Here is a 105,178-nt window from a genome sequence, read left to right on the forward strand (position 1 = left end):
TGCGTTTGAACATTTTTTATAACTGGCAGTCGCAATGATAGAGCCCTCCTTAACTTAACTGGAAAGACTCTACTTTTTTGTGAAAAAAATCTAGTTTAATTTCAAGTAGTTACGATTGATTATGGTGAATTATATTAAAAAATTGGGTGTATGCTCTAAAAATTAGACTTTTTCGACCGATTTTATTGATTTTTAAATTTATAAAATTCAAAATGGGAACAAGCGAAATCCAAGCAGTACCGTTTTCAACTGTCGGATTAAACAGCCGGAACGAAGCTATTCCGGGGAATGGCTTGACCGGGGCACGGGGCTGTCCGAAGCACGCCTTGAAGGAGCGCATCTCCTTTTGCCCGGCTTCGACGATGACGGGCTGACCCTGGAGATCTTTACATATGCCGAGATGGTGGAGACCGCCGATGCCATGGCCAATCACCGGGGATATACCCATATCGCCTTTGAGGTGGATGATGTAAGAACGGTGTATGACAAGGCCCTGAAAGAGGGAGGCGGCCCCTTGGCAAGGTAACGGAAAAACCAGTGCCAGGAATCGGGACCTTGGTCTTTGTTTATTTTAAGGACCCCGAGGGCAATATCATTGAGATTCTCTCCTGGAACAGGGAACAGGGATCAGTGATCAATTGCCGATAAACCAGGTCAGCCCATGGCTGTTAATAGAGCTTGCCGACAGCATCCTCCACAGCCCGAACAATCCGGCCGCTGTGCAAAAGCTTTCGAACAGCGGCAATATCTGCTGACAAAAATCGGTCCTTTGTCATGCAGGGCACTTTACTGCGGATGGTTTCATAAGCAGCCATGGTGCCTTTGCCGGCCTTAAGATTTGTGAACATATCAATGGCCTGGGCACCACATAAAAGCTCAATGGCAATAACCTGCTCGGCGTTTTCTACGATGTCCCGGCATTTGCGTGCGGCAGTAGCGCCCATGGAGACATGATCCTCCTTGTTGGCGGAGGTGGGAATGGAATCCACACAAGCCGGATGTGCAAGGACCTTGTTCTCAGAAACCAGGGAGGCGGCCACATACTGGGCGATCATGAACCCTGAATTGAGCCCGGTGTCCTTGACCAGAAAGGCGGGAAGACCCGAAAGCTGGGGATTGACCAGGCGTTCAATCCGGCGCTCGGAGATATTGGCAAGCTCTGCAATGGCAATGCCCAAAAAATCACAGGCCAGAGCCAAAGGCTGGCCGTGGAAGTTCCCCCCGGAAAGAAACTCTCCGGATTCCGGGAAAATCAGGGGATTTTCCGTGGAGGCGTTCATCTCCACCCGGATTACCCGTTCCACATAATTGAACGCATCCCAGGATGCGCCATGGACCTGGGGGGAACAACGCAGGGTATAGGCATCCTGAATCCTTGAGCAATCCCTGTGGGAGGATACGATTTCAGAATTCTGGGTGATTTTCATCATATCGGAGGCCGCCTTCATCTGTCCTATATGAGGCCGGGCATTATGAATTCTGGGATCAAAAGCGGTGCGTGTGCCCATCAGGGTTTCAAGACTTATGGAAGCGGCAATATCGGCATGTTTGCAAAGATTTAAGGCATCATAAAGGGCAAGGCAACCCAGAGCAAGCATGAACTGGGTACCGTTGATCAGGGCCAGCCCTTCCCCTGCACCAAGTTTCAAAGGTTCAATATTTTTGGCAGCCAGAGCCCGGGCGCCCGGCATGCGTACCCCATCCACAAAGGCTTCACCCTCGCCGATCAGCACCAGGGATAGATGGGCCATGGGCACAAGGTCTCCGCTGGCCCCCACCGACCCTTTTTCAGGAACCACAGGAATGATTCCGGTATTGAGAACATGGACAAGAGTTTGAATGGTTTCAAGGCGCAGCCCTGAATTGCCCCGGCAGTAATCATTGATCCGCAACGCCATCATGGCCCTGACCACATCATCATCCATACAGTTGCCCATACCTGCGGCATGGGATAAAAGAATGTTGCGCTGCAGCGTTTTTGTATCCTCAAATGAGATGCTGACATCGGATAATGCCCCAAATCCCGTGGTCACACCATAGATGCGCTTGCCTTCCTTCACCCATTGCTCCACCAAGGTCCGGGCCTTTTTAATCCGGGCTTCGGAATTAACGGAAACGGCAACGTCTCGTCCATTACGGGCAACCTCGACCAGTTGAGCAAGGGTGAAATTCTGTCCGTTGAGCTGAATAGTATCATTCATCATGTTTTATTCCCTAGCGAACATACCGAACGGGACGCCCTTGCTCCCGAATATGGCAAAATGGGCTAAAACCCGTTCCGAAAATGATCCTGAACATTCTTGCAGATTGCTTGACAGGGTGTTGACTCAATGCATCTACTTGTATAGACAAGCAGTATAGAATTGCAGCAAAAATGTCAACATCCATAAGGGAAGACACCCATGACTCATACACAAGCCCCCTGGGACATCGTGTTTATTCATGCAGATATTGCCACCATGGCCCGGGGCCGTTACAACATCATCAAAGACGGAGCCATCGGGGTGGCCCAAAAAAAAATCCAGTGGATCGGTACTTCTGACAAGCTTCAAGCCTCACCCGGCCCCATTGCCGATGAAATCATTGATTGCACCGGCAAGTGGATACTGCCCGGGTTTGTGGACTGTCACACCCATCTGATCTGGGCCGGGTCCAGGTCCAATGAATTTGAAATGCGCCTGTCCGGTGCAAGTTATGAAGATATTGCAAAGCAGGGCGGAGGTATTGCCGCCACGGTTGCGGCTGTGCGTGAAGCATCCGAAGACCGACTCTTTAATATCGCATCCCGGCGCATCAACCACTTTATAAGCCGAGGCACCACCTGTGTGGAAATAAAATCCGGGTATGGCCTGGATCTTGAGAATGAATTGAAGATGCTGGCTGTGGCTGACCGCCTGGCTCAACGCTTTCCTTTGCATGTTTCCCCCACATTTCTCGGGGCACACGCCCTGCCCCCGGAATACAAAGGACGAGCTGACGACTATGTGGACCTGATCATCAACACCATGCTGCCCGGAATCAAAAACCAGGGTATTGCCTGTGCCGTGGATGTATTCTGCGAATCAATCGCCTTTTCCATAGAACAAACAAAACGGTTGTTTACCGCAGCCACAGACTTAGGCCTGCCGGTCAAGCTCCATGCCGAACAGCTCTCGGACTCAGGTAGCGCAGCGCTTGCCGCACAGTTCAATGCCCTGTCCTGTGATCACTTGGAATACCTTTCCCTTGACGGCGCAAAGGCCATGGCCCATGCAGGTGTAACGGCCGTACTTCTGCCCGGCGCCTATTACATGCTCAAAGAGACCCAAAAGCCGCCGGTGGAAGATCTTATCCGCCTTAGGGTACCCATGGCCCTGGCCACGGACCTGAATCCGGGCACAAGCCCGGTCCATGACATGGCCACAGTGATGAACATGGGCTGTGTACTGTTCGGACTGACCTGTGAACAGGCCCTTGCCGGTGCCACCATCAACGGAGCAAAAGCCCTGGGCCTTGACAAACAAAAAGGCAGCCTGGAAACAGGAAAAGATGCGGATTTTGTGCTGTGGGATATTGATGCACCGGCCGACTTGAGCTACCAGATGGGTATCTGCTGTGTAAACAAGGTTGTGATTGCAGGCAAAATCACATATAACAGCCATGGGCTGACCTGACATATCAGCACCGAGGTGTAGCCCACAACAAAGTAAGAAAGTAATTCAACAGCTTATTGGAACTTTACTTATAAAACATCTAAGAAAGCTAACGTTTGTTTACAGTCCTTTTAATTTGGAGAACCGATGCGCATATACGCAGTTGCAGACATTCACGGCAAACCCGGACATATGGAAACCATTTACAAGGTTTTAGACCAGTACCAGCCTGAATTAATGGTTGTCCCCGGGGACATGACCCATTTTCTCAACTGGTCCACCGTCCTGTCCCAGCTTGACAGTCTTCCTGTTCCCGTTCTGGTGATCCGGGGAAATACGGACTTAAAACGCATTGAACCCCGTATAAAAAAAGCGGCCAATATCACATTATTAACGCAAACGCCCCTTCAAATTAAAGACTTTTCTTTTGTGGGAATGTCAGGGACCCTGCCTTTGCCCTTTGTCAACAGGGTCGGCCTGAATGAAAAAAAGAAGCTTGCCGACCTGCCCTGCCCTATGGCGCCGGATACGGTGCTGGTGGTCCATACCCCTCCCAAGGGAGCGTGTGACCGTGTGGGTAAAAAAATCCATGCCGGCAGTCGGAATTTGGCAGGATTTATCGAGGCCGCAGCACCAAGCCTTGTGCTTTGCGGTCACATCCATGAAGACGCCGGAATGGAAACACTCCATGAAAGTACCGTGGTTAACTGCGCCATAGCAGGGCCGGGATCAGGAGCCATCATTGACCTTGAAAAAAATGAACCACCTAAAGTGAATCTTCTGCAATCGGATACGCCGCCCAATTAAAATCGGTAAAATTTACGGTTTCCGGTCGGGCACTGTTTATAAAATGCCGAACATTCACGGGGCAAGCCGTTGCAAACCAAAAGAAGAATTGATAAATAACTAATTTTGATCTATAGTCACCGTCAATTTATAGGGATTTACTCAAAATCTATAATGGAGAAAACGAATGAAAACTTTTAAAATTATATTGTTCATAATTTTTCTGGTGGTTCTGACTATTTTCGGTCTTCAGAATCAGGAATACTTTCTGACAACTACGGCGCTCCACATTGACTTTAAAGTAGCATCCCTTTACTTCACGGCCATGGAATTTCCAAACTGGGCCTATTGGGTTCTCTGTCTGGTCATAGGCCTTTTAATTACAGGGATTCGCGGACTAATCACGGCCTTTCGCCTGAAACGCCAGGTTCGAACAAGAGATGAACGGATTGAAAGCATGAAAGGAGAAATTAATTCTCTTCAAACACGTCTTGATATATTTCTTCACGATCCCTACATTAAAAAACACCTGGAAGAAGAAGCCCGCAAGGATAAGGAACAGCAGCAAGCTGGAACCGAGGAAAAGAAAAAGGCCTGAAGTCCCCCTCCCTTTGAAATTCCATGGTCAAAAAGAAACAAACACCCATGATGGCCCAATATCTGGCCATCAAAGAAACCTGTCAGGACGCCATACTTTTTTACCGGATGGGGGATTTTTATGAGATGTTTCTTGAGGATGCCGTCAAGGCAGCCGGCATCCTTGAAATCGCACTGACCTCCCGGAATAAAAACGACCCCGATCCCGTACCCATGTGTGGTGTGCCTTACAAGGCAGCCGATCTTTATATTGCCAAACTCATTGCAAAGGGCTGCAAGGTTGCGGTGTGTGATCAAGTGGAGGACCCCTCCCAGGCCAAGGGACTTGTCAAACGGGAAATTGTCCGGGTCATCACCCCGGGAATGATCCTTAATGATTCCCTTCTGGACCGGGGAACAAACAACTTTCTGGTGGCAATCTCCAAAACATCCGAGCATGCCGGTCTTGCCTGCATAGATATCTCCACGGGCGGCTTTACCACCTGCCAGGTAAAACGCACTTCGGGGGGTATCCCATACATCCTGTTGGACGAGGCCCTAAAACTATCCCCCAAGGAAGTACTCCTGCCGGACAGTTTCAAATCCGATCCGGCCATGGCCGTCGTCAGAAAAACGTTTTCCCATGTTGAAATCACTTATCTGGACAACTATACGTTCCGGTCTGACAATGCCCGGCAGCTTCTGACAGAACAATTTTCCACCCGCAGCCTTGAAGGGTTCGGTATTGAACGCATGCCGGCCTGTATATCTGCAGCAGGCGCTGCCATCTCCTATGTCCGGGACACCCAGTTGTCGGACACCAGCCATATTTACAAAATATCCCCGTATGACCTCAATGACTTCATGGTTATTGACGACAGGTCCTGCAAAAACCTTGAGCTGCTGACCAATATCCAAACCCAGAGTTCAAAAGGCTCCTTGATCCACATTCTGGACAAAACCGTCACGGCCATGGGCGGCAGGCTGATCAAGCAGTGGATCAGATACCCCCTGGTGGATAAAGACCAAATACAGCAGCGCCTTGGTGCCATCGAAGAAATTATCAACGCACCCGGCACCCACCAGACACTTGGGGATCTGCTTAAATCCGTATATGATCTTGAGAGGTTAGGCTCCCGTATATCCATGGGCCAGGGCAATGCCCGGGACATGCTTTCCCTTAAAAATTCCCTTTCGGTCCTGCCCGATCTGTTCCAAGAGACCGAAACATTTGAAAGCCCGATCCTCAATGGTGCCGGCACGGATGAACCGCAGTCCCTGGTCCGGAGCCTGGAAGAACTTGCCCAATTGATCGGCAAAGCCATCCGGGAAGATGCCGTGCACGTACTCAACGAAGGCAACCTGATCAACGACGGATACAGTCCGGAACTGGACGAGCTTTTATCCATCACCCGGGACGGAAAATCATGGATTGCAAAAACGGAAAAAAAGGAAAAGGAAACGACGGGGCTCTCCTCGCTTAAAATAAAATACAATAAGGTGTTCGGATATTTCATCGAGGTATCCAAAGCCCAGTCTGCCCAGGTACCGGATCACTATATCCGGAAACAGACCCTTGTCAATGCCGAGCGGTTTATCACCCAGGACATGAAAGCGGTGGAAGACACCATATTCAATGCCCAGGAACGCAGAAACGCCCTGGAATATGAAATTTTCTGCACAGTCAGGGAAAAGGTGGCCCAACGGGCTAAGGATATCCTGACCATGGCACAGTTTATTGCCGCCGTTGACGTGGTCCAGGGACTTGCCAAAGCTGCGGTGGAAAATGCCTATGTAAAGCCGGACATCAATGACGACCGGCGCATTGACATTCAGGACGGCAGGCACCCGGTGGTGGAAAAACTTATTCAGGGTGAGCGGTACGTACCCAACTCCATTGCTATGGACGATATCCAGTGCCAGCAGATCCTGATCACCGGTCCCAACATGGCCGGCAAATCCACAGTGCTGCGCCAGGTGGCCCTAACCGTTCTCATGGCCCAAATGGGGTCGTTCGTACCGGCGGCCGGTGCCTCCATCTGCATCACCGACCGGATATTTACCCGGGTGGGGGCACTGGACAATCTCTCCTCCGGGCAGAGCACCTTCATGGTTGAGATGGAGGAGACAGCGAATATTGTCAATAATGCCACGGAAAAAAGTCTGGTCATCCTGGATGAAATCGGCAGGGGAACCTCCACCTACGACGGCATGAGCATTGCCTGGGCCGTTGCCGAGTACCTACATGATCTGAATGGAAAAGGGGTTAAAACACTTTTTGCCACCCATTACCATGAGCTGCTCCAGCTTGAAGAAATCAAACCCCGGATTAAGAATTATAATATAGAGGTCAAGGAGTTCAACGACAATATTGTGTTCCTCCGCAGCCTGGTCAAAGGGGGCACCAACCGCAGCTACGGCATCCAGGTGGCGCGTCTGGCCGGGGTTCCCGATGATATTATTGACCTTGCCAAATCGGTGCTGGCATCTGCGGAACACCATCCCATGACACCGGCGCCTTTGCCGCCACCTGCCAAAAAGAAAAAAGGGGCAAAAAAACAAAACACCAATGGTCAAATGAACCTGTTCGGTCCCTCGGACGATGATCTGCGCCGGATGCTGCACAACGTGGATATTGCCCAGATGACTCCCCTTGACGCCCTGAACTTTTTAAATGAACTCAAGCGCAAGGTTGAGGCATGAACACCGGGTTTAACCGTATATTCACAGTTTTTATGCCGGTTCTGGTATGTCTTTGCCTGTTTTACCGGCCCATGGGGACAGCCCTTGCCGCCGACCCGGCCAAAGCCAGATACCTGGCAGCAGATACCTGTCTTAAAAAATTAAAACGCTCTTCAGTGGATATAAACAAGGTGTCTGCCTGGCTGACCTGTATTGAAAAATACAAAGCCATCCATAAAAACTTTCCTGGAAATTCCTGGGCGCCGGCCGGGCTGTACAAAGGTGCAGAACTCTATTTCCAACTTGCCAAAAGATCAGGCAATGCCGACTGGAACCAACAGGCAGACGATCTTATCGCCCGCATTAAAAGGTTTTATCCCCAAAGCGCTTACAGTGCACGTGCCAACACCCTGGCCGCAGCAAACGCCTCAAGGCCCCGCCTGAACAACAGTGACGTAGAAATAAAACGGTCCCAAAAAAAGTTAACCCGGGATGATGAAGCCATTGCAGAATACCACAGGCAGAAACTGGCCCAGGCCGAGGCTGCCGATACGGGGGAATATCAGCAGCCCTCGGATGTCATATCGGATATTATAGAAAAAGACACACAGGACCCGGCGTATTGCGGTCCCGAGACCACCAAACCTGATGATACGGAGCTGCAGCCGCCCAAAGGAGACACAACCGTTACGGACTTACGATTCTGGTCTAACCCGGAATACACCAGGGTTGTGGTCAATGCGGACAGAGAACGAAATTACACCCACAAGCTATTGAAAAAAGACCCGGCCCTGAATGTCCCTTTCCAGCGACTGTATGTGGATATTGACCAGGCAAGACTTGGCCGCAATGTGCCGGACCACACCCCCATCAATGATGATCTGCTTAAACAGGCCCGGGCCGGCCAGTTTGCCCCCCACACCGTCAGGGTGGTGGTGGATATAAAAGATTTTGATAATTATAAAATTTTTTCCTTAAAAGACCCTTTCCGTATCGTTATTGACCTGTGGGGCAAAAACGCTTCCGGACCTATGGACCAGATTGCCGATGCCTCCCCCGGAACAAAGCCGTCTGATGAAAAGCCGGACCGCGTCACCACGGACAATTTGAAATCATCCGACATTGCCCGCCAGCTGGCTTTGGGTGTCAGAAAAATCGTCATTGATCCCGGCCACGGCGGCAAGGATCCCGGCGCGCCCGGATATATCAAAGGCGTATGGGAAAAGGATATTGTACTCAAACTGGCACTATCCCTTGCGGAAAAGCTGCGCAACCGCCTGAACTGTGAGGTGTTGCTTACCCGGACCACAGACCGGAAACTAACCCTGGAGGAACGTACTGCTATTGCCAATACCCAGCGGGCCGACTTGTTTATCTCCATGCACTGCAATGCCGCAAAAAACAAAAAACTGTCCGGCATTGAAACTTATATTCTAAACCTGGCCACGGATGAACAGGCCATTGCCGTGGCCGCCAGGGAAAATGCCACATCTAAAAAAAATATCTCGGATCTGGCCTATATCCTTAATGATCTGATGAAACATGCCAAGATCGAAGAGTCCACACGTCTTGCCAATGACGTTCATAAAGCCATGATCGCAGGCATGAAAAAGAAATACGGAACAATTCGTGATCTGGGAGTCAAACAGGCGCCGTTCTATGTACTGCTTGGGGCACGGATGCCTGCAATTCTCATTGAATCCTCTTTTCTTTCCAACAAAACCGAATGCAAACGTCTGATGACCGACGCCTACCGCAATGACATTTGCAACGCCATTGCCGACGGGATAGAAAAATATATCAATGCAACAAATCCCAAACACATATAACTATGAAAACCAAATGAAAGGTGGAAATTATGTCATTTGAAAACATTATTCTTGAGATGGACAGTGCCATTGCCATGATATCTTTTAATCGGCCCAAGGCCTTGAATGCACTGAACAACGCACTGCTTGATGAATTGGATGTCGCTTTGGACCAGGTGCTGGCCAATAATGAAATCCGGGTACTCATTTTAACAGGCACCGGAGACAAGTCCTTTGTCGCAGGTGCGGATATCTCGGAACTGACCCAAATGGACGCGTTGGCGGCAAAATACTTCTCCCGCAAAGGCCAGAAAATATTCTCCAAGATTGAAGCCCTGCCCTTCCCGGCCATTGCCGCCGTAAACGGGTTTGCCCTGGGCGGCGGCAGTGAAGTTGCCCTGGCCTGTGATTTTATCTATGCCTCGGAAAATGCAGTATTCGGACTGCCTGAAATCAACCTGGGCCTGATTCCCGGTTTTGGCGGTACCCAGCGGCTTGCAAGGGTTGTGGGGAAAAACAGGGCCAAGGAGATGATTTTCACCGGAGGCAATATTACTGCTGACAAAGCCCTGGAATATGGTATGGTCAACCAGGTGTGCCCCCTTGAATCCCTTATGGATGAGGTCAAAAAAACAGCCCGGCGCATTGCAGCCAAAGGATGCGTATCCTTAAGAGCGGCCAAAGAGGCTATACAGGCCGGACTGGGTTGTGACCTTGAAACCGGATGCTTGATTGAAAATGACGCCTTTGCCATCGTCTTTGCAAGCCCGGATGCAAAAGAAGGCACATCAGCATTTTTAGAAAAGAGAAAGCCTGAATTCAAAGGCAATATTTAAACCAGGGAGATGAAACATGCCCATATTCGACATTGACTATGAGACCATGCCCAGGGAGGGCCTGGAGGCGATCCAGCTTCGCCGTCTTCAAACCACCATTGAACGGATTCATGCTACGGTTCCTTTCTATAAGGAGACCTATGACAAGGCCGGGATTAAGCCCTCTGACATAAAGAGCCTGGATGACTTAAGGCGTCTGCCTTTTACCACCAAACAGGACCTCCGTGATAACTACCCTTACCGCATGTTCGCGGTTCCCATGGAACAGGTGGTCCGCATCCACGCATCTTCAGGGACCACGGGTAAACCCACAGTTGTCGGCTACACCAAACGGGATATCAACACCTGGGCTGATCTGATGGCCAGGAGCATGGCTGCCGCCGGTGGCACGCCAGGCGACATTATCCATAATGCCTGGGGGTATGGTCTTTTCACAGGCGGTCTGGGTGCCCACTATGGGGCGGAACGTTTAGGCGCATCGGTTATTCCGGTTTCCGGCGGCAATACCAAGCGCCAGATCACCATTATGCAGGATTTCAAGCCCACAATTCTGTGTGGCACGCCATCATATATTCTCCATCTGGCTGAAGTGGCTTTGGAAATGGGGGTGGATTTCAAGGATCTGTCTTTTAAAGCCGGTATTTTCGGTGCAGAGCCCTGGACGGAAAGAATGCGCCAGGAACTGGAATCCAAACTTAACCTCAAGGCCGTGGACATATACGGCCTGTCCGAAGTCATGGGTCCGGGCGTTTCCGTGGAGTGCGTTGAAGAGCAAAAAGGCCTTCATATTGCAGAAGATCATTTCATTGTGGAGATCGTTGATCCGGATACCCTAGAACCGGTTCCCCCCGGAGATCCCGGTGAAATCGTGTTCACATCCATTACCAAAGAAGCCTTCCCAGTCATCCGTTACCGCACCAAGGACATCACCTCCTTGAATCCGGTGCCCTGCACCTGTGGCAGGACCCACATGCGGATGAACAAACCCTCGGGCCGTACGGACGATATGCTTATCATCAGGGGCGTTAATGTATTCCCCTCCCAGATTGAAAGCGTTCTCATGGAAAACCGGGAAGTTGCCCCCCATTACCAATTGGTGGTTGACCGGGTTGACAACCTGGATACCCTGACGGTAAAGGTAGAAATTGACGAATCCTCTTTCAGCGATGACATCAAGGGGCTGCAGGCCATGGAAGGTAAAATTTCACATAATATCAAGGAGCACCTAGGCGTATCTGCCAAGGTGGCCCTTGTGGAGCCTAAAACCATAGAAAGAAGCCAGGGCAAGGCTGTCAGGGTTATAGATAACCGCCAATTTTAACCAAGGAGACTATTATTATGGCTGAACAGATATCCATATTCATAGAAAATAAAGAAGGTCGTCTTGCTGAAGTCACTGCCATTTTAAGGGATGCCGGTGTGAATATACGGGCGCTTTCCCTGGCAGACACCACGGATTTTGGTGTACTTCGCCTCATTGTCAATGATAACGAAAAAGCCACCACTGCCTTACGGAATCAGGGATTTACCGTGGGCAAAACCCGTGTTCTGGCGGTGGAGGTGAATGATGAACCCGGTGGCCTGAACCAGGTGCTGGATCCATTGAGTGAACAAGACGTCAATGTGGAGTACATGTATGCGTTTGCCAACCCCCAGTGTAAAAACGCTATCATGATTTTCCGCTTTGATGACCTTGAAAAGGCAAAAATTATTTTAGCGGAACAGGGCATTAAGGTTATAGATAAAGAGGAAATCTCAAATCTCTAACGTGCCGTCTATAAATAGTGTTTGAACGGAAAGTCGCCCATCTGCACCTTGCATCTGGGCAACTTTTCGTCCAAACACAAGTTTTCGTTCAGACAAAGCCTAAACGCTTTGTTGGTGGATTTGAATATTTCCATGGCCCTTACTGCAGGATGGCCCTATTCTTTGCCGCAACTTTTCTTTAAATGGGCAAAAAAATTCTGAAACAGGTTCCTTCGCCAGGGGTGGACTCCACTTCGATTGAGCCGTTATGAATCTGCGTTATGATAAAATAGGAAACGGACAATCCAAGTCCGGCACCCTCTTTGTCAGGCTTGGTGGAGAAAAACGGTTCAAATATACGCCTGCAGATATTATTGGACATACCCGGGCCATTATCTCTTATCTCAACACAAATCTGATCTTTTTTACCATAGGTTCGCATAAAAAAAGTCGGACACGGGTTATCCGCATACCCGGCCATGGCATCCACCCCGTTTGACAGAATATTGAAAAATACCTGTTTTAATTCACCAGCCCGGCATTTGACTTTTGGTAAATCAGGGGCATAATCCTTCATAATCTGGATCGCATCAAAATAAAACTCCTGTTCCAGGCTATATTCACTTGAGACCAGTTCAAGCGACTGGTCCAGGAGAAGGGATATATCTTCAACAGCAAAATCCATTTTGGTTTTCCCAAAAAAAGAGAGCATGTTCGAGACAATCCCTGACGCTTTTTTATCGGCTTTCATGATCAGATTCAAATCGTTAAAGACACCACGATCTTGCATATACCGGCTCAACCCATCAAAATTCAGTCCGTTTTTATCTGCGGCTGCTAAATTTTCAGAGACAGGATTTTCAACATTGTTGCGTATCCTTTGGGCCGCCCTGCGTATTTCGGCCAAAGGCCCATTGATGTTATTGGCCATGCCTGCAGCAAGTTTTCCCACTGACACCATTTTTTCAGACTCAACCACCCTTTTTTCCAGTCTTTGCTTTTCATCCTGCCGGCGTCGAAGGTATAACGCTTCAACCAAGACCAGAATCATCATTGTGGCAACCTCCTGGTCTTCAGAGATATATTCGCCTTCCTTACCTGCAAAAACGACCAGGCCAAACACATCCTTTCCGTACAGTATAGGCAGTGCCATAATGGTTTGGATGGGCAGATGTTCACTGGGGAAAAATGAAAATTCAGAATTCAAACTCACGTTATTGAATATTACAGGGGCTTTATTCGTAATTGCTTCGACCAGCCCGCCGGATATATGCTGTCTAACGCCGCAATTTATAACCGCGTCATCAAATCTTGGACATAATTTTTCGGCCTGATCGGAAAGCGCCAGAATTTTCAAATTATTTTCTGCGTCACAAACCTGCCCCACAAAACAATATGGGCCCGGAATTACGTCCTGGGCAATGGGAATAAAAATCTCTGCAATTTCCTGTATGGACTGTGCTGTCATGGATCGTTGAAAAAATGTATTCACTGAAGAAATCAGCTTACGCTGGTGCAAAATTTGTCTGCCCTGGATATTTTTCTGCTGTATTTCTCCCTTCAATATTATATTGGTACGCGATATTTCCTTTTTTTTCTCTTTAACGGCATCATGCATGCGAATAAAATTGCGTGAAAGGGTCCGGATTTCTCCAACACCTGTTTCTTCAATTTCGTCATCAAAATTTCCTGCAGCTATATCAGAGGTAATACGGGCAAGTCTTGCAAGCGGTTTAGTGATAAAATCAATCAAAAAAGCAAGCACTACAGCGCTGAGCAGGTTCACGAAGCAAGTAGCCCCCAATATCCGTGCCCGAAATTTAGCCAAATTTTTTTCAATCAGGCTGGTGGAGTAAATCACTGTCAGTCTTCCGAGTTTCACTCCTTTATAGTCAATGATAAAACTTTTCTTTATATCCACTCCGCCCAAAGGTAGCTGTCTTTCAAGATTGATATTCATATTCAATTCTGAATCATGGATGCTAAGGCGTTTTATGTTTTCATCATCAAAAAAAGCCTCTATGTTCATTTTTAGACTTTCCATATCCACATTATAAAGGGGAAGGGTATTGATAATCCGCATAAGATAGGTGGAGTTATCAATTTGTGCCCGTAACTTTTTTAACTCAAGGACTTTTACCTGGTGGGTGATGAAGAAATACAGAAACAGACTAACGGCACAAAAAGCCATAACAACAAAAATAAGAATTCGGGTCCTTAAACCCATATGATTTTCCTGGTTACCACTAAAAGATTGCAACAAAAACGGATCAGTCAAAACGGATGGGGCTAAACCTGATAGATGAATACGTTACAAACATTATTTAAGAAGAGCGGATTCGTTTCTAGACACCCTGCGAACCAGACTCCGGTAATCTTCCGAGGCTGTTGAGCCTGGAGCAAATTCAAAAATGGTCTTCCCAAAGGAAGGCGCATCGGCCAAATTTTCGTTATAGCGAATGGGTTTGCATAATTGTCGAGGATACAGCTTTTTCAATTGATCATACAGCACTTTGGGTCCCTTGATCCGCAAATCAAGAAATGTGGGCACAATGTATTTTAGTTGAATTTCGCTTTTATACTTCTGGATGGCACCCAGGCTTTTTATGAACTCAGACATCCCATGCAAAGGCATGACTTCTAAGGCAACAGGCACCAGCACCTCGGTCGAATAAAAAAGGACATTAACAATCAACTGATCCCATCCTGGGGCTGTATCAATCAAAATAAAGTCAAACTGATTGTCCAAGGGGCTTAGGGCTTCGGACAAAGTAAACTCCGCCCCAAAACTTTTTTTGTCAATAATACGCTTAACGCCTGCCAGGGATTTACCCCCCGAAAGCAACCATAGATTTTTTCTGGCTTCGATCAGGCAGTCTGAAATCGTCAGTTCCTTGGTTAAAAGTTCCGTCAAGCCGGCTCCCGGCCTTTTCCCAAGAATGTAGGAGGACTGTCCCTGGGTATCGGTATCCACTAAAAGGACTTTATACCCGGCGAGTGCAAGACCTGCACCAAGGTTCACACTAGTGGTCGTTTTGCCCACACCACCCTTGCTCAGGGTAATACAGATCTTTCTGGCCACAGATCCGGCTCGGCGGTTCATCTCGATGGGCTCTTCTTCAGATGTCAGAAGGGAGGAAAGAGCCACAGGAAATTTAAATTTGCACGATTTGCAACTAGCCATGATATTTGTTTTACCGGCATCTGAAAAAGGCTTCAAGGCTTCAGGATTTACTTTATGTTTTCTGGCACATTTTGGACAGGTTATAATCACTGGTCCTTCTCCTTTTGTAACTCCGCGATGATAGCATCAACTGCGATATTTGCAAGTCTACGCATGGAGACATGGGCTGTGTCATCACCGCTGACCTTTATTCTGATTTTGGCCTTTCCTTCCCATATTTCCACTGAAACATTTCCCCGAGACGCAGTCCATGAAGGATTTGCAGTCATTTCCGGCAAATCAGGTTTAGCCTCATTGGGACCGCCTCTGTATATCAGACAGTCAAGTTCCTTTGCTGAACCTTCAAACGTTTTGTCGTCAGTGCCTAAAAGGCTGTCCATGACATTTTTTTTCTCAACCATTCCAATGCCACCATTTAGCTTTTTGGGTGTTCTTCAAACAGGTCTTGAACCTTCAAGGCCTTTACTTTGAGCTGTCCAAGAGCGGTTTCCAATATTTTTTTATTCTCAGCGTTCATACCCACCCATTGAAGTCCTATCTGAAAACTGCCTGAATCATGAACGGAGCAATGAATTACCTTGGCGCGTAGCCCTGTAATGTTGACATTCCCAATTCTTAACCGGGCGTCATCAATAATCTGGCCGGATTCAAACTCAAGGCAGGAACTGACATTTACGGCGATACCGGTTTCGGACAAATTGGTTACTAAATATTCGTTTTCGCCAAAGTTTGCCCGGATATCATCTGTTAAGGAGACCGACATCCGGAACAAATGACGAATCTGGCCGCCCTCGGTATTTTCTTCGGGTATCGGCTGAAAATCTATGGAATCCTCACTCATCAGGTTTCCTCCCACGAATTAATGTCGTTAAACAGACATGACTGACCTGGCTTATCAACACCCAAGCTCAAGTTATAATAAACTAAGAAAATAATTTAACAACGTATCGAGACTTTCATGTAAATGTTTATTGAAGAAATTTAATGCGTTGAAATAAATAATATCAGGTCCTTCGTATCCATGCAAGAAAAAACAAAAGGGTGTCTTCATAAGAAGACACCCTTTTTTAAACGAATGTATCGTTAAACAGCTGCGTATTAATGTCCAGCAAGTGCAGCAACAGCAGGACCGATTGCAGGATGAACGAACAGAAGGATCATCGCAACAACCAGAGCGTAGATACACAGAGATTCGATCAGAGCAAGACCGATCAGCATGTTCACCTGGATTTTACCAGCTGCTTCAGGATTTCTTGAGATACCTGACATGGCACCATTCAAACCAAGACCCTGACCAATGCCGCAACCAAATGCAGCGATACCAATGGCAAAACCTGCTGCCCAGACACTACCAACGAGAAATTCCATGAGATTTACTCCTTTAATAAAGTATTATAAACAAACGGGCTTCTTCCAAAATCCCGTAAAAAAGCTTAATTCATTACTGTTTCATAAAATTTAATGTGCTTCTTCAATGGCGCCGGCAATGTACATGGTCGGCAGCAGGAAGAATACAATGGCCTGAATCAAAGATACAAGGATACCCATTGCCATGATGGGAAGGGGTACCAGTAAAGGACCGGCCAGCATCAGAAGGATGCCAACGACCAACTCATGCCCCATCATATTGCCGAAGAGACGCAAAGTGAGGGAGAGTACGCGTGCCAGGTGACCGATGACTTCAATAACAAAGAAAAGAGGCATAAGTGCCGGTACGGGTCCCAGGAAATGTTTAATATATTTTGCGCCGTGTTTCTTGACACCGATCACATGGCTCCATGCCACGACGATGATGGCCAAGGCAACAGTCGTGTTGATGGAAGCTGTGGGCGGATAGAATCCGGGAACCAGGCCGAACAGGTTACCTAAAAGGACAAACAGGAAAACAGTCAGCAACAGCGGATAGGAATCTCTTCCCTCTTCACCGGTAATACCAACCATAAACTCTTCAAGCCCGGAAATAATTACCTCAAAAACATTCTGAACGGTCTTGGGTACAAGGGCGACACTTTTGCCGCCAATCCAACCCAGAATAACGAGAATAATCATAGCAAACCACATGTAAGTGACATGAGGATGGGCACCTGCCCAATCTTCCAGACCAAATAAACTAAATAACGAAGTAAGAAATAGATATGGGTGTTCCACCTTAAACCGCCTCCCTGAATATAATCTTGGTTAATTCAATTGCCGCTGCTATAAACGTGCTTGCCACTACTACGGAAAGGCCTACCAAAAGCCCTGCCGGATGTACGCTGCGGTTTGCGATCAGCAGAAAAATAATCACTGCCGTCAACGCAAAACGCAGATAATATTTTACCAGAAGCGCACCGATCAGGGATTTGCCCTTTTCAAGCACCCGCTTCTGGTTGATATTCTTAGTCACTGTATTTTTAAGAACATGAAAGTTGATTGTCACAATCAAACCGCCCAGGAAAACCCCGAGATACACTTTTTGGGGGGCCAGGATCAGTGCCGCAAGGCTTGATCCGATAAAGAGAAACCAGTTGGTTCGTGTGATAAAGTCCACTATTTTCTCAAGTTCTTCCATTAATATTTTCCCGCTTTTTTTCCGGCCCTGATAATGTTGCTGAACCCGGCTGCTATGCCGACCCCAAGCCCCACCAGCAAAAGAATGGGTTTTGTACCAAAAACACTATCAAGCCAGTATCCAAGTGCCAGTCCGATGACAATGGCCAGAGCCACGGATATGCCAAGACTTGCAAAATATCCCAGCTCACGAAAGGTGTTACCCTTATCTTTCTCTGCCATTTTTATCAACCTTTCCCGGCAGCTTATTTGCCGATTTCCCCGGCAGCTGTAATCCTCAAATTGTCTTGAGAGCAAATATCATATGATCCCAATGAAGTCAACGTGAAAAAACGTTTTACATAATATCAAGGAATCCGTTGGTATACGGCCCTCTAACCCTTCCGATCAACCTTGCCGGAATATCGTTTTTCTCCATAATATCCACACATTGCACAGCCTGGTCCCGGGGCATAAAAAGCAAAAGCCCGCCCGATGTCTGGGGGTCGAACATTAAATCACTTCGCACCCGATCCGTTCCTTGTGCCACACGGGTATTCGGGGCAAAAAAACTTTTATTTTTATGGGCACCGGCCGGAAGCAGGCCCATGGCGGCATACTCCATGACCCCGTCCAGCACCCCGACCTTTTCAGTGTAAATTTCAATACGCATGCCTGAGCCTTTAGCCGCTTCAATCAAATGCCCCCCAAGCCCAAAACCTGTAACATCAGTACAGGCATGAACATGAAAATCTTTAGCGATCAGGGCCGCATGTTTGTTCAGGGTAGACATGGTTTTTACAGCCTGCTTAACCTGGTCCTCGGATGCAAGTCCACCTTTGATCGCCGTGGAGATAATGCCGGTGCCGATGGGTTTGGTCAAAATGACGGCATCACCCGCCTTTGCCCGGCTGTTGGCCCAAACCCGGTCCGGGTGCACGATACCGGTCACCGACAGCCCGTACTTGATTTCAGGATCATCCACGGAATGGCCGCCCACAAGTGCTGCGCCCGACTCTTTAATTTTATCGAGCCCGCCTTCAAGAATCCGGGGAAGAATGCCTGCGTCAAGGTCGCATGACGGAAAGCAGACAATATTCATAACCGTAATGGGTGTCCCCCCCATGGCATAGACATCGGACAGGGAATTAGCCGCAGCAATCTGACCAAAATCATAGGGATCGTCGGCCACAGGTGTCAAAAAATCAAGGGTCTGGACAATGGCCGTCTCGTCGGACAGGCGAAACACACCGGCATCATCCGGGTGTTCAAGCCCGATGATCAAATCCGGATGGAACGGTATTTCAAGTTTTGACACGATTTTATCCAGGGCCCCTGGATCCAGTTTAGCCGCTCAACCGGCGGCTTTTACTGTGCGAGTCAAAAAAAACTGTTCCGGTTTATCCATTATTCTGTATCCTTAATTTTTAAGGGCAATCACTGCGGCAAAACGTCCGGTGGCCTTGTTTTCCCTGAAAGAGTAAAACAGATCCGTACGGCACCGGGTGCAAAGCCCCATGGTTTCAATATGTTCATCCAACACACCCTGGGCCCCGAGTTGATCCCGGGAAATCTGCCAGAAATCAAAATAGGGGCGGTCCTTTTCTTTATATTGCCATAATGTTTCGGGAATTTCCCGCTTATAATTAATAAACTGTGCGCAGCAAGGGCCAAGAGAAGGAGAAATGCCGGCCCGGATGCTTGCAGGGGTACATCCGAACTGCGTGACCATGGTATTGATGCAACGGCCTAAAATATCTGCCACACTGCCCCGCCAGCCGGAATGGACATTGGCAACCACCTCTTTTTGCGGGTCGTACAGGACTACGGCCTGGCAGTCTGCCACCTGGATCGCAAGCCCCAGGCCTTTAAGGTTTGTAACGGCGGCATCTGCTTTAACTATTATAGAAGGTGCCGTCCCCTGCCCGTTCCATACAGCACCTGCCGCATCCTTTTCTGATTTAATCACGGCAATGTCAGTGCCGTGCACCTGATTTAAAAACAGACCCCGGTTCAGACCTATGGATGACAGCATCAAATTCCTGTTCCGGTTTACAATATCAGGGTCATCACCCGTGCTCAATCCGACATTCAATCCTAGAAACGGCCCTTTGCTGTATCCTTCGGCCCTGGAAAAAACGCCGTGAACCAGCCCGGGAAAAACATTCAGATGATCAAATGTTAAAGGATCAGGACCCGCCATAAAATTTTTGCCCAATACGTTCAATAATTTTTGATGTGGAAATATCTTCCTCAAACGCCACACGTTCCACGCGCCCGCCGCAGCCTTTGACAAACTCAGCGCCAATGATTTTATCCTCGGGCCAATCCGCCCCCTTGACCAGAACCTGGGGAACAATGCCTCGAATCAACGCTTCCGGATCAGGCGCATCGAACAGCACCACATGGTCAACACAGCTTAGGGCCGCCACAACACGGGCCCGCTGGGCCTGGCAGATCACAGGCCGACGATCACCTTTGATCTGCCGGACGGACAGATCGGAATTCAGACCCAGCACAAGCACATCCCCGAATGATTTTGCTTTTTCAAGGTAAGCCACATGGCCTGCATGAAGAATGTCAAAGCAACCGTTGGTAAACACGACGGTCCGGCCAAGGGTTTTGTATCCATCAGCCAGACGGCACATCTCATCCAGCGTAACAATTTTATTAGCCATATTAACCGTAGACATCCCCCCTGCGGTCCTGTCCAACGGGGATGGTTTTCCGCACCCGATCCACCAGGTCCATCTCAATGTCAGCCATGATGATACCGGACTTATCATCGCCCTGGGCAAGAACAGAACCGTTGGGATCAACAATCATGGAACTGCCCGGAAAAACAAGTCCGTTTGTATCCGTACCCGTACGGTTGCAGCAAACAAACCAAGCCTGGTTTTCAATGGCCCGTGCCTGGATTAATGTCTGCCAATGGGCCACCCGGGTAAGGGGCCACTGGGCACTGATCACAAAAAGCCGCGCCCCGTCAAGGAAAAGGCGGCGGGCAAGTTCGGGAAATCGCAGATCATAGCAGATCATTGCCCCGACGCGGCCCAGACTGGTGTCTGCCGTCACCATCTCATCTCCCCGGGCATAGTGCAAATCCTCACCCGTCAAAGGAAACAGATGCAATTTGCGGTACCTGACCCGAATCTCACCGTCCCTGTCAATGAAATAGAGGGTATTAAATACCCGACCCTCCTTTTGCTCGGGCATACTTCCGGCAACGGCCATGGATCGCTGGCGAGCAAATTCAGCCAGACGTTGAATCCCCTCTTTTACATCCGGCATCAGCCGGGCCATATTTTCATTGTCAAACCCGGTTAAAAAAAATTCAGGGCAGACCCCAAGGCATGCGCCCTGGTCAGCCAGGTGCCCCAGATGCCCAAGGGCAACAGAGAGATTGCCCCGGACATCTCCGTCTTTCACATCAAACTGCACGGCGCCGGCTTTAAACTTTGTTTCCGTGACCATATCAGCCTTTAACGCTTTATCATATCAGCGATCTGGAACGCCACCTCCAGGCTCTGCTCCGCATTAAGCCGGGGGTCACAGGTGGTATCATATCGATTGTGAAGTTCCTCACTAACAATATTTCTGGCACCACCGACACATTCGGTTACGTTTTTACCGGTCATTTCTAAATGAACGCCTCCCGGAATCGTGCCTTCTGCCCAGTGAATTTCAAAAAACCGGGTAATCTCCTTTAAAATTTCATTGAAATCCCGTGTCTTGTGTCCGGATTCAGAGGTAAACGTATTGGCATGCATGGGGTCGCAGTTCCACACGATATGAGACCCCTCTTTTTTGATTTCCCGAAGCAGGGCGGGCAGCTTTTTCTCAATGTTGCCACATCCCATTCGGGTAATCAGGGTCAATCTTCCCGGCTCATTTTCAGGATTAAGAACGTCAATGAGCTGTTTGATATTATCAATATCGTGATCCGGGCCGATTTTAACCCCGATCGGATTGAGCACCCCCTTCAAAAATTCAACATGGGCACCGTCCACCTGCCGGGTTCTCTCGCCGATCCAAAGCATATGTGCCGAACAATCATACCAGTCCCCTGTGGTGGAATCAATTCGGGTCAATGCCTCTTCGTAGGGCAGCAAAAGGGCTTCGTGGGAGGTGAAAATCTGGGTTTGGTTGATCTGGGGAATATCCGTGGTTATCCCGATTGTATTCATAAATTTTATGGCCTGATCAATCTGCCTGGCTAAACGGTCATAGGACCTGCCCATGGGGGATTGCGCCACAAACTCCTGGTTCCAAGCCTGAACCCTGTGCAGCGCAGCGAAACCGCCCCGGGTAAATGCCCGCAACAGGTTCAGGGTGGAGGCGGCCAGATAATATCCTTTAAGCATATATTTAGGGTTGGGGGTTCGTGCATTCATGGTAAATTCGCTTTTGTTGACCATGTCTCCACGATATGACGGCAGTTCAACGCCATCGACAGTTTCCGTATCTGATGATCGGGGCTTGGCAAACTGCCCGGCAATCCGGCCCACTTTTATGGCGGGTTTTCCACCGGCATAGGCCATAACAACAGCCATTTGCAGCAAAACCTTCATGGTCTCCCTGATGGTGGGTGCCGTAACCTGGGAAAAATCTTCTGAACAGTCGCCGCCCTGAAGCAAAAACGCCTCCCCTCTTGAGGCCTTGGCCAGCAGGCCCTTTAATGTTCTGATTTCCCCTGCAAAAACCAGCGGCGGCAGCAATGCCAAATCTTCAGTAACTTTTTCCAATGCTTTTTGATCCGGCCAGTTGGGTTGCTGAAGGGCCGTATAATTTTTCCAACTTGATTTTGTCCATCCATTTTGATTTGTCATGTTTTATACCGTCTTGTCCTTATTATTTCTTTTTTATAAGACTTACACAGGTCTTTCAACTTTCGTTGTGGGCTGAACCCCCGGTGAAAAACCAGGTCGGCCATGGCTGTTATTTCATTTATAATCCATCAAAAATTCACACCCCGCAATTTAGAATGTTTATCCTGAAATTGCAAAGTATACAGCGAAAAAATTTTTTGAGGTAAGCCTCCACCCGCACAAAACTCAATACTACTTTTAATAAATCAAGGCGAAAAATGATGCCGGACTTAATTTCTTTTTTACAAGCAAAAAAATATTGAAAAACCAAAACCAGAAGTATAAAACCAACTAATTAACTGAACCGGAGAAAGCGTTAACCCTCTCCGTCGCCAATACCATACAGCAGGAACATAGAATCCGTTAAGAATGCGAACGAGACGATTTCCCCAAGGCTTGGCCTTGATGGATTGATCGGCTAAGCTATGGCTATCACTTGATGATCCAGTTTTTTTTTCGTCAAACAGGAGGCTCAATACCATGATTTGGAATCAGTTTCCCCACAACGATTAGATAATATGTTAATATTATTATGTAATTTTAAAAATCGTGCCGCCAGAACCATCTTAAATTTTAAATAAACATTATAATACCGGCCCGTTACAAAAAAACTGGATCATTGAATATTATCAACAAAGCAGACCTAAAAGGGAGAAAAGTCTACAATGATGTTCAGCTCAATGAAACTAAAAACGAAATTGATGGTTTATGGCATTTTGTTTAGCGTTATTCCTCTTATTTTAATTTCTCTGATTTCTTTTTTCCAGGATGCCCAAACGGCAAAGATTGTGAGGCGCGAAACTTCAGATTTGGCTATTGAAAACTTCGAGCATCTGATTAAAGGAGTCTATTCAATCTGCGAAGCAAGCCAGGAACAGGTTCAAGAAGCAGTCAACAACTCTCTAAACGTTGCCCGGAATATCATGAAGCAACAGGGCTCTATAAAATTGTCCAATGAGACCATTGAATGGCTGGCTGTGAATCAATATACGAAAGACAAACAAACAATTTCTCTTCCCAGGGTTATTGTAGGTGGGAAATGGATTGGAAAAACAGACGATATGTCGGAAAAGTCGTCAATTGTTGATAAAGTTCAATCCTTGGTCGGGGGGACATGTACGATATTTCAACGTCTGAACGCATCGGGCAGCATGTTGCGGATTGCTACAAACGTCGTAAAAAAAGATGGGAAAAGAGCGATAGGAACCTATATCCCCGCAATCAATCCTGACGGTAAACCAAATCCGGTCATCAAAGAAGTGCTTGGTGGAAAAACATTCAGGGGCCGGGCTTTTGTCGTTGACAGATGGTACATCACGGCTTACGAGCCAATATATGATGACAACAATAACGTTGTAGGCGTTCTTTATGTGGGGATTCCCCAGGAAAGCTTTAGCGGCCTGAGAAAAGCGGTCATAGACACAAAAGTCGGTAAAACCGGATATGTTTATGTTCTTGATTCCCAAGGGAACTATGTCATTTCACATCAAGGCCGAAGGGATGGGGAAAATATACTTACCTACCAATCCGAGGACGGGTCCTTCCCGATAAAAAATATTATCAAAACGGCACACACCCTGCCTGAAAACGGTGTCGGCGTAATGAGATACAGGTGGGATGCCAAAGACGGTAAAGGCGAGGTGGAAAAAGTAATAAGGCTTATGTATTTTAAACCTTGGGACTGGATTATTGTAGCAGGATTGCCGGTTCGTGAATTTGATGCCACCAATAATATGATAGAAAAGATAAACGAAATTGCAAATAACACAGCCAAAGGCAGTGAAACGACAAACGCAGCCGTTAAAGCTGCAAAAGAGGTTTCCCAAAAGGTGGGTGAGCTTGGGAAAAGCGCATCTGAAATCAGCAAGGTAACGGAAACCATTTCAGATATTTCAGAGCAGACAAATCTCCTTGCCCTGAATGCTACAATTGAAGCTGCAAGAGCAGGTGACGCAGGCAAGGGATTTGCCGTTGTTGCAGGAGAAATTAAAGCACTTGCACAGCAGACAGCAGACGCGACAAATGAAATAGGCAACAAGATAACCGCTGTTCAAACAACAACAACCGAATCTGTTACTGCAATTAATTCCATTGTAAATATCATCAATGAAATCAATAAAATTGTAATAACTGTTGCCACCGCGATTGAAGAACAATCTGCAACAACCCAAGAGATAGCAAATAATGTAACCCAAGCTGCTCAAGGGATACAGGAAGTAAGCGAAAATGTAAGCCAAACGTCTACTATAGCAGGAGAAGTAACAAAAGATATCATCGAGGTAAGTCAGGCAGTCAACGAAATGAATGCCGGAAGCCATCAGGTAGAAACCAGCGCTGTGGAACTATCGAAATTAGCTGAACAGCTAAACAAAATGGTTGGAGAATTTAAGATATAACGGCCACGGGCCGTCCTTGGGTACATCTCCCAGGCTTCGGCCCACAACAAACATAGAAAAAATTTAATTAAAGCAGGCACCTGACAAATCAAATTCCAAAATCTCTCAATTTTTTAAAAACTGCATACATTCGCCTGCCGAAATGCGGGGTTCCCCTCATTGTTAGATAACACGTTCCAGTGTTAAATTTCACGTGCGCTATGAAGGCAATGGGAAACGCCAAAAGAGCAAAAAATGTTGCACACAAGTCATTTTCTATTGACGGGAACCAAAACTTTAAGCCTGCACCCATGAGGTTCAAGCCGTATATTCCACAGCGAAAGAAGAGGCGTCCGTGACAAAAAAAAAAGATATCAAAATTTTAATTGCTGATGACCACCAGGCCCTACGGGAGGGGCTCAAGGTTATTTTGCAGCTGGAACCTGATTTTTCGATCATAGGTGAAGCCGAGGATGGAAAACAGGCCATAAAACTGGCACAAGCCCTTGTCCCGGATGTCATCATCATGGATATGGATTTAGGCGATATGCATGGCACCCAGGCGACGGAACTGATTCTGGCCCGTCAGCCGGATATTTGTGTAATCGGTTTTTCCATGCACGTGGACCCCGATCTTGCCGAGGCCATGCACAAGGCCGGAGCAACGGCGTATCTAACCAAAAGCGACGCGCCAGATCAGCTGATTTCGGCCATACGGGGATGTTAAAAAACGGTGGGACGTGGACATCTGCATGCTGACTGGTCGTCTGAAAAACAAGGAACCAAAAACTAAAAACACTACCTGGTAAGGAGAAAAAACAGTGGAAAACAATGAAGGGGGCGCCCCCAACTTTAACGCAGCTGATTTCATGGATAAGATCAGGGTCGACGGTCAGACTTGTTCATTTTACAACCTTCATCTCCTGGACTCAAAAGCCGGGATTTCAATTGCCCGGCTGCCGTTTTCAATCCGGGTTCTGGTGGAAAATCTGTTAAGAAAATGTCACGGCGGGGAAGCTAAAGCTGCAGATGTCCTGGCCGCCGCCCAATGGCAGACAACGTATGACGCTGCACCTGAAATCCCCTATTATCCGGCACGGGTGCTGATGCAGGATCTTACAGGCGTACCTGCGGTGGTGGATCTGGCTGCCATGCGGGATGCCATTGCTGCGGCCGGCAAAGACCCGTCCCTGGTCAATCCGTCGATCACGGTGGAACTGATTGTAGATCACTCTGTTCAGGTGGATTACCATGGTACGAATAATTGCCGGCAAAAAAATGTGGTAAAGGAGTATGAGCGCAATGCGGAGCGCTACCGCCTTTTAAAATGGGCACAGGAGAGTTTTGATAACTTCCGGGTGGTTCCGCCCAACTCCGGGATCTGCCATCAGGTTAACCTTGAATACCTGGGCAGGGGCGCCATACGGTCTGAAACCCAGGGAGATGATCTTCTGTTTGCCGACACCCTGGTAGGGACCGACTCCCACACCCCCATGATCAACAGCATCGGTGTGCTGGGGTGGGGTGTCGGCGGGATTGAAGCCGAAGCCGTTATGCTGGGCCAGCCCTATTTCATGCCGCTTCCCGAAGTAATTGGCGTGGAGCTGATTGGAAAGCTCAACCCCGGTGTTACCGCAACAGACCTGGTGCTGACTGTTACCAATCGCCTGCGGCAAATGAATGTGGTGGAAAAATTTGTGGAATTTTACGGCCCCGGCCTGAGACACCTTAAAGTCCCGGACCGGGCCACCATTTCGAATATGTCTCCGGAATACGGCGCCACCATAGGATTTTTTCCCATAGACGAACAGACCATTGATTATTTTCAGATGACCAACCGGGCCGCCCAAGGCCAGGTGGTTGAAGCCTGGGCCAAAGCCTGCGGCCTGTTCAGAACCGATGGCAACGTACCCGAATTCAGCGACACCCTAAAAATTGACCTGGCGGATGTCGTTCCCAGCCTTGCCGGTCCTGCCAGGCCCCAGGACCTGGTCCGGCTCAACGAACTTGACATTTGTTTTTCCCAATTTCTGGATGAAATCTCCCCTGGGGATGCCGGCGCTAAACCCATTGACAAAAAACAAACCGATATCCGGCTCAACGATATCCCGGCTGAAATAGGGAACGGCAGCGTGGTGATTGCGGCCATCACATCATGTACCAATACATCCAATCCCTACGTGTTGATTGGTGCCGGCCTGCTTGCCATGAACGCGGTGAAAAAAGGCATATTCCCTAAACCCCATGTTAAAACCTCTTTTGCACCAGGCTCCAAAGTGGTGGTGGACTATCTGTCCGATGCCGGCCTGATGCCCTATCTGGAAGCGTTGGGGTTTCATGTGGCAGGGTTTGGATGCACCACCTGCATCGGCAACAGCGGCCCCTTGCATCCGGAAATTGAGAAGCAAATAAAAAAACAGGATCTTGCCGTGGCCGCAGTGCTGTCCGGGAACCGCAACTTTGAAGCCAGGATTCACCAGTCCGTCAAGGCCAATTTTCTGGCATCGCCCATGCTGGTGGTAGCCTTTGCCATCTGCGGGCGGGTGGATGTGAATCTTGACCAGGAGCCTTTGGCCTTAGACCCCAATGGAGAGCCGGTATATCTGAAAGATATCTGGCCCCAGGATCAAGAGATTGATGATCTGGTCGGCCGGTATGTCAAAAAAGAGGACTTTAAAAAACAATACGATCGTATTTTTCAAGGGGACAGCTCCTGGAAAAATCTGGACATTACTCAATCGGTCACCTTTGACTGGGATCCGGAATCCACCTATATCCGCAATCCCCCATATTTCAAGGATTTTTCACTGACCCACCAAACACCCAAGGGATTTGAAAATGCCCGGGCACTTTTGACCCTGGGCGATTCAGTGACCACCGATCACATCTCACCGGCCGGGGCCATTCCCGAAGCGTATCCTGCCGGTATTTACCTAAAGGAAAAAGGAATCGGCGTGGATGCCTTTAACTCCTACGGTGCCAGACGGGGAAACCATGAAGTGATGATGCGCGGGACCTTTGGAAATATCCGTATCAAGAATCAACTGGTCAGTCCCAAAGAGGGCAGCCTGACCCAAAAATTTCCCGAAGGGGACACCCGGTTTGTTTTTGATGCAGCCACCGCCTATCAGCAAGAGGAGGTACCGTTGATTGTCCTGGCCGGTAAAGAATACGGCACCGGTTCTTCACGGGACTGGGCCGCCAAAGGCTCCGCTCTGCTGGGCGTCCGGGCGGTCATTGCACGGTCTTATGAACGCATCCACCGCAGCAACCTTGTGGGCATGGGGGTTCTGCCGCTTCAATTTCAATCCGGCGAGGGATGGCAGGAACTGGGGCTGGACGGATCCGAACTGTTTTCCGTCAAAGGGATGTCCGACTTGACGACGCACAAACAACTGCAGGTTTCTGCCCAAAAATCAGACGGCAGCCATGTGACCTTCCAGGCCATTGCCCGCCTGGATACGGATATCGACGTCGAATACATGATACATGGCGGCATTCTGCCATATGTGCTTAGAAAATTAATCAAAGACGCATAACAAGGAGAAATTGCAAATGGACATTACCATAGTGATCGGTGGCGCAGCCGGACAGGGCATCCAGACCATCGGCGCCCTGTTGTCTGGCGCCTGTCGCAAGGCCGGTTATTTTGCCATGGCCGTCAATGATTTTGAATCCCGGGTTCGCGGCGGGCACAGTTTTTTCCAGATCCGAATCAGCAACGTCCCGGTCCACGCCCCACAAAAAACCGTGGACCTGCTGATTGCCCTGGACAAAAACACCTGGGAAATCCACAGTCCATCGCTTAAAGATAATAGTGTTGTGCTGGCAGATGAGGACTTTTCAACTTCGGGCAGGGTCGTACCGGTGGCCTTTGAACAAATCGCCAAAGAGACCGGCTCAAAGCTGTTTATCAACACCATAGCCGCCGCCGCAGGGCTCCGGGTGCTGGGCGCCGGTCCGGAAACGATCCAGTCCACAATCAAAGACCATTTCAGCGGCCTTGAAAAGGACCTGCTGGAAAAAAATTTGGATGCCGCCCAAAAGGGGTTTGATGCAGTTACGGATGTCTCGTTTGAAGAACAGCCCCTGGCAAATCCATCCACGCCCAAGGGCAATCTTATCTCCGGCGGCAAAGCCATTGCGCTGGGGGCGGCTGCAGCCGACTGCCGGGTGGGGGCGTTTTACCCCATGAGTCCTGCCACAAGCATTATGCAACACCTGACCGATTTGAGTGAACGCCTGGACATCGTGGTGGAACAGGCTGAGGATGAGATTGCCGCCGCCAACATGGTGATCGGCGCATCTTTTGCCGGTGCCCGTGCCATGACGGCCACTTCCGGGGGTGGGTTCTGCCTGATGACCGAGGCATTGGGGCTTGCCGGCATGACCGAAACCCCCATGGTGATCGTTAATGCCATGCGCCCCGGACCATCCACCGGCCTTCCCACACGAACCGCCCAAGGAGATCTTCGGTTTACCGTCCATGCATCCCACGACGATTTTCCAAGGTTTATATTTGCCCCGGGCGCACCGGCCCAGGCGTTTGAACAGACCCGCAAGGCGTTTCATCTGTCTGAAAAATACCAGGTGCCTGCCATTATCCTGGCGGATCAATATCTGATGGATTCTCTGTTTTTACTGGAAAAACCGTTTTTCATTAATAAGCATGTGGAACGTTTTATCATAACCGATGATGACATGCCCGATCCGGGCAGTTATGAGCGGTTTGCTGTAACCGATTCCGGTGTATCGCCCCGGGCACTGCCATGCAAGGGAAAGGCGCTGGTCAAGGTATCCAGCGATGAACACAGGCCGGATGGACATATCACCGAAGATATGGGCATACGCAACACCATGATGAAAAAACGCCATGCCAAATTGCCGGCCATGATCGAAGAGCTGGACGGCCCTGAAGCCGTTCATCCGGATGCCCACACCCTTTTGATTGGATGGGGCTCCACCGCCGGAGCCATCAAAGAGGCCACAGGCCTTCTGCGGGATCAGGGCGCGGATGTCGGTTGTCTGCTTTTTTCACAGATATGGCCGTTTCCGACGGCCGTTGCCGAAAAGGTGTTGAAAAAGAACGCCGACACAAAATTTATCGCGGTCGAGATGAATGCCGGGGCCCAGTTTGCCGGAATATTAAAAGAAAATACTGATATCGATTTCTCCGGCTATGTACTCAAATACGACGGCAGACCGTTTACAGCCCAATTTATCGTGGATGCACTCAAAGAAAAGGAGCTTGCCTGATATGTTCGATAAAGACCTTTATGAATCTGCCTACAAAAGCCAGTGGTGTCCGGGATGCGGCAATTTCGGCATCCTTGGCGCAATGAAGGATGCCTTGGCGCAACTCAATATTCTGCCGGAAAAACTGTTGATTGTTTCCGGTATTGGCCAAGCCGCCAAAACACCTCATTTCTTGAAATGCAATTTTCTGCACGGCATCCACGGCCGGGCGCTCTCCATTGCCCTGGGGGCCAAAATAGCCAACCATGATTTAAACATTATAGTCAATTCCGGAGACGGGGACTGTTATGGTGAAGGGGGCAACCATTTTATCCATGCAGCGCGCCGGAACACGGATATGACGCTTCTGGTGCATAACAATCAGATTTACGGACTGACCAAGGGGCAGGCCTCCCCGACATCCGCATGGGGCATGACCACATCCATGCAGCCCTCCGGCGTGATTTCAAAAGCCCTAAACGGTCCGGCATTGGCTCTGACCATGGGTGCCGGGTTTGTGGCCCGGGGATTTTCAGGAAACATAGACCATTTAAGCGGCCTTATTCAAGCAGCAGTGCAATATAAAGGATTCAGCGTAATCGACATTCTTCAACCCTGTGTCACCTTTAACCGGGTCAACACCGCCCAATGGTACAAAGACCGGATCTATGAGCTGGATGATACAAAGGGCCGGGATGATTTTGGCACGGCCATGGAGCTGGCCCGTGAAACTGGGGACCGGATACCTGTGGGAATTTTGTATGCCAAGGAGCAAAGAGAGTTTATCTCCCAGATTAAGGGGCTGGAAAAAGGCCCGCTCATTGACAGGCATTATGATCCGGACAGGCTGGAAAAAGTGATTCAGGAATATATTTAGAAAACCGAGAAAGGAAAGTACAGTGGCAAAATTAAGCAAAGAAGAGCGAAGAAACAATGTGATCAGCGCATTAAACCAGGCAAGAGCCATGGAACTGCACGCCATCAGCCAGTACATGAACCAGCATTACAATCTTGACGACATGGATTTCGGAGAACTGGCAGGAAAGGTCAAGCTGATCGCCATTGATGAAATGCGGCATGCAGAGATGTTTGCCGAACGGATCAAAGAGCTTGGCGGAGAGCCGACGTCCGAACTGGCCGACAAAGTCAGCAAAGGCCAGAAAGTAGACCTCATTTTCCCTTTTGATTCAAACCTGGAGGATGACACCATTGACGCATACAACGGGTTTCTGGAAGTCTGCCGGCAAAACGGTGACAGCATTACCATGAAGATTTTTGAAACCATTATTGATGAAGAGCAGATTCACCTGAACTATTTTGACAATATCGGCGGCCATATTAAAAATCTGGGGGACGCTTACCTGGCCAGGATTGCCGGCACGCCATCGGCCACAGGACTTGGCACCAGCGGGTTTGCCGTCTCCGGAGAACAGGAATAACGGCCACGGGCCGACCTGGCCTATCAACACCCAGGCTTCGGCCCACAACAAAGATAGAAAGAATCCGGTTACTTGCCGGAGACTTTCTTCTTAACAATTGGAAAGATAAAGCGGATGCCGGTTTTTTTGTCTGGCCGGTTCGCGGATAGCATATAAAATCACATTTCATTTGGTATATTCAAAGGGGCATGGTATATCAGTAACTGATGGGTACTAATTCCTAACATTACACTAATATATATAAAATTCAGGACCTTTCAGGAATCCGAAAATGAAAAGAATTGTAGTTGCTGAAGATAATACCCTGCTGCGTGAAGGGTTGTGCTTGATGATTAATTCAGATAAGAATCTTGAAGTAGTTGCCCAGGCTGCCGACGGATTTTCTGCCATTGAAACCACCCTTTCGCTTAAAGAACCGCCGGACCTGATTATGATGGATCTGTCCATGCCCAAGATGGACGGGGTCTCTGCCATCAAGGAAATCAAGCGTCAAAGGCCGGATTCCAAAATTATGGCGTTGACCATTCACGATTCGGATGAATTTATCCTGGAGTGCTTTGATGCCGGCGCATCAGGATATTGTTTGAAGGACTCGTCCCAGGACGAGTTGTTGAAAGCAATCCATGTGGTCATCTCCGGAAAGACCTATATCAGTCCTGGGATTACCGGCACCGTCATGGAAGGATTTTTAGACGGCCGCCGAAAACTGAAAAAAACAACCGCCTGGGACAGCCTCACCCAGCGGGAGCGGGAAGTTCTTAAGCTTGTGGCTGAAGGTTATACCAGCAAAGAGGTGGCCGGATTCTTATGTATCAGCCCCAAAACCGTGGAGCGTCATCGCTCCAACATTATGAACAAACTGGATCTGCACAATGTCTCTGAATTAACTGCGTTTGCCATTGAAAAGGGGCTGGTCGTATAAGCCTTCCCTATTTTATGTTATCCTGCCGGCTGCGTCCTGCAGCTGTTGAAAATTCTGTTTTGCCGCCTTTTTATACCTGTTTACCCGGTGCGGATACCGGTTCTGCAGGGTGAAAATGGGTAAATTCCCTCATGTGAAATCAAGGTTCTTTATACTAAAGTAAACCGATAGATTTCCTAAACCACTAATAGAAAGGAGGGCAGATGCAAAAATACGTGGATAAACAACAAGACCGTATCGCTGAAGGTGCGGTCCAAATGGTGGCGGGTTGTGTGGCCAATAACGTTCAAAATCTACTGGAGGCAATCCGCGGCAAAGCAATCATGGCCCTGTGTCAGGCCGAATCACCGGATGCGACCCAGGCCCATATGACACAACTTGTTGAATTTGTAGATCAAAGTTCCAGCATAGTTGATTATCTGACACAGTTTACACAGACCAGGCAGTGCCGTAAACAGCTTGTGGACCTCAACGGCATAGTAAAAACCGTAATTGAACATGCCGTCAACCAAATGAACGATGTCGTTCTGGACGTCAATCTGTTTGACTGTCCGATTCCGGTGGCGGTGGATAAGGAAAAAATCAACCGGGCAGTGACGGCGCTTATGGATAATGCCTATCAGGCGCTGCCTAGAGGAAAAGGCACAATCATTGTCGCGACCAATATTGTAAAGATGATGAACGGATCCTGCGACCTCTATGGTCTTCCCAGTGGGAAATATGCACGCCTAACGATAACAGATAACGGTGTGGGGATAGAAAAAGATGTGTTGCCCCATGTTTTTAAGGCGTTCTATTCATCTGGAAATCAACGCCATTCAGCAAGAAACGGCCTAGGGTTAACATTAGCCCGGAATATTGTAAAACACCACGGCGGGGTAATAGATATCTGGAGCACTGCCGGGCGCGGTTCGGCTTTCTCAATCTTTCTGCCTCTGGAACATCGGGCTGAGGAAAAGAACGGCACACATGCGTTAGGTACATCGTCATCTTTTCAACCCTGAGAAAAACCGAATAGGGTGTATGATGAACGGTAAAATTGAAAACGTGCTGAAAAATGGTTGCATCATCTGCCGGGAGAAACCCATGGCAATGAATAATTTTAAAAAAATTATTAGAAGTTTCCCGAAAATAATGGTAGATGCCACCCAAACCGATAATCTTAATTTTTCACCCCCCATGCTAAAAGGGAAAAAATGGCAATAACCGACGTCACCGAGAACAAGAGAAAACCAATTGCCGTTCAGGCCGCTGCCCTTATCGTAATGCTGATGGCCTTTTACATCAGCACATTTTACAATTTTCTGCTCTTTCATACCCTTGCCGAGATGTTTGCAGTGGTGACCGCCTGCAGTATTTTCATGGTGACCTGGAATGCCCGGCGATTTTTCAAAGAGAAGTCGTTTTTCACTTTTGTGGGAATCTCTTATCTTTTTGTTGGGATACTGGATCTGATACATACCATGACTTATAAAGGGGTCAATATCATGCCGGGTCTTGGATCCAACGTGACGACCCAATTATGGATATCAGCCCGCTACATTGAAAGCTTTTCATTGTTAGGGGCATTTTTTCTATTTAAAAGCCGGATCAGGGCATCAATTTATCTTCTTGGTTTTTCAGCGGTCACGGTGTTGATTTTGCTCTCTATTTTCGTCTGGCAGATATTTCCCGACTGCTATCTTGAACATGCCGGTGGTTTGACCGCGTTCAAGAGAAACAGCGAATACATTATTTGCCTGATTCTGTGCCTGGCGCTATCAGCCCTTCATCACAGCCGAAACCGCTTCGACGGGACGCTTTTCAACTGGCTGCAGGCATCCATCATCCTTACCATTATCTCTGAATTGCTGTTTACAACCTATATCGGGGTGTATGGTCCGGCCAATATGCTTGGACACTTTTTCAAAATCATTTCCTATTACTGCCTTTACAAGGCGCTGATTGAAACCGGCCTTTCAAGGCCTTACAGTACATTGTTTAAAAATCTTACCGACAGCAGGGAAAGTTATCAGGCCCTATTTTCAAATATGATCGACGGGTTTGCCAGATACCGGGTGATTTGGGATGAAAAAGGGACACCCGTGGATTATGAATTTCTGGAAATCAATCCCGCGTTTGAAAAACTGACGGGTTTCAAAGATGTGATCGGCAAAAGGATCACACAGTTGATGCCAGACATACAAAAGGACTCGGTCGACTGGATTGCCTGTCTTGGTAAGGCGGTCATACAAGGAGATCCTGTTCGTATTGAGGGACACTCCGGCCGGCTTAAAAAATGGTTTTCCGTTAATGCCTATTGTGTCAGGCACGGCGAGCTTGTCACCATTTTCGAAGATATCACCGAAAAAAAACAGGCGAGTGATGCCCTCTTTGTTCAAAGTGAGTGGCTTAAAACCACATTAAACAGTATCGGAGACGGTGTCATTTCAGCCGATGAAAACAGGCGGGTTTCATTTATTAACCCGGCCGCAGAAAGACTGACCGGCTGGCCGGGGGCGGATGCATTGGGTAAACCAATTGAAGAAATATTTTCCATAGACCTGGAACCCCGGGATTGTTCCTGCAGGCAGATACAGGAATCCTATGTTCCCGAAAACTTGCCGATTCCCCTTGCCTGCAAAGGAATGCTGGTGCGCCGGGACGATACCCGAATTCCGGTTGAGGAGACCGTCAGCCGACTTGAAAATGAAAACAAAGAGATGACCGGGTTTGTACTCATATTTCGTGACATCAGCGCCCAGCAAGAATACCAGGACGAACTTGAAGATGCCAATGAGCTTCTCGAAGAAAAAATTGGGCAGCGGACCCGGTCCCTGAACCAGACCATTAAACGCCTTGAAAAAGAGATTGCACTGCGGGTGGCGGCTGAAACCCGCTACCACAATGCCCATCAAGAGGTTCTGGCCCGGGCGGACCAACTCAGGGCGCTGGCCGGGAAGCTCACCATGGCGGAGCAGGCAGAACGCAGGCGGGTGGCAAAGGTGCTGCATGACGGTATCCAGCAGTATATGGCAGCAGCCAAGCTGCATCTAAGTGGCCTGGAACGGCAGATCCAGGATCCACAGTTGAATAAATCGGTTAGAAAAATTGAAGAAACCATCGGTACCTGCATCCAAATGGCCCGGTCATTAAGCGCGGACTTAAGTCCGCCAGCACTTTACAGGGGCGGACTGGTCTCCGGTTTAAGATGGCTTGCCGGACGAATGCAGGAACGTCATCAATTTCACATGGATTTTGCATCACAAATATCCGATGTGTCGCTTTCCGAAGACATCGTGCTGCTGGTGTTCGAGTCAGTACGTGAGCTGCTGTTCAATGCGGTCAAGTATGCCGGAACGTCAAAAGCCAAAGTAACCCTGAAAGTTAAGGGAAAAGATCGTCTTTGCCTCAGTGTCAGGGACGAGGGCAAGGGATTTGATCCATCCAACATCATGGTTTCCGATAATATGAGGCAGGGACTTGGCCTGTTCAGCATTCAGGAACGGATTGAATTAATCGGAGGAACCTTTAATATCACAAGCAGCCCAGGCAGCGGCAGCCGGTTTGATATTGTGTTGCCGTACGAACAGGAGATAACAACGCCCATTTCAGCAAACGATGCCCCCACCAGTGAATCTACCGTCTCCTCTGATGGTGATGCCGGCAAGAAAAAAAAATCAAAAAAAGATATCCGGGTGTTGCTGGCAGACGATCATGCGATCTTTCGTAAAGGCGTATTTCAAGCGCTTAAGGAAACTGCCGGTATCCAGGTCGTCGGCCAGGCTCATGATGGCATGGAGATTGTGGAGCTGGCCGGAACATTAAAACCCGATGTCATTCTGATGGATATCAACATGCCGGGCATGAACGGCATTGAGGCCACCCGCCGTATTTATAAGGCGCATCCTGAAATAAAAATCCTAGCCTTGTCCATGTATGAAAAAAAAGACTACGCCCGGGAGATCGTTTCTGCAGGTGCCATAGATTTCATCAGTAAAGGAGCTAAAGCCTCTGAAATGGTGGCAGCTATTCAGAACGCCGTAGCCGTTATTTAACATATTCCTTTTCTTTTTTGCCGATTCTGTTATGGCCGACACTTGGTTCATCCATACGGGTTGTCTGTAATTACAGGCTTTGAACAGTATCCCCTGTCGTTTAAAGATAAACGCCGATTACCTGTAAATGAGAATCCAAATGACGGAATATGTTTCATTGACAGGTAGAAATACCACCTATATTGTGACCAATATATGTAAACCAGCGGGTCTCAATTATCCAGAGGGAGGGGCATGGCAGAAAGCAAAGATGAACAAAAAAACAGAAAAAACGAGTTCCGTTAACGAAAAACCCAAAGCAGTACTGCCTTTTCTCATTGTAGGAATCGGTGCATCTGCCGGCGGGCTGGATGCATTTCAAAAATTTTTTTCTTCCTTGCCCGAGGCACCGGACATGGCGTTTGTATTGATCCAACACCTGGATCCCAATCATGAGAGCATGATGCCGGATCTGCTTTCCCGCCATACCGGATTACAAGTTCTTCAAGTCACCAAACAGACACCGATTGAAAAAAATACGGTTTATATCATCCCACCGGGGAAATATTTGGGCCTTGAAGGCGAGCACCTGGTGCTGTCCGAACCACCTGAAAGCCGTGGTATGCGGATGGCCATTGATTTCTTTTTCAAAACACTGGCTGAAAACCTTCGTGAAAAAGCGGTTTGTATCGTTCTTTCCGGGACAGGTTCCGACGGCACCACAGGCCTGCGGGAGGTCAAAGCAAACGGTGGCCTGGCCATTGTTCAAGACCCTGAAACCGCCCAGCACGACGGCATGCCCAGAAGTGCCATCAGCACAGGTGCTGTGGATCGTATTCTTGCCCCGGAAAAAATGCCGAAGGTTCTGCAGGAGTATGCCCGGCATCCCTATGTAAACGGCATAAATAAAGGGGTGCTGGAAGATACATCTGAAAATGATGATCAGCTTGAAGATATTTTGGCCCTGCTCTATGCCAAAACAGGGCATGAATTCAAACATTACAAAAAAAGCACCCTGGCCCGCCGTATTCAGCGACGGATGTCACTGAACCATATCGGCAAGGCTAAGGATTACCTTGGGTATTTAAGGAAATCCGATCAGGAAGCAGAAGATCTTTTCAAAGATATGCTGATCAATGTAACGGCCTTTTTCCGTGAGCCGGAGGCCTGGGAGATACTGGAAAAGCAGATTATACCCAAGTTGATAGAACGGTGTGATAAAAATTCGCCCATCCGTGTATGGGCGCCCGGGTGTGCCAGCGGAGAAGAGGCTTACAGCATTGCCATGCTGCTCCACGAGGCCATTGAACGAAGAGAGAAACGATGCGATGTGCAGATTTTCGGCACAGACATTGACAAGGATGCATTCCAGATTGCACGGAACGGCCGGTATCCGGAAAGTATTGCGGCCCAGGTCTCTGCTGAGCGGCTGGAACGCTTTTTTGACCGGGAAGACGGCTTTTTTGTCGTCAAAAAATATATGCGGGAATCTGTGGTGTTTGCACCGCAGTCCCTGATCAATGATCCGCCGTTTTCCAGCCAGGACCTGGTGATCTGCCGCAATCTGTTAATCTATCTGGAAGCGGACACACAATTTAAAGTGATCCGGCTTTTTCATTTTGCCCTGAAGCAAGACGGGTTTCTTTTTCTTGGCAATAGTGAAACCATCGGTTCCCAAAAAGACCTTTTTACGCCCGTTTCAAAGAGCTGGCGTATTTTTAAACGCCTGGGAGGCGGCAGACAGCCCAGAATCGAACTGCCGGTTTTCAGAACCTCCAAAACGCAGCGGACAAGAGATGACGGCACGGCGAACCGTCGCTCACGCATCAAAAGTCCGGTAGGGATTATCCACGAGGCCCTGGTCAATGTCTATGCCCCGCCGGCAGTCCTTGTGGACCGGAATTTTGATATTTTGTTTTATCAGGGTGAAACCACAAAGTATTTGAAACTGCCGGAAGGTGAACCCACACGTAATCTGCTGGATCATCTGGCGCCCGGTATCCGCACTAAAACCCGGTGGCTGCTCCAGAATGTCATTGAGACTGAGGAGCCAAACACTTTTGAGCATGTGCTGATTTTATCCCCCGAGCAGGGCCAGGAAACGATCCGTCTTGAAGCAACGCCCCTTAAACGCCCGCCTGAAGCCAAGGGGCTCATTCTAGTTACATTTTTTTCAACCCCAAGGGAGAAAAAGCCGGAAACAGAAGTGGATAGACCCGGTCCCGATCGAGAAGGCTCTGAGGAAGCGGCTATTCAGCAGCTGGAATATGAACTGCAGGTCACCCGGGAGGAACTGCAGTCCACCATAGAAGAAATGGAGACCTCCAACGAAGAGCTCAAAGCCTCCAACGAAGAGGTCATGAGCATGAATGAGGAACTTCAGTCCACCAACGAGGAACTGGAAACCAGTAAAGAAGAGCTCCAGTCTTTGAATGAGGAGTTGACCACGGTCAACAATGAGCTGCGTGAAAAGGTCAAGGAACTGGAAGAGGCAAACGATGACATGGCCAACCTTTTGGCCAGTACCCATATCCCTACAATTTTTCTGGACAGGGAAATGTGCATCAAACGGTTTACCCCCGGTGCCCTGGATGTCATGCACTTGGTTGGATCGGATACGGGCCGGCGCATTGATCATATTGTAAAGCGGTTTCAGGATGATGATTTGAGCCGGGATCTGCGCAGGGTGCTCAAGGAACTGATTCCCATCGAACGGGAAGTCTGTGTCACCCAAGAAGAAAGATACTATATCCGGCGTATTTTACCCTACCGAACCCAGGATGAGCGAATTGCCGGCGTAGTGGTCACGTTCATTGATATCACCCAGCGCCGCAGGGCTATGATGGAGATCAAGGAACGTGAGGATCAACTGAAAAAGGCGATACTTCATGCACCATTGCCAGTAATGCTGCTTGCCGAGGATGATGAAATTCTCATGGTCAGCGGGGCATGGTCCCGGATTACCGGGTATACGGAAAATGAACTTAAAACGAGCGTGAAGTGGACAGAAAAAGCACACGGAGGCAAACAGGCAGAAGTTCTTTTACATATTCGAAAAGTGCTGGATAACAAGGTCGAGGTCGATGCCGGAGAGTTTGCTGTCCGGACCAAAAGCGGCCAGGAACGGCTCTGGCACTTTCATTTTTCCCTGCTTGGCAACCTGCCAGACGGCCGGCGGATGATTATTGCAATGGCCATTGATACGACCACCCGCCGGACCTATGAGCGAAGCCTTAAAGAAAAAGAGGCGCAACTGCAGCAAATAAACGTGGCCCTTGAAGAAAAGATCTCCAGCCGAACCCGTAATCTTGAGGAAAAAACAATGCTGCTTGAAAAAATGGCCATGGAGCTATCCCAGGTGGAACAACGGGAACGGCGCAGCCTGGCCTCCCGGCTCCACGATGACCTTCAGCAGATTCTTGCTTCCGCCCGGTTCCGCCTGGACACCTACAGTCGGCAACATGGAGAAGAAGAAGACGAGATACTTTCCAAAGTTCAAACACTACTCATGGATGCCATCAACGCCTGCCGGGATATTACCTCCAATCTGGCACCTTCGGTGTTGTATGATTCCGGTTTGTTCAAAGCCCTGAACTGGGTGTGTAAGAATTTCAAAGACCGCCACGGACTGGAGGTGGCCTGCCATATTCCGGAATCTGCCGAAGACCACTTTGACCGGGAGAAATCCATTTTTATTTTTCAAAGTATTAAAGAGCTGCTTTTTAACGTTGTGAAACATGCAGAAACAGGGCATGCAAGCCTGACTGCTGATATGGACAACAACGGCTGCCTTCATATCCGGGTTCAGGACAAAGGATTGGGATTTAACCCTGAAACAATCCGTGAACACATGGCCCAACGCGGTGGCTACGGTCTGCTCAGCATCCAGCAGCGAATTGCCTATATCGGCGGAAAAGTAAAAATTATCTCAGAACCGGGGAGAGGCACATGCGTGGATATTCATCTGCCCCGGCAGGCAGGAACAAAAACCGAGTGTCACGACAGCTTCCCCGAAGAGAACGTGAGACTGGATGACTCCCTGCGCCATGTTGTGATTGTGGATGACCATCCCATTTTTCGCGAGGGCCTGAAAAGCCTGCTGGAAAATGAAAAAGATATTGTTATTATAGGTGAGGCCACAGACGGCAAAGAGGCGGTTGACAAAGTCCGGGAGCTTAATCCGGATGTAGTGCTCATGGACGTCAATATGCCGGGAATGAACGGTATCCAGGCCACCCGGGAAATCTTGAAATACCGGCCCGATGTCCGGATTATCGGTTTGTCCATCAATGCCGAAGAAGAATCTTCCGAATCAATGTTTGCCGCGGGTGCCCATGCCTATCTGCCCAAAGGCGGATTGGCATCAGAACTGATTAAGCAAATTCGCAAAAAAGAAGGATGTTAGAAGTGTCAGAGTGGAAGCTGCCGGAATCGTATGATTTTAATGGAAGGATTGTTCGATATGGAGTCCGTGGCCATGGCCCGGCCGTGGTACTGGTTCACGGTACACCATGGTCGTCCTTCAACCTTCGCCATCTTATTGAGCCGTTATCAAAAGAGTTCTGCGTATATTATTATGATCTTTTAGGATACGGCCAGTCAGACAAATCGCCAGGTGATGTCTCCTTAGGTCTCCAAAATCAGGTGTTAACGCAACTTTTGGATCACTGGGGGCTTAAAAACCCCGCCATTATCGGCCATGACTTCGGGGGTACGACAGTTCTTCGAACCTATCTCATCAATGGGTGCAAATTTAATAAAATTGTTCTTATTGATCCGGTGGCGATTTCTCCCTGGGGCTCGCCTTTTTTCCAGCACGTAAAGGCCCACCAGTCCGCGTTTGCCGGTGTTCCGGATTATATTCATGAGGCAATAGTTCGCGCCTACGTCAAAACGGCTGCGTTCATGCCCATAGATACCGAAACGCTAAATATGATTGTTTCTCCTTGGACAGATCCAAACGGGAAGGTGGCCTTTTATCAACAGATGGCACAGGCCAATTCAGGTTATACCGACGAGGTGCAACCCCTTTATCCCCTTATTACCAATCCTGTTTTAATTCTTTGGGGACGTGAGGATACCTGGATCCCAATGGAAAAAGGTAAAACGTTACATGAAATGATTCCGGGCTCATCATTACATGTGATTCCGGATGCGGGGCATTTAGTGATCGAAGAGAAACCAGATCTGCTTATGGAAAAAATTCGTCCTTTTTTCGGTATCAAGGTTTTGCAGTAGATTACTACGGCAGCAACCTTGATACCTTGAAGCTAAAATCCTCTTTTTCAGGACGACCAAATTTTAATCAGTACCTGGCGCTCAAGATTTCCAAAGGCCGTGGACATTGCAGTATTCCCGGGCGGTAACATTTGCAGGACAGCCTTTGAAAATGGCTTCCGGGGTCTGACCGGGTTTCAGATAGGTACGGCAGGATGTATCCCCGTCGATAACTTCAATCCATTCAATATAATGTTTTTCCTCCATGGGGTGGGGATTAGACCCTACTTTGACTTTGATGCCTTCGGCCGTTGTTTCAATCACGGGGACATGTTTTTCTTTTCCCTCATCCGCACTTTTTTCTTCAAAAAGGACCATTTCCGCACCGCAGCAAACCAGGTTTCCATCGGCACCGTGAAGAACCTCAACAACATTTCCGCAAAGTTCGCATTTATAGATCTGTTTTTGTTCAGCCATGTTTCCTCCTTAATTTTATTTAAGCTTTGTTTTGTGCAAGTGAACCCTTTGTGTAAATGATTCCCGGCTAATTTGATACGATCAAGATTACAGGGAAGGCGCTTAACCGTAAATCAGGGTTTCCACCCATTGGCACCGGTATGACTATGTAGTTGCAAATATACATCATTTTCCCCATTGAAAAAAACAGGGACGACGCCTTATCTTTAAGTTGTGAGCATGAGAACCGAAGGTACGGAGAAAAAACCTGACCGTCAAAGGAGATTTAATTGGCACGGAATCCAGGTAAAAAAGAGAGGTGTTTTCAACCGTTTGCCACGATCCGTATTTTAGGGCCGCAATCCGGCAACGGTTCACGAAGAGCGGCTGAAGTTATGGCATCCCAGTGTTTGGCAATCATTTCATTCGCCATTTTGAGAACTTCGCTGCTCAACTGCTCGGCATGGTCTGCATGCCGGGCTTTTAAATCCTCAAGCTGCGCGCGGATGACCGAATCGGTTACGGTTTCAAGTGCTTGATCATATGTCCGGACCGCCTTGGTTTCCAGCTGAATCAATTGGTCCAGTGTTTTTAATGTTCTTTTCTTGTCCATACACACCTTCCGATTCCTTAAAAAAAGCGTTGAAGGTCTTCTTACCCCGTGCCGTATGATCCTTTAACTGCCAGATCATCATTCAACTCTCTTCAACCCGGGGTCATTGATGCCACTATTTAAATACAAAAAGCAACGCGTTGTATATGTGGGAAAACCCCCATACCTGCAGTTTAATTCCTGTATGTATTTGGTTCGTATGCCACAAAAGATACGATCTATTCTGTCGTGGCCGCATCAATATCAATTATTCTGCTGCTTAAAAGATAGGGGCGGGTTTTATACCGCTGAACTTTCATACATTTGAGCAGCAGCTCCTTCAACCTTTCCGTACTTTGAAGAATGTGGGATACGGGTTCCTTAAATCCGGAAACACCAGGCTGTCTGTTCAATTCTTCGGTTAAAATTTCGCAATACCCGGAAATAATCTGGACAGGCTGGGCAAATTCATGGCAAACGGCCCCTGCCATCTCAAGTGCCCCGGTCAACCGTTCTGTCCGTTCAGATTCTCCGGGCTCGGCATCGCTGTGTACCAACCGTCGAAGCATTTTTGAATATTGGACGGCATGCCTGATTTCAGAGCGAAATATATGGCTGTCCCAGGGTTTTTTTATAAATCGAAAAACCTGCCCTTGATTGATTGCACTGATGGTTGCATCAATATCTGCATAGCCCGTCATAAGCACCCTTACCGTGGCAGGAAGCATCTGTTTCATTTTTTCCAAAAAAAACGTACCTTCCATTTCCGGCATTCTCAGATCTGAAACAACAACCGTTGGCTCAATTTCGGGGGCTTCTTTCAGTGCATTGGCAGGAGACGAGAACAAAAAGCATTTAACCGGCTCCTGTTTAAAAATTCGCTCAACTGACTTTAATAATTTAATATCATCATCAACGATCATAATTTTATCGTCCATTGCATCTCCTGTTTATTTTTAAGGAAGGAAGTACATCTGAATATTATTGACAAATAACCATATAAGCAACAAAAGAGTTTGCTGAGGTATTGATTTATTCAAGTGGCCCAGGACGACAAATTGTGGCAAAAAAAAATCGATAAAAGGTCTTTATTTTACGATTTTCTTAATATATTCTGTGTGAGTTAGCATATAAAAAGCGGCTCTTTCTCCTCAGATTGCTCACTTCAGACACAGAAACGTGAGTTTTATCCTGTTGATATGGTCTTTTTTATAGCCGATACGAATTTGTAGCCGATACGAAAACGTAACATAGGTATTTATAAATAGATAGCTGTAGTGACGCCCGGGGCATATTTTCAAGTATTGAACGAATTAATTGTTTTATATCGTGCTTAGATAACTTATCAACATTTCGACATTTTCCGAAGGATAAAGTCAAAACCGTGATGATTTTTTTGTTGGATATGACCGAAATGATCAGTAAAATTGCGCTTCAGCGATTGAAACAAATCGAGTTAAATGACCCCAAAAAATAAAACGATACAGTATCTGAACAAAAACCTGGAAATTTCGCCGGGCATTGTAACAGAAGAATCGCTGGTTGGATATCTCGTATTATTGGCCAAATTTCCAAAAGCCATGAAACACGTAAAACAGATAAAAATGAAAACCAGATAAAAAAATATAGAATCAAAGGAGAAATGAATGAATGAGCAAACCAACAGCATGAATAAGGCAGTAGCCGACATGACCATAAAGACAGGTAAATATCTGACATTCTCGTTAGAGTCGGAAGAGTATGGGATTGGTATTCTTAAAGTCAAAGAAATCATCGGTATGTTACCAATCACTTCGGTCCCCAGAACTCCGGAATTTGTTAAAGGCGTCATAAATTTGCGGGGAAAAGTAATCCCCGTAATTGACCTTCGGTCAAAATTTGACATGAAATCAATTTCTTACAATGACAGGACCTGCATTATTGTTGTCGAAATCGATGCGTCGGATTCCACTGTTCTAATCGGAATTGTGGTTGATACCGTCTCAGAGGTTTTAAATATAAAAGAAGATGAAATTGAGGAAACCCCGGCTTTTGGCACCAAACTGGATACAAGATATATCCTTGGCATGGCTAAGCAGGATGGGGGCGTTAAAATTCTTTTAAATATAGATAAGGTCCTTTCGTCCGACGAAATGACTGCCATTCAAAATGCTTCATAACTAAATGTTTTAAAAAAATAAAGGAGTTTAAGATGAAAAACCTGAGTCTGGGATTAAAAATCACATTTGGATTTGCAGTATTGATCATTATTGCCGTTGCCCTCGGTTTAATGGCCGTTGTGAACATGCGAACGGTAGGAACAAAAAGCACGATGCTGGCCAAAGAATATATACCCGAAGTGGCAGTCGCCATGGAATTAAGTGAGGCGGCCGACGAGGTGGCGTTTGAAATGAGAGGGTTTGGGTATACGGAAGATAAAAAGTTTTATCAATTGACTCAGACGGCAATGGATTCTGTTGACATGGCCCTGCAAAAGGCACGTGAACTTGATGACAACTCCCCAAATTTAAAAAAGCTTAAATCTCAGATTGATATCGCCTCTAAAGCGGTTGAAGAGTATAAAGCGTTGATCAGGCAAACCGTTGATACCGGTGCCAAACTTGCTGTTAATAGACGGACAATGGATGAGTCAGCAAAAAAGTATATGTTAAATTCCACTGAATTGTTAAAGGGCCAGAATGCAAAATTCAAATCCGATCTGAATGCCCGTCAGCAGAAGATCAAACTTGCCACCGATCTTGTTCATATTGGTGCCGGCGTCAGGGTCATCAATTTTAAAGCCCAGGCAGCCAACGATACAGGCCTTATGCAAAAAGCAATTTCACAATTGGACGGCATTGCCGAACCGGTAAATGAATTAAGGGCCATGATCCGTGACAGTGAAGACATTCAAAGGCTTAAATCCATTCAATCTGCGGGGCAAACCTATCAGAAAGCGATGGAACAATTTATGATGGAATTTAATCGCGGCAGTCTGGCAGACAAAAGAGTGCTGAACAGATACCGGGACCAGATGGATGAAAATGCCGGAATTTATGTGTCCAGCTGTGATGCGTTTCTTGAAGGGCAGCACGAGAAGTTACAGAGGGATATGCTGGAAAGAAATACAAAGATTACAATGGTGAACGATATTGTTACCCTTGGGAATGAGGCACGAATAGGGGCTTTTAAATCCCAGGCATTGAGAAGCCCTGAACTCATGAAAACAACCCTGGATATTTTTGCACAAGTAGATCACAAGCTTGAAGAATTGGAAAAAATTACACGGGGGCCTGAATTCTTAAAGCGGATAGAGGGTATTGATGCAGCCGGTTACGAATACCATGCCGCTATGAAGGATGTTCTTCAAAATTGGGTTACCATGCAGGATCTGGGGCTTAAACGCGTGGATGCCTCAGACAAAGTTACCAATGCGCACAAAACCATGTCGAATGCCGGAATCGGCGCAACCAACACCATTGCCAAGGATGCTGTGGACGCGCTTTCAAATGCATCTGTTCTCATGATTATCGGATTGATCGTTGCACTTATCGTCGGTATTCTTTGCGCATTTTTTATCACACGCAGCATTACCAAACCGATTAACAAGATCATCACCGGCCTTAACGAAGGTGCCGTGCAGGTGGCCGCGGCCTCCGGGCAGGTCTCCTCCTCCAGCCAGTCCATGGCAGAAGGTGCATCACAACAAGCCGCATCCATCGAGGAGACCTCTTCATCCATGGAAGAGATGTCGTCCATGACCAAGAAAAATGCCGAGAATTCAAATCATGCCGACGGGTTAATGAAGGACGCCAATGCGGTTGTGACTACTGCCGGCCAGTCCATGAATGAATTAACACGATCCATGGAGGATATCTCCAAGGCTTCAGAGGAAACTTCAAAAATAATAAAAACCATTGATGAAATCGCTTTCCAGACCAACCTGCTCGCTTTGAATGCCGCCGTGGAAGCCGCTCGTGCCGGTGAAGCGGGCGCAGGCTTTGCCGTCGTTGCCGATGAGGTCAGAAATCTGGCGATGCGTGCGGCAGATGCGGCCAAGGATACGGCAGCACTCATAGAAGACACGGTCAAAAAGGTAAACGATGGTTCCGGCATCGTATCATCAACCAGCGAGGCATTTTCCAAAGTGGCGGAAACCTCGGCCAAAGTCGGTGCCTTGGTCTCAGAGATTTCTGTGGCATCAACGGAACAATCCAATGGTATTGAAGAGGTCAACAATGCCATTAGTGAAATGGACCGGGTTGTCCAGCAAAATGCAGCCAATGCCGAAGAGTCGGCTTCAGCAGCAGAAGAGATGAGCGCCCAGGCCGAACAACTTAAAGAGTATGTTGATAATCTTGTGCTGCTGGTTACAGGTAAAAGCAATGCCAATCGCAAATTGGATGATTACCACCCTGCTAGACCGGTAGCTAAAAGCATCCCGGGCAAAACAACCCATAAACCAAAAACCAGGGATCACCACCTGGATTCAAGCCGTCCGGATCAAGTAATCCCGTTTGATGACGACGAAACATTTGAAGACTTTTAGTATCATAAAATTGAGGTGCAAAACGGGTCGGGGAATTTATCTCCCCGGCCCTGTGCCGGCGGCATCCTTAAAAATTTGACGAGAACTTTAAAAATTTGGAAAAGCCAATGTCTTATGAAAACATAATCGAAACGACAGAAAGGCTGGCATCAGAATTAATTTTATTCGACCCGCATCAGCTGGAGTCGATCAAAACACTGTTGCCCATTCTCAAGAGCATACATACGCAATGCAAATCGTTGGAACTATCGTCAGAGGCTGCGCAGATTCTGAAGGCCAGACACATTATTGATACCATCATAAAAGACGGCCCCCCGGTTGGAAACGATTTGTTGTCAAATCTTGACATGATTGTTTCGGATTTCAGCGCGAAGCTGAAAAACATGGGTCAAAAAAAGAGTGACGCGTCATTTAGCCCAAAGCAGTCCCAATCCCATGGCCAACCCCCAAACGGCGAATACAAAAAGTTAGAGGAAAAATTAAATGAGCTGTCAATGCTCATCGCCGGATTCTGTCCGGGAAAAGACCACGAGATAGGAGAAATGATTCGTAACCTAGACGGCCTTATCAACATTTCTGAAACGATTGAGCCGTCTACTTTTTATGATATTTCAAAGTTATGTAAACAATATTTGGAGAAAATGGACCTTAGCTGTGCGTGTAACACAAAGCCGGTTGAAGAAGGAATTGTGTTGTTAAAGTCCATATTAAGTCATTTAAAAAGGAATGAACCTTTTACCTTTGATTACTCCGATGTTCTTGAGCTTTTAGAAGAACACCTTGCAACCAACGAACCATGCTATGACTGTATCCAGGAGTCTTCGGAAGATGAGTATCCACAAAACGAGCCCGAATCCGGCCCTGAACAGAACAGTGCGCCCGAAAAACTGTCCGAGGATGATATAGAAATCCTGACCGACTTTATATCAGAGGCAGAAGACAATCTGAACAACATCGAAGTCTCTCTAATTGAGTTGGAGCAGGATCCTGAAAATACTGATATCATAAACGATATTTTCAGGCCGTTTCACACCATAAAAGGCGTTTCCGGATTTTTATCCTTAGATAAAATCAACCGCCTGTCCCATGCCACGGAAAATCTTTTGGACAGTGCAAGAAGCGGAGATTTCATCATTAACCATTCCGCCACAGATGCAATTCTTGAGTCAGTTGATTTGTTAAAACAGCTTATCGACAGTGTAAAACAGGGGCTTGCTACCGGTCACCAACAAGAGGACGGCCACATAGACGTAGAAATTTTGAGGGATAAACTCAAAAGGCTTCAGATTTCTTTGACTAAAGGGGAAAAAGAACCCATCGGTGAAATTCTTGTCAGGAAAAAGGATCTCAGCAAACAGGATGTTGAGCATGCATTGGAAATCCAGAAAAAGCATCCGGAAAAAAAATTCGGTGAAATTCTGATCGAAGATAAAAAGATCGCTCCGTCCCAGGTCGCTTCAGCGTTAATGGAACAAGCAACGTTTAAAAAAAGGGTCGATTCCCAAGTTAAAGTCAGCACCCAGAAATTGGACGATCTTGTGGATTATGCCGGAGAACTGGTGATTGCCCAGTCGATGCTGCGACAGCAAACCATGGAAAATTCCGCTTTGAGCCAGACCGTTGCACAATTGGGGCAGATTGTAAACAATATGCAGAATATTGCCATGTCCATGCGTATGATACCCATCAAAGCCACATTTATGAAAATGATTCGCCTGGTAAGAGATTTGTCCCGAAAATCCGGCAAACAGATCAACTTATCCATGACCGGAGAAGAAACCGAAATTGATAGAAATGTGGTGGATGCCCTTTATGAGCCCATGGTTCATATGATCAGAAATGCCTGTGACCACGGGATTGAATCCGTACAGGAACGCACGGAAAAGGGGAAACCTGAACAGGGAAGTATTGATCTTCGTGCCTATCATAAAGGCGGGAACATTGTCATTGAAATTGAGGACGACGGCAAGGGACTGGACAGGGAGAAAATACTTAAAAAGGCAACAGCCACCGGGCTGATTACCGGAGAAGAGCAGATGACGGATGCCCAGGTTTTTAATCTGATTCTCTCACCCGGATTCTCAACAGCCAGCCAAATTACCGATATTTCCGGCCGGGGCGTCGGCATGGATGTGGTTAAAGAGGGGATTGAAAAGTTTCGCGGCCATTTGAATATTGAATCCGAAAAGGGGACCGGTTCCCGATTCATTATCAGTCTTCCGCTGACACTGGCCATTATCGACGGTATGCTGGTCAGGGTTGATAGCGAAAAATATGTTATTCCCACCATCGCCATTCAAAAGGCATTCAGACCTGGGCCGGGTGAATATTTCACCGTAGAAGGAAAAGGCGAGATGGTTAAAGATCGCGGCAATCTGGTTCCTCTAATCCGATTAAATGAAATCTATGAAACAAGCAATCATCCTAAATCCGTCGAACAAAGCCTGGTTGTCGTTGTTGAGTCCAAGGAAGAAAGACGCGCCTTTTTGATTGATGAACTTTTGGGCAAAGATGAGTATGTCATTAAAAATCTTGGCGGGAATATGGATGATATCCGGGGTATTGCCGGCGGTGCGATTCTGGCGGACGGAAAAGTCGGACTGATCCTGGATGTTCACGGCATCTTTTCCATTGTCTCGAAAAAATAGGGACTGTGGCTGCAGAAATGAGATGAGGATATGAATAGATGAAACAAATTGTCGGTGTTGCAGATATGAAAGTAAGCAATAATCCCGCAGATGATGTGATCACCTACTCTCTTGGATCATGCATAGGACTGGTTATTTATGATCCGGTTGCAAGAGTCGGGGGAATTCTCCACTACATGCTTCCGGAATCCGTCATAGATAAGGAGAAAGCCGCCAGAAAACCATTTATGTTCGCAGATACAGGTATTCCGCGCCTGTTTAAAACAGCTTACGCAATGGGCGCAAAGAAGCCCAGAATTAAAATATTTGTCGCCGGCGGTGCCGAAATTCTTGATCAGAACGGTTTTTTTAATATCGGAAAACGCAATTACCTGGCGTTAAAAAAAATGTTTTTTAAAAACAAAGTGATGATCGATAAGCAGGAAGTGGGCGGGAACATCAATCGAACGGTCCGCATTGAAATTGCATCGGGCGATATTTTCCTTAAAACATCAGGATCCAAGGAAGTGAGAATATGACGGCACTGGATAAAATGATTCGTGAGATAAAGGATTTAACGCCGATGCCGGCCGTTGCCAACCGCCTGATCGAAATTGTTGAAGAACCGGACAGTTCAATGAACGATATTGCCCAAATAATTCACTACGACCCTGTTATGACCGTAGACATTCTTAAAATCTGCAACTCAGCATATACGGGGTTAAAGACGCCTGCCGAGTCAATTAAAGATGCCGTGAATATGCTGGGTACCGATCAGATAATTGAATTGGCACTGGTGAAATCAAGCGCAAAAGTCCTTTCCGGACGTCGAAAAGGCTATGGCCTGGAACAGGGGGATATGTGGCGGTATTCAGTCTCTTCTGCCGTTATTGCCAAACAGGTTGCCGTGCGACTGGGACTTAACAACAAAAGTACAATTTTTACCGCGGCCCTCATCAAAGACATTGGTAAAATCATATTGGAGAAATATGTATTCCAGGACTTAAAAAAAATTAATACCCTTGTAAAAGAATCCGGATACAGTTTCAGAGAAGCGGAAAAAAAGATACTTGGCATAGATCATGCTGAGATGGGCGCATTGATCGGCAAATTATGGAAATTTAGCCCGCGGATGATCAAGCTTATTCACCATCACCATCTCAGAGATGAATCCATGATGAACGATAAAGAGATCGCAGCTGTATATCTGGCAGACTGCATTTGTATGATGGTGGGCGACGGCGTAGGGGCGGATGGATTGTCATATCGGTTCAAGGATCAGTTAATGAAAATGCATGGCATTACCCACTCGGATATAACTTATATTATAGCTGAATTTGGGGTCAACATAAATGAAGTGAATGTTTTGTTAAAAATGGCTTAATGACGGCCATGGCCGATCTGATTTATCAAAACCCGGACTCAGCTCACAACGAAAGTGATAAGATCTATTGGAACATAAAGATCTTTCTCATAAAAAAATTAAAGGGAAGCAAATGTCTTATTCAATATTGATTATAGATGATTCAATGCCCATGAGGACCGTTTTAAAAAGATCTCTTGCGGCAGCGGGATACGGCGGTGCCAGGATACTTGAAGCATCAAACGGCAAAGAGGCGTTAACGGTACTGGCAGGAGACTGGGTGGATCTGATTATGACCGATTATAACATGCCGGAAATGAATGGGCTCAGCTTTTTACAACAAGTAAAATCCGACGCACTGTTCAAGGAAATTCCGGTGGTTGTCATTTCCACCGAGGGCAATGATTCAAAGATTAAAGAATTTATGGATACCGGTGCTGCCGGCTATATCACCAAGCCGTTTACCCCTGAGGCGCTCAGGGATTTAATTGTCAGTATAATTGGAGAGGCTGATTATGAAGAAAGTATTGATGACAGCGATGACGAATTCGATTTCTGAAGTCATGGAGACCATGTTTTTTATGCCGGTTGAAATCGGTCCCGAGACAATTCTAAATAATTCCGGCATTGACCTGAATACGGCTTTGGCATGCCGGTTGAGCTTCACCGGAGATATCTGCGGAAATATAGATGTTATTTCACCGGAGACTCTGGTTACGGAACTGGCATCCAATTTTCTGGGCGAAAGTAAAGAAGATCTGACGTGGGAACAGCAATTTGGGACATTGTCTGAGATGCTCAATATGGTGTGTGGAAATGCCCTGAAAAATGTAAAATGCGAGTCGCCTTATAAACTGGGCCTCCCCGAAAAGATTACCGGTAGTGATCTGGACGGCTCTGCAGAATGCACATTGATTGAAACCATGGATTCAAACATGGCGATGTTACTGTCTATGTGAATCAATAACGGCCATGGCCGACCTGGTCTATCAGCACCCAGGCTCAGCCCACAACGAATGTTGAAAAATCTGTGTAGCTTACACAGACTTAGAAAAGTACAAAAGGGCCTCTTTCAATGCCTAATGAAATTAAAGTACTTGTGGTAGATGATTCAGCCGTTGTCAGGAAGGTATTTAAAGAACAACTGTCCCGGCACCCGGACATTACGGTAATTGATACGGCCCCTGACCCGTACATCGCCCGGGATAAAATTGTTAGATTAAAACCGGATGTTATTACGCTGGATATAGAAATGCCGCGTATGGATGGAATTACTTTTTTAAAAAAATTAATGAAGTATTATCCGCTCCCAGTCATCATTGTCAGTTCTTTGAGTACAAAAGGAAGCGACCTTGCCATGGAAGCGTTAGCCATTGGGGCATTGGAAGTGATGGCAAAACCCGATAACGCCTATTCGGTAGGAGATGTCAGTGTGCAGCTCGCCGAAAAAATCAGGGCGGTGCATGCAGCCCAATTTCCCCGACGCGGTCAACAACACAATTCAATCCCCCCCCAAAAAATCGTATCCATGGCACCGTCTAAAAACACCAATAAAATTATTGCCATCGGCGCGTCAACCGGTGGGGCGGAAGCCATTAAGAATGTTCTGACCCAAATGCCGAAAAACTCGCCGGGTATTGTTGTTGTACAGCACATGCCGGCTCAATTCACCAAGTCCTTTGCCGGGCGGCTGAATGAATTGTGCCAAATGCGTATTAAAGAAGCAAAAAACAGGGATTCTGTAATAAGTGGTCAAGTTCTTATTGCCCCGGGTAATTATCACATGCTTTTAAAACGAAGTGGTGCCAAATATTTTGTGGCGGTTAAAACAGGTCCTCTTGTTCACTATCAGCGGCCGGCTGTGGATGTTTTATTTCGGTCGGTTGCAAGGCTCGCCGGGGCCAATGCTGTGGGTATTATTTTGACCGGTATGGGTAAAGATGGCGCACAAGGATTGCTTGAAATGAAAAAAGCGGGGGCGACAACGATTGCCCAGGATGAAAAATCAAGCGTGGTTTACGGGATGCCCAAGGAAGCACGATTGATAGGGGCTGTGGATTATGTGGAAGATATTCACAATATAGCAGCAAAGGCCTGTTCATTTTTTAAATAACGGCCATGGGCATTATTAAACATTGTTCAAATACTGTTGGATGAATCAAAACAGTTGAAGAACGAAAAAAGAGAGAAGAGTGACTAAAATGAAAAAAAATATATTGGATTCCCCAACAGCATTTTCTAAGGATGATATCATACGTATTATTAATGGGTTACCCCTTGCGGTTGTAGTGATTGACAAGGACCGAAAACTGGTATTGGCAAACAAGATGGCCTCCATGTTTGTAAATAAAGAGGGGGATCTTCTGGTCGGACAGGTAGTCGGGGCGGCCTTTGGCTGTATTCATCACAAAGATGTCCCCGAGGGCTGCGGATTCGGAAAAGAGTGCCTTAAATGCAAATTACAGATAACAGTGAATGATACCCTTGAAAATGATAGTGGGTCTTTTATGGTTGAGACGACCATGGCCTTTAATTCTATCGGCCGCAGGCATTTGAGAATAACAACCCAGCCCGTGGAATTGCAAAAAGGAAAGGCCGTTTTACTGTCAATTGAGGATATTACACAGGCAAAAAAATATGAGCATGCAAAAATAGAAAAGGAAAAACTGACAGCGGTAATTCGAACCGCAGGCGCCATATGCCATGAAATCAATCAGCCTTTAATGGCAATTTCAGGTTTTTCAGAATTATTAATTGACGACGTCCGCCATGGACAAATCCAGGAAGAAAATGTCAAGGAAATTAGAGACCAGGCAGAACGGTTATCTCAAATTACAAACAAGCTGATGGTCATTACCCAATACAAAACAAAAAAATATTTGCGTTCCGAAATTTTGGATCTTGACGCAGCATCTTCAAATGTTGCACCAGGTATTAACCCCAAAGAGGAAAATAAATGATGGAAAATAAAAAAATATTAATCGTTGATGACGAGCCCTCCATTTTAAGGTTGCTTTCCCAATTGTTTACTAAAGCCGGCTATGCTGTTTCCACCGCAGAAAATGCACAGGATGCATTGAAAATTATCGAAGAGAATAACATTATGGTCATGTTTTTTGATTTAAATATGCCGGTGATGAACGGTATGGAATTATGTAAGCGCGTTAAAAGCGTTAAGCCTATGTCTATTATCTATGCCATTACCGGCTATGCGTCTTTATTTCAACTGTCAGAATGCCTTGACGTCGGCTTTGAAGATTATTTTAAAAAGCCGGTAAATGTATCGACGCTGTTAAAGACGGCCGAATCCGCATTCGAAAAAGTAAACCGCTGGAAAAAAATTTAAAAATGAATTCAATACTGTTTAAACATAGTGAACTGAATGAATTAAAAGCGCTTGTGTTTAAAACCTGTGGCATTAATCTTCACGAGGGAAAGCTTGAATTGCTGAAATCCAAGGTTGCCAAACGCATGCGCATGACCCAGATGAATGTTCAAGAATACATATCACATTTAAGGTCAAATGAACGTGAGGTAATCGAATTTATCGATACGATAACAACCAATCATTCTTTTTTTTACCGGGAAAATAAAAGTATTGAACATATCGTCAAACAGTTTGCTTGCCACCCCAAAAGGGAAGTCAAACACTTCAAGGTATGGTGTGCGGCATGTTCCACCGGAGATGAACCTTACACTACGGCTGTCCAGTTAAAGGCTTTGGGTGTAACCTTTTCTATCCTGGCCACAGACATATCTCACTCCGTGCTGGAGATTGCCCAAAAGGGGATATATAAAGATGATAAAATCAAGCAGGTGCCCTTGTCTATCCTGCATCGTTATTTTCAGAAAGGAACCGGCAACTATAAGGGATATTTAAAAGTTAAGAAAGAAATACAACAGCACATCACCTTCAAAAAATTTAATTTGATTTCAGACCGCATCCCTCGCTCGGACTTTGATGCCGTTTTATGTAGAAATGTAATGATCTATTTTGATAATCAAACCAGTGAAGCGGTTGTAAATAAATTATACCAATCCCTTTACGCCGGGGGTTTTTTTGCCATCGGCAATGCTGAAAGTCTGATGAACATGAAGCATTCTTTTAAATCCGTGGCAGGAATACCCAGCCTTTATGTAAAATAACAAAGAAATTCAGACATAACCGTTTGAAATTACGTTACCCTGCTTGACAACCCACAACCGGAATCGTTGTGAGCTAAGTCCGGTATCGGACCAGCCCATGGCTGTTATTATAAAATCTGGCTCAGGAACAGCTTGGCGCGGTCATTTTTAGTGTGATTGAAAAATTCATCCGGCGTTCCCTGTTCAACAATGGCACCGTGATCCATGAAGATGATTCTGTCTGCAACTTCCCTTGCAAAACCCATTTCATGAGTGACAACAGCCATTGTCATCCCTTCTTTGGCAAGTTTGGTCATAACATCTAAAACTTCACCGATCATTTCAGGGTCAAGGGCCGAGGTCGGTTCATCAAAGAGCATGATTTTCGGGGTCATGGCAAGGGCTCTTGCAATGGCAACCCGCTGCTGCTGTCCGCCGGAAAGTTTACCCGGATATTCATCCGCTTTTTGTAAAATACCCACTTTTTCAAGCAGTTTTGTTGAAATCCCGGTGGCTTCTTCACGGGTTCGTTTTCTGACAACAAGCTGGGCAAGGTTCAGGTTTTCCATGACCGTTTTATGGGGGAAGACGTTAAACGACTGGAATACCATTCCGACTTCTTCACGAACCTCGTTGATATCGGTTGCCTTATCGTAAATATCAACACCATCAATGATAATTTTACCGGCATCAATGGTTTCAAGCTGGTTGATTGATCTTAAGAGTGTACTTTTACCGGAGCCGCTCGGGCCGATGATAACGACTTTCTCACCATCATGAATGTCCAGTGAAACGCTGTCCAGTGCTTTTAACTCGCCGTAGAATTTACTGACATTTTCTATATGTACAAGGATTTTGCTATTCATCGTCACTTATCTTATCCTCCATGATGCCCACAAGTTTTGACAAAATCAATGTGATTACAAGGTAAATAAGGGCTACCATTGTGTATGTTTCAAAATAATCGAATGATTCAGATGCGAATTCCCTGCCCCGCCTTAAAAGATCGGAAACGGCAAGGATTGAAACAAGGGAAGAATCCTTTAAAAGGGCGATAAATTCATTGCCAACAGGCGGCAGTATGGTTTTGACTGCCTGGGGAAGGATAACGTGCTTGGTTGTCTGTGACGAAGTCATTCCAAGCGATCTGGCTGCCTCGGTCTGGCCTTTTGGAATGGCATCGATACCGGCTCTGAAAATTTCGGCCATATAGGCACCGTAACAGATCGACATGGCAATGATTGCGCAGACTTCAGCGGGCAGTGAAACAAATTTTCCCAATGCAAAGTAGATGTAAAAGAGCTGAACCAGAAGCGGAATTCCCCTGATAACTTCAACATAAAGGGAGGCAATTCCGTTGATAAACCTGTTTTTGGAAATTCTTCCAAGCCCTGCAATCAGACCAAAAAACAGTGATAAAAAAATTGATGCGATGGTTACTTTGAAGGTGACATAAATCCCATCCGGTAGAAATTTTATTATGTCAAGATACGGTTCGGGTTTAAAATAGACGAGTGCGGCAATAGTTGATATGGCACCAACAAAGGTCACCCGCCAAGCAGTTAACAATCCGATATCATCTTTTTTGGGAATCGCCCCACCTTCGGAAATTTCTATTTTTTTGGGTTTTTCAGCACTACCAGACATTGGCATTTTTACTTTCTTTCCTTGTTTAAAAGCCTGTTCGACAACCATGGCTATGGAACTTTTTACGATACTATTAAAAAAGCCTGATCAAAAATGACCAGGCTTTGTGTACACAATTAAATTATTGCAGCCACTTTTTTTCAAGCTGCTTGTCGATACCTTTAGCCTGCACAGCCTTGATACCTTTGTTGATCAGGTCAACGAGCTCTTTGTTTCCTTTTTTAACAACGATGCCGTAGTTTTCTTCGGTAAACGGTTTACCGACAATTTTAAATTGACCTTTGTAGCTTTCTTTCTGAAGTGCATAATTAGCAGCGATTGGCGTATCACAAACAATGCCGTCAATTCTTCCTGCGGCCATGTCTTCAAAAGTAAGGCCGATCTCATCATAAGCTTTCAGCTCAACGCCTCCCACTTTCTTGATTTCCATTGCGCCGGTTGTACCAATCTGGGCACCTGCTGTTTTGCCCTTGAGATCAGCAACAACTTTTGCAGAAGACGCGGCGGGAACAACAAGCACCTGACCTGCATTGACATACGGCATTGAAAAATCCATTGCTTTTTTACGTTTGTCAGTGATCGTTACCGAAGAGATGATTGCATCGTATTTACCAACTTCCACACCGGCAAAAATTCCATCCCATGCAGTGTTTTTGATGACAACCTTAAATCCTGCTTCTTTGGCAACAGCGTTCATATAATCAATATCAAAGCCCACAAGATTTTTATTTTCATCAATCATTTCCATCGGCGGCCAGGTTGCATCCGATGCAACGGTAACAACTCTTTGATCTTCAGCGGCAAAAACGCTTCCGGGCATTGCCGTCAAACACAAAGAACAGATCGCCAACAGCGCTGTAAATAATCTAAATAGTTTCATAATACTCTCCTGTATCAATTAAGTTTAAAATTAATTTGACCTGATAAATACGCATTCGACTTTTTGAAGTCAAACGAAAAAGTTGCAGCGTTTTTTTTGTTTGCCTTTGTTTTTGAATTATGGTTAATAATCCAGCTTGATTTTAGTTGATGTTGAAACAATTTCAAAGAAAGAAAAAAATTTATATTATATTCAGTGCGTTTTGTGTCATGTGATAAAATATATGGTAGCCTGAAAAGGTACAGTGCTTAAAACAAGTGATGATTTTATGATGCTTCAAAATAAAAAATTAAGAATCGCCGGTGCATATATTCTTCTGATTTTAACAACATTTTTCTGGGGTGTTACATTTGTTGTTGTTAAAGATGCTGTGAATCAGGTGGACGTATTTGTTTTTCTTGCCCAAAGGTTTATTGCCGCCGCATTGATTCTTCTGCTTCTGTGGCCATTTTTAAAACGGCCGATAAACGGCAAAACCCTTTTAAAGGGTGGTGTTTTAGGGGTAATGCTTTTCGGCGGCTTTGCGTTTCAAACGGTGGCGCTTTTATATACTTCGGCATCAAATACGGCGTTTTTAACCGGGCTGAATGTTGTTTTTGTCCCCCTTTTATCTGCCGTTATTTTTAAAAAAGCCATTGCGGCAAAATCTCTTGCAGGTGCTGTGCTCGCCTTTATCGGGCTGTATCTTTTATGCGCAACAGGAACAAGCTGGTCTTTTAACAAGGGCGATCTTTTTGGCTTTGCTTGTTCGATCTGCATTGCGATTCACATTATATATACCGGGAAATATGCCCGGGAGTGTGATGTCTACTGGCTGACAACGATTCAGCTGGGTGTGATCGGTCTGCTGAGCCTGCTCATCGCATATTTTACGGGGCATGATGCACTTGCCTGGTATCCTGAAATTCGTGATGCCCTTATTATCTGCGTATTGTTTGCAACGATATTTGCATTTCTGGTTCAAACAGGCATGCAGCAATTCATCAGTCCGCCATCAACCGCTCTGATCTTCTGCCTTGAACCTGTTTTTGCAGCCGTTTGTGCCTATTTTTTGATTGACGAAAATATTGGCGTAAACGGCTTGATCGGTGCGGGGCTGATCCTTCTTGGGATGATTCTTTCGGAAATTAAGCTTAAAAAATTTAAAGGGTTCAGGTCTGCTTTTGGGGCATTATATTAATTCGGCAGCAAAATGAGATGGCCGGACCATTACCCATGGTGTATGCCTTCAAACGGAACACACCAAAACGGTTTAAAAACAATGGGAGAATCTGAATGACCGGCGGCAGCCACAATTTTGCCGGGTTCGGGCCGCCAGTGGAAAAACTGCCACCTGGGATCGGTCCGGCCGGTGCCGCTGAACGTGATTTGAATTTCAGTTTCAGTTGCATTGAAGGAAAAGCTGTTTAACGGTATGGATAGTCCCTTGCCAACCGCCTTGATATAAGCCTCTTTCAGAGTCCAGATATCAAAAAACAGTTTTCTTTTTTCAGCCCCTGATGCCTTTGAGACAAGAGCTGCTTCAGATGAAGAAAAAAATCGTTTGGCAATGGAAAGGTCCGTGCGCCGCCCCACATCTTCCACATCCACGCCCACGTCAGTATTTCGGCACAGTGCGCACACTGCTACGCCATGGCTGTGGGAGAGGTTGAAATGAATATCCGGAAATCCAACAAGAAAAGGTTTGCCGTGTTCATTGGTTGAAAAGCTAAGGGATTGCGGATCCTGCCGGGTCACCCCGGCAATCAAATACCGCACCAAGGCTCTGGACACCAGGCTGAGGTGACGGTCTGACGGCTTCAGGTACCGGTCCGCCTTCCGGATTTCAGCAGGGCAAAGACAGCTCCTGTATTGATTTAAAAGACAAGGATCTGATATCTGGTCTGCCCGGGTGTAGTATACATGGATCTGACCGGAATCCGGAGCGGAAAATTTCATCATAAATACGGCCTGCTTTTTTTTATTTTTCGTATCATCAGGTTTTAAAAGAATACTATCATACCATAAAAAAAATCCTTTTTAAGCTTTAAACCCATAGACTCAAAGCAACCGGCTTTGGGTTTGTAGATAGGATAATTTTTGTCAGCGATAACAAGGATTTTCAGAAATCAGGCTTGAAATGCTGTGTTAAGCAAGTTATTCTTTTACGTTTAAGTTTATTTTTACCTGTTTTAAAATTTGAGGCCAAAAGGAAAAAGGAAATTCAAATTTTTGTTCAGGAAAGTACATGGATTTATAGTTTAGTTAGGATAACAAAAGTAAAATGCAGTCCGTTTTAAAATCAGATCGTTGCGGGGATATTTTAAAATTTTCCGTCCCTGAAATTTTTTTTGGCAGAAACAGTCTAAAATACGCCGGCATGTGTGCCAGACGAATGGGGGCGGAAAAAATATTTCTGGTCTCTGATTCAGGCCTTGAAAAAACAGGGTGGTTGGAACAATTGCTCGATATACTTGCCCAGGAACAACTCAACTGGGTTTATTATTCTGATGTTCACTCCAATCCAAGGGACTGGCAGATTCAGCAGGGGGCAAGGCTTTACAAGGACCAGAATTGTGATGTTGTCATGGCCCTAGGCGGGGGCAGTCCCATGGACGCCGCAAAGGGTATCGCCCTGGTAGCCAGCAACGGCGGCCGGGTGAATGATTATGAAGGGGCCAACCGGATCCGTGACCCCCTTCCGCCTATGATATTCATTCCGTCAACCGCCAGCAGCGGATCAGATATTTCCCAGTTTGCAATCATCACGGACATGGAACGTAAGGTGAAGATGTCCATCATCAGCCGGACTCTTGTGCCTAATGTTTCCATCATTGATCCGGAACTTTTGACCACCAAGTCCAGGGAGCTGATCATTGCCGCAGCCTTAGATGCCCTGGCCCATGCCATTGAAGCCCATGTCTCCCGGATTGCCTCTCCCATGACCGAAGTCCACTCCCTTAAAGCCATTGAACTGATCTTCCATCATCTGCCTGCAGCTCTTGAAAACCGCTCCATTGACAACCTTGAGAAACTGAGCATGGCAGGAACCTTTGCCGCAATGGCTTTTTCCAATGCCAGTTTAGGCCTGGACCATGCTTTGGCGCACTCCCTGGGAGGGGTATTGGACACGGTACACGGCATTATTCATCCCATTCTTTTGCCCCAGGTCATGCGGTTCAACCTTAAATCCAGTACAGACGAAATTGCCCAGATCGGCCGGGTTATTCTTGGCAAAAGCCTTTCGTCTCCCCAAGAGACCGCTCTGGCCGGCATTGAAAAGCTGGAAGCCTATTTTGAAAGCCTTGAAGTCTCTACCAAATTACGGGATATCGTACCGGACCGGTCAAAACTTCAAAGTATCTGCGAAATGGCGGCCCTGGACACCTGCCTGCTGAGCAATCCAAGAAGCGCCAGTGTGCAGGAGATGCTTGAAATATGTGAAAGGGTGTGGTGATGAAAAAAACAACCCTTGATGATATTATCGGCCTTAAGTACACCAAACTGGGGTTTTTCCCAGAGGCAAAGCACAAAATGATCCAGCTTAAGGCTGCCAACATCAGGCTTGAGCGCAAAAGTCAGAAACTTCAAGCCATTTTAGACGGAATTTCCGATGTGATGGTTATCATGTCCCTGAATTTTACCATCATCACGGTAAACCGGCTTTTCTCAGATGTTTTCGACTGTAAGCAACCCGAAGGAAAGACCTGCTTCGAAGTTTTTACAAACAGGACCACACCTTGCCCGGACTGTCCGGTGGCCCTGTCTCTCAAAGACGGACAGGTCTGCCGCCAGACCCGGATTTATATGATCAAGGATAAAAAGCGGCAGTTTGAAGTGTCAGTATCTCCCATGACGGACGCCCATGGAAAAATCTTTAGATTTATGCTCCTCATGCGGGATGTGACCCGGGAAAAAGCGTATCAGGAAAGCTATTACTACTCCACGAAAATGGCCACCGTAGGACTGCTGGCAGCGGGTGTGGCCCATGAGATCAACAATCCTTTAACCTCTATCCACGGATTCTCAGAAGGCCTGAAACGGCGCCTGCCCAGACTTAGGGAGTGCCTTGAAAACAATCCCGGGACAGATGACCTGGCAGCAGATTTTAACGAATATATTGATACCATCATTGCCGAGTGCGACCGGTGCCGGGATATCGTAAAAAATTTGCTGACCTTCAGTCCGAGAAAACGAATTGATTTTTCCCGGGTGGATCTCAAGGAAATGGTCACCGATGTGATCAAACTGCTTCATTTCCGCCTCAGGCAGGAATCCGGTGTGACTATCGAGCTGGATATGCCTAAAGATATTCCAAAAATCAAAGGCAATGCCCCGGAGATCAAACAGGTACTGCTCAACATCATCTGTAATGCCATCGATGCAGTTGAAGGCCGGGGCCGCCTCGACATCTCTGTTGAGGTTAAAAAAAAGTGGATTGCGCTTTCTGTCCGGGATAACGGATATGGTATTTGTGACGAAGACATGGAACGGCTTTTTGACCCTTTTTTCACCACCAAACCGCCTGGAAAAGGGACAGGCATCGGCCTGTCCACCTGCTATAATATTATCCAGCAGCACCAGGGAAGAATATTAGTTGACAGTGAACCCGACAAGGGAAGCGTGTTCCATATCTGCTTTCCCCTTGAGGAAAAAGAGACAGATGAATAAACCCGAAGACCAAATCAATGTGCTTGTGGTGGATGATGAAAAACACATCCGCAGACTGCTGGAAAAAGAACTGTCTTCGCCCAGGCGCCGGATTACAACGGCCGGAGACGCCCAGGCAGCGCTTTGCGCCGTCCAAAAGACCCGGTTTGACGTCATTATTCTGGATATCATGCTGCCGGACGGCAACGGCATTGAATTAATGGCCCGTTTCCAGGAAGAGCTCCTGGCGGTCCAGATCATCCTGATCACCGGTTACGCCGATGTGGATGATGCGGTGGTCTCCATGAAAGCCGGCGCCTGCGATTATATCACCAAACCCTTTGATCTGGACCGGCTGGAACAGGTGGTTGAAACGGCATTCCAACGGGGCCTGGGGTACAAAAAAGAACTGCTCCGGCAACAGGGAGCCCTGCCGGCGAACACCAATTATCCGGATCAAATCATAGGGCATTCCAAAGCCATGGAGGAGATCCGTTTTCTTATCCGTAAGGCTGCCCCCACAAATGTTCCGATTCTGATCACCGGGGAGAGCGGCACCGGAAAAAATGTCATTGCACGTCAGCTCCACGCCCAGAGCCTGAGAAACCATATTCCCTTGCTCACCAAAAACTGTGCAACGCTCCAGGAAGAACTGATGCGAAGCGAACTTTTCGGATATTGCAAAGGCGCCTTTACCGGAGCAGAAGCTTCCAGGGAGGGCCTGCTGAGTATGGCCGATGAAGGCACCCTTTTCCTGGACGAAATCGGGGATCTCTCTGTGGGTGTCCAGGCCTCACTTTTAAGGGTGATGGAAAACCAGACCTTCCGCCCTGTGGGAGACAAAAATGAAACCCGGGTAAACATCCGGTTTATCTTTGCCACCAACCGGGATCTGAAAAAGGCGGTTGCCGATGGAACCTTCAACCAGGCACTGTTTCACAGGCTTAACGTATTTACCATCAACACCTTGCCCCTGCGCAAGCGAAAAGAAGAGATACCCGTGCTGGTGGAACATTTTATAGGGAAATTGAAGCCGAACTGCAAAATCTCAAAAAATGCCATGAACCTTCTTATGGGCTATGACTGGCCGGGCAATGTAAGAGAACTGCACAATGTCATTGAGCGGGGGATTATTCTTTCGGACAACATGGTTATCACAGAACGCTGCCTGCCCCTTGAGCTTTTGGATACCTCAAGCCGGGACAGAGAAGATGCACCCTTGTTTGCCTCCTTAAAAGAGGTTGAAAAAAAACATATATTGGCGGTAATGAATCATGTGGACGGCAACCGGTCTAAGTCGGCGGAAATACTAGGCATCAGCAGAAAAACATTGTATAGGAAATTAGCCGATATACCGGAATACGCCCAGGTCGATGGATAAAACGTGGGGGAGCCAGAATGCTCATGAAAGGCACTAAGCGTATCCCTTAGCCAGCACAAACAGCTGTCCGTAATGGGTTTTAAAGTTGAGAAGAGAGTCCATTTTTTCACCGGCCCAAAAGCAGCGCATGGCCCGGATTACGCCGGCATGGGTGACCAACAGGGTATGCGATGACAAAGGCAGTTCACTGAAAAAAAGGGACACCCGGAAGAAAAGGTCCTTGAAGCTTTCTCCGGCCGGGGGGCGAAAACCGTAAATATCCCGGCCCCGCTGTTCAAAGAGAATCGGATGGTTGGTTTTGATGTACTCAAAATCCTGGCCGTCCCACTCTCCTAAATTGATTTCGTTGAGACGGCGGTCGACAACGGGTGTGCTGTCAGGGCAGGCAAGGGCTGCTGTTTCCCGGCACCGGGTTAAGGCCGAAGTGTAAACCTGTTTGAAACCGATGGCGGTTAAGGGCGCCTGCCAACTTCTGGCCTGCTCCCGGCCTGTGTGGTCCAGGGGGATGTCGGTGTGGCCGATGAACCGGCGGGTGCCCTGCCCCTCAATCCGGCCGTGGCGCAGAATGAAGAGCAAGGGGCCTTTATCCGAGAATTTCTCCGAGAGATCGGCCGGCAACTGACTCGATCCGGGCATGTATGTGCTGAGCAGTTTCAAGTCTTTTAAAGATCTCCTTTTTGGCATGGGGCAGTTGCTTTGCCTTTTCGTGGAATCGGCCTGGGTAGTCCAGCTCCAGTTGATCTCCCCTGCACAGTTTATCTGCAAGAAAAACAATCTGAGTTTCATCCAGTTCCGGACCGGGCGTGAGGTCCATGTGGACGGCTACGATGTCCGCGATTTTTTGGAATCCCAACTGTTGAAGGAAACGGCTTCCGGCCTCAGCATGATGGGCCTCTTTCCTTTTAATGTCATGGAGCAGCGCCCCTGCCCGGATGAGGCCGGTATCAAGATCAAGACCGCACGTCCGGAGTGCCCAGGCAAGCGTCAGTGCAGTTTCACACACCCGTTCCAGGTGGGCCCGGATGGCCGGGGCATCGGCCAGTTCCCGGTCGATGACGGACAGGCATTCCGCTTCATCGGGTATTTCCAGGCGCTCATATTTCTGCTTTATTTGGTCATAACCTTCCGGGGTGTCGGCATCCATGAGGATGCCCCGGTCATGGACCGGCAGTCGGATGATGCGGCTGGGGTCTGAGAACAGGATCTGCCTCAGGTTAGCGTCGGGATCAGCACCTATTATGGCAGTGATCAGCCGGGCCGGGATCAGGGGGGGATGGCCTGTTTCGCCATTAAATGCCGGTATAATCAAGGCATCTTTGGCCGCCTCGAATTTTCTACGGATAAGGTTTAGGGTGGCGGGCCGGATGGCCGGGATGTCTGCCGGCAAAAGGAAAAAGCCATCTATACCCGAAGGCAAGGCTGCCACCCCGGTGCGAATGGAGGAAAACATGCCCGCGGCATAGTCCGGGTTGAACAGGGGGCGGGCTCCTGCCGCTTCAACGGCCGGTGCCAGCCGGTCATGGTTGTGGCCCGTGACCACGATGATCTCCCGGATGCCCGCAGCTTTAAACAGGCCGATGACGGTTCCGATCATGGTGGACCGGCCCAAAGGCAGCAGCGGCTTATACCGGCCCATGCGGGAGGAGAGACCTGCCGCCGGGATGAGGGCCGCCGGCATCAGGCGGGGTTGCTCCTTATTTTCTGCTCTTACCTTAATTAATTCCCCCATAATACTCACGGCGATCTCCGCCGGGGTCTCCGCCTTGATTTTCAAGCCGATGGGGGCATAGACCTGTTCCAGCCGGGCCTGTACCACCCCTTTTTCCATCAGGTTGTCGTAGATCTGCTTCTTTTTCTTTTTGCTGCCGATCATACCGATATAAGCGGCGCTGGTTTTTAAGGCCTGTTCCAGCACAGTCTGGTCGTGGAGGTGGCCCCGGGTGAGGATAACGATATAGGCATTATCGTCAATGTCCAGGCCGTCAAACGCAGTGGAAAAATCATCCAGCACCCGGACCTCACCGGCATGGGGAAAACGCACTTCATTGGCGAACTCAGCCCGGTCATCAACGACCACACAGGAAAAATCAGCCAAATGGGCCATTTTTGCCAGCTGGAACCCCACATGGCCGGCCCCGAATATGTACAATGTATCCGGCCGGCTCAGGGGCTCTATGATGAATTCGTCCAGCCCGTAGAACTGCCGCACCGGCCCCGGGCCTGTAAACCGATTTTCCCCGGCCGCATCCATGAGGGCTTTGGGCAGCATACCCGGCCCAACCACCTCACCCAATTCCAATACCAGGCTGGTTTCTGCATTTTTGTCCGCCGTAATCCGGGTAACGGCCAAAGCTTTTTTCCCCTTGGCTTCCAGGTCTGCCAGACGCTGCCATACCTGGATTTGTTCCGGGGCACAGGGGGGCACAAAGCTGCGGAGCCAGACCGTGAGGCTGCCCCCGCAGACCATATCCATACCCGCTTTAATCTCCTGATCCAGGTGAAAATCCATAATTTCTGACCGGGACCGGTCCAGCAGATCAACACAGGCGTCCATGACCTTGGCTTCCACCAGGCCGCCGCCGATGGTGCCGGAGATACTTTTATCCAGCCGGACCAGCATCTTACTGCCCGAGGTCCGGGGGGTGGAGCCCTTGTGGCCGATGATCACGGCCAGGGCAAACGGCGTGCCGTTGTTCAAAAGATCCAGACTTTCCCGGATGAGTGATCTCATTTCAATTAACTCCTTGGGCCCATGGCCTTATTTTCCGAAACCGCAGTCCGGATACCTGCAATCTGTGCAGTTGGAACATAATCCGCCGTGGCCCATCTTGACAATGTCATTTTTTTCCACCGTCTCTCCGGCCAGCACCCGCGGCACCACCAGATCAAAGATGGAGGTCCGGTGGTACATGACACAGCCGGGCAGGCCAATAACCGGAATGTCGTTAATATAGGCCAGCATAAACATGGCCCCGGGCAAGACCGGTACCCCGTAAGTGATGATTTTTCCCCCGGCAGCCCGGACAGCCGCGGGGGTTAGGTCGTCGGGATCCACGGACATACCACCGGTTAAGGCGATCATCCGTGCGCCGTCGGCAATAAGATCCCGGATGGCGGAGACGGTCATCTCAAGATCGTCCGGGACCACCCGCTTGCCCATGATCCGTGAACCCAGTTCATTGAATTTTTTCTCCACCACCGGGCCGAATTTATCCCTTATCCGTTCATGAAAAACCTCTGAACCGGTAACTACCATACCTACATCCAATGCGGCAAAGGGTTTGACCTCAATGATGGGAAAATATTGTTCACAGACTTTCTCAGCATCGGCCACCAGTTTTTCCGGTACGGTAAGGGGGATCACCCGGGTGCCGGCAATCTCCTGCCCCGCATTCACGCTGCGAGAGGTGTGCAGAGAAGCAAAAGCCACATCCTGAACTGAATTGAGCTTTTCCAGTCCCTCAACATTTATTTTGAGCAGGCCGTGGATCCGGGATGAAAATCCCACCTTGCCCTCCTCGGGCGCAGAAATATCGATATTGGACCCAAGGGAAGCTTTGGCAATCCGCTGGGCCGCTTCATTTTCATGAACCTCGTTTTTCAGCCCGGACACATAGATATGCTCCTTGCCGACGTCCAGCAGGGCATCTACGTCCGCTTCGGTAATGATATGGCCCTTTTTGAACAACGGGCCTTTGAACAAATCCGGAACGATCCGGGTGATATCGTGGAGCAAAACTTTGCCCACAGCATCCCTGACGGGCAGAGCCTCTACCTTGTCTTTCTCGTAGTATTTCAATATGCTACCTCACTTTACATAAAAATCTGTGTAATCTACACGGATCTTTCAACTTTTGTTGTGGGCTGAGCCTGGGTGTTGATAGGCCCAGTCAGCCCATGGCTGTTATATCTGATCTGCCGTTTCGTGACATACGTGTTACTAAAATCAAAAGCACGGACAGTGATTTTGCCCATGCGCAAGCGGCCCGATTCAAGGGCCGCTGTTAACCCGGGCGACGTGCCCGGATCAATATGGATGCGCTGTGTCAGGGGCTCAAGCCCCATAAGTCCAATGTCCAGGGTTGGAATTGCTTGCCCGGCATCTGTTTTTGTATCTATGCAGGCGGTAAAGTCCACCACACCCGGCAGGGAAAAGAGAAGGTCATCCAGATCGGCCATGGCCAGGCCGTGGCAGCCTGCGGTATCGTCTTTTACCCCCTGGCGGTTCCTGACCCGGTCCAGCCGGGGAAAGGGGCTGCCGCAGGCACAGGGGATATCCGGAATCCGGGAGACATCCCCGGTCCGGTACCGGATCAGGGGCATTCCCTTGCGGTTCAGGGTGGTGATGACGATTTCTCCCCATTGTCCCGGCGGCAGGGAATTACCGGCCGGATCAATAATTTCAAAAAACAGGTCAGGGTGTCTGAGGTGCAAACTCTTGCTTGCCGGGCACTGAATGGCCCCGCCGAACCCTGTTTCCGTCATCCCGTAATGGTTCAGCACCGTTGCGCCCAAAAGGGATTCTACACGCTTCACCAGGGACGCCGGCACATGATCGGCCGTGAGAATGACATGGGCAATGTCAGGCAAGGTTCCCGTGGATTTCATATATTCGCACAGAGCCAGGATCTGGACGGGCATGCCGATGATCAGGCTCGGGCGGGTTGCTGTGACCAGGTCGGCTGCCGGACTGAAGTCCCGGATAATTCCGGGAACCATAGCGCGGGCCTGGGCGGCTTCCATGGCGGTTCTAATCAAGTCTCCTGCACTGGCCCGGGTCTCCCCGGGCAGGAAGATAAGGCCGGTTTCCCCAGGATTCATAATGTCCGTGAGCACGGCCGTAAAAAAATCCACAACGCGGCCAAGATCCTCATCCGTAAAAAAAATCCGTTTGGGGGCCGCAGTGGTACCCGAGGTGTTCAGGGTGACGATGCGGGAGATCTCTCCCTGGGAAAGCGCCACAAAGGCTTTGGGATTTTCCCGGATATCTGCCGGCCGGGTAAAGGGCAGGCCTGCCATATCTTTAAGGTCCTGAAGTGGAACATCTGCAATGCCGGCAAGGGCTTCCCTATAGAAGCGGCTGTGGTCCCGGGCATGGGTGATGGTGTGGTTCAGGGCTTCCAACTGCCGGCGCTCAAAAGCCTCAAGCCGGGCGGTTGGGGATGATGACGGCAGCCCCATTGTCCGATTGATCCAGGTATCAAGAAAGGGGGGATTCATGATTTCCGGTACAATCCTTTGCCGTCGGCCCGGGTCAGGTTGTAGGCGCAAAAGGGAATGAGGCGGCCGTCCTGGGCCACGCTGTGGATGCAACAGCCTTTGAGCCGCTCAAGGTCCAAATTCCAGGCATCCTGGAAGGCCATGCCCGATACAGAGAACATCCGGGTCCGGGCCTGGCGGATGAATTTGTCCAGGCCGTCTTCATTTTTGTCCGGTATCGCCGGAGCAATGGGCTTCAGCGGCGCCTTCCAGTGCTCGGCCACGGAATCCCTGGCCTGTTTGGAGCCCTGCTCTGCCTGAACCGGTTTGCAGCAGCACGTGTTAAAAGCGGTCACGGCCGAAGGCCGGCCATCATCCCGGATGATGAACTTGCCGTTGAACGAACACAGGGCATGTTCGCAGGACGAGGGTCTGAACTCTTTTTCCTTGAACTTCCCTTGGGTCTGTACCTCAATCTCTTTGAGCACTTCCGGGATTGTGATCCTGTTCTCGTCTTTGGGGGTCTCTCCATGGCGGCCGAAATAAGAGACCGGCTGGAAATGGACCCCCCGGATGCCCGGGGCATGATCCAGACCGAATTGGAGAATGGGGCCGATTTGGTCAATATTAACACCCGGCACCAGGGTGGGCACCAAAATAACGCCGATGTCGTTTTCAACGCAGGCGTCCACAGCCCGTTGCTTGTCTTCAATGAGCGGTCGGCCCCGCAGAGCCTGATAAACGGTATCCGTCATCCCGTCAAACTGGAGAAAAACAGAGGCAAGTCCTGCCTCCTTCAGCCGGGGGGCAAGGTCCGGGTCCCGGGCCAGAAGAAAACCATTGGTATTCAGCTGGACAAATCCGAATCCGGCTTCCACGGCCCTGGAAACGATGAGAGGCAAGTCCGGCCGGATAGTGGGTTCTCCCCCGGAGATCTGGAGGTTGGCATCCGGGCTGACCTTACGGACCTTTGCCAGAAGACCGGTAATTTCCTCAATAGTGGGATCTGCCGTATTCCCAGGACCTGCTCCGGCAAAACAAAACCGGCAGGAAAAATTACAGTCCTGGGTAATTTCAAGCACGGCGGTGCAGGTGTGCTGACGGTGTTCCGGGCAAAGACCGCAGTCAAAGGGGCAGCCTTTCTCCACCGGAGTCATATTGAACCGCTCTTTTATGGGCAGCTTGGGCCGGATCCAGTTTTCATAATTTTGGCGGCCTTCCCAAAATCGAGTCTTGAACAGGCCATGGGCCTTGCAGGTTTTTTCCAGAAAAACAGAATCATTTTCCACCACATGCCGGGCTTCAACGGGCGTCAGGCATACCGGGCACAGGCTCTGGGTATGGTGCAATATGTCACAGCTGCTATTCATCATCAAGATCCGCCGGGTCCATTTCATGTTCGGTGAGAATATTCATCAGGGCACCGTGGGCCTGGCTCAGAAGGGTCGGACAGGTTTCCGGGTTGAGATTTGGGTAATGGTCCCCGGCAATCTGTCGGCATTGAATGCCTTGGGAAGCGGCAGCGGTAAAAAATGCCCTGAAATCATCCTGCATGGACGCTCTCAAATCCGGGTCCTGGGGGGCATACATGGCCAGAAGGCACAGCCCGGCCGTCAGAATCCCGCAGGAGCCTGTCTCAAGTTTGGAGCCCATGCACAATCCCCGGGAAAAATCGACCAGTTGTCTGTTTTCCAGGTCTGCCATGTCCAGAACCAGCTGTACCATGATCTGGCTGCAGCAATAGCCTTTGCTCTTTAATTTTAATATTTCGATATCATCCATTTTTACTCTGTCACCTTGTCTGCCACGATCAGGCAATATCCGGGCTTAAGTTCTCCGGCCCGGCATCGGGAGCCCAGGCCGCAATGAAAAACGTCTCCGGTCAGTGTGTTCCAAAAATTTTCAAGACTGCCATGTTTAAATACCATTTCACAGGCCATCTGCTTTAGCAGCGGGGTGTGATCTTCCCATATCCGAATTTTAAATCCTGCCTGCTCAATGATCCGGATTAAATCCGTTTTATTCAGCGCCCCGTCCAGGCAGGTCAAAGCCGGGGAGTGAAGGGATACCGGCGTTGCCCCGGGCAGATACAGGTCCGTGAGCACCAGATGCCCCCCCGACTGGAGCAGCTCAAAAAAATTATCCAGGCAGCTTGGCTTATCCGGTACCAAAGAGAGGACGCATTCGCAGAAGATCCCCTTGAAGGCGTCGGGTGCAAAGGGCAACCGGGGTAGCCTTGCCCGCACGCCGCCCCACCCCGTTGAACGGGCAGTTGCAAGGGCGATCCGTTCCGCCGAGGCATCCATGCCAAAGACCTTGAACCCTGCCTCTTCATGCAGAAAGGAGCAGGTGGCCCCGTATCCGCATCCGGCGTCCAGTACCCTCTCTCCCGGTGCCAGTGAACAATAATCCAATGCCGCCCGGGTCAGGGTAAGTCCGCCGGGCCGGTGGGTTTCAATGGCGTCTGTCTGCGAACTACTTATCTTCAAGAATCTTTTCCACTTCCGCCATTTTACCCCGGGCCAATTCCGGAGAGATGAACACGGCCCCGCAGCTTCTGCACTGGGGCAGATCCACATCAAATCGGGAATCCAGGTACCCAGCATGGTTCATAACGCTTTCCAGTGGGGTGTTGCAGGTCCCGCAGTGCAGATCCGAACTGAGATCTTCCAGAGGGGCGCCCGCTTTAAACTTTTGGGCCGGGATCACGGTCATCCTGTGGCTCCAGGCCTTCAGGATCTCATAGGCCCCGTCAAGGACCTTGAATTCCGCCCAAAAGCAGACATTGGCCGGCCGGAAAAAGGCGATGGTTGTCCCGGTTTCCCTGTTGATAAAATAGTGTTTATCGATTTCGGATTCGTAATGGGCCAGAACCTTTTCAATATCCGATACCAGAATGAATTCATCTTCGATTTGGTTAAGGGTGTCCTGATCGATAATAATTTTCTTTCCGGCCGGGGTCAGCGGGATGGCGTTCTGAAACGCCTCATTTCCAACCATCTCCTGTTTAAATGCAGCCAGATTTCTGCGCCGCCCTGAAAACCCCGGGTCCTGTCGTTTTTCCGGATGGTCGCTTTCCGGCCAGAACAAATCCAGAATATGGCGGGTGTTTTTTCCGGCCCGGACCAGGCGGTCCCGGCACATGGCGCAGTAAGCAATGTAGTCCAGGTCGCTCTGCTCGGTTCGTTTCTGGATAATGGTTCCGGCAAGGTCAGGGTTGGCATTGAACACAAGACCGCCAAACCCACAGCATTCAGTCAATTCCCCGGCATTTTCCAATTCGGTTATGGCGATACCCCTGGATTGAATCAAACCTCTAACCGCCTGCTGGGTGACGTCGTCTTTGCGGGCCGTGCAGGGATCACTTACAGCCACAGGTCCGGCAGCAGTCTGGTTCGATTCCGGCACCGGCAAGTCAGAATTGCCGGCCATTTCTGTGTACAAAGATAAAATCCTTGCCCCGGGCAGTATCTGTTCCAGCATCTGTGTACAGGAGGTACAGGCCGTAATAATCCGGGGGCTTCCCCAAGATTCCCACAATTTTTTTAGCATGTCGCCTGTCTCTTCAAACAGGTCTTTGCGGCCGCCCCAAAAGGCCGGTGCCCCGCAACAGCCCGAGACAATTCCGGTATTATTGTCAACGGTTTTTCTCAGCCATGCCCATACCGCCTTCACCTGGCCCGGTGATGAACCCGTAAGCTGGCATCCCGGAAAGAAAAGGGAACTGGATGTATCGGTGTCCGGCGCATGCGTGGAGAAAAAGCAGGCCTCGCCATTGGCATGGGCCATCTCTCCCAAAGCAAATTCATGGGCCGTTGGGGGCATTTTACCATCGGTCACCATCTCCTGCCGGGCAGAAAGACACAGATCTGCCATGGAAAAGTCATTGGGGCATACCGTTTCACACTGTCCGCACAGGCTGCAGGAGTTGATCAGGGTGTTGGCCTTTTTTTCCCCCATGACAATGGCCAGATTATTGTAAATTTCCCGGGCGTATTTCCCGGGGTGGCCCTTGAAACGGTCAAGGTAAGTGTTGCAGACCCGGAGGCACCGGGAACAATCGCATTGGATGCAGCGCCCGGCCTCTTTGGTTGCCTTTTCAAGGTCGTATCCGGTTTCCCCCTTAAATTCGATTTTTGGAAGAACGGCCACCCGGCTGATGTCCGTGGACAGTCTTGTTTTCATGACCCCTTCTTTATCCCGGCCCGCAGTCAGGGAAACCCCGGACAATACCCTGTCCATAGAGGTGGCGGCTTTTCTGCCCTGGAATGCAAAGGCAATAGGATAGGTTTCGGCGCAGACCCTTTCTTTGTCCCGGGGAAAACCGCCGGCGAAAATGTTTGAATCGGAGACCGATTGCAGTGAAAATTCATCCACAGGGACTGTTTTCGTACCGCCTGGGGCATCCATACCAATATATATGGCATGGAATTGATCTTTGTTTTCCAAAAATGTGTCAAACTCAGCCTCGAAGGTAAACGTAACACCAAATTTCTTAAGGCGGGTAAGTTCCCTCTCTATAATAGAAGCAGGCAGGACGTTTCCGTCCAACCGGTGCAGGTCTCCGCCCAGCGTCTTTTGTTCAAATACGTTTACCTGATAGCCTTTAAGGGAAAGGTCCCAGGCTGCTGTGAGACTGGACAGGCCGCTGCCCCAGATACCGATGCGGGAATCCTTTGCCGGCGGAGTAAAATATTTTTTCTGCCGGCTCCGGTTATGGGCGCAGGCCCGCTCCAGCAGGCCGATGGAAAGGGAGGTGTCCGGACGTTGCCGGATACAGGCCGATTCACAGGGATGGTCGCAGATCCGGGTGATAATTTCCGGCAGGGGCAAGGTCTTTTCCAGAACTTTAAAGGCCTTGTCCGTCTCTCCCATTGCCATCCGGGCCATGAAGGATTTTACATCCACATGAAAGGGGCATGCCGCGGTGCAGAATGCAGGTTCTTCCTGGATGCATTTTGTTTCAAATGCAGTAAGTTCTGATTTTTCCATAATCTTTTTTATAAGAAAGTCTCAACCAACTAACTGGATTCTTTCTATCTTTGTTGTGGGCTGAGTCTGGTCGCTGATAGGCCAGATCAGCCCATGGCTGTTATTAAACTCCGGGGCCAAGCCCCGGCAGTATTTTTTAGCTGAATTAATGGTCGTTAGCCTTTCAGTGCAGCCAATACCTTGTCCGGTGTGGCCGGCAGGTGTTTAACCCATGCACCGCAGGCCTTGTGGATGCCGTTAATCACGGCGGCATGGGGAGCGGTCAGGGGCAGTTCGCCTGCGCCGGCAGCGCCAAAAGGACCATGTTCCCTGGGGGCTTCCACATAGATAAGCTCCATCTCGTCAGGAATATCCTTGATATAGGGGAAGCCAGCTCCCATCATGGTAGAATGCTTCTTTATGTCTTCGTAGTCTTCGGTCAGGGCCAGACCAATACCCTGAGCCAGACCGCCGTACATCTGTCCATCTACCACCAGTTTGTTATTGATCTTGCCCAAATCGGCCACTGCCGTCATTTTGGTCACCTTGGCTTTGCCTGTGGCAATCTCAACACAAACCTCAGCCATGAACAGGCCGTACATGTATACGGCAAAGGGGCTGCCCTGGCCGTTTTCATCACAGTCTTTGGCAGGTGCAGTCCAGGTGCCGGTATATTTCATGGGAATATTTTCGGCCTCCATTTCCTCATAGGTCCGGTAGGTTCCGTCGCTCTTTTTCATGGCACCCATGAGCAACTCGCAGGCCGCCTTGGTGGCCTGTCCGGTGACAACCTGGGAACGGGATCCCCCGGCAGGGCCGGAGTTGGGGGTCTTGGAGGTATCGTTCATCACCAGTTTGATCTGATCCGGAGTAATGCCCATGGGCCTCAGGGCCTCGTGAGCCGTACCCAATGTGCCCGCGTCAGCGCCCTGGCCATGATCTTCCCAGGCATTGAAGATCGTGATGGTGTTGTCTGCGTTGAGTTCTGCATAGGCCTCGGAGGTGTCCGGGCCGTCCAGGCCGCAGCCGTATACACCCACGGAGATACCAACACCGTATTTTTCAGCGTCTGTGGATTTTTTAGCGGCTTCGGCTTTGGCAGCCTCATATTTGGGTTTGAGCTTGTCGAACATTTCCGGCAGACTCCAGGAATCGGGAATCTGGCCTGTGGGTGTGGTGGCTCCTTCACGATATACATTTTTATACCGCAGATCAAAGGGGTCCATGCCCAGTTTATCCGCCAGCATGTCCATGAGAACTTCAGATGGGAATTCTATTTCCGTTGAGCCATAGCCACGGAAGGCAGAGCCCCAGGCGTGATTGGTGCAGACGGTCCGGCCTTCACCCCGGATATTGGGGATGTTGTAACCGGCACCGCAAAACTGAGCCCCGCGCAGGGTCAGCAGATCGCCGAACTCGGAATAGGGACCGTGGTCCACGCTCCAGTCGGATTCCATGGCCCTGAGCGTGCCGTCTTTGTCGGCTGCATAGCGCAGATTGGTCAGGAATGGAGAGCGCTTGCCCGTGTATGTCTGCTGTTGCTGCCAATCATAGTTGAGGAATACCGGTTTGCCCGTGGCCATGGCTGCCACACCTACCAGGGCTTCCATGGTGGGGGAGAACTTATAGCCGAAGGTGCCGCCGGTGGGGTTCTGGACCAGGGTGAGTTTTTCCGGCTCAATGCCCAGACCCGGTGCGATCATGGCCAGGTGAAGATGGATGCCGATGGATTTGGAATGAATGGTCAGGGTCCCGTCTTCGCCGGGGAAGGCAAAGCCTACGTCCGGTTCAATGGGCATGTGGGGCTGACGGCTCACGTAGAAATCATCTTCAACGGTGACATCAGCGGAATCAAAGATGGGAGCGGTATCCTCACCTTTTTCAATTTTCTGGATATAATAGATATTGGGGGTACCCGGATGGATTTCCATGGCATCTTCGGCCATGGCGGCCGGGGCGCTCATGTATTCGGGCAGCAGTTCCAGGTCCACTTTTACCTTATCTGCAGCGGCCTTGGCATTTTTCTCGGTGTCGGCACAGACAATGGCAATGGCGTCACCATACTGAAATACCTTTTCATCGCAGAGAATAGGCCGATCCCAGCCGTCGCCTTTGTTGGTGGGAAAGGTGATCAGGCCGGAGATCCGGTTTTTGCCTTGGACGTCTTTGTGGGTAACAACCTTATATACGCCGGGCATCTTTTCGGCTTCGGAGGTGTCAATGGATTTGATATTGGCATGGGAAACCTTGGCCTGAACCAATGCCATTCTCAGGGTGCCTTCGGGCATCTTGATGCCCAGATCCGCACCGTAATCGAAAGTGCCGGTGACTTTGGCTACGGCAGAAGGACGGGGATATTTTGTGCCCCAGATCCGTCCGTCTTCGGGGATCTTAAACAAAAGGTCATCCATGGCCATTTTCCCGTTAAGCACGCTGGCAGCGTCCATGACGGAATCCACCAGCTGTTTATATCCGGTACAGCGGCAGGCGTTTCTATATTTCTGGAACCAATCCCGGATATCCTCGCGGGTGGGGTCCGGGTTAGTGTCGAGCAATGCTTTGGAGGATACGATGAAACCCGGGGTGCAGAAACCGCACTGGGCGCCGCCGTGGGCAATCCATGCGGCCTGGATGGGGTGAAGGTTGTCCGGAGTGCCGATGCCTTCGATGGTGGTGATCCGGGAGTCGTCCGGTACCCGTTTCATTTTGGTAATGCAGGAACGCACCAGCTTAGAATTCAAAATAACATTGCAGGCGCCACACTGGCCCTGGTCGCAGCCTACTTTGACCCCAGTGAGGGAGAGGCAGTTCCGGAGCACCGTTGCAAGCGTGTCATCCTCATTTACAAAAACGGTTCTCTCAATACCGTTTACCAACAGTTTTTTACCGATCATTTAAACCTCCTTGTATATTTTTAAACAAATAGTAGAACCTTAAGCCGAAATCATACTGAGTTTGAACTGAGGAGAAGAAAACTCTTCTTTTATTTTGTGCGCTTATTTGACTATCTCGTCAGTCATAAATTCTCCGGCAACACTGCCGGAGAACTTATGACTGAATAGTCCCCATTTTTCCTCCTCTTTTAAAGAGACCCGGCCATTACCAACCTGATGATAATGGCCGGGGTATGTCGATTTGAGGGAATCAACAATGGCTTAGGATTAAATTCTTATATTTCAAGTCCGGCTAAAGTGCAGCAGCATAGATGCCAATAACATCGTCCAGGGTCGGACGTCTTGGGTTGGTTGCACCGCAGGCATCTTTCTGGGCGTTTTCAGCCATGATTTTCAGATCTTCCTTTTTAACACCAAGCTGGGTGAGGTCGGCCGGGATTCCTACATCCTTAGACAGGGTTTGAATCGCAGTCAATGCGCGTTCAGCAGCTTCTCTGTCGGAAAGACCTTCAATGTTTTCCCCAAGGGCTACAGCAATATCCGCATACCGGTCAAGCTTGGCAATCAAGTTGAAGCGGGAAACATGGGGAAGAAGAATGGCGTTGCAGACACCGTGGGGAAGATCGTAAAAACCGCCCAACTGGTGAGCCATGGCATGAACATGACCAAGGCTTGCATTGTTAAATGCCATACCGGCAAGATATTCGGCATAGGCCATCTTATCCCTGGCGACGATATCTTCACCATTGGCAACAGCAGGTCTCAAGTATTGGGCGATCAGTTCAATGGACTTGATGGCACAGGCATCGGTAATGGGCGTGGCAATGGTAGAGACATATGCTTCCACAGAGTGGGTCAAGGCATCCATACCGGTTGCGGCAGTCAGGAAGCTGGGCATACCCATCATGAGCAACGGATCATTGATGGCGATGGCTGGTGTTACCCGCCAGTCCACGATGGCCATTTTTACCTTTCTGCTGGTATCGGTAATAATGCAGAACCGGGTCATTTCGCTGGCGGTACCTGCAGTGGTGTTGATGGCGATAAAAGGAGGCATGGCTTTGGTAGACTTATCAACGCCTTCATAGTCGTGGATGGTCCCGCCGTTGGTTGCCACAAGGCCGATACCTTTACCGCAGTCATGGGAACTTCCCCCACCAAGGGTGATAATCATGTCGCATCCGCTTTTCTGGTAGAGCGCCAGACCCTCTTCCACATTCTTGTCGGTGGGATTGGGCACCGTATCATCGTAGACTACGGCTTCTGCTCCCATATCTGCTTTAAGCAGATCGCAGATCTGAGCGGTAATTCCTGCCGCTGTAATTCCCTTATCGGCGACGATAAAAGGTTTGCTTACCCCAAGGCTTTTCATCTGGGCGCAAATTTGTTTGTGGGCGCCAACGCCCATGAGGGTAACTGTGGGAATGTAAAATCCGTAAACTGCTTCTCCGTTTGACATTTGAATCTTCCTTTATTGGGTTAATGTAAAAAGGTTCATATTAAATACACAATCTCAATAACTGCCCTGCCTACAAGAGCAAGTTCGAGACCATCAAGGCGGAGATAAATCCGAAAAAATTTAATTTTTGATTAAATCGCTTTTATTTCAATCGCTTAATTTTAAATTTTTTTCTTTTTCAGAACGCCCCAAAACTCGTTGATGCTTTTGGGTACAAATTTTTTTTTAAAAAGTGTGGCAAGTTGACCCTGCCATTAGCCCCAATGGGTCAAAAGGTAACACGCTTTTAATGTCGATGGCATTGTCCATGACAACAATCTCATTAAAGTGACTTTTCCCGCAGTTTTTGCAGAATCTATAAACCGGCCTCGATATCAATACCGGGGATCTCGGGCAGGTCAAGTTCAGATTCCATTTCTGCCGAAGTCACAGGCGCATTTTTAACGGATGCCCCAGGGACGATCCATTTGGCCATGGTCCTGAACATTTTGGAAACATCAAGCGGTTTGCTGATATAATCTGTCATACCGGCATCAAGGCTCTTTTGACGGTCATTGGCCATGGCATGCGCCGTCATTGCAATAACGGGCAGTTTCTCATATTCAGCTTTCTGCCGAATTATTTTAGTGGCGGCATACCCGTCCATTACAGGCATCTGACAGTCCATCAAAACGCCGTCATAGTGATTCTGCTCAAGCAGATCCAAAGCCTGTTGCCCATTAACCGCACAATCCACGGCCATACCGTTACTAACCAGCAATTCAACAGCCAGTTCCTGATTAATGTCATTATCTTCAACCAGCAGGACTTTAGCGCCCCGCAGTTTATTGACTGCGGTCACCACATTCTCAGAACTGTTATCGGTGTGATCCGACTTGACGGATTCATGGCCCATGGCCACCAACACGGCATTGTACAGTTGGGAAGGGGTAATGGGTTTGCCGAGAAATCCGGCCAGGTTCAGGTCCTTAACCGCCTTTGGGACGATCAGACGGTCATAGGCAGACATCATGATGATTTTCGGGATGTGCCCAAGCCCGATATGACTTTGGATTAAGCCGGCAGTTTCAATACCGTCCATACCCGGCATACGCCAATCCATCAGAACAAGATCATAGGGGGCGCCTTGATCCGTTTCTTTTAACATGCGTATGGCAGCCTCACCTGAATCAGCCTGATTCACCGTCCATTCGAAATGGCCAAGCTGCCGGGTCAGAATATCACGGGACGTGTCATTGTCATCAACAATCAAGATGTTCAAAAAAGCAAGATGATGGGCATCATAAGAGCGATACGCCGGCTGTTGAGCTTGTCTGCCGAACTGAACCGTAAAATAAAAGGAGCTGCCGGCTCCGAGGGTGCTTTCAACCCATATGCCCCCCCCCATCATTTCTGTCAACTGTCTGGAAATCGCCAGTCCAAGTCCTGTTCCTCCGTACTTTCGGGTGATTGAATTGTCAGCCTGACTGAATGGTTCGAACAAATTGTCCTGCTCTTCCCTGCTTATCCCGATACCGGAATCCCGCACTGAAAACCGAAGTTTGATTTTATCTTCGATCTCTTCCTCCATGGAAATCGAAACAACGACTTCTCCCCCCGGTTCTGTGAACTTAACCGCGTTGTTGCACAAATTCAGCAAAATCTGGCCAAGCCTCAGCGGATCACCCACAAGCGCCATAGGGATTTGCGGATTGATCTGATACATCAGTTCCAACCCCTTTTCACTCGACTTGATGCCAATGATGTTTAACAGTTTTACCATCACATCCTCAAGACTGAAATCAATGATCTCCAGGTTCATTTTTCCAGACTCAATTTTGGAAAAATCAAGGATGTCGTTCAGGATGCCCAGCAGCAACTCTGCCGACTGATTAACCTTGGAAATGTAATTACGTGTTTTCCCGTCCACGGCCGTTTGCAGAGCGAGGCTCGACATACCGATGATGGCGTTCATCGGTGTGCGGATCTCGTGGCTCATATTGGCAAGAAACTCACTTTTTATCTTGTTTGCGGCGTCCGCCTTGGCTTTGGCTTTTTTCAAGGTTTCCGTTACTTGCTCCAGTTCTGTGCTCCTTTGCCTCAGCCTTTTATCAGCTTCCTGACGTTCAACAATTTCTTGTGCCAATTCTTTGTTTTTCTGTTTCATTCTCAGGTCGTGTATGTCTCGAAAATGATTTAGCAGATAAAAAAGAGCTAAACCGAACACAAGGGCAATTATATGAATCAGTTTAAAATTGTTGCTCGAAAGCTGGATGGCTTCTATGTAATCTTTTGCCGGGATGGTCACACTGATACCACCTCGCACGTCTCCAAGTTTATATCCTTGCTTTGCATGGCATTTCAAACAGGCCTTTTTTACAGGCAGGGGTGCCATATATCTGAATTGTGATGTGTCCTGAATAAATTCAAAAAATTCTTTTTCCCCATTCTCAAAGCGCTGTAATGCATTTTTTTCCCAATCATCGCTCGTAGTTGCGGGCCGAATGGGATTCAGGCTGGTGATGTGATAATAAACGTCATTTTCCTGTGTTGCTATTTCGGCAATCTGGCGAGTCATGAAAGCAGGATTGATATTTGTCATGTGTACGCCCTTTAAGGTGGTGACATCACGATCTGCTATATCCAAATACGGGTTTGGTTGTGTTTCCTGCGTTATCGGGACATAGACGCCGCCATGCCTAGCGTTCCATAAACGGGTTGTTTCGATCTCGGCGAAAAAGGAACGACCGACATTCAACAAAGACAGTTTGGCACTTTTTTCGGTGGTTTTAAGATTCCAGAAAAGAGAAAAAGCGATGGCGCTAATCCAAAATCCCGCAGTTAAAAGTATGTATATTTTACGTTTCATGAAATAATCTTTCGTTATCTAAACACTCAACTTAATCTTTTCAGGGTCAACAATCATAATAGAATTCCCCTAATCGTCATATGGCAGGTTATTATATTCGCTTTCGATGATCCGATTCTTAAGGGACTTTAAAAAAGACAAATGCGATAGATTTTGCGTCGAATTTTTATTCGTATTCAAGGCGCGCTTCAGGGAGAATATTAAGCAGAGTCACAACAAGATTACGGATATGGATGCATGTTATCTTTTTGAAATATGTTAAATATTACACAACTGATAAAAAAAAACAATTACATATCCAGGAAATCAAAAACCAACAATAGAAGTTCATACTTATGGACAATAAGTGGAAAGGTCGCGATTGTATGGTGAATTGGTTTTTTTATAAAAAAGTCTGTGTAGCTAACACAGATCTTTCAACTTTCGTTGTGGGCTGAGCCTGGATGCCTATAGACCAGGTTGGCCCATGGCCGTTCTATAGAAAAACGGTCAACTGGCCTCAAGTTAAAAGCTGTTGTAAAAAAATAAAAAACATCCCCCTGGCCTTTTTCGGGCCAGGGGGATGTTTTTTATTTTAGTGATCGGACGAAAAGTCACCCAGATGAAACGCGCATCTGGGCAAATTTTCGTCCAATCACGGGTTTTCGTTCAGGCACTATTTTATCGGTTTCAGGCGGCTGTTTCTATCCCTGTCAGACTTTTTTCAAGCCCCATAGCCTGGCCCAGAAATTGGGTAAGAAGTATAGCGGGTATGGGATTTGTTGATCCCGATTTCAGAATAAGGTCCCGGCCATATTCAAATTGCATGTGGCAATAATTGCATGCCGTGCAGATTATATCCGCCCCTTCCTGTTTTGCCGTTTCATATTTTTTCAAAACAAAATCCCGGGCCAGGAGGTTGTTTTTGTCCAGCAGGGGATTGCCGCAGCATTCCAGGCCTTTGGACCATTTTACGGGTTCTGCCCCGGTCAGTTTGATAATCCGTTCAAATATCGTCGGTGCATTGGGATGGTCATCCAACCCGGTGATGGCTGAGGGGCGCAACGCGTGACAACCGTAACTTGCGGCCACTTTTATTCCTTCAAGGGGATGAACGACGCTTCGCTTAATTACGCCTTTATCGATTTCCCGGTCCAGAAGGGTCAACATGTGATAAATTTTGACGCCTCCCTCATAACGAAGCCCTTCCTTTTCCAGCATCGAGTTGATCAAGACCCGTTTGCTGCGATCATTTTGAAAATAATGTTCTGCCTGTTTAAGAGCACCGAAACAGCACTTGCACAGGGTCAGTACAGGTAGATAATGGGCCTGGGCAAGGGCCAGGTTCCGTATGGACAGCAAAAGAAAAGCATCCAGATTTTTTTCCTTGACAGGGTATCCGCAACAGCCGAAATCAAGTTCTTCGACCCCAACATTAAGCTTGGATAAAACCGCTTTGGCGGATTTTGGGTGCTGGGGAATGTCAAATCCGGTTCTGCATCCGGAGAATAGTGCGCATTTCATATTCCAAATTCCTGGTGATAAACCATGTTTTTAAGTTGATAAAAAATATCCGTAATTTTTACCCCCTGGGGACAATTTTCCTGGCATTTATAACAGGTCAGGCAATCCCAGACAATTGAGGCATCCTTTGCCAGATCGATTTGCCCCAGAACAAGGGCATGGATGACCTGGTGGGGTGCAGATCCGAATTGTCCGATGTCGCCTGTAGCACCTGTCACCGGGCATGAGTTGGTACATGTCAGACAGGTATAACATTGTGAAAATGTAGTCGCCTGGAAGGATTTCTTCAAGGCCTTAACTATAGATTCTTTTCCGGATTTGAGCACCACTGGGCTTTCAGATCCGGCTTTTTTAGCCTTACGTTCTTTGCAAAGTTCCCTTATCCGGATAACGGGATCCGGAAGGAATTTTTCCTCCATCCGTTTCCTGGCAGCCTTCCAGATATCCTGCAGGTCTATCCCGGCAGGACAGACCTGGGAGCATTTGTTGCACATGGTGCAGATAAAACTGCCTTGGGAAAAGGCATCTTTTGATTTTGCATCCATTGACCGGCCCCATGCCGACTCCCGGATGCCGGTTACCCGTTCCGAGGGAAACACCCATGGATTATTAAAAATTTCATATAATGGCCCCACGGCACAATGGGTTGTGCAGGTGCCGCACTGGGTGCAGGAGGAAAGATCAAAAGCCCGGCGGGTGGCCTTGTTCGCATCGTGTTTCAGGTGCTGTCCTGCAAGTCCTGAAATCAGAAGACTTACCGGGGTTGTCAGAATATGCAAAAACTTGCTGAAAGGCAGGTAGGCCAAGAGGAAAAAACAGCTTAAAAAATGAATTGCCAGTATCAATGAATCAAGGCGGTTCCTGTTAAAGAATCCGGCAAAAGGCTTCATGGCAATGGAGACCGGATAGGAGACAAAGGCCCACTTTGGGTTGGCATGGCAGGAGAGACAATTGTCTTCATTGATAATTCTCCCTTCTTCCAAAATCTCCGGGGTGACCTCAATGGTCTCTCCGGGGAAAGACACATTATATTCTTCCTGCCAGACGGCTTTAAGCGCCGGAAGTTCCTCATCATAATCCATGGATCCATATTCCTCCACCATGTCATCGAACACACCGGAGGAGATAATCTTGGCCGCTTCCAGGCCAAAGCCTGATATCATGATGATTGCAAGCAAAGCGATTGCCAGGTAATCGGGTTGCCTGCTGATCTGCTTCAAACGAAAATTGGTTTTCCTGCGATATATGGCAATGGCCAATCCCACGAACACCATTACACCAGCCAGGTTCCGAAGGAGCATGAACGGATTCAAGGTGGGCAGGTAATTTGAAAAAATCACTTCGCTGACATATGCGTCAAGGGCATGGAAAAACAACAACCCTGCAAATCCCCAGAAGATACAGATGTGCATAAACCACTTCAGGGAATCCTGGCGCATCAGCGGTAATTGAAGCACCACATCCACAATCACCGTCTTAAAAAAATAAAAGATCCGGACAGGTGAGACCAGAATGCCTAACAAACTGGCCAAAAAAGATTTAATTCGTTCTGCCGTAGTGAATTCAGGTCCTTCCGGTCCGATGATTAACCGGAAAAACCCAATGGTCCTGTAAGTCATTCCGAAAAGGAATACTGCTGCGGCAATAAAAAAACTCCAAGTATAAAGCACTGTTCCAATCCAATCCAATTTAAAGTTGCCAAAGGGCGAAATCAAAAAGTAAATCTGTATTGTAACTTATCCGGGATGTCAAGCCTGTTTTTTATTTTGACAAATTTCATTTATATGATCCCCCTCCCCGGGCCTTTGACCGGGAACCAATTATTTTTTACATCTCATATGACCCATTCAAAATTGAGATGAAAGGCAGGCAAGTTACTCACGGGCTTACCTTTACAAACCTTAGACCAACACTTATATTAGGCCTTAAATTTAAAAAAATATAATAGTGCACAAGGAGCTTTCAGGTGAAACAGATCTTAGTACTGGCCTCGACCAACAAAGGCAAAACAAGGGAATTAAAGGAAAGGCTGCAAGGCTATCCGGTTGACATAAAAAATTTGTCTGATTTCGGTCCCATTCCCGAGGTCATAGAGGACGGAGAGACCTTTGACGACAATGCATATAAAAAGGCGTCGTTTACGGCCAGAGTGCTGGGATATCCGGCCCTTGCGGACGACTCCGGGCTTTGCGTGGAGGCGCTGGGCGGGGCACCGGGTGTGTATTCGGCCCGTTATGCCGGAAAAAATGCCACGGACCAGGACAATGTGGACAAACTTCTGGAGACCATGAAAAATGAAAAGAACCGTAAAGCGGCCTTTGAATGTGTGATCTCCATTGCGGTTCCCACGGGTGCTGCGCTGACCTATGAAGGCCGCTGCGAGGGGGTACTTACCCGGGAACCTGCAGGCAACAACGGGTTTGGTTATGATCCGCTGTTCTTTTTCCCGGAATTGAATAAAACCTTTGCCCAGCTATCCATGGATGAAAAGGCAAAGGTCAGCCACAGGGGGAAGGCGCTGCAGGAGATTACCCAGGAGATGGACAAAATCCTGGACTGGATAGATATTCAAATGTCCCGAATCAGTACTGAACCCGGCGGCTGTCTTGCTCCCAAAGGAGATAACAATGGATAAGGATAAATTCAAAGAATTGGTAAAATCCAACCGGTCGTGCAGGCGGTTTGACAATACCTTTGCCCTGGATACCCAGACGTTGACGGAGCTTGTGGAGCTAGCACGGTATACAGCCTCCGGGGCCAACAACCAACCCCTGAAATACATTATTTCCAGCAGCCGGGGACAAAATGATAAAATCTTTTCCTGCCTGACCTGGGCGGCTTACCTCAAAGACTGGAAAGGCCCGGAACCAGCTGAGCAACCTACAGGATACATTGTCATTTTAGGGGATACCACCATTTCAAAAAATTTTTGGTGTGACCACGGCATTGCCGCCCAGACCATGCTGCTCGGGGCCAGGGCAAGGGGACTTGCTGGATGTATGTTTGCCGCCATAAATATCAAAAAACTAAAAGAACTGCTGGGTATCTCAGATCACCTGGAGGTCAAACTGGTCATCGCACTGGGTAAACCCGTGGAAAAAGCCTGCATTGATGATGTGGACGACGGCGGAGATATCCGGTATTTCCGGGATGAAAATCAGGTTCACCACGTTCCCAAGCGTAAGCTTGAAGATTTGATTCTCAAGACCCTTTAGCTGTGAAGGTTCTATTTGTCAATCCATCGTGCCTGGATCCAAGGGTTACGGATCCGGATGCACTTCAGGTCCCCATCGGGCTTTATTACCTGGCAGCAGGACTCCTGGACCAGGGTTGGATATCAGGTATTTTAAATCTTGCACCGGCAGGCCCGGCCAACCCGTCGGCAAAGGGATCGGCAAAGAAAGCACTTGATTTGTTCACCCAATCCATCATGCGGGAACAACCTGATATCATCGGATTTTCCGTAACCAGCCCCACCCGGATCAATGCCATGGCCTGTGCGGACAAAGCCCGGCAAATCCTGCCGGACAGCCTTATTGTCTTTGGCGGACCCGGGGCCACCTTTATGGTGGATTTTTTGTTTGGCGCCTGCCCGGCCCTGGACGTGATTGTCAAAGGCGAAGGGGAAATCAGCACGGCACAACTGGTCAATGCCGCAAAAAAAGTAAAAAAACATTTTGGCTTCATCCACCAGAACCAGGTCATGAAAGCAGAATTGGCAGAGGACCTTGGCAAAATTCCCGGCATTGTTTTCCGCAACGGGGAAGGCATTCATGACACAGGTCAAGGAGAGCTGTTAAAGGACCTGGACACCCTGCCCCACCCGTCCCGGTATTTCACTTACCAGCACCTGGCCATGTCCAGGGGATGCCCCGGGAGATGCACTTTTTGCGGATCGCCTAAATTCTGGGGCACGTCTGTTGTCCGCCGCCATTCGCCCCAATGGCTGTTTGAAGAAATCAAGGCGCTTGCCCAAAAGGGTGTAACCCATTTTTTCATCAGCGACGACACCTTTACCATGGATGGTGATGCCGTCAGGCAGTTATGCGAAAAAATCATCCGGGCGGATCTCGGCATCACCTGGAATGCCATCTCCCGGGTGGATTATATTGACGAAAGCATACTTAAACCCATGCGCCGGGCCGGATGCATCCAGATCAGCTTCGGCATTGAATCCGGGTCTGAGCCCATTAAAAAAATCCTTGGCAAACCCATAGACAATGACACCTGCGTAGCGGCATTTGACATGGTTCGCGCCGCCGGTATCCTGCCCCGGGCCTATTTTATCTATGGCTCACCAGGGGAGACGGATAACACCATCCAGGAAAGCATTGATCTGATGATCCGTTTAGGTCCGTTGAGTACAGTCTTTTATATGCTGGTTACCTTTCCCGGTACCGCCCTGTATAACCGTGCCGTGCAGAAAGGATGGACCCACGATGGTGTCTGGCAAAATAACATTGAAGATTTGCCCTGGTGGGAGCTGGACCCGGATATGGATTTTGGCCGGGTTAAGGGGTGGGGAGATCAACTTAGGCATACTTTTTTTGACCATATAGAGGATTTTATCAACCGAATAACCTTTCATCCGGATAACGCACCTGCCCCCCTGTATGCCGATTTTTTATCACGGCTTGCCATGACCTTTTCCCATGGAGAATATGCCAGGGATAACCGGGTCAAAAACAGTGAGCAGATGGCAATCAATCTGTTTGAAAGGGCGCTAAAGGTTTATTCCTGCCCCAGAGCCTTCCAGGGGCTTGCCATGATTTACCAGAAGCAGAAAAATTTTCCCAAGGCCATGGCCTTTCTTGACAAAGGGTTGTCCCATTTTCCAAAAGACAAGGATCTGTGCGTGTGCATGGGGGTGTGTCTGATGAATACGGGTGATTTTCACAGCGCCCTGGAATATTTTACCCCGTTTGCCCAAGATCCGGCTTTAGGGCAGTACATCAGCATATGCAAACAAAAAACAACGCCATCATAAACTTAAGCATTGAGTATTTTATTTTATCTTACCATGAAGGATATGAAGTGCATGAAGAATATATACCGGAAAAACCAATCTTCATGTCCTTCATGCTCTTCATGGTTTTAATCTGGAAGCGTATTAACATATGAACACCGATTATCAGCTGGCCAATAAAACCAGAAGAGAACTGAAACTACAAAATATGCGCCGGGACATCCTTGTCAGTGACGGTGCCAAAGCCCTTGATATGATCCTGGAGGCCCCCTCCCCTGCCACGTTAATCCAGTCGTTTCCGGATCAGGACCTGTACTATCTGATGCATAAAATCGGGGTCCATGATTTCATTCCGGTACTGGCCCAGGCCGCATCCAGCCAGTGGGAATATATCCTTGATGTGGAGGTCTGGGATGATGACCGGCTCAATCCCCATATGATGACCCAGGTATTTTCCCTTCTGTTCAAAGCCGATCCCCAACGGCTTTTGCGCTGGGCCATCATGGAAAAACCCGACTTTGTAGAGTATTATCTGTCGCAAAAAATGCATGTTGTTATCCGGGAACACGATGAACTACCGCCCGAGGATTTCGACGATTACATCACTCTGGATGACAAGTTTTATTTCAGGTTTCCTGACCGGCAATCCGGCACAGATGAAGATTCTGAAGGTGAACTTTTGCCCCAGGATGCCCCCCGGGATGATGGTCTGCCCGATGACGCGCCGGAATTAATCGAACAGATGTTAAAAACCCTTGCTGCCATGGACCTGTCGGTTCTTCACGGCCTGCTCCTTGAAACCTCAAGCCTTTTACCCGCTGAAGCAGAGGAAGAACAGTTCCGGCAAAAGAATCTCAGACTTGCGGAAAAAGGATTTTTACCGGCCCATGAAGCTGTTGGTATTTACCAGCCGGTCGCCGGGAAAAACTTAACACTTAGACCTGCAATCACCAATGAACCCAGGGCATTTGATCCGGATATTCCCATGCCGCCCATGTATTTCACCCAGTTTCTAAACGGCGACAGCCTGTTTTCAAAGGCCTTGGAACAACTCAACAGACAAGGGGGGATACCGGGCCTTGACAGTGAGCTTGCCGCCCTGATCAACAAGGTGATCAGTGCAGACCGGATTAAAATAAGGAACCGGGAATCCATTGAAAAGCCTCTTGAAAAAGCCGTATCCACCTTAAGCTTAGGCCTTGAAGTGCTGATGGAAGGGTCCAAAGCGGGTGTGGAGACCGCCGTTGATCTGATTAAAAAATATTTTCTTGAAGATATTTTCAGAACCGGAAGCCGGGAGGGAGCAAGGCTGCAGAATATGGCACGCAAATGGTATGAGACCAGTTTTATTGATGCAAAAAATCTGCCTTTAAGTTTTCTTGGAGAAGCGTACTTAGGCATTATTGGGGGCTTGATGGTTCAACGGCCCATGTTTTTTGCCGACTATGCCGACAAGGTTTTATACCGGAATTTTGCCGGCCTTTCGGATATCAGGGCCACACGGCGGCAACTGGATGAAATCATCTGCCTGGATGATTTTCTCAAGTGTCTGGATGTGGACATCGCCACCTTTACCTTTGGCGTGCTCACCTACAAAAGCATGCTCCTGACCTTGTGGGTCCGGGACCGTATGGACCTGAACAAATCAAAACCATTGAGCCTTGCGCCCATTGATCTTGCTGAATTCAAAGATTTCTTTGCACAGCTTTTCAGTCCGGAGGGGACCATCGGCGATACCCAGGCAAAGGATTTTGGATTATGGGCAGCTCAGGCATCCGGGGTGCATGAGGCAGATCTGCCCACCGCGCTCCAGGGCATTCTGTACGGACTTTTGCGGGAACTTGAGTCGGAATACGGCCATATTCGTATCCAAGATCTGGATCCGCGGTTTATGCCCATGTTTCTTCTGTCAGGACAGGATTAGACCGGGTTATTCCCCGGGTTCAAAAATATATCCCACAGACCTGCGGCTTTTAAAGTAGACCGGAGACTTAGGTTCGGGTTCAAAATATTTTCTAAATCGGACAATAAAGTTGTCCACAGTCCGGGTGGAGGTATCCCTGGCATATCCCCACCCGGCCTTAAGAAGCATTTTCCGGGACAGGGGCTTTTTCTGGTGGGCGATGAAAATCCGCAGCAAGGTGATTTCTTGCTCGGTCAGGACCACTTCACCGGCTGCGCACTGGGCCGTGGATGTCACAAAATCAATGTGGTTTGTTCCAAAGGAATAGGTGGTCCCCTCAAATAGAGGACAGCCGGATTGTTTTTCCTCTTTTCCAGATTTTGCGTACCATTCTTTGCGTTTTACAAGCCGCTCCACACGCAAAAGGAACTCTTCCAGATCAAATGGCTTGGACAGGTAATCATCCACCCCGTACTTTAATCCACGGACTTTGTCCCGGGTATCCCCCCGGGCCGATAAAATCAGCACGGGGATTTTTTCATCCTCCCGGCGGATGGTCTGGAGAATGGAAAATCCGTCAACCATGGGCAGCATAATATCCAGCACAATAAGATCCGGGTGCCAGGCACGCCATGTCTCAAGTCCTTCAATACCGTCAGCAGCCACTTTGGCCGCATACCCCTGGAGGGTGAGGTTCAGTTTAATCCCCTCGGCAATATGAGATTCATCCTCTATGATCAGAACACGTTTTTTTTCAGCCGTTTCCATAACTCCTTATCTCTGACGCCTGCAATACTTGCCCGGGGAATGGTAATGGTAAATTTGGCGCCCTTTCCCTTACCTTCACTGGAAACCGAGGCCCGCCAGCCGTGAATGGCCGCAATACTTGATACAAGATACAGTCCAAGGCCCGACCCTGTATTTGCCTGGTTACTATTCCTGTCCCCCTGATAAAATTTTCGAAAAATCTTTCTTGCATCCTGCTTCTCCACACCTATGCCGTTATCAATAAAATCTATGGTCACTTTCTGCAAGTAACTTTTAAATAAAATCGTCAGACAAGGGGTGCGGCTTTCATTGTAACGGATGGCATTTGAAAAAATATTGGTCAGCAGAATATCCAATAAAAAGGCGTTTACCGGATATTCGAATTTGCCCCCGGACGGATTTTTAATCTTTATCTCAAGGTCTCTGAACAGCGAGGCATTTTTCCGGCAGAATTGTTTTAAAAGGACGACCAGGCTTTCCCGGGTTACCTTTGATCCGAAATTCTGACTCTCTATGCGTGCCAGATTAAGAATCCGGTCGATATTCTCCGTGAGCCGGTCAATATCCTTGAGCATATCCGTACTGTATTTTTTTACATCCCCAGGGTCCATTGGATGGCGGATAAAGGTTTCAAGGTAAAGGCGGAGAGAAGTTACGGGGGTTTTCAATTCATGGGTAAAATTATAGATAAAATTGTGCTGGAGCCGGAACAGGTTCACTGTTTTCTGATAATAGATAAAGGCAAGAAAAATACCGGCCAGAACCACAAAAATCAACAGGCTCAGGACAAGTATCGTCATCCCGGTTTTGGACGGAAAAATGGCCTGGGGCGCGATGTTGAACTTGAGCATCACCACCTCAAGGGCAGAACGGATCTCCATATACAGGCTAACCGTGAGAACCAAAAATGTGGCAAGGGCAAAAATGGAACAGGCAAAAATAAATACCGGATGAAGATACCACCGGGAAGGGTTCAGAATCTGCATGGATAAGTCTTTTTCAGTATGGGATACATCTTTTGCAACTTTCGCGAAGAACAGAACTAATCTATATTTAATTGCCTCATTATTTCTTTAATTGAAAAAATGTCAAGCCATTTATATTTTATTCTAACAACCCTTTAAGCATTAGTTAAAACCTACAGCACCATCGGGAACAATCAGCGCCTGGGTAACGGCAGAAAGGCTTGCACTGTTTAAAATCTTCAATTCTTTATTATACCGTGTGCATAGATGTTTTACCTTTAAGCAGGCATTATGGCTGTTGCAGCTTACGGGGCAGACAACAACATCACACCGTCTGACTTTAGCGGCAAGGTCCTCATTGCTGTTTCTAAGATAGCCGTCGTGGTAGTCAAACTCGCCGCCGGCTTTTTCAACAATCTGCCGGTAGTAGGATTTCATCTTGGTAATGCCGCCTATCATAAAGATTCGCCTGGCACACAGGCGGCGTCTTGGACAATTTTCGCCGGGACAGGCCCCGGTTACCGGACAAGTCTCACGCTCCCGGCAAGGGTATATATCATCCGTCCCGGCGGCAAAGACCGAAGAGAGCTGTGCAAACTCGTCCTTGAGCATTGCGTTCTCATTTTCGGCACTGAATAATTGAATCTCAAGTTGCTTTCTCTGTCGTTCTGCACGAAGGGTCTTCTCTTTTTGGCAGCTTAGTGCCTGTTCGAGGCGTTCTACGTTATGGGTTAGATCAGGGCCTGAAGGTTGATGCAAAACGGTTTGGGTTTCAAGTTCATCAAGTTTCTTTTTCAGGCGGGTGTTTTCTTCTGTAAGAGCACCCTTTTCTTTACCCGTCTGTTTCAACTGACTGACCAGGTCACGGATTGTTTTACTTTTTTCACAACTTTTATTTCTTTCCCGCTCCAGAGCCTGATCAACAGCTTCAAGCTTGCGCCGGATATTAAAAACTTCGGTCATATTGGCATGGGAAAGCATATGAACCTCACCATGGATATCTTGGAGCAACCTAACATTCGTATCCTTGTGGGAGACAATGGCGTACATCACCGGGCCAATAATTCCCCGGGCCGAACAATCGTTCCATAAGGCTTTTACGCCTTTTGCATCTTTTTTTTTATAAAGGGCCGCAACCTGTTTCATATATTTTCCGGACTGATGCCGGATATAGTTGTTTGTTTTGATGGATACCGCATTTTCATCCCCCATGCACCCCATAAGATAAGAGTGGTATTCATAGGGTTTGAGGCCGTTGACATCCCACCCGCATTTCTTAAGAATGTCTTTATGCTTGTCAACAGACAACATGGCACCTATCACGGGGCATTTAAAGTTGCGTTCAATTTCCCATATGTTTGAAAAAGACTTCATCTCGTCCATCAACAAACCTCCTAAATTTATCATGTACAAATTAAGTTAGATGAAACTAATAATTAATATGCTTACAAAACTATTTACAGCATGTCAACAATGAAAATTTATTTAATTGGAAGATGTTTTGAAGGGCCGGTGGGACAAAAACAAAAATCCCGGCAACCAAGGGTTGTCGGGAGAATATCTTTTAGGTTGGCTCCCCAGCACGGACTTGAACCGCGGACTTAGTGGTTAACAGCCACTCGCTCTGCCAACTGAGCTACTGGGGAGCAGCGTCTCTCAATCAAGACTCGTGGGTTATATATCAACCAAAATTCATTGTCAAGCAAATTCAATAAAAAAATTTGACATCCCCTTTCCTTAAGATTATTGTTTATTTGTATTAAAAAATTCAACAAAGAGAGGACACCAAATGGATATTAACAATATTCAGGGAATGAACGCCTACAAAGCCAATACATTAATGGCAGACACGGCTTCCGTCCGGAACGATAATAATAAGGAAGCGACAGGAACCGAACCCAATGGGGAAAGCACCCGGACCCTCCAGGAAGCCGTTCAAGTTGAAATCACACAGCAAGCGATGACACTGCAGGCTGAAAGAAAAAAAGACCTTGTTAAAGAAGAGCAGGATCAACAACTGACCCAGCAAGGGCCGCAGAACGGGCCCATCGCTCAGTACCAGGGCCAGCAAGGCAGCTGGATAGATGTTGTTGCCTGACAACATTATTATGAAGCATGAAACGTAACAGGAATGGGCCGGGAACGACCTGTTTTTAAAGCAGCCTTAATAATGATAACACTAACCCCTTTCCACAAGAGCACATCATGATTACTGAAGACGGCATTGTCACCCACGCCACACCTGAAACAGCCTGGATTAAAACCACTCGATCAGCAGCTTGTGAAAGTTGTTCTTCAAAAGACTCCTGCGGCGTCAGCCATCACCCTTCCGAAGAAATGACGGTTATTGTACCAAACACGCTTGGCGTAATGGAAGGAGACCGCGTGATTGTGGGCATTAACTCAGCACCCATGCTTTTTTTAAGTTTCCTTCTTTATGTATTTCCAATTATTCTGCTCATCATTGGCGCACTTATTGGGGACGCCCTTGCCCCTGTTCTGGAAATGAACAATTCTGCCCTTTCCATGGGTTTTGGTTTTTTACTATTCGCGATCGCTTTTTTTATCATCAGAAAAAAGCAGGCCGGCATGTCAAAACAAGACAAATATAAACCCTTCCTAGTCAGAAAAAAAATTCCACTCAGCTCCTGAAAATTGCACCATTGTAATAAATAATTTTCCACCACTTTTTCCTTGTAAATCTAAAATCAATATACTATATACGCTCCAAGTTGCGGGTTCGTCGCTAACCTCTAACCCCTAAAATATTGAGAGAAGAATTATGACATCACAACGCGACCTGAAAATAGCTGTATGGATCATGATCGTTCTTTTAGTCACAGGGATTATCTGTTACGCGTCCTTTTGCCCTCCTGTGCCGGATAATCCAGTCAGACTGATGTTTCAGAACAAAGCAGGCAAAGTTTTATTCACCCACCTCATGCACACAGATGACTATTCTTTAGATTGTCTGGACTGCCATCACAACCTTGAAGATGACGAAACCTACAACTGCAGTGAGTGCCATGAGGAAACAGGTGATGAAAGCATGCCGTCAAGGGCTGACGCATTCCACGCCCAGTGCAAGGGATGCCATGAAGATTATGGTGCGGGTCCGGTAGAATGTAATGCATGTCACGCAAAATAAATTTTTCAGGATTACGGATATTGACCTGAATAAATTTAAGGCTTGGCTTAAGATTTTTACAACACTTAAGGACTAATTATGATTAAACGATCTTTTTTCGCTCTATCCAAACCCAGGCTGACGTATGATCTGCTTGACACGTCTCTGCAATCCGCCGAGGAAATTGCAGTGCCTGGTAGTCTTACCCTTCTTTTGCCTGAAGAAATCGACAGCGCAAAAAAGGCTTTGATCGGCCCGGGAGATGCTGTTAAAAAAGGGCAGAAATTAAAGCTTTACGAAGACAGTGCACTTTATGTACTGTCACCTGTCGCAGGTACGATCAAGGGACTTGATTCTTACTCCGATGATTTCGGCAACACAGCAACCTATGTAATGATCAAGCCGGATCCATCAGTCAAAGGCGATGATCAATGGGCCCAGACAAATCTGGAACAGACCCTTGAGTTTGCTGCCGATTATCTTGGACAAATGCCGGGGGCATTGCCCGTTTCAACCCTGACAAACCCAGACTACGATATCAGGACCATTGTTGTGACAGGCGCAGACACAGATATTTTATGTGATACCTGTCAATTTGTCTGCACCGCATACGCAGGTCTGATGGTCGCCGGAGCTAAAATTCTCAAAGCGATGGCCCGGGTCGACCGGATCTGCATTACAGTGCCTGAAAATCTTTCCGCCCAGGTGGATCTTGATGGGTTCAATGTACTCAGAACATCTAGTACATACCCATCCAATCTGCCTACCATGATAATGAAAGATCATTTAGGCAAAGCGCTTTCTCCAGGCCAGACCCCAGAAGATCAGGGCGTTTGTTTTATAAGCCCTGAGTCCCTGGTTTCCCTTGCCCGGACTTACGAAACCGGACACCCGGTGTTTGACAAGGTCATTACGCTGATTGACAAAGGCGGGAAAAAATACCGGGCTAAGGCCACCATCGGCACGCCCATCAGTAAAATATTTTCCTGTTATAACGTTCAGATCAATGAGCGGGACCGGGTAATTATCGGTGGTCCCATGCGCGGTTTAGCTACGTATACGGTTCATCACCCCGTGCTTCCGGACATGGACACAATCATGGTTCAGGACAGGGATGTTATCCCGGAACTTTCGGACAATGCCTGTGTCAATTGCGGCGAATGCGTTCGTATATGTCCGGCCAATATCCCCGTGAACCTGCTGGTACGGTATCTTGAAGCAAACCTATATGAAGAGGCTGCGGACAGGTTCGATCTGGAATCCTGCATAGAGTGCGGGCTTTGCGGCTATGTATGCAGGGCCAGGATTCCTTTATATCAGTATATCCGCTTGGGAAAACGTGAACTGTTGACCCTTCGTGAAAATGCTTGAAGCTGGGAGGAAACCAAATGACTAATACTAAACTGATTGTTTCCCATGCTCCTTTCTGGCATAACGGAGACAGCCTGTTCCAACAGAATCTGAATTTTATTATCGCCCTTATTCCTGCCGCTCTTTTCGGCATTCTCCATTTTGGCGCACCTGCCCTTGGTGTCTTGGCCCTTGCTACTTCATCAGCTATGCTCTGGGAAGTAATCATGTCGGTCATCTCCAAGCAGAAAATGGCCATAGGGAATATGGAATCTGCAGTCATCGGCCTGCTGCTCGGCATGATGGTCCCGGCCACAATGCCATGGTGGGTTGTAATTACCGGTACATTTATTGCTGTAGTTTTAGGCAAATATGCATTTGGCGGTACCGGCGGAAATCCTTTCCATCCAACGCTGGTGGGTATTGCAATCCTTACGATGTCCTGGCCCGCCTTCTTAGACTTTGATACGGCTTATGTATCATACCAATTTAATTACACTGCCCTTGCGCCTTTGGCTGCATTGAAATCCCAGGGTATATCTGTTCTATCCTCATTTTCCAACTACGATCTGCTCATGGGCAACGAAGTGGGCGGTATTGGTTCCACCTTCGGGATTGGTATCATCGTTGGCGGTATTTATCTGATGTTAAGGGGCTATGCCCGCTGGGAAATTGTAGTATCGTTCATTGCGGGCATACTGATTACTGCAACTATTTTCTTTGTGCTCCATCCGGATGCATATGCCCCACCCTTATTTCACCTGTTCGCAGGATATACTCTGATAGGTGCCTTTTTTCTGGCCGTGGAAAATTCATCTTCCCCGGTTAATCGCATTCCCATGCTGATTTACGGATTTTTAGGTGGATTCATGATCATTCTGGTCCGCAATATAGGGATCTATCCGGACGGCACGATCCTGTCCATCCTGTTGATAAACCTTATCAATCCGCTGATTGACGTAATAAAACCCAAAGCTCTTGGAAAGGGGGTGCCCAATGCGTGAGATGCTAAGTATGATTGTGGTACTGACCGTTCTCACGGCAGTATCCGGCGGCCTTCTGGCAGCTGTTGAAAAGACAACCAAACCCCAGATTGAAGAGCAGGTTTTAAAGTTTCAGAAAGCGCCGGCCATCAAAGATATCTTCACGGATATTACCAATGATCCCATCCAGGAGCGATTTGACGTCACAGTTGACGATACCACACTTCAGGTATTCCCGGGTGTTCTCAGCGATGGTCAAAAAGCAGTTGCCTTTGAAGCCAAAGGTACAGGCTTTGGTGGTCCTGTCGGTTTGATGGTCGGCATCAACCTTGACACCGATGAAATCATCGCAGTGCGCGTTACAACCCATTCGGAAACCCCCGGCATCGGTTCCAGGGCCAAGGATGACCTGTCCTTTGTTTCCCAGTTTACCGGTAAGTCCATGTCCGCCAATTTCGGCCTGAAAAAAGGCGGCGGTGAAATTGACGCCATGTCCGGTGCAACGGTCACGTCAGGCGGTGTCAGCCAGGCCGCACTTGCTGCCCAGGCACTGTATAAGAAACTGAAACCTGAAATCGTTAAACAGATCGCTAATTAAGGTCGTTCAGGAGAAATAATTATGGCACAATCCCTGGTAAAAGAATTTACAAAAGGTCTATGGGCGGAAATCCCCCCATTTCGGCTGGTTCTTGGGCTTTGCCCCACCCTTGCCGTAACCAAGACCGTAGAAAATGGTATAGGCATGGGCGTGGCCACCACCTTTGTTCTGGTCTTCTCGAATATTTTAGTCTCCATGCTTAGAAATATAATTCCCTCAAAGGTCAGAATCGCCTGCTACATCGTTATCATCGCCACATTTGTTACCATTGTGGAATTTATGATGCAGGCATACACCTATGAACTGTTCCTGAAACTGGGTATCTTCATCCCCTTGATTGTTGTAAACTGTATTGTACTGGGCCGGGCGGAAGCCTTTGCCGGTAAAAACACAGTAATTCCATCTGCGGCTGACGGATTGGGTATGGGTATTGGTTTTACCATGTCTCTGGCTGCTCTCGGGGCTGTACGTGAACTCATTGGAGCCGGCACCCTGACGGTATGGGGTGGTTCGCCCATCTTTACAGTAGGACATGGCTATATTCCCTTTCAATTCATGGTTGAAGCTCCGGGTGCATTTGTCGGCCTGGGCCTGATGCTCTGCCTGATGAACATCATCGGGCAAAAATAAGGTAAGGAGATTTATAACATGGGTGATTTATTTGTTCTGGCAATTAGCTGCATTTTCATCAACAATATTCTCCTTGCCCAATTTCTAGGCAACTGCCCCTTTCTCGGCACCTCCAAAAAAATGGAGACAGCCATGGGCATGGGCATGGCGGTTGTATTTGTTTTGGTCATGGCAGGAATGATAACCTGGATTGTAGACGTGTACTTGCTCAAAGCGCTGAATGTTGAATTTCTCCGCACTGTCTCCTTTATTCTGGTCATTGCATCCCTGGTTCAGTTCGTGGAGATGTTCTTAAAAAAGAGTATCCCGGGGCTGTATGCCGGTCTGGGTATCTTTCTTCCGCTGATCACAACCAACTGCGCGGTTATGGGTGTGTGTCTGATTAACATCAAGGAAGAATACACCTTTATTGAGGCACTGGTATCTTCTTTTGCCTATGCCGTAGGTTTTGGTCTTGCCCTGGTTCTGTTCGCAGGCGTCAGGGAACGAGTTATCCTTGCAAGGGTGCCTAAAGCTTTACAGGACACCTCCATCGGTCTTGTGACCGCGGGTCTGATCGCATTGATCTTTACCGTTTTCCGGGGCATGGTTTAGTTTAACACAAAATATATATAAGGTGATTGTATGATTCCAGCTATACTGCTAATGCTGGGCATTGGCGCAACATGCGGCATCGTGCTCAGTCTAGCCTCCAAAGTCTTTTATGTGTATGAAGATCCCAGAATTGCACAGGTAGAAAACAATCTTGCAGGTGCAAACTGTGGCGGATGCGGATATGCGGGCTGTTCTGCAGCAGCAGAAGCCATCGTATCCGGTAAAGAAGCCCCCAGCCTTTGCATTGTCAATTCCAAAGAAGGGGTTGAGGCCGTTTCTCTTATCATGGGCGTAGATGTAGGTGCTGCTGAAGCGCCGTTATCCTACAACATGTGTGAAGGCGGCAACCGGGCTGCCGACAAATATCACTACATGGGTGTGTCATCCTGCAAGGCCATGGCTTCCATATTTGGCGGACACAGGGTTTGTACGGTTGGCTGCATCGGTCTTGGAGACTGTATTAAAGCGTGTCAGTTCGGCGCTCTTTACATGGGACCGGATGGTTATCCTGTGGTTGATGATGCCAAATGCGTCGGTTGCGGTGCCTGCCAGAAAGCCTGCCCCAAAGATATTATTCAAGTCAAGACCCTGACAGAACAACTGATGAAGTTCAACCAGACGTATGATGCTCTGGCGCCTTGCGCCCAGACCTGCCCTGCTGAAATCAATATTCCGAAATATATCAGTGAAATAAAGGCCGGAAAATATGCTGATGCGGTTCAGACCATACGCATGAGAAACCCCCTTCTCCTTTCCTGCGGCAGGGTATGTCCTCATCCTTGTGAAGATATGTGCAGAAGGGGTATTGAAGATGAACCGGTTTCCATTAACCAGCTCAAACGCTTTGTGGCTGACTATGAAATGAATTCCGGTTCCCGGATTCCCATTACTTGTGCCCCTGATACCGGTAAAAAGGTGGCTGTTGTTGGCGGCGGACCTGCCGGACTTTCCTGTGCATATTTTTTAAGGCGCATCGGCCATCAGGTCGATATCTTTGACGCTATGCCAAAACTTGGCGGTATTATCAGGTACGGCATCCCAGAGTACAGACTTCCTAAAAAAGTTCTGGATTGGGAAATCCAGGGAATTCTTGATTTAGGAATTAATGCCTTTACCCAAGTTAAATTCGGAGAAGACTTTGGACTAAGCTCTTTGGTAGCCTCGGGATACAACGCCATATTCATGGGAATTGGTGCCTGGAAAGATTATGCCCTAGGCATTGAAGGGGAAGACCTTGACGGATGTTATAAGGGAATTGACTGGCTTTCTAGCTTTGCCAGCGGTCAGGAAATGAAATTAGGAAAAACCGCTGCTATCGTCGGTGGTGGAAACAGTGCCATTGACTGTGTCAGGACACTGATGCGGTTGGGTCTTGAAAAAGTGTACATCGTTTACAGAAGAACCCGGAATGAGATGCCTGCCAATGAAGTGGAAATTATTGCATCAGAAGAGGAAGGCGTTGATTTTGTATTTCTTGCAGCCCCCACACGGGTTATTGGAGATGATGACGGCAAGGTTAAAGGCCTTGAATACCTGAAAATGGAACTGGGTGAGCCGGATGCATCCGGTAGAAGACGGCCTGTACCGATTGAAGGGTCTGAAACGGTACTGGACGTTGATATGGTCATCTCTGCCATCAGTCAGGCACCGGATCCCTCTTTTAAGGATACTGATCCAACTCCGAAAATAAAAGACCTGGAAATGACCCGCTGGAATACCATTGACAACGATCCTGAAACCCTGCAATCTTCAATCCCATATATTTTCACTGGGGGTGATTCTGCAACCGGGCCTTCCCTTGTTGTTACTGCCATTGGCGGCGGAAGGCGTGCTGCCCGCTCCATTGACCTGTTCCTGAAAGGAAAACCGGTTGAACCGGTCGAAAATTCCTTACTGGGAAAAAGAATCCCTGAATCTATTTTCGAAAAAGTTGACGGCATAACACCCAGCAAACGGGCTAAAATGCCGGAAATACCGGTTAACCAAAGGATGGATTCAATGATTGAAGTTGATCTGGTTCTGCCCGAAGACCAGGCTCTTGCCGAGGCTGATCGCTGTCTGAACTGCTGTCGGATCTGCTACAATCCCGATACGGAATTTCCCATTGCCAAATAATTTGGTACTTAGGAAAAATTAAACATACGGGTCTGACCGCTTTGCGGCAGACCCGTTTTAATTTCAACGCTGAAAAATAAATACGTAACAGAACGAGTCTCAAAAAACAATTGAAACGCCGAAACAAGATCCGTCACTTGGAAAAAAGTTGGATAAGCCCCCTAAAAAGATAAAAAAAATCACCCTGATTTCGGCTATAGTCTGCCTGTGCATTGCTTCAGTGGCGGGTGCCGCTATACTTTGGATGGCTTTATTTATTAAGACCCCCGCAACCGCACGTTCTCAACCGATTACCTTCACGGTATCTTCCGGCCAGCATTTTTCCACCATAGCCCGGAATCTTAAAGAGCGGCACTTAATTTCAAACCTCATTGCGTTCAAATTTTATGTCCGGATAAAAAAAGCGGCGACTCGGATAAAGGCCGGTGAATATGAAATGGATACCGGTATGAGCCCGCGAACCATCTTAAACCTTCTGACTTCGGGTAAAAACAAACTATACCGATTTACCGTTCCCGAAGGCCTGAACATGCAGGAAATTGCAAATCTCACCCAGGATGCCGGTTTGTGTCCCGCAAAACAATTTTTATCTTTGTGCAATGATCTTGAATTTATCAATCAATTAAAAATACCGGGTATGACATTAGAAGGCTATTTGTTTCCGAACACCTATTTTTTTTCCAGACAGACTGACTGTAAAACTTTAATCAAACAGATGGTATCCACCTTTAACAAAACATTTAATGAAAAGTGGAAGACCCGGGCAAAAAAAATAGGTTTAAGCGTTCACGAAGTGGTCATCCTTGCCTCAATAATCGAAAAGGAGACCGGCACTGCAAAAGAGCGGCCTATTATCTCATCGGTCTTCCATAACCGGCTAAAACGCCATATGCGACTTGAAAGCGATCCTACAGTAATTTACGGTGTTTCTGACTATCATGGAAGGATTCGATATAAACATTTAAGGCGTGCTACACCCTATAACACCTACAAAATAGATGGACTACCGGCCGGTCCGATTGCCAACCCAGGCGCCGAAGCCCTAAAGGCTGCCCTGTATCCTGCCAGGACAGACTATCTTTTCTTTGTATCAAAAAACGACACTACCCATAAATTTTCAACAAATTTGAAAGACCACAACAGGGCCGTAAAAAAATACCAGCTTAATTAGGGAAGCAAAAGGGCAGTATTAATCATCAAACCTTTTAAGATAAACCACCACGGCACCTAATTCTGATCTTTTTGCACCCTCCCATTTATAGGAGAGGACGATATTTTCCTTTTTCATCTCCTTTAGCAGGTCTTCAACCACATGGGGAAGCACGGGGCCATTTTCCGAGTGACGCCCCTTTCCAACGATGATGCGCAGTGTAAAAAAACCCTGGGCATGGGCACTTGAGATAAAGGACCGGGCTTTGACCTGGGCCCCAATGGCGGTAAACCCGTGTAGGTCGAGATCTGCTTCGGGTGGCGGGTAGCGCTTGATCCTTCGTTTCAACGGCATAGGCTTGGGCGCATGGCGGGGGAGACGATTATGTTTAAAAGAAGCTTCCAGCAGGGATGAAAACGCTTCTTCCGGCTCAGACGCTGTAGGCTCATGTTCTTCAGGCCTATCTGCAGATGCAGATAAGGTATGGGGATCACAATTCTTATTCATGCATATTTCATAATCGTCTAAAAAGGGAAGGCCATGTTTATTTACATTTCTTTTGGGCGCCACAGGCTTTTCCTGATTTTCTTTTAAAACCTCTTCGCCGTCCATTAAAAACGCTTCTAGAAAATCTTTGTCCGATGCCAGCTTGGGCAGATCATTTTTACCCTTTAATTTTTGTTTATTTTTCCTGGTATTTACCTTTTTCATAATAGCTATCTTACTTGAAAAACAGGATGTTTTCAAGGTGCTGTCTTTGTTTGCCGGATTTGACTTTAATACACCTTCCTGCTATTGTCCATGCATGAATATTGGCAACATTGTTGAATATATAGACCAGCAAAAAATTCTATCTGCGGTTATTTTAAGTGAAGCAAAAGGAAAACTTCGGCTGCTCAATGAGAACAACCGGGAAGTCAGTTTTTCCGAAAAAAGGCTGGCGCATGTTTCGGACACCGGGCTGGATACGAAGCTTTCCAAAACAACCTTGGTCTCTCACTTGAAACAGGTCACCCAAACCCGCAAAAAACTGTCAGAGTCTATAGATATTCGGGAGTTATGGGAAATTCTCCATGATGATCCCCAGGAAATCGATATTTCCGCCATGACCTTGTTCTGTTTTGATCCGCCTTTAACCCCGGACCACGAAGCTGCCGTTATCCGGGCCTTTTTCAATGATCGCCTCTATTTCAAATTTAACAAAGTAATTTTTTTGCCGTTTACGGAAGCGCAGGTGGAAGTAAAAAAACGGCAGATCAGGGAAGAAGAACGAAGGACAGCCCTGATTACAAAAGGCGCGGGTTGGTTGGTTCGGCTCCTGGATCAGGATGATGTCAGTGAAGAACCGGACCCGGTTCTCCTGAAAATTTTAAAAGACTATTATATTTTCGGCAATGATGCTGAAAAAGCCTTTGTAGCAAAGCAAATCATTAAAAAAGCAGGGTTAAGTTCCCCTGACCAGCTGTTTGAGCTTTTCGTTAAAGCGGGTATCTGGGATGAGGATGAGAACCTGGACTTGTTATCCTTGCAGATTCCCACTTCATTTTCTGCTGAGGTGATCCGGGCAGCAGACCATCTGTGCAAAACAGCCCCCCTGGTATTTAACGATCCCAAACGGAAGGATCTGACAAATCTTCCTTTAATTACCATTGACGGGCAATCTACCCAGGATTATGACGACGCCATCAGCCTTGAAACAACGGAAAACGGTTATCGGCTTGGCATTCATATTATTGATGTCGGTGCCTGTATCCGCAACGGGGACACCATTGATATGGCTGCCAGGGAGCGAGGCTCATCCATCTACATGCCCGACGACAAGCTGCCCATGATTCCACCCAGCCTTTCCGAAGACCTATGCAGTCTCAAGGAAGGAAAGTTGCGGCCGGGGGTTTCAACACTGGTACAGATGAACCGCTTTTTTGAAGTCCAAGATTATCAAATTGTTCCATCAGTGATCAAGGTCCACCAGCAGATGAGCTATACCGAAGCCAATATTGTAAATGGTAAGAATGACCCCATCACCACGCTTTACAAAATGGCAACCGTACTGCGGGAAAAACGACTCAAAGCAGGTGCCATCCAGATCACCCTGCCCGAAGTCAATGTATGGCTGGATGAAAGCAAACATATCCATTATACAAAAGTCGACCGGGAGAATCCGTCGCGAATGCTGGTTTCAGAAATGATGATTCTGGCCAACACCCTGATGGCAGAATTTTTAAAAAATAACGATATGCCTGGGGTATTCCGGTCCCAGGCACAGCCCAAACAGCGTATTTTCAAGGGTATTGAAACGGAACTGATGCCCAATTTCCTTCAGCGCAAACAATTAAGCCGGGCTGTGATCACTACCCATGCCGAGCCCCATGCCGGCCTTGGGGTGCCGGCCTATGTTACGGCCACCTCCCCCATTAGACGTTACCATGACTTGCTTACCCAGCGCCAGATCAAAGCAATATTAGGCATAGGCACCCCCTATTCATCAAAGGATCTTGAAGAGATCCTTGCAGCTATCTCCGTGGCTGTATCCAATACGGGGCGCATCCAGGCAGCCCGTAAACGCTACTGGTTGATCAAATACCTTCAGGATTTAAGGGGGGAAAGCTTTGAAGGACTGGTGCTTGATACATACAGGGACCATTACAACGTTCTGCTCAAAGAATTCATGCTTGAATCCAGGTTGCCGACATCCGGACTGAAACTCAAACCAGGGAACCAGATTCAGGTAACGATCCAGCATGCGGATTCACGGCGGGGCCAGTTGACATTATTCGCCGTTTGAGACTTAATGTCATAATATGATTAATATCCAATGAGTTGGCCTTGATCATCGTTTCGGCCACTTGAGAATTCAGGACATTGTTCAAATCCAGAAACCTTTTGCCGTTAAGGTGTTTCGATAAGTTTCTATGATTCGATAATCAGGATTTCCCCAAAGGATGATCAGGACCAATGACTTTGATTATAGTTCCGGTCATATGACTTGATACTTTCATCAATTTCATATAGTATAATCGCTCCGAAGTTTACCTAAAATAAGGAGCAGAGCCATGGCCCAAGGCAAAGCGCTTAC

Annotated in this window: 88 protein-coding genes and 1 tRNA gene; 50 read left to right on the forward strand and 39 right to left on the reverse strand. The window is 47.9% G+C overall.

Annotated elements, in window-relative coordinates:
• Nucleotides 1–346: 346 nt before the first annotated feature.
• Nucleotides 347–526 (forward strand): VOC family protein, encoded by a 180-nt coding sequence (locus B147_RS30765; protein ID WP_020590055.1) that lies wholly within the window; start codon nucleotides 347–349, stop codon nucleotides 524–526.
• Nucleotides 527–668: 142 nt separating this feature from the next.
• Here B147_RS30765 and hutH read toward each other — a convergent pair whose 3' ends face one another.
• Entirely contained in the window at nucleotides 669–2,204 is a 1,536-nt protein-coding gene (gene hutH / locus B147_RS0125635; RefSeq protein ID WP_020590056.1) for a histidine ammonia-lyase, read from the reverse strand.
• A 198-nt stretch (nucleotides 2,205–2,402) separates the two neighbouring features.
• Between hutH and hutI the strand changes: the two genes are divergently transcribed.
• From hutI to B147_RS0125675, 8 genes are all read left to right on the forward strand, one after another.
• Nucleotides 2,403–3,653, forward strand: a complete 1,251-nt coding sequence (gene hutI / locus B147_RS0125640) for an imidazolonepropionase (RefSeq protein ID WP_020590057.1) — start codon at nucleotides 2,403–2,405, stop codon at nucleotides 3,651–3,653.
• Between the two features lie 126 nt (nucleotides 3,654–3,779).
• A complete protein-coding gene (locus B147_RS0125645) occupies nucleotides 3,780–4,439 on the forward strand; it encodes a metallophosphoesterase family protein (RefSeq protein WP_020590058.1) in 660 nt (219 codons plus the stop codon).
• Nucleotides 4,440–4,605: 166 nt separating this feature from the next.
• Nucleotides 4,606–5,016, forward strand: coding sequence for a LapA family protein (locus B147_RS0125650; protein WP_020590059.1), 411 nt, complete (start codon nucleotides 4,606–4,608; stop codon nucleotides 5,014–5,016).
• Between the two features lie 23 nt (nucleotides 5,017–5,039).
• Nucleotides 5,040–7,697, forward strand: coding sequence for a DNA mismatch repair protein MutS (gene mutS / locus B147_RS0125655; RefSeq protein ID WP_020590060.1), 2,658 nt, complete (start codon nucleotides 5,040–5,042; stop codon nucleotides 7,695–7,697).
• Nucleotides 7,694–9,505 carry an N-acetylmuramoyl-L-alanine amidase gene (locus B147_RS0125660; protein ID WP_020590061.1) on the forward strand — a complete coding sequence of 604 codons (1,812 nt, stop codon included), beginning with the start codon at nucleotides 7,694–7,696 and terminating at the stop codon, nucleotides 9,503–9,505. The genes mutS and B147_RS0125660 overlap by 4 nt, the downstream gene beginning before the upstream one ends.
• Before the next feature lie 29 nt (nucleotides 9,506–9,534).
• Nucleotides 9,535–10,320: an enoyl-CoA hydratase-related protein gene (locus B147_RS0125665; protein ID WP_020590062.1), complete on the forward strand. Its 786-nt coding sequence runs from the start codon at nucleotides 9,535–9,537 to the stop codon at nucleotides 10,318–10,320.
• 16 nt (nucleotides 10,321–10,336) lie between these two features.
• Nucleotides 10,337–11,641 (forward strand): phenylacetate--CoA ligase family protein, encoded by a 1,305-nt coding sequence (locus B147_RS0125670; RefSeq protein ID WP_020590063.1) that lies wholly within the window; start codon nucleotides 10,337–10,339, stop codon nucleotides 11,639–11,641.
• A 17-nt stretch (nucleotides 11,642–11,658) separates the two neighbouring features.
• Nucleotides 11,659–12,087, forward strand: coding sequence for an ACT domain-containing protein (locus tag B147_RS0125675; protein WP_020590064.1), 429 nt, complete (start codon nucleotides 11,659–11,661; stop codon nucleotides 12,085–12,087).
• Nucleotides 12,088–12,265: 178 nt separating this feature from the next.
• Here the strand turns inward: B147_RS0125675 and B147_RS0125680 are convergent, their stop codons facing one another.
• The 13 genes from B147_RS0125680 to B147_RS0125740 all read right to left on the reverse strand — a co-directional run bounded on the left by B147_RS0125680 (nucleotide 12,266) and on the right by B147_RS0125740 (nucleotide 22,608).
• Nucleotides 12,266–14,293 (reverse strand): ATP-binding protein, encoded by a 2,028-nt coding sequence (locus B147_RS0125680; RefSeq protein WP_020590065.1) that lies wholly within the window; start codon nucleotides 14,291–14,293, stop codon nucleotides 12,266–12,268.
• Nucleotides 14,294–14,386: 93 nt separating this feature from the next.
• Nucleotides 14,387–15,340, reverse strand: coding sequence for an AAA family ATPase (locus tag B147_RS0125685; RefSeq protein ID WP_020590066.1), 954 nt, complete (start codon nucleotides 15,338–15,340; stop codon nucleotides 14,387–14,389).
• Nucleotides 15,337–15,651, reverse strand: coding sequence for a hypothetical protein (locus B147_RS0125690; protein ID WP_020590067.1), 315 nt, complete (start codon nucleotides 15,649–15,651; stop codon nucleotides 15,337–15,339). The genes B147_RS0125685 and B147_RS0125690 overlap by 4 nt, the downstream gene beginning before the upstream one ends.
• Nucleotides 15,652–15,665: 14 nt before the next feature.
• Complete coding sequence (locus B147_RS0125695; protein WP_020590068.1) at nucleotides 15,666–16,091, reverse strand: PilZ domain-containing protein; 426 nt, start codon at nucleotides 16,089–16,091, stop codon at nucleotides 15,666–15,668.
• Between the two features lie 257 nt (nucleotides 16,092–16,348).
• Nucleotides 16,349–16,618: an ATP synthase F0 subunit C gene (gene atpE, locus B147_RS0125700; protein WP_020590069.1), complete on the reverse strand. Its 270-nt coding sequence runs from the start codon at nucleotides 16,616–16,618 to the stop codon at nucleotides 16,349–16,351.
• A 90-nt stretch (nucleotides 16,619–16,708) separates the two neighbouring features.
• Nucleotides 16,709–17,398 (reverse strand): F0F1 ATP synthase subunit A, encoded by a 690-nt coding sequence (gene atpB / locus B147_RS0125705; protein WP_026259828.1) that lies wholly within the window; start codon nucleotides 17,396–17,398, stop codon nucleotides 16,709–16,711.
• Between the two features lies 1 nt (nucleotide 17,399).
• The gene (locus B147_RS0125710) at nucleotides 17,400–17,801 is read right to left on the reverse strand and encodes an ATP synthase subunit I (RefSeq protein WP_020590071.1); all 402 of its coding nucleotides are present in this window, start codon (nucleotides 17,799–17,801) and stop codon (nucleotides 17,400–17,402) included.
• Entirely contained in the window at nucleotides 17,801–18,022 is a 222-nt protein-coding gene (locus B147_RS0125715) for an AtpZ/AtpI family protein (RefSeq protein ID WP_020590072.1), read from the reverse strand. Before B147_RS0125715 ends, B147_RS0125710 begins: the two co-directional genes overlap by 1 nt.
• Nucleotides 18,023–18,137: 115 nt before the next feature.
• Nucleotides 18,138–19,187 carry a selenide, water dikinase SelD gene (selD, locus tag B147_RS0125720; RefSeq protein ID WP_083927986.1) on the reverse strand — a complete coding sequence of 350 codons (1,050 nt, stop codon included), beginning with the start codon at nucleotides 19,185–19,187 and terminating at the stop codon, nucleotides 18,138–18,140.
• 12 nt (nucleotides 19,188–19,199) lie between these two features.
• The gene (locus B147_RS0125725; RefSeq protein WP_033398003.1) at nucleotides 19,200–19,982 is read right to left on the reverse strand and encodes a purine nucleoside phosphorylase YfiH/LACC1 family protein; all 783 of its coding nucleotides are present in this window, start codon (nucleotides 19,980–19,982) and stop codon (nucleotides 19,200–19,202) included.
• Entirely contained in the window at nucleotides 19,969–20,457 is a 489-nt protein-coding gene (rfaE2, locus tag B147_RS0125730) for a D-glycero-beta-D-manno-heptose 1-phosphate adenylyltransferase (RefSeq protein ID WP_245569100.1), read from the reverse strand. The genes B147_RS0125725 and rfaE2 overlap by 14 nt, the downstream gene beginning before the upstream one ends.
• Nucleotide 20,458: 1 nt before the next feature.
• On the reverse strand, nucleotides 20,459–21,253 hold the full coding sequence (locus tag B147_RS0125735; protein WP_020590076.1) for a carbon-nitrogen family hydrolase: 795 nt from the start codon (nucleotides 21,251–21,253) through the stop codon (nucleotides 20,459–20,461).
• Between the two features lie 8 nt (nucleotides 21,254–21,261).
• Nucleotides 21,262–22,608, reverse strand: a complete 1,347-nt coding sequence (locus tag B147_RS0125740) for a class II 3-deoxy-7-phosphoheptulonate synthase (RefSeq protein ID WP_020590077.1) — start codon at nucleotides 22,606–22,608, stop codon at nucleotides 21,262–21,264.
• Between the two features lie 740 nt (nucleotides 22,609–23,348).
• Between B147_RS0125740 and B147_RS33055 the strand changes: the two genes are divergently transcribed.
• The 11 genes from B147_RS33055 to B147_RS0125805 all read left to right on the forward strand — a co-directional run bounded on the left by B147_RS33055 (nucleotide 23,349) and on the right by B147_RS0125805 (nucleotide 41,872).
• Nucleotides 23,349–25,043 (forward strand): methyl-accepting chemotaxis protein, encoded by a 1,695-nt coding sequence (locus B147_RS33055; RefSeq protein WP_281167916.1) that lies wholly within the window; start codon nucleotides 23,349–23,351, stop codon nucleotides 25,041–25,043.
• 334 nt (nucleotides 25,044–25,377) lie between these two features.
• The gene (locus tag B147_RS29545) at nucleotides 25,378–25,749 is read left to right on the forward strand and encodes a response regulator (protein ID WP_020590079.1); all 372 of its coding nucleotides are present in this window, start codon (nucleotides 25,378–25,380) and stop codon (nucleotides 25,747–25,749) included.
• 94 nt (nucleotides 25,750–25,843) lie between these two features.
• Entirely contained in the window at nucleotides 25,844–28,561 is a 2,718-nt protein-coding gene (gene acnA, locus B147_RS0125755) for an aconitate hydratase AcnA (RefSeq protein WP_020590080.1), read from the forward strand.
• Between the two features lie 16 nt (nucleotides 28,562–28,577).
• Nucleotides 28,578–30,278 carry a 2-oxoacid:acceptor oxidoreductase subunit alpha gene (locus B147_RS0125760; RefSeq protein WP_020590081.1) on the forward strand — a complete coding sequence of 567 codons (1,701 nt, stop codon included), beginning with the start codon at nucleotides 28,578–28,580 and terminating at the stop codon, nucleotides 30,276–30,278.
• 1 nt (nucleotide 30,279) lies between these two features.
• A complete protein-coding gene (locus B147_RS0125765; RefSeq protein WP_020590082.1) occupies nucleotides 30,280–31,134 on the forward strand; it encodes a 2-oxoacid:ferredoxin oxidoreductase subunit beta in 855 nt (284 codons plus the stop codon).
• 22 nt (nucleotides 31,135–31,156) lie between these two features.
• The gene (locus B147_RS0125770; RefSeq protein ID WP_020590083.1) at nucleotides 31,157–31,696 is read left to right on the forward strand and encodes a ferritin-like domain-containing protein; all 540 of its coding nucleotides are present in this window, start codon (nucleotides 31,157–31,159) and stop codon (nucleotides 31,694–31,696) included.
• Between the two features lie 271 nt (nucleotides 31,697–31,967).
• Nucleotides 31,968–32,618: a response regulator gene (locus B147_RS0125775; protein ID WP_020590084.1), complete on the forward strand. Its 651-nt coding sequence runs from the start codon at nucleotides 31,968–31,970 to the stop codon at nucleotides 32,616–32,618.
• A gap of 203 nt (nucleotides 32,619–32,821) precedes the next feature.
• Nucleotides 32,822–33,622 carry an ATP-binding protein gene (locus B147_RS0125785; protein ID WP_020590086.1) on the forward strand — a complete coding sequence of 267 codons (801 nt, stop codon included), beginning with the start codon at nucleotides 32,822–32,824 and terminating at the stop codon, nucleotides 33,620–33,622.
• A gap of 192 nt (nucleotides 33,623–33,814) precedes the next feature.
• Entirely contained in the window at nucleotides 33,815–36,655 is a 2,841-nt protein-coding gene (locus B147_RS30775) for an MASE3 domain-containing protein (protein ID WP_020590088.1), read from the forward strand.
• 250 nt (nucleotides 36,656–36,905) lie between these two features.
• The gene (locus B147_RS30780) at nucleotides 36,906–41,039 is read left to right on the forward strand and encodes a chemotaxis protein CheB (RefSeq protein ID WP_169400733.1); all 4,134 of its coding nucleotides are present in this window, start codon (nucleotides 36,906–36,908) and stop codon (nucleotides 41,037–41,039) included.
• Nucleotides 41,033–41,872, forward strand: coding sequence for an alpha/beta fold hydrolase (locus tag B147_RS0125805; protein WP_425387047.1), 840 nt, complete (start codon nucleotides 41,033–41,035; stop codon nucleotides 41,870–41,872). The genes B147_RS30780 and B147_RS0125805 overlap by 7 nt, the downstream gene beginning before the upstream one ends.
• 81 nt (nucleotides 41,873–41,953) lie before the next feature.
• Here B147_RS0125805 and B147_RS0125810 read toward each other — a convergent pair whose 3' ends face one another.
• The 3 genes from B147_RS0125810 to B147_RS0125820 all read right to left on the reverse strand — a co-directional run bounded on the left by B147_RS0125810 (nucleotide 41,954) and on the right by B147_RS0125820 (nucleotide 43,837).
• Nucleotides 41,954–42,328 (reverse strand): desulfoferrodoxin, encoded by a 375-nt coding sequence (locus B147_RS0125810; protein WP_020590091.1) that lies wholly within the window; start codon nucleotides 42,326–42,328, stop codon nucleotides 41,954–41,956.
• A 304-nt stretch (nucleotides 42,329–42,632) separates the two neighbouring features.
• A complete protein-coding gene (locus B147_RS0125815) occupies nucleotides 42,633–42,920 on the reverse strand; it encodes a DUF2383 domain-containing protein (RefSeq protein WP_020590092.1) in 288 nt (95 codons plus the stop codon).
• A 218-nt stretch (nucleotides 42,921–43,138) separates the two neighbouring features.
• A complete protein-coding gene (locus tag B147_RS0125820) occupies nucleotides 43,139–43,837 on the reverse strand; it encodes a response regulator (RefSeq protein ID WP_020590093.1) in 699 nt (232 codons plus the stop codon).
• 708 nt (nucleotides 43,838–44,545) lie between these two features.
• Here B147_RS0125820 and B147_RS0125835 point away from each other — a divergent pair.
• From B147_RS0125835 to B147_RS0125890, 11 genes are all read left to right on the forward strand, one after another.
• A complete protein-coding gene (locus tag B147_RS0125835; protein WP_020590096.1) occupies nucleotides 44,546–45,058 on the forward strand; it encodes a chemotaxis protein CheW in 513 nt (170 codons plus the stop codon).
• A gap of 32 nt (nucleotides 45,059–45,090) precedes the next feature.
• Nucleotides 45,091–47,427, forward strand: coding sequence for a methyl-accepting chemotaxis protein (locus B147_RS0125840; RefSeq protein WP_020590097.1), 2,337 nt, complete (start codon nucleotides 45,091–45,093; stop codon nucleotides 47,425–47,427).
• A 107-nt stretch (nucleotides 47,428–47,534) separates the two neighbouring features.
• Entirely contained in the window at nucleotides 47,535–50,075 is a 2,541-nt protein-coding gene (locus B147_RS0125845; RefSeq protein WP_020590098.1) for a chemotaxis protein CheA, read from the forward strand.
• A 38-nt stretch (nucleotides 50,076–50,113) separates the two neighbouring features.
• The gene (locus B147_RS0125850; protein ID WP_020590099.1) at nucleotides 50,114–50,593 is read left to right on the forward strand and encodes a chemotaxis protein CheD; all 480 of its coding nucleotides are present in this window, start codon (nucleotides 50,114–50,116) and stop codon (nucleotides 50,591–50,593) included.
• Complete coding sequence (locus B147_RS0125855) at nucleotides 50,590–51,438, forward strand: HDOD domain-containing protein (protein WP_020590100.1); 849 nt, start codon at nucleotides 50,590–50,592, stop codon at nucleotides 51,436–51,438. Before B147_RS0125850 ends, B147_RS0125855 begins: the two co-directional genes overlap by 4 nt.
• Before the next feature lie 112 nt (nucleotides 51,439–51,550).
• A complete protein-coding gene (locus B147_RS0125865; RefSeq protein WP_020590102.1) occupies nucleotides 51,551–51,976 on the forward strand; it encodes a response regulator in 426 nt (141 codons plus the stop codon).
• A complete protein-coding gene (locus B147_RS0125870) occupies nucleotides 51,933–52,376 on the forward strand; it encodes a chemotaxis protein CheX (protein ID WP_033397999.1) in 444 nt (147 codons plus the stop codon). The genes B147_RS0125865 and B147_RS0125870 overlap by 44 nt, the downstream gene beginning before the upstream one ends.
• 116 nt (nucleotides 52,377–52,492) lie before the next feature.
• Nucleotides 52,493–53,530 (forward strand): protein-glutamate methylesterase/protein-glutamine glutaminase, encoded by a 1,038-nt coding sequence (locus tag B147_RS0125875; RefSeq protein ID WP_020590104.1) that lies wholly within the window; start codon nucleotides 52,493–52,495, stop codon nucleotides 53,528–53,530.
• A gap of 88 nt (nucleotides 53,531–53,618) precedes the next feature.
• Nucleotides 53,619–54,377 (forward strand): histidine kinase dimerization/phospho-acceptor domain-containing protein, encoded by a 759-nt coding sequence (locus tag B147_RS0125880; protein WP_020590105.1) that lies wholly within the window; start codon nucleotides 53,619–53,621, stop codon nucleotides 54,375–54,377.
• The gene (locus tag B147_RS0125885) at nucleotides 54,374–54,763 is read left to right on the forward strand and encodes a response regulator (RefSeq protein WP_020590106.1); all 390 of its coding nucleotides are present in this window, start codon (nucleotides 54,374–54,376) and stop codon (nucleotides 54,761–54,763) included. The genes B147_RS0125880 and B147_RS0125885 overlap by 4 nt, the downstream gene beginning before the upstream one ends.
• A gap of 2 nt (nucleotides 54,764–54,765) precedes the next feature.
• Entirely contained in the window at nucleotides 54,766–55,563 is a 798-nt protein-coding gene (locus B147_RS0125890; protein ID WP_020590107.1) for a CheR family methyltransferase, read from the forward strand.
• A 107-nt stretch (nucleotides 55,564–55,670) separates the two neighbouring features.
• On the opposite strand, the gene B147_RS0125895 is transcribed toward B147_RS0125890, so the two are convergent.
• From B147_RS0125895 to B147_RS0125905, 3 genes are all read right to left on the reverse strand, one after another.
• The gene (locus B147_RS0125895) at nucleotides 55,671–56,408 is read right to left on the reverse strand and encodes an amino acid ABC transporter ATP-binding protein (RefSeq protein ID WP_020590108.1); all 738 of its coding nucleotides are present in this window, start codon (nucleotides 56,406–56,408) and stop codon (nucleotides 55,671–55,673) included.
• The gene (locus B147_RS0125900) at nucleotides 56,401–57,195 is read right to left on the reverse strand and encodes an amino acid ABC transporter permease (protein WP_245569102.1); all 795 of its coding nucleotides are present in this window, start codon (nucleotides 57,193–57,195) and stop codon (nucleotides 56,401–56,403) included. Before B147_RS0125900 ends, B147_RS0125895 begins: the two co-directional genes overlap by 8 nt.
• A 115-nt stretch (nucleotides 57,196–57,310) precedes the next feature.
• A complete protein-coding gene (locus B147_RS0125905; protein WP_020590110.1) occupies nucleotides 57,311–58,069 on the reverse strand; it encodes a basic amino acid ABC transporter substrate-binding protein in 759 nt (252 codons plus the stop codon).
• Nucleotides 58,070–58,337: 268 nt separating this feature from the next.
• Here B147_RS0125905 and B147_RS0125910 point away from each other — a divergent pair, with 268 nt between their 5' ends.
• A complete protein-coding gene (locus B147_RS0125910; RefSeq protein ID WP_211216967.1) occupies nucleotides 58,338–59,249 on the forward strand; it encodes a DMT family transporter in 912 nt (303 codons plus the stop codon).
• A 29-nt stretch (nucleotides 59,250–59,278) separates the two neighbouring features.
• On the opposite strand, the gene B147_RS0125915 is transcribed toward B147_RS0125910, so the two are convergent.
• Nucleotides 59,279–60,010: a 4'-phosphopantetheinyl transferase family protein gene (locus tag B147_RS0125915; RefSeq protein ID WP_020590112.1), complete on the reverse strand. Its 732-nt coding sequence runs from the start codon at nucleotides 60,008–60,010 to the stop codon at nucleotides 59,279–59,281.
• 322 nt (nucleotides 60,011–60,332) lie between these two features.
• On the opposite strand from B147_RS0125915, the gene B147_RS0125920 reads away from it, so the two are divergent.
• The 3 genes from B147_RS0125920 to B147_RS0125930 are packed head-to-tail and all read left to right on the forward strand — an operon-like array spanning nucleotide 60,333 to nucleotide 64,079.
• The gene (locus B147_RS0125920; protein WP_020590113.1) at nucleotides 60,333–61,505 is read left to right on the forward strand and encodes an iron-containing alcohol dehydrogenase; all 1,173 of its coding nucleotides are present in this window, start codon (nucleotides 60,333–60,335) and stop codon (nucleotides 61,503–61,505) included.
• Nucleotides 61,505–62,719 (forward strand): two-component system sensor histidine kinase NtrB, encoded by a 1,215-nt coding sequence (locus B147_RS0125925; protein WP_020590114.1) that lies wholly within the window; start codon nucleotides 61,505–61,507, stop codon nucleotides 62,717–62,719. Before B147_RS0125920 ends, B147_RS0125925 begins: the two co-directional genes overlap by 1 nt.
• Complete coding sequence (locus tag B147_RS0125930; protein WP_020590115.1) at nucleotides 62,712–64,079, forward strand: sigma-54-dependent transcriptional regulator; 1,368 nt, start codon at nucleotides 62,712–62,714, stop codon at nucleotides 64,077–64,079. The genes B147_RS0125925 and B147_RS0125930 overlap by 8 nt, the downstream gene beginning before the upstream one ends.
• A gap of 33 nt (nucleotides 64,080–64,112) precedes the next feature.
• Here B147_RS0125930 and B147_RS0125935 read toward each other — a convergent pair whose 3' ends face one another.
• The 13 genes from B147_RS0125935 to B147_RS0126005 all read right to left on the reverse strand — a co-directional run bounded on the left by B147_RS0125935 (nucleotide 64,113) and on the right by B147_RS0126005 (nucleotide 84,623).
• Complete coding sequence (locus tag B147_RS0125935; protein ID WP_245569103.1) at nucleotides 64,113–64,736, reverse strand: histidine phosphatase family protein; 624 nt, start codon at nucleotides 64,734–64,736, stop codon at nucleotides 64,113–64,115.
• A complete protein-coding gene (locus tag B147_RS31445) occupies nucleotides 64,663–66,810 on the reverse strand; it encodes an XdhC family aldehyde oxidoreductase maturation factor (protein WP_020590117.1) in 2,148 nt (715 codons plus the stop codon). The genes B147_RS0125935 and B147_RS31445 overlap by 74 nt, the downstream gene beginning before the upstream one ends.
• A gap of 27 nt (nucleotides 66,811–66,837) precedes the next feature.
• Nucleotides 66,838–67,878 carry a molybdopterin-binding protein gene (locus B147_RS0125950; protein WP_020590118.1) on the reverse strand — a complete coding sequence of 347 codons (1,041 nt, stop codon included), beginning with the start codon at nucleotides 67,876–67,878 and terminating at the stop codon, nucleotides 66,838–66,840.
• Nucleotides 67,879–67,913: 35 nt separating this feature from the next.
• Nucleotides 67,914–69,299 (reverse strand): DVU_1553 family AMP-dependent CoA ligase, encoded by a 1,386-nt coding sequence (locus B147_RS29565; RefSeq protein WP_020590119.1) that lies wholly within the window; start codon nucleotides 69,297–69,299, stop codon nucleotides 67,914–67,916.
• Complete coding sequence (gene trsS, locus B147_RS0125960; protein WP_020590120.1) at nucleotides 69,296–70,651, reverse strand: radical SAM (seleno)protein TrsS; 1,356 nt, start codon at nucleotides 70,649–70,651, stop codon at nucleotides 69,296–69,298. Before trsS ends, B147_RS29565 begins: the two co-directional genes overlap by 4 nt.
• The gene (locus B147_RS0125965; protein ID WP_020590121.1) at nucleotides 70,641–71,060 is read right to left on the reverse strand and encodes a DVU_1555 family C-GCAxxG-C-C protein; all 420 of its coding nucleotides are present in this window, start codon (nucleotides 71,058–71,060) and stop codon (nucleotides 70,641–70,643) included. Before B147_RS0125965 ends, trsS begins: the two co-directional genes overlap by 11 nt.
• A 2-nt stretch (nucleotides 71,061–71,062) precedes the next feature.
• Nucleotides 71,063–71,767: a DVU_1556 family methyltransferase gene (gene trsM, locus B147_RS0125970; protein WP_020590122.1), complete on the reverse strand. Its 705-nt coding sequence runs from the start codon at nucleotides 71,765–71,767 to the stop codon at nucleotides 71,063–71,065.
• Nucleotides 71,754–74,270, reverse strand: coding sequence for a pyridine nucleotide-disulfide oxidoreductase/dicluster-binding protein (locus B147_RS29570; RefSeq protein WP_020590123.1), 2,517 nt, complete (start codon nucleotides 74,268–74,270; stop codon nucleotides 71,754–71,756). The genes trsM and B147_RS29570 overlap by 14 nt, the downstream gene beginning before the upstream one ends.
• Before the next feature lie 155 nt (nucleotides 74,271–74,425).
• Nucleotides 74,426–77,143, reverse strand: coding sequence for a molybdopterin-dependent aldehyde oxidoreductase (locus B147_RS0125980; RefSeq protein ID WP_020590124.1), 2,718 nt, complete (start codon nucleotides 77,141–77,143; stop codon nucleotides 74,426–74,428).
• A 292-nt stretch (nucleotides 77,144–77,435) separates the two neighbouring features.
• A complete protein-coding gene (locus B147_RS0125985; protein WP_020590125.1) occupies nucleotides 77,436–78,602 on the reverse strand; it encodes an iron-containing alcohol dehydrogenase in 1,167 nt (388 codons plus the stop codon).
• A 355-nt stretch (nucleotides 78,603–78,957) separates the two neighbouring features.
• On the reverse strand, nucleotides 78,958–81,450 hold the full coding sequence (locus tag B147_RS29575) for a response regulator (protein WP_020590126.1): 2,493 nt from the start codon (nucleotides 81,448–81,450) through the stop codon (nucleotides 78,958–78,960).
• Nucleotides 81,451–82,119: 669 nt separating this feature from the next.
• Nucleotides 82,120–82,953, reverse strand: a complete 834-nt coding sequence (locus B147_RS0126000; protein ID WP_020590128.1) for a CoB--CoM heterodisulfide reductase iron-sulfur subunit B family protein — start codon at nucleotides 82,951–82,953, stop codon at nucleotides 82,120–82,122.
• Entirely contained in the window at nucleotides 82,950–84,623 is a 1,674-nt protein-coding gene (locus tag B147_RS0126005; RefSeq protein ID WP_026259836.1) for a 4Fe-4S dicluster domain-containing protein, read from the reverse strand. Before B147_RS0126005 ends, B147_RS0126000 begins: the two co-directional genes overlap by 4 nt.
• A gap of 296 nt (nucleotides 84,624–84,919) precedes the next feature.
• Here B147_RS0126005 and B147_RS29580 point away from each other — a divergent pair, with 296 nt between their 5' ends.
• From B147_RS29580 to B147_RS0126030, 4 genes are all read left to right on the forward strand, one after another.
• Nucleotides 84,920–85,588 carry an XTP/dITP diphosphatase gene (locus B147_RS29580; RefSeq protein ID WP_020590130.1) on the forward strand — a complete coding sequence of 223 codons (669 nt, stop codon included), beginning with the start codon at nucleotides 84,920–84,922 and terminating at the stop codon, nucleotides 85,586–85,588.
• On the forward strand, nucleotides 85,581–86,168 hold the full coding sequence (locus tag B147_RS0126015) for a nitroreductase family protein (RefSeq protein WP_020590131.1): 588 nt from the start codon (nucleotides 85,581–85,583) through the stop codon (nucleotides 86,166–86,168). The genes B147_RS29580 and B147_RS0126015 overlap by 8 nt, the downstream gene beginning before the upstream one ends.
• Before the next feature lie 2 nt (nucleotides 86,169–86,170).
• Nucleotides 86,171–87,940, forward strand: coding sequence for a B12-binding domain-containing radical SAM protein (locus B147_RS0126020; protein WP_020590132.1), 1,770 nt, complete (start codon nucleotides 86,171–86,173; stop codon nucleotides 87,938–87,940).
• A 130-nt stretch (nucleotides 87,941–88,070) separates the two neighbouring features.
• On the forward strand, nucleotides 88,071–89,843 hold the full coding sequence (locus tag B147_RS0126030) for a DUF6178 family protein (RefSeq protein WP_020590134.1): 1,773 nt from the start codon (nucleotides 88,071–88,073) through the stop codon (nucleotides 89,841–89,843).
• Between the two features lie 6 nt (nucleotides 89,844–89,849).
• On the opposite strand, the gene B147_RS0126035 is transcribed toward B147_RS0126030, so the two are convergent.
• The 4 genes from B147_RS0126035 to B147_RS0126050 form a co-directional block, all read right to left on the reverse strand.
• Nucleotides 89,850–90,590 carry a response regulator transcription factor gene (locus B147_RS0126035; protein WP_020590135.1) on the reverse strand — a complete coding sequence of 247 codons (741 nt, stop codon included), beginning with the start codon at nucleotides 90,588–90,590 and terminating at the stop codon, nucleotides 89,850–89,852.
• On the reverse strand, nucleotides 90,560–91,576 hold the full coding sequence (locus tag B147_RS0126040) for a sensor histidine kinase (protein WP_020590136.1): 1,017 nt from the start codon (nucleotides 91,574–91,576) through the stop codon (nucleotides 90,560–90,562). The genes B147_RS0126035 and B147_RS0126040 overlap by 31 nt, the downstream gene beginning before the upstream one ends.
• Nucleotides 91,577–91,717: 141 nt before the next feature.
• Complete coding sequence (locus tag B147_RS0126045) at nucleotides 91,718–92,938, reverse strand: DUF2325 domain-containing protein (protein WP_020590137.1); 1,221 nt, start codon at nucleotides 92,936–92,938, stop codon at nucleotides 91,718–91,720.
• A 187-nt stretch (nucleotides 92,939–93,125) separates the two neighbouring features.
• Nucleotides 93,126–93,201 (reverse strand) — tRNA-Asn (locus tag B147_RS0126050).
• Nucleotides 93,202–93,344: 143 nt separating this feature from the next.
• On the opposite strand from B147_RS0126050, the gene B147_RS0126055 reads away from it, so the two are divergent.
• The 10 genes from B147_RS0126055 to mltG all read left to right on the forward strand — a co-directional run bounded on the left by B147_RS0126055 (nucleotide 93,345) and on the right by mltG (nucleotide 102,123).
• Nucleotides 93,345–93,653, forward strand: a complete 309-nt coding sequence (locus B147_RS0126055; protein WP_020590138.1) for a hypothetical protein — start codon at nucleotides 93,345–93,347, stop codon at nucleotides 93,651–93,653.
• A 107-nt stretch (nucleotides 93,654–93,760) separates the two neighbouring features.
• A complete protein-coding gene (locus B147_RS0126060) occupies nucleotides 93,761–94,207 on the forward strand; it encodes a SoxR reducing system RseC family protein (RefSeq protein WP_020590139.1) in 447 nt (148 codons plus the stop codon).
• 130 nt (nucleotides 94,208–94,337) lie between these two features.
• Entirely contained in the window at nucleotides 94,338–94,703 is a 366-nt protein-coding gene (locus B147_RS0126065; RefSeq protein WP_026259838.1) for a cytochrome c3 family protein, read from the forward strand.
• Between the two features lie 78 nt (nucleotides 94,704–94,781).
• Complete coding sequence (locus B147_RS0126070; protein ID WP_020590141.1) at nucleotides 94,782–96,053, forward strand: 4Fe-4S dicluster domain-containing protein; 1,272 nt, start codon at nucleotides 94,782–94,784, stop codon at nucleotides 96,051–96,053.
• A 17-nt stretch (nucleotides 96,054–96,070) separates the two neighbouring features.
• Nucleotides 96,071–97,036 (forward strand): RnfABCDGE type electron transport complex subunit D, encoded by a 966-nt coding sequence (locus B147_RS0126075; RefSeq protein ID WP_020590142.1) that lies wholly within the window; start codon nucleotides 96,071–96,073, stop codon nucleotides 97,034–97,036.
• Nucleotides 97,029–97,613, forward strand: coding sequence for an RnfABCDGE type electron transport complex subunit G (rnfG, locus tag B147_RS0126080; RefSeq protein ID WP_020590143.1), 585 nt, complete (start codon nucleotides 97,029–97,031; stop codon nucleotides 97,611–97,613). Before B147_RS0126075 ends, rnfG begins: the two co-directional genes overlap by 8 nt.
• A 21-nt stretch (nucleotides 97,614–97,634) precedes the next feature.
• Nucleotides 97,635–98,243, forward strand: a complete 609-nt coding sequence (rsxE, locus tag B147_RS0126085; RefSeq protein ID WP_020590144.1) for an electron transport complex subunit RsxE — start codon at nucleotides 97,635–97,637, stop codon at nucleotides 98,241–98,243.
• Between the two features lie 18 nt (nucleotides 98,244–98,261).
• Entirely contained in the window at nucleotides 98,262–98,837 is a 576-nt protein-coding gene (locus B147_RS0126090; protein WP_020590145.1) for an electron transport complex protein RnfA, read from the forward strand.
• A 30-nt stretch (nucleotides 98,838–98,867) separates the two neighbouring features.
• Complete coding sequence (locus B147_RS0126095) at nucleotides 98,868–100,952, forward strand: FAD-dependent oxidoreductase (protein WP_026259839.1); 2,085 nt, start codon at nucleotides 98,868–98,870, stop codon at nucleotides 100,950–100,952.
• 148 nt (nucleotides 100,953–101,100) lie between these two features.
• Complete coding sequence (gene mltG, locus B147_RS0126100) at nucleotides 101,101–102,123, forward strand: endolytic transglycosylase MltG (protein ID WP_020590147.1); 1,023 nt, start codon at nucleotides 101,101–101,103, stop codon at nucleotides 102,121–102,123.
• Between the two features lie 18 nt (nucleotides 102,124–102,141).
• Here the strand turns inward: mltG and B147_RS0126105 are convergent, their stop codons facing one another.
• On the reverse strand, nucleotides 102,142–102,813 hold the full coding sequence (locus B147_RS0126105) for a Smr/MutS family protein (RefSeq protein WP_020590148.1): 672 nt from the start codon (nucleotides 102,811–102,813) through the stop codon (nucleotides 102,142–102,144).
• Nucleotides 102,814–102,850: 37 nt separating this feature from the next.
• Here B147_RS0126105 and B147_RS0126110 point away from each other — a divergent pair, with 37 nt between their 5' ends.
• Complete coding sequence (locus B147_RS0126110) at nucleotides 102,851–104,887, forward strand: RNB domain-containing ribonuclease (protein WP_026259841.1); 2,037 nt, start codon at nucleotides 102,851–102,853, stop codon at nucleotides 104,885–104,887.
• Nucleotides 104,888–105,178: the final 291 nt, after the last annotated feature.

Origin of the sequence: Desulfobacter curvatus DSM 3379, from assembly GCF_000373985.1 — a bacterium.
Lineage (GTDB): Bacteria > Desulfobacterota > Desulfobacteria > Desulfobacterales > Desulfobacteraceae > Desulfobacter > Desulfobacter curvatus.

Excerpts from the sequence above, each read along its gene's own strand:
- B147_RS0125855 (WP_020590100.1), top strand. The coding sequence starts at position 50,590 with ATGACGGCACTGGATAAAATGATTCGTGAGATAAAGGATTTAACGCCG.
- B147_RS0126015 (WP_020590131.1), top strand. The coding sequence starts at position 85,581 with ATGGATAAGGATAAATTCAAAGAATTGGTAAAATCCAACCGGTCGTGC.
- B147_RS0125715 (WP_020590072.1), bottom strand. The coding sequence starts at position 18,022 with ATGGCAGAGAAAGATAAGGGTAACACCTTTCGTGAGCTGGGATATTTT.
- B147_RS0125645 (WP_020590058.1), top strand. The coding sequence starts at position 3,780 with ATGCGCATATACGCAGTTGCAGACATTCACGGCAAACCCGGACATATG.
- B147_RS0126030 (WP_020590134.1), top strand. The coding sequence starts at position 88,071 with ATGAACACCGATTATCAGCTGGCCAATAAAACCAGAAGAGAACTGAAA.
- B147_RS0125925 (WP_020590114.1), top strand. The coding sequence starts at position 61,505 with ATGAAAAAAACAACCCTTGATGATATTATCGGCCTTAAGTACACCAAA.
- B147_RS0125650 (WP_020590059.1), top strand. The coding sequence starts at position 4,606 with ATGAAAACTTTTAAAATTATATTGTTCATAATTTTTCTGGTGGTTCTG.
- atpE (WP_020590069.1), bottom strand. The coding sequence starts at position 16,618 with ATGGAATTTCTCGTTGGTAGTGTCTGGGCAGCAGGTTTTGCCATTGGT.
- B147_RS0126070 (WP_020590141.1), top strand. The coding sequence starts at position 94,782 with ATGATTAAACGATCTTTTTTCGCTCTATCCAAACCCAGGCTGACGTAT.
- B147_RS0125875 (WP_020590104.1), top strand. The coding sequence starts at position 52,493 with ATGCCTAATGAAATTAAAGTACTTGTGGTAGATGATTCAGCCGTTGTC.
- B147_RS0125965 (WP_020590121.1), bottom strand. The coding sequence starts at position 71,060 with ATGGATGATATCGAAATATTAAAATTAAAGAGCAAAGGCTATTGCTGC.
- B147_RS0125740 (WP_020590077.1), bottom strand. The coding sequence starts at position 22,608 with ATGACAAATCAAAATGGATGGACAAAATCAAGTTGGAAAAATTATACG.
- B147_RS0125910 (WP_211216967.1), top strand. The coding sequence starts at position 58,338 with ATGATGCTTCAAAATAAAAAATTAAGAATCGCCGGTGCATATATTCTT.
- B147_RS0126090 (WP_020590145.1), top strand. The coding sequence starts at position 98,262 with ATGGGTGATTTATTTGTTCTGGCAATTAGCTGCATTTTCATCAACAAT.
- B147_RS0126065 (WP_026259838.1), top strand. The coding sequence starts at position 94,338 with ATGACATCACAACGCGACCTGAAAATAGCTGTATGGATCATGATCGTT.
- B147_RS29575 (WP_020590126.1), bottom strand. The coding sequence starts at position 81,450 with ATGAAACGTAAAATATACATACTTTTAACTGCGGGATTTTGGATTAGC.
- B147_RS0125930 (WP_020590115.1), top strand. The coding sequence starts at position 62,712 with ATGAATAAACCCGAAGACCAAATCAATGTGCTTGTGGTGGATGATGAA.
- B147_RS30780 (WP_169400733.1), top strand. The coding sequence starts at position 36,906 with ATGAACAAAAAAACAGAAAAAACGAGTTCCGTTAACGAAAAACCCAAA.
- B147_RS0125775 (WP_020590084.1), top strand. The coding sequence starts at position 31,968 with ATGAAAAGAATTGTAGTTGCTGAAGATAATACCCTGCTGCGTGAAGGG.
- B147_RS0125890 (WP_020590107.1), top strand. The coding sequence starts at position 54,766 with ATGAATTCAATACTGTTTAAACATAGTGAACTGAATGAATTAAAAGCG.
- B147_RS0126040 (WP_020590136.1), bottom strand. The coding sequence starts at position 91,576 with ATGCAGATTCTGAACCCTTCCCGGTGGTATCTTCATCCGGTATTTATT.
- B147_RS0125810 (WP_020590091.1), bottom strand. The coding sequence starts at position 42,328 with ATGGCTGAACAAAAACAGATCTATAAATGCGAACTTTGCGGAAATGTT.
- B147_RS0125905 (WP_020590110.1), bottom strand. The coding sequence starts at position 58,069 with ATGAAACTATTTAGATTATTTACAGCGCTGTTGGCGATCTGTTCTTTG.
- rsxE (WP_020590144.1), top strand. The coding sequence starts at position 97,635 with ATGGCACAATCCCTGGTAAAAGAATTTACAAAAGGTCTATGGGCGGAA.
- B147_RS0125870 (WP_033397999.1), top strand. The coding sequence starts at position 51,933 with ATGAAGAAAGTATTGATGACAGCGATGACGAATTCGATTTCTGAAGTC.
- B147_RS0125665 (WP_020590062.1), top strand. The coding sequence starts at position 9,535 with ATGTCATTTGAAAACATTATTCTTGAGATGGACAGTGCCATTGCCATG.
- B147_RS0125885 (WP_020590106.1), top strand. The coding sequence starts at position 54,374 with ATGATGGAAAATAAAAAAATATTAATCGTTGATGACGAGCCCTCCATT.
- B147_RS33055 (WP_281167916.1), top strand. The coding sequence starts at position 23,349 with ATGGTTTATGGCATTTTGTTTAGCGTTATTCCTCTTATTTTAATTTCT.
- B147_RS29570 (WP_020590123.1), bottom strand. The coding sequence starts at position 74,270 with ATGGAAAAATCAGAACTTACTGCATTTGAAACAAAATGCATCCAGGAA.
- B147_RS0125835 (WP_020590096.1), top strand. The coding sequence starts at position 44,546 with ATGAATGAGCAAACCAACAGCATGAATAAGGCAGTAGCCGACATGACC.
- B147_RS0126060 (WP_020590139.1), top strand. The coding sequence starts at position 93,761 with ATGATTACTGAAGACGGCATTGTCACCCACGCCACACCTGAAACAGCC.
- B147_RS0125710 (WP_020590071.1), bottom strand. The coding sequence starts at position 17,801 with ATGGAAGAACTTGAGAAAATAGTGGACTTTATCACACGAACCAACTGG.
- B147_RS0125915 (WP_020590112.1), bottom strand. The coding sequence starts at position 60,010 with ATGATGAAATTTTCCGCTCCGGATTCCGGTCAGATCCATGTATACTAC.
- B147_RS29565 (WP_020590119.1), bottom strand. The coding sequence starts at position 69,299 with ATGAATCCCCCCTTTCTTGATACCTGGATCAATCGGACAATGGGGCTG.
- B147_RS0125845 (WP_020590098.1), top strand. The coding sequence starts at position 47,535 with ATGTCTTATGAAAACATAATCGAAACGACAGAAAGGCTGGCATCAGAA.
- B147_RS0125985 (WP_020590125.1), bottom strand. The coding sequence starts at position 78,602 with ATGTCAAACGGAGAAGCAGTTTACGGATTTTACATTCCCACAGTTACC.
- B147_RS0125920 (WP_020590113.1), top strand. The coding sequence starts at position 60,333 with ATGCAGTCCGTTTTAAAATCAGATCGTTGCGGGGATATTTTAAAATTT.
- B147_RS0126095 (WP_026259839.1), top strand. The coding sequence starts at position 98,868 with ATGATTCCAGCTATACTGCTAATGCTGGGCATTGGCGCAACATGCGGC.
- B147_RS0125695 (WP_020590068.1), bottom strand. The coding sequence starts at position 16,091 with ATGAGTGAGGATTCCATAGATTTTCAGCCGATACCCGAAGAAAATACC.
- B147_RS0125880 (WP_020590105.1), top strand. The coding sequence starts at position 53,619 with ATGAAAAAAAATATATTGGATTCCCCAACAGCATTTTCTAAGGATGAT.
- B147_RS0126045 (WP_020590137.1), bottom strand. The coding sequence starts at position 92,938 with ATGGACGAGATGAAGTCTTTTTCAAACATATGGGAAATTGAACGCAAC.
- B147_RS0125760 (WP_020590081.1), top strand. The coding sequence starts at position 28,578 with ATGGACATTACCATAGTGATCGGTGGCGCAGCCGGACAGGGCATCCAG.
- B147_RS0125980 (WP_020590124.1), bottom strand. The coding sequence starts at position 77,143 with ATGATCGGTAAAAAACTGTTGGTAAACGGTATTGAGAGAACCGTTTTT.
- B147_RS31445 (WP_020590117.1), bottom strand. The coding sequence starts at position 66,810 with ATGAGATCACTCATCCGGGAAAGTCTGGATCTTTTGAACAACGGCACG.
- B147_RS0125820 (WP_020590093.1), bottom strand. The coding sequence starts at position 43,837 with ATGGACGATAAAATTATGATCGTTGATGATGATATTAAATTATTAAAG.
- B147_RS0125765 (WP_020590082.1), top strand. The coding sequence starts at position 30,280 with ATGTTCGATAAAGACCTTTATGAATCTGCCTACAAAAGCCAGTGGTGT.
- B147_RS0126000 (WP_020590128.1), bottom strand. The coding sequence starts at position 82,953 with ATGAAATGCGCACTATTCTCCGGATGCAGAACCGGATTTGACATTCCC.
- B147_RS0125865 (WP_020590102.1), top strand. The coding sequence starts at position 51,551 with ATGTCTTATTCAATATTGATTATAGATGATTCAATGCCCATGAGGACC.
- mutS (WP_020590060.1), top strand. The coding sequence starts at position 5,040 with ATGGTCAAAAAGAAACAAACACCCATGATGGCCCAATATCTGGCCATC.
- B147_RS0125815 (WP_020590092.1), bottom strand. The coding sequence starts at position 42,920 with ATGGACAAGAAAAGAACATTAAAAACACTGGACCAATTGATTCAGCTG.
- B147_RS0125850 (WP_020590099.1), top strand. The coding sequence starts at position 50,114 with ATGAAACAAATTGTCGGTGTTGCAGATATGAAAGTAAGCAATAATCCC.
- rnfG (WP_020590143.1), top strand. The coding sequence starts at position 97,029 with ATGCGTGAGATGCTAAGTATGATTGTGGTACTGACCGTTCTCACGGCA.
- B147_RS0125900 (WP_245569102.1), bottom strand. The coding sequence starts at position 57,195 with ATGCCAATGTCTGGTAGTGCTGAAAAACCCAAAAAAATAGAAATTTCC.
- B147_RS0125895 (WP_020590108.1), bottom strand. The coding sequence starts at position 56,408 with ATGAATAGCAAAATCCTTGTACATATAGAAAATGTCAGTAAATTCTAC.
- B147_RS0126075 (WP_020590142.1), top strand. The coding sequence starts at position 96,071 with ATGACTAATACTAAACTGATTGTTTCCCATGCTCCTTTCTGGCATAAC.
- B147_RS0125670 (WP_020590063.1), top strand. The coding sequence starts at position 10,337 with ATGCCCATATTCGACATTGACTATGAGACCATGCCCAGGGAGGGCCTG.
- hutI (WP_020590057.1), top strand. The coding sequence starts at position 2,403 with ATGACTCATACACAAGCCCCCTGGGACATCGTGTTTATTCATGCAGAT.
- B147_RS0125735 (WP_020590076.1), bottom strand. The coding sequence starts at position 21,253 with ATGGTCACGGAAACAAAGTTTAAAGCCGGCGCCGTGCAGTTTGATGTG.
- B147_RS0125785 (WP_020590086.1), top strand. The coding sequence starts at position 32,822 with ATGCAAAAATACGTGGATAAACAACAAGACCGTATCGCTGAAGGTGCG.
- B147_RS0125675 (WP_020590064.1), top strand. The coding sequence starts at position 11,659 with ATGGCTGAACAGATATCCATATTCATAGAAAATAAAGAAGGTCGTCTT.
- B147_RS0125690 (WP_020590067.1), bottom strand. The coding sequence starts at position 15,651 with ATGGTTGAGAAAAAAAATGTCATGGACAGCCTTTTAGGCACTGACGAC.
- B147_RS0125660 (WP_020590061.1), top strand. The coding sequence starts at position 7,694 with ATGAACACCGGGTTTAACCGTATATTCACAGTTTTTATGCCGGTTCTG.
- rfaE2 (WP_245569100.1), bottom strand. The coding sequence starts at position 20,457 with ATGGCTAATAAAATTGTTACGCTGGATGAGATGTGCCGTCTGGCTGAT.
- B147_RS0125840 (WP_020590097.1), top strand. The coding sequence starts at position 45,091 with ATGAAAAACCTGAGTCTGGGATTAAAAATCACATTTGGATTTGCAGTA.
- B147_RS30775 (WP_020590088.1), top strand. The coding sequence starts at position 33,815 with ATGGCAATAACCGACGTCACCGAGAACAAGAGAAAACCAATTGCCGTT.
- trsS (WP_020590120.1), bottom strand. The coding sequence starts at position 70,651 with ATGATGAATAGCAGCTGTGACATATTGCACCATACCCAGAGCCTGTGC.
- B147_RS0125725 (WP_033398003.1), bottom strand. The coding sequence starts at position 19,982 with ATGGCGGGTCCTGATCCTTTAACATTTGATCATCTGAATGTTTTTCCC.
- hutH (WP_020590056.1), bottom strand. The coding sequence starts at position 2,204 with ATGATGAATGATACTATTCAGCTCAACGGACAGAATTTCACCCTTGCT.
- B147_RS0125805 (WP_425387047.1), top strand. The coding sequence starts at position 41,033 with ATGTTAGAAGTGTCAGAGTGGAAGCTGCCGGAATCGTATGATTTTAAT.
- B147_RS0125680 (WP_020590065.1), bottom strand. The coding sequence starts at position 14,293 with ATGGGTTTAAGGACCCGAATTCTTATTTTTGTTGTTATGGCTTTTTGT.
- B147_RS0126035 (WP_020590135.1), bottom strand. The coding sequence starts at position 90,590 with ATGGAAACGGCTGAAAAAAAACGTGTTCTGATCATAGAGGATGAATCT.
- B147_RS0126105 (WP_020590148.1), bottom strand. The coding sequence starts at position 102,813 with ATGAAAAAGGTAAATACCAGGAAAAATAAACAAAAATTAAAGGGTAAA.
- B147_RS0126055 (WP_020590138.1), top strand. The coding sequence starts at position 93,345 with ATGGATATTAACAATATTCAGGGAATGAACGCCTACAAAGCCAATACA.